At 71.8% G+C, this 115,343-nt stretch carries 98 protein-coding genes, 2 tRNA genes and 1 pseudogene (1 of these 101 running past the window's edge); 55 read left to right on the top strand and 46 right to left on the bottom strand.

The window, feature by feature from the left end:
- A partial coding sequence (locus tag A949_RS0114215; RefSeq protein ID WP_019356683.1) for a LysR family transcriptional regulator occupies positions 1-758 on the bottom strand: 758 nt, incomplete at its 3' end.
- A gap of 260 nt (positions 759-1,018) precedes the next feature.
- Between A949_RS0114215 and A949_RS33440 the strand changes: the two genes are divergently transcribed.
- From A949_RS33440 to A949_RS38095, 6 genes are all read left to right on the top strand, one after another.
- Positions 1,019-1,885: an EamA family transporter gene (locus A949_RS33440; RefSeq protein WP_106428816.1), complete on the top strand. Its 867-nt coding sequence runs from the start codon at positions 1,019-1,021 to the stop codon at positions 1,883-1,885.
- 8 nt (positions 1,886-1,893) lie between these two features.
- The gene (locus A949_RS0114225) at positions 1,894-2,277 is read left to right on the top strand and encodes a VOC family protein (RefSeq protein WP_019356685.1); all 384 of its coding nucleotides are present in this window, start codon (positions 1,894-1,896) and stop codon (positions 2,275-2,277) included.
- 505 nt (positions 2,278-2,782) lie between these two features.
- Positions 2,783-3,214 carry a type VII secretion target gene (locus A949_RS33445; RefSeq protein WP_106428813.1) on the top strand — a complete coding sequence of 144 codons (432 nt, stop codon included), beginning with the start codon at positions 2,783-2,785 and terminating at the stop codon, positions 3,212-3,214.
- Between the two features lie 26 nt (positions 3,215-3,240).
- Positions 3,241-5,616, top strand: coding sequence for a hypothetical protein (locus A949_RS0114235; protein ID WP_158687586.1), 2,376 nt, complete (start codon positions 3,241-3,243; stop codon positions 5,614-5,616).
- Positions 5,606-6,217: a hypothetical protein gene (locus A949_RS0114240; protein ID WP_019356688.1), complete on the top strand. Its 612-nt coding sequence runs from the start codon at positions 5,606-5,608 to the stop codon at positions 6,215-6,217. The genes A949_RS0114235 and A949_RS0114240 overlap by 11 nt, the downstream gene beginning before the upstream one ends.
- Positions 6,218-6,442: 225 nt before the next feature.
- Entirely contained in the window at positions 6,443-7,087 is a 645-nt protein-coding gene (locus tag A949_RS38095) for a hypothetical protein (RefSeq protein WP_158687587.1), read from the top strand.
- On the opposite strand, the gene cydD is transcribed toward A949_RS38095, so the two are convergent.
- The 4 genes from cydD to hisC all read right to left on the bottom strand — a co-directional run bounded on the left by cydD (position 7,050) and on the right by hisC (position 14,524).
- Entirely contained in the window at positions 7,050-10,610 is a 3,561-nt protein-coding gene (cydD, locus tag A949_RS0114245) for a thiol reductant ABC exporter subunit CydD (RefSeq protein WP_019356689.1), read from the bottom strand. The two genes, A949_RS38095 and cydD, sit on opposite strands and share 38 nt — an antisense overlap.
- 27 nt (positions 10,611-10,637) lie before the next feature.
- Positions 10,638-11,645 (bottom strand): cytochrome d ubiquinol oxidase subunit II, encoded by a 1,008-nt coding sequence (gene cydB, locus A949_RS0114250; protein WP_019356690.1) that lies wholly within the window; start codon positions 11,643-11,645, stop codon positions 10,638-10,640.
- Between the two features lie 19 nt (positions 11,646-11,664).
- Positions 11,665-13,206 (bottom strand): cytochrome ubiquinol oxidase subunit I, encoded by a 1,542-nt coding sequence (locus tag A949_RS0114255; RefSeq protein ID WP_026004638.1) that lies wholly within the window; start codon positions 13,204-13,206, stop codon positions 11,665-11,667.
- Positions 13,207-13,426: 220 nt separating this feature from the next.
- Complete coding sequence (gene hisC / locus A949_RS0114260; protein ID WP_019356692.1) at positions 13,427-14,524, bottom strand: histidinol-phosphate transaminase; 1,098 nt, start codon at positions 14,522-14,524, stop codon at positions 13,427-13,429.
- A gap of 452 nt (positions 14,525-14,976) precedes the next feature.
- Here hisC and A949_RS0114265 point away from each other — a divergent pair, with 452 nt between their 5' ends.
- The 3 genes from A949_RS0114265 (at position 14,977) to A949_RS0114275 (ending at position 19,177) form a co-directional block, all read left to right on the top strand.
- Entirely contained in the window at positions 14,977-16,152 is a 1,176-nt protein-coding gene (locus A949_RS0114265; RefSeq protein WP_019356693.1) for a LacI family DNA-binding transcriptional regulator, read from the top strand.
- 751 nt (positions 16,153-16,903) lie between these two features.
- Positions 16,904-17,941: a metallophosphoesterase gene (locus A949_RS0114270; protein WP_019356694.1), complete on the top strand. Its 1,038-nt coding sequence runs from the start codon at positions 16,904-16,906 to the stop codon at positions 17,939-17,941.
- A gap of 285 nt (positions 17,942-18,226) precedes the next feature.
- Positions 18,227-19,177: a hypothetical protein gene (locus A949_RS0114275; protein WP_019356695.1), complete on the top strand. Its 951-nt coding sequence runs from the start codon at positions 18,227-18,229 to the stop codon at positions 19,175-19,177.
- A 40-nt stretch (positions 19,178-19,217) separates the two neighbouring features.
- Here the strand turns inward: A949_RS0114275 and A949_RS0114280 are convergent, their stop codons facing one another.
- From A949_RS0114280 to A949_RS0114295, 4 genes are all read right to left on the bottom strand, one after another.
- Complete coding sequence (locus A949_RS0114280; protein ID WP_019356696.1) at positions 19,218-20,396, bottom strand: cystathionine gamma-lyase; 1,179 nt, start codon at positions 20,394-20,396, stop codon at positions 19,218-19,220.
- 91 nt (positions 20,397-20,487) lie between these two features.
- Positions 20,488-21,519, bottom strand: coding sequence for a fructosamine kinase family protein (locus A949_RS0114285; RefSeq protein ID WP_106428814.1), 1,032 nt, complete (start codon positions 21,517-21,519; stop codon positions 20,488-20,490).
- The gene (locus A949_RS0114290) at positions 21,516-22,010 is read right to left on the bottom strand and encodes a low molecular weight protein-tyrosine-phosphatase (protein ID WP_019356698.1); all 495 of its coding nucleotides are present in this window, start codon (positions 22,008-22,010) and stop codon (positions 21,516-21,518) included. Before A949_RS0114290 ends, A949_RS0114285 begins: the two co-directional genes overlap by 4 nt.
- 4 nt (positions 22,011-22,014) lie before the next feature.
- Positions 22,015-22,386, bottom strand: coding sequence for a phage holin family protein (locus tag A949_RS0114295; protein ID WP_019356699.1), 372 nt, complete (start codon positions 22,384-22,386; stop codon positions 22,015-22,017).
- A gap of 48 nt (positions 22,387-22,434) precedes the next feature.
- On the opposite strand from A949_RS0114295, the gene A949_RS0114300 reads away from it, so the two are divergent.
- Together A949_RS0114300 and A949_RS0114305 are read left to right on the top strand one after the other, a co-directional pair.
- Positions 22,435-22,752 carry a cupin domain-containing protein gene (locus tag A949_RS0114300; RefSeq protein WP_019356700.1) on the top strand — a complete coding sequence of 106 codons (318 nt, stop codon included), beginning with the start codon at positions 22,435-22,437 and terminating at the stop codon, positions 22,750-22,752.
- 185 nt (positions 22,753-22,937) lie between these two features.
- On the top strand, positions 22,938-23,156 hold the full coding sequence (locus A949_RS0114305) for a DUF5326 family protein (protein ID WP_019356701.1): 219 nt from the start codon (positions 22,938-22,940) through the stop codon (positions 23,154-23,156).
- A gap of 150 nt (positions 23,157-23,306) precedes the next feature.
- On the opposite strand, the gene A949_RS0114310 is transcribed toward A949_RS0114305, so the two are convergent.
- Positions 23,307-24,911: a YibE/F family protein gene (locus tag A949_RS0114310; protein ID WP_019356702.1), complete on the bottom strand. Its 1,605-nt coding sequence runs from the start codon at positions 24,909-24,911 to the stop codon at positions 23,307-23,309.
- Between the two features lie 199 nt (positions 24,912-25,110).
- Between A949_RS0114310 and thiC the strand changes: the two genes are divergently transcribed.
- Positions 25,111-26,925, top strand: coding sequence for a phosphomethylpyrimidine synthase ThiC (thiC, locus tag A949_RS0114315; RefSeq protein WP_019356703.1), 1,815 nt, complete (start codon positions 25,111-25,113; stop codon positions 26,923-26,925).
- A 236-nt stretch (positions 26,926-27,161) separates the two neighbouring features.
- On the top strand, positions 27,162-27,665 hold the full coding sequence (locus tag A949_RS0114320) for an NUDIX domain-containing protein (RefSeq protein WP_019356704.1): 504 nt from the start codon (positions 27,162-27,164) through the stop codon (positions 27,663-27,665).
- 48 nt (positions 27,666-27,713) lie between these two features.
- Here A949_RS0114320 and A949_RS39755 read toward each other — a convergent pair whose 3' ends face one another.
- The 3 genes from A949_RS39755 to A949_RS0114335 all read right to left on the bottom strand — a co-directional run bounded on the left by A949_RS39755 (position 27,714) and on the right by A949_RS0114335 (position 31,576).
- Positions 27,714-29,114, bottom strand: coding sequence for a pyridoxamine 5'-phosphate oxidase family protein (locus A949_RS39755; RefSeq protein ID WP_019356705.1), 1,401 nt, complete (start codon positions 29,112-29,114; stop codon positions 27,714-27,716).
- A 110-nt stretch (positions 29,115-29,224) separates the two neighbouring features.
- Positions 29,225-30,655 carry a globin domain-containing protein gene (locus A949_RS33455; RefSeq protein WP_019356706.1) on the bottom strand — a complete coding sequence of 477 codons (1,431 nt, stop codon included), beginning with the start codon at positions 30,653-30,655 and terminating at the stop codon, positions 29,225-29,227.
- A gap of 210 nt (positions 30,656-30,865) precedes the next feature.
- On the bottom strand, positions 30,866-31,576 hold the full coding sequence (locus A949_RS0114335; RefSeq protein ID WP_051019493.1) for an HAD family hydrolase: 711 nt from the start codon (positions 31,574-31,576) through the stop codon (positions 30,866-30,868).
- 190 nt (positions 31,577-31,766) lie between these two features.
- Between A949_RS0114335 and A949_RS33460 the strand changes: the two genes are divergently transcribed.
- On the top strand, positions 31,767-32,336 hold the full coding sequence (locus A949_RS33460) for a hypothetical protein (protein ID WP_019356708.1): 570 nt from the start codon (positions 31,767-31,769) through the stop codon (positions 32,334-32,336).
- Here the strand turns inward: A949_RS33460 and A949_RS0114345 are convergent.
- Positions 32,298-33,650 (bottom strand): MFS transporter, encoded by a 1,353-nt coding sequence (locus A949_RS0114345; protein ID WP_019356709.1) that lies wholly within the window; start codon positions 33,648-33,650, stop codon positions 32,298-32,300. The genes A949_RS33460 and A949_RS0114345 overlap by 39 nt on opposite strands.
- A 247-nt stretch (positions 33,651-33,897) precedes the next feature.
- On the opposite strand from A949_RS0114345, the gene A949_RS0114350 reads away from it, so the two are divergent.
- Complete coding sequence (locus A949_RS0114350) at positions 33,898-34,359, top strand: MarR family winged helix-turn-helix transcriptional regulator (protein WP_019356710.1); 462 nt, start codon at positions 33,898-33,900, stop codon at positions 34,357-34,359.
- Between the two features lie 44 nt (positions 34,360-34,403).
- Positions 34,404-34,904, top strand: coding sequence for a GNAT family N-acetyltransferase (locus A949_RS0114355; protein ID WP_019356711.1), 501 nt, complete (start codon positions 34,404-34,406; stop codon positions 34,902-34,904).
- 71 nt (positions 34,905-34,975) lie between these two features.
- Here the strand turns inward: A949_RS0114355 and A949_RS33465 are convergent, their stop codons facing one another.
- From A949_RS33465 to A949_RS0114375, 4 genes are all read right to left on the bottom strand, one after another.
- Complete coding sequence (locus A949_RS33465) at positions 34,976-35,554, bottom strand: YunG family protein (RefSeq protein WP_175488413.1); 579 nt, start codon at positions 35,552-35,554, stop codon at positions 34,976-34,978.
- Between the two features lie 87 nt (positions 35,555-35,641).
- A complete protein-coding gene (locus A949_RS0114365; protein WP_019356713.1) occupies positions 35,642-35,926 on the bottom strand; it encodes a muconolactone Delta-isomerase family protein in 285 nt (94 codons plus the stop codon).
- Between the two features lie 111 nt (positions 35,927-36,037).
- Positions 36,038-36,784, bottom strand: a complete 747-nt coding sequence (locus tag A949_RS0114370; RefSeq protein WP_019356714.1) for a dienelactone hydrolase family protein — start codon at positions 36,782-36,784, stop codon at positions 36,038-36,040.
- A gap of 104 nt (positions 36,785-36,888) precedes the next feature.
- A complete protein-coding gene (locus tag A949_RS0114375) occupies positions 36,889-37,650 on the bottom strand; it encodes a helix-turn-helix domain-containing protein (RefSeq protein WP_019356715.1) in 762 nt (253 codons plus the stop codon).
- A 346-nt stretch (positions 37,651-37,996) separates the two neighbouring features.
- Here A949_RS0114375 and A949_RS33470 point away from each other — a divergent pair, with 346 nt between their 5' ends.
- Positions 37,997-38,788, top strand: a complete 792-nt coding sequence (locus tag A949_RS33470; protein WP_019356716.1) for a DUF3159 domain-containing protein — start codon at positions 37,997-37,999, stop codon at positions 38,786-38,788.
- A gap of 153 nt (positions 38,789-38,941) precedes the next feature.
- Here the strand turns inward: A949_RS33470 and A949_RS33475 are convergent, their stop codons facing one another.
- Positions 38,942-40,183: an MFS transporter gene (locus A949_RS33475; RefSeq protein WP_019356717.1), complete on the bottom strand. Its 1,242-nt coding sequence runs from the start codon at positions 40,181-40,183 to the stop codon at positions 38,942-38,944.
- Positions 40,184-40,267: 84 nt separating this feature from the next.
- Between A949_RS33475 and A949_RS0114390 the strand changes: the two genes are divergently transcribed.
- Together A949_RS0114390 and A949_RS0114395 are read left to right on the top strand one after the other, a co-directional pair.
- A complete protein-coding gene (locus tag A949_RS0114390; protein WP_019356718.1) occupies positions 40,268-40,726 on the top strand; it encodes a winged helix-turn-helix transcriptional regulator in 459 nt (152 codons plus the stop codon).
- Positions 40,727-40,912: 186 nt separating this feature from the next.
- Positions 40,913-41,641 (top strand): dienelactone hydrolase family protein, encoded by a 729-nt coding sequence (locus A949_RS0114395; protein WP_019356719.1) that lies wholly within the window; start codon positions 40,913-40,915, stop codon positions 41,639-41,641.
- A 74-nt stretch (positions 41,642-41,715) separates the two neighbouring features.
- Here the strand turns inward: A949_RS0114395 and A949_RS0114400 are convergent, their stop codons facing one another.
- The 5 genes from A949_RS0114400 to dnaB all read right to left on the bottom strand — a co-directional run bounded on the left by A949_RS0114400 (position 41,716) and on the right by dnaB (position 47,724).
- Positions 41,716-42,150, bottom strand: coding sequence for a VOC family protein (locus A949_RS0114400; protein ID WP_019356720.1), 435 nt, complete (start codon positions 42,148-42,150; stop codon positions 41,716-41,718).
- Between the two features lie 234 nt (positions 42,151-42,384).
- Positions 42,385-43,653: an MFS transporter gene (locus A949_RS0114405; protein ID WP_019356721.1), complete on the bottom strand. Its 1,269-nt coding sequence runs from the start codon at positions 43,651-43,653 to the stop codon at positions 42,385-42,387.
- 305 nt (positions 43,654-43,958) lie between these two features.
- The gene (locus A949_RS0114410; RefSeq protein WP_026004640.1) at positions 43,959-44,429 is read right to left on the bottom strand and encodes a DIP1984 family protein; all 471 of its coding nucleotides are present in this window, start codon (positions 44,427-44,429) and stop codon (positions 43,959-43,961) included.
- 216 nt (positions 44,430-44,645) lie between these two features.
- A complete protein-coding gene (locus A949_RS0114415) occupies positions 44,646-44,960 on the bottom strand; it encodes a hypothetical protein (RefSeq protein ID WP_019356723.1) in 315 nt (104 codons plus the stop codon).
- A gap of 85 nt (positions 44,961-45,045) precedes the next feature.
- Complete coding sequence (dnaB, locus tag A949_RS0114420; RefSeq protein WP_019356724.1) at positions 45,046-47,724, bottom strand: replicative DNA helicase; 2,679 nt, start codon at positions 47,722-47,724, stop codon at positions 45,046-45,048.
- 471 nt (positions 47,725-48,195) lie between these two features.
- Between dnaB and A949_RS0114425 the strand changes: the two genes are divergently transcribed.
- A complete protein-coding gene (locus tag A949_RS0114425; RefSeq protein WP_019356725.1) occupies positions 48,196-49,539 on the top strand; it encodes an MATE family efflux transporter in 1,344 nt (447 codons plus the stop codon).
- A 180-nt stretch (positions 49,540-49,719) separates the two neighbouring features.
- Here A949_RS0114425 and rplI read toward each other — a convergent pair whose 3' ends face one another.
- The 4 genes from rplI to rpsF form a co-directional block, all read right to left on the bottom strand.
- Positions 49,720-50,166: a 50S ribosomal protein L9 gene (rplI, locus tag A949_RS0114430; RefSeq protein ID WP_019356726.1), complete on the bottom strand. Its 447-nt coding sequence runs from the start codon at positions 50,164-50,166 to the stop codon at positions 49,720-49,722.
- A gap of 18 nt (positions 50,167-50,184) precedes the next feature.
- Positions 50,185-50,421, bottom strand: a complete 237-nt coding sequence (rpsR, locus tag A949_RS0114435; protein WP_003978893.1) for a 30S ribosomal protein S18 — start codon at positions 50,419-50,421, stop codon at positions 50,185-50,187.
- A 23-nt stretch (positions 50,422-50,444) separates the two neighbouring features.
- On the bottom strand, positions 50,445-51,029 hold the full coding sequence (locus A949_RS0114440) for a single-stranded DNA-binding protein (protein WP_019356727.1): 585 nt from the start codon (positions 51,027-51,029) through the stop codon (positions 50,445-50,447).
- Between the two features lie 89 nt (positions 51,030-51,118).
- A complete protein-coding gene (gene rpsF, locus A949_RS0114445) occupies positions 51,119-51,409 on the bottom strand; it encodes a 30S ribosomal protein S6 (RefSeq protein ID WP_019356728.1) in 291 nt (96 codons plus the stop codon).
- A gap of 278 nt (positions 51,410-51,687) precedes the next feature.
- Here rpsF and A949_RS0114450 point away from each other — a divergent pair, with 278 nt between their 5' ends.
- The 3 genes from A949_RS0114450 to A949_RS0114460 all read left to right on the top strand — a co-directional run bounded on the left by A949_RS0114450 (position 51,688) and on the right by A949_RS0114460 (position 54,415).
- Complete coding sequence (locus A949_RS0114450; protein ID WP_019356729.1) at positions 51,688-51,990, top strand: hypothetical protein; 303 nt, start codon at positions 51,688-51,690, stop codon at positions 51,988-51,990.
- A gap of 180 nt (positions 51,991-52,170) precedes the next feature.
- Positions 52,171-53,301, top strand: coding sequence for a lipid II:glycine glycyltransferase FemX (locus A949_RS0114455; protein WP_019356730.1), 1,131 nt, complete (start codon positions 52,171-52,173; stop codon positions 53,299-53,301).
- Between the two features lie 82 nt (positions 53,302-53,383).
- Positions 53,384-54,415: an alanine racemase gene (locus A949_RS0114460; RefSeq protein ID WP_019356731.1), complete on the top strand. Its 1,032-nt coding sequence runs from the start codon at positions 53,384-53,386 to the stop codon at positions 54,413-54,415.
- Positions 54,416-54,554: 139 nt separating this feature from the next.
- Here A949_RS0114460 and A949_RS0114465 read toward each other — a convergent pair whose 3' ends face one another.
- Both A949_RS0114465 and A949_RS0114470 read right to left on the bottom strand, forming a co-directional pair.
- Positions 54,555-55,637 carry an inositol-3-phosphate synthase gene (locus A949_RS0114465; RefSeq protein ID WP_019356732.1) on the bottom strand — a complete coding sequence of 361 codons (1,083 nt, stop codon included), beginning with the start codon at positions 55,635-55,637 and terminating at the stop codon, positions 54,555-54,557.
- Positions 55,638-55,687: 50 nt separating this feature from the next.
- Positions 55,688-56,326 (bottom strand): PadR family transcriptional regulator, encoded by a 639-nt coding sequence (locus A949_RS0114470; RefSeq protein WP_019356733.1) that lies wholly within the window; start codon positions 56,324-56,326, stop codon positions 55,688-55,690.
- Positions 56,327-56,695: 369 nt separating this feature from the next.
- On the opposite strand from A949_RS0114470, the gene A949_RS0114475 reads away from it, so the two are divergent.
- The 3 genes from A949_RS0114475 to A949_RS0114485 all read left to right on the top strand — a co-directional run bounded on the left by A949_RS0114475 (position 56,696) and on the right by A949_RS0114485 (position 62,502).
- Positions 56,696-59,395 (top strand): transglycosylase domain-containing protein, encoded by a 2,700-nt coding sequence (locus tag A949_RS0114475; RefSeq protein WP_019356734.1) that lies wholly within the window; start codon positions 56,696-56,698, stop codon positions 59,393-59,395.
- Between the two features lie 117 nt (positions 59,396-59,512).
- Complete coding sequence (locus tag A949_RS0114480; protein ID WP_019356735.1) at positions 59,513-61,036, top strand: glycosyltransferase family 87 protein; 1,524 nt, start codon at positions 59,513-59,515, stop codon at positions 61,034-61,036.
- Positions 61,037-61,170: 134 nt separating this feature from the next.
- Complete coding sequence (locus A949_RS0114485) at positions 61,171-62,502, top strand: MFS transporter (protein WP_019356736.1); 1,332 nt, start codon at positions 61,171-61,173, stop codon at positions 62,500-62,502.
- Here the strand turns inward: A949_RS0114485 and A949_RS0114490 are convergent.
- Complete coding sequence (locus A949_RS0114490; RefSeq protein WP_430523533.1) at positions 62,471-63,967, bottom strand: CCA tRNA nucleotidyltransferase; 1,497 nt, start codon at positions 63,965-63,967, stop codon at positions 62,471-62,473. The two genes, A949_RS0114485 and A949_RS0114490, sit on opposite strands and share 32 nt — an antisense overlap.
- A 376-nt stretch (positions 63,968-64,343) precedes the next feature.
- On the opposite strand from A949_RS0114490, the gene A949_RS0114495 reads away from it, so the two are divergent.
- From A949_RS0114495 to trxA, 7 genes are all read left to right on the top strand, one after another.
- Positions 64,344-66,842 (top strand): DUF6049 family protein, encoded by a 2,499-nt coding sequence (locus tag A949_RS0114495; RefSeq protein ID WP_026004642.1) that lies wholly within the window; start codon positions 64,344-64,346, stop codon positions 66,840-66,842.
- Between the two features lie 38 nt (positions 66,843-66,880).
- The gene (gene murJ / locus A949_RS0114500) at positions 66,881-69,367 is read left to right on the top strand and encodes a murein biosynthesis integral membrane protein MurJ (protein WP_019356739.1); all 2,487 of its coding nucleotides are present in this window, start codon (positions 66,881-66,883) and stop codon (positions 69,365-69,367) included.
- 134 nt (positions 69,368-69,501) lie between these two features.
- Positions 69,502-71,721, top strand: coding sequence for a protein kinase family protein (locus A949_RS0114505; protein ID WP_019356740.1), 2,220 nt, complete (start codon positions 69,502-69,504; stop codon positions 71,719-71,721).
- 55 nt (positions 71,722-71,776) lie between these two features.
- Positions 71,777-72,583, top strand: a complete 807-nt coding sequence (sigM, locus tag A949_RS33480) for an RNA polymerase sigma factor SigM (protein WP_019356741.1) — start codon at positions 71,777-71,779, stop codon at positions 72,581-72,583.
- Positions 72,580-73,770, top strand: a complete 1,191-nt coding sequence (locus tag A949_RS0114515) for a hypothetical protein (RefSeq protein ID WP_019356742.1) — start codon at positions 72,580-72,582, stop codon at positions 73,768-73,770. Before sigM ends, A949_RS0114515 begins: the two co-directional genes overlap by 4 nt.
- A 105-nt stretch (positions 73,771-73,875) precedes the next feature.
- The gene (trxB, locus tag A949_RS0114520) at positions 73,876-74,862 is read left to right on the top strand and encodes a thioredoxin-disulfide reductase (protein ID WP_019356743.1); all 987 of its coding nucleotides are present in this window, start codon (positions 73,876-73,878) and stop codon (positions 74,860-74,862) included.
- 79 nt (positions 74,863-74,941) lie between these two features.
- Positions 74,942-75,271 carry a thioredoxin gene (gene trxA, locus A949_RS0114525; protein WP_019356744.1) on the top strand — a complete coding sequence of 110 codons (330 nt, stop codon included), beginning with the start codon at positions 74,942-74,944 and terminating at the stop codon, positions 75,269-75,271.
- 63 nt (positions 75,272-75,334) lie between these two features.
- On the opposite strand, the gene A949_RS0114530 is transcribed toward trxA, so the two are convergent.
- From A949_RS0114530 to rpmH, 9 genes and pseudogenes are all read right to left on the bottom strand, one after another.
- Positions 75,335-75,955, bottom strand: coding sequence for a GNAT family N-acetyltransferase (locus tag A949_RS0114530; RefSeq protein ID WP_019356745.1), 621 nt, complete (start codon positions 75,953-75,955; stop codon positions 75,335-75,337).
- A 210-nt stretch (positions 75,956-76,165) separates the two neighbouring features.
- A complete protein-coding gene (locus A949_RS0114535; protein ID WP_026004643.1) occupies positions 76,166-77,320 on the bottom strand; it encodes a ParB/RepB/Spo0J family partition protein in 1,155 nt (384 codons plus the stop codon).
- Positions 77,317-78,435: a ParA family protein gene (locus tag A949_RS0114540; RefSeq protein ID WP_078565436.1), complete on the bottom strand. Its 1,119-nt coding sequence runs from the start codon at positions 78,433-78,435 to the stop codon at positions 77,317-77,319. The genes A949_RS0114535 and A949_RS0114540 overlap by 4 nt, the downstream gene beginning before the upstream one ends.
- Positions 78,436-78,741: 306 nt before the next feature.
- A complete protein-coding gene (gene rsmG, locus A949_RS0114545; RefSeq protein WP_019356748.1) occupies positions 78,742-79,506 on the bottom strand; it encodes a 16S rRNA (guanine(527)-N(7))-methyltransferase RsmG in 765 nt (254 codons plus the stop codon).
- Positions 79,503-80,015, bottom strand: coding sequence for a Jag family protein (locus tag A949_RS0114550; protein ID WP_019356749.1), 513 nt, complete (start codon positions 80,013-80,015; stop codon positions 79,503-79,505). The genes rsmG and A949_RS0114550 overlap by 4 nt, the downstream gene beginning before the upstream one ends.
- A gap of 20 nt (positions 80,016-80,035) precedes the next feature.
- Positions 80,036-81,211 (bottom strand): membrane protein insertase YidC, encoded by a 1,176-nt coding sequence (yidC, locus tag A949_RS0114555; protein ID WP_019356750.1) that lies wholly within the window; start codon positions 81,209-81,211, stop codon positions 80,036-80,038.
- 3 nt (positions 81,212-81,214) lie between these two features.
- Positions 81,215-81,505 (bottom strand): membrane protein insertion efficiency factor YidD, encoded by a 291-nt coding sequence (gene yidD / locus A949_RS0114560; RefSeq protein WP_019356751.1) that lies wholly within the window; start codon positions 81,503-81,505, stop codon positions 81,215-81,217.
- A gap of 71 nt (positions 81,506-81,576) precedes the next feature.
- Positions 81,577-81,933: pseudogene (gene rnpA, locus A949_RS36520) on the bottom strand (ribonuclease P protein component); the annotation flags it as partial.
- Positions 81,934-81,957: 24 nt separating this feature from the next.
- Positions 81,958-82,095: a 50S ribosomal protein L34 gene (gene rpmH / locus A949_RS0114570; RefSeq protein WP_016906158.1), complete on the bottom strand. Its 138-nt coding sequence runs from the start codon at positions 82,093-82,095 to the stop codon at positions 81,958-81,960.
- Positions 82,096-82,549: 454 nt separating this feature from the next.
- Here rpmH and dnaA point away from each other — a divergent pair, with 454 nt between their 5' ends.
- The 13 genes from dnaA (at position 82,550) to A949_RS0114635 (ending at position 101,020) form a co-directional block, all read left to right on the top strand.
- A complete protein-coding gene (gene dnaA / locus A949_RS0114575) occupies positions 82,550-84,604 on the top strand; it encodes a chromosomal replication initiator protein DnaA (protein WP_037706415.1) in 2,055 nt (684 codons plus the stop codon).
- A gap of 1,156 nt (positions 84,605-85,760) precedes the next feature.
- Positions 85,761-86,891, top strand: a complete 1,131-nt coding sequence (gene dnaN / locus A949_RS0114580; protein ID WP_019356754.1) for a DNA polymerase III subunit beta — start codon at positions 85,761-85,763, stop codon at positions 86,889-86,891.
- A gap of 300 nt (positions 86,892-87,191) precedes the next feature.
- On the top strand, positions 87,192-88,130 hold the full coding sequence (gene gnd, locus A949_RS0114585; protein WP_019356755.1) for a phosphogluconate dehydrogenase (NAD(+)-dependent, decarboxylating): 939 nt from the start codon (positions 87,192-87,194) through the stop codon (positions 88,128-88,130).
- Between the two features lie 9 nt (positions 88,131-88,139).
- The gene (gene recF, locus A949_RS0114590) at positions 88,140-89,255 is read left to right on the top strand and encodes a DNA replication/repair protein RecF (protein WP_019356756.1); all 1,116 of its coding nucleotides are present in this window, start codon (positions 88,140-88,142) and stop codon (positions 89,253-89,255) included.
- Positions 89,252-89,845: a DciA family protein gene (locus A949_RS0114595; RefSeq protein ID WP_019356757.1), complete on the top strand. Its 594-nt coding sequence runs from the start codon at positions 89,252-89,254 to the stop codon at positions 89,843-89,845. The genes recF and A949_RS0114595 overlap by 4 nt, the downstream gene beginning before the upstream one ends.
- A 262-nt stretch (positions 89,846-90,107) precedes the next feature.
- A complete protein-coding gene (gyrB, locus tag A949_RS0114600) occupies positions 90,108-92,213 on the top strand; it encodes a DNA topoisomerase (ATP-hydrolyzing) subunit B (protein WP_019356758.1) in 2,106 nt (701 codons plus the stop codon).
- Between the two features lie 67 nt (positions 92,214-92,280).
- Positions 92,281-94,893 carry a DNA gyrase subunit A gene (gene gyrA / locus A949_RS0114605; protein ID WP_019356759.1) on the top strand — a complete coding sequence of 871 codons (2,613 nt, stop codon included), beginning with the start codon at positions 92,281-92,283 and terminating at the stop codon, positions 94,891-94,893.
- Between the two features lie 18 nt (positions 94,894-94,911).
- The gene (locus A949_RS0114610; RefSeq protein WP_019356760.1) at positions 94,912-95,499 is read left to right on the top strand and encodes a DUF3566 domain-containing protein; all 588 of its coding nucleotides are present in this window, start codon (positions 94,912-94,914) and stop codon (positions 95,497-95,499) included.
- Between the two features lie 81 nt (positions 95,500-95,580).
- Positions 95,581-95,654: transfer RNA gene (locus A949_RS0114615), tRNA-Ile, on the top strand.
- Positions 95,655-95,879: 225 nt separating this feature from the next.
- Positions 95,880-96,998 carry a YihY/virulence factor BrkB family protein gene (locus tag A949_RS0114620; protein WP_019356761.1) on the top strand — a complete coding sequence of 373 codons (1,119 nt, stop codon included), beginning with the start codon at positions 95,880-95,882 and terminating at the stop codon, positions 96,996-96,998.
- A gap of 102 nt (positions 96,999-97,100) precedes the next feature.
- Complete coding sequence (locus tag A949_RS39085) at positions 97,101-97,235, top strand: DLW-39 family protein (protein WP_019356762.1); 135 nt, start codon at positions 97,101-97,103, stop codon at positions 97,233-97,235.
- Positions 97,236-97,517: 282 nt separating this feature from the next.
- Positions 97,518-99,518, top strand: coding sequence for a vWA domain-containing protein (locus A949_RS0114630; RefSeq protein ID WP_051019494.1), 2,001 nt, complete (start codon positions 97,518-97,520; stop codon positions 99,516-99,518).
- 11 nt (positions 99,519-99,529) lie between these two features.
- A complete protein-coding gene (locus A949_RS0114635) occupies positions 99,530-101,020 on the top strand; it encodes a hypothetical protein (protein ID WP_158687588.1) in 1,491 nt (496 codons plus the stop codon).
- Between the two features lie 26 nt (positions 101,021-101,046).
- Here the strand turns inward: A949_RS0114635 and A949_RS0114640 are convergent, their stop codons facing one another.
- Both A949_RS0114640 and A949_RS0114645 read right to left on the bottom strand, forming a co-directional pair.
- Entirely contained in the window at positions 101,047-102,471 is a 1,425-nt protein-coding gene (locus A949_RS0114640) for a serine/threonine-protein kinase (protein WP_019356765.1), read from the bottom strand.
- Between the two features lie 71 nt (positions 102,472-102,542).
- Positions 102,543-103,094 (bottom strand): helix-turn-helix domain-containing protein, encoded by a 552-nt coding sequence (locus tag A949_RS0114645; protein ID WP_019356766.1) that lies wholly within the window; start codon positions 103,092-103,094, stop codon positions 102,543-102,545.
- A gap of 130 nt (positions 103,095-103,224) precedes the next feature.
- Here A949_RS0114645 and A949_RS0114650 point away from each other — a divergent pair.
- Positions 103,225-103,297 (top strand) — tRNA-Ala (locus tag A949_RS0114650).
- A 153-nt stretch (positions 103,298-103,450) separates the two neighbouring features.
- Here the strand turns inward: A949_RS0114650 and pdxR are convergent.
- Positions 103,451-105,106: a MocR-like pyridoxine biosynthesis transcription factor PdxR gene (gene pdxR, locus A949_RS33485; protein WP_019356767.1), complete on the bottom strand. Its 1,656-nt coding sequence runs from the start codon at positions 105,104-105,106 to the stop codon at positions 103,451-103,453.
- Between the two features lie 46 nt (positions 105,107-105,152).
- Here pdxR and A949_RS0114660 point away from each other — a divergent pair, with 46 nt between their 5' ends.
- Entirely contained in the window at positions 105,153-105,641 is a 489-nt protein-coding gene (locus tag A949_RS0114660; protein WP_019356768.1) for a carboxymuconolactone decarboxylase family protein, read from the top strand.
- Positions 105,638-107,086 (top strand): MFS transporter, encoded by a 1,449-nt coding sequence (locus A949_RS33490; protein WP_019356769.1) that lies wholly within the window; start codon positions 105,638-105,640, stop codon positions 107,084-107,086. Before A949_RS0114660 ends, A949_RS33490 begins: the two co-directional genes overlap by 4 nt.
- 173 nt (positions 107,087-107,259) lie before the next feature.
- On the opposite strand, the gene A949_RS0114670 is transcribed toward A949_RS33490, so the two are convergent.
- Entirely contained in the window at positions 107,260-109,446 is a 2,187-nt protein-coding gene (locus tag A949_RS0114670; protein WP_026004647.1) for an ATP-binding protein, read from the bottom strand.
- Positions 109,447-109,673: 227 nt separating this feature from the next.
- Here A949_RS0114670 and A949_RS35575 point away from each other — a divergent pair, with 227 nt between their 5' ends.
- Positions 109,674-110,231, top strand: coding sequence for an STAS domain-containing protein (locus tag A949_RS35575; RefSeq protein ID WP_019356771.1), 558 nt, complete (start codon positions 109,674-109,676; stop codon positions 110,229-110,231).
- A 290-nt stretch (positions 110,232-110,521) separates the two neighbouring features.
- Here A949_RS35575 and A949_RS0114680 read toward each other — a convergent pair whose 3' ends face one another.
- Complete coding sequence (locus A949_RS0114680) at positions 110,522-111,265, bottom strand: DUF5324 family protein (protein ID WP_019356772.1); 744 nt, start codon at positions 111,263-111,265, stop codon at positions 110,522-110,524.
- 203 nt (positions 111,266-111,468) lie between these two features.
- Between A949_RS0114680 and A949_RS0114685 the strand changes: the two genes are divergently transcribed.
- Together A949_RS0114685 and A949_RS0114690 are read left to right on the top strand one after the other, a co-directional pair.
- On the top strand, positions 111,469-111,996 hold the full coding sequence (locus tag A949_RS0114685; protein WP_019356773.1) for a peptidylprolyl isomerase: 528 nt from the start codon (positions 111,469-111,471) through the stop codon (positions 111,994-111,996).
- A 141-nt stretch (positions 111,997-112,137) separates the two neighbouring features.
- Positions 112,138-113,037 carry a rhomboid family protein gene (locus tag A949_RS0114690; protein WP_019356774.1) on the top strand — a complete coding sequence of 300 codons (900 nt, stop codon included), beginning with the start codon at positions 112,138-112,140 and terminating at the stop codon, positions 113,035-113,037.
- 482 nt (positions 113,038-113,519) lie between these two features.
- Here the strand turns inward: A949_RS0114690 and crgA are convergent, their stop codons facing one another.
- Positions 113,520-113,780, bottom strand: coding sequence for a cell division protein CrgA (crgA, locus tag A949_RS0114695; protein WP_019356775.1), 261 nt, complete (start codon positions 113,778-113,780; stop codon positions 113,520-113,522).
- Positions 113,781-113,882: 102 nt separating this feature from the next.
- Here crgA and A949_RS0114700 point away from each other — a divergent pair, with 102 nt between their 5' ends.
- The 3 genes from A949_RS0114700 to A949_RS0114710 all read left to right on the top strand — a co-directional run.
- Positions 113,883-114,620 carry a DUF881 domain-containing protein gene (locus A949_RS0114700; protein WP_026004648.1) on the top strand — a complete coding sequence of 246 codons (738 nt, stop codon included), beginning with the start codon at positions 113,883-113,885 and terminating at the stop codon, positions 114,618-114,620.
- A gap of 359 nt (positions 114,621-114,979) precedes the next feature.
- Positions 114,980-115,189 (top strand): hypothetical protein, encoded by a 210-nt coding sequence (locus A949_RS0114705; protein ID WP_019356777.1) that lies wholly within the window; start codon positions 114,980-114,982, stop codon positions 115,187-115,189.
- Positions 115,186-115,343, top strand: partial view of an aminodeoxychorismate/anthranilate synthase component II gene (locus tag A949_RS0114710; RefSeq protein WP_019356778.1) — the start only. Its footprint extends 538 nt past the window's final position; only the first 158 of its 696 coding nucleotides appear in the window; it begins with the start codon at positions 115,186-115,188; its stop codon lies off the right edge, out of view. Before A949_RS0114705 ends, A949_RS0114710 begins: the two co-directional genes overlap by 4 nt.

The raw sequence follows: 115,343 nt of genomic DNA on the forward strand, positions 1-115,343 counted from the left end.
CGGTAGGCGATGCCGACGCGGCGGTACTGGGTGCTGGTGGCCTCGGGGGTGATGCCGACGCAGCGCCCGGTGGCGATGGCGGCGAGCCAGTCGTCGATGTCGTGGGTGTACTCGATGGCCGGGCGCGACTCCGCGGGCCACAGTTCGAGGGTGGTGCTGCCGGTGCGCCGGTCCACGACGACGGTGCGCTGCCGCGCCTCGTCGAGGCGGATGCTGCGGCGCCTGGCCCAGGGGTCGTCGGAGGCCATGGCGAGGACGCGGCGCTCGTGCCCGAGGACCGCGTGCGCGTAGCGGTGCCGGTCGACGGCGGTGCGCACCAGGGCGAGGTCGCACGCCCCTTCGGCCAGTCCGCCCGTCGGACTGTTGTGGCGGATCAGCTGCAACTCGATGCCGGGGTGGCGCTCGGCCCAGCGGCGCTGGAACTCCGCTGTGTGCCGGCCCGCGGAGGACCAGGCGTGCCCGAGGCGGAGACGGGTGCGCCCGGCGGTGGCCGCGCGGACCAGGTTGTCGGCCTCGGCGAGCAGCTGGCGGGCGCGGACCAGGACCTCCACTCCGGCGGTCGTGGTGGAGACGGTGCGGCTCGTGCGGTGCAGCAGCCGGACGCCGAGGAGCTGTTCCAGGGAGCGCAGGGTGCGGCTGACCGAGGCCTGCGAGACACCCAGTTCGAGGGCGGCGTCGGTGAAGCTCCCGGTGTCGACGATGGTGACCAGGCAGCGCAGCTGGCGCAGCTCCAGTTCCGGCCCTGACGCGTTCTGCATACGTACAGCGTATCGATGGCCGCTGCGATGCATTTTGCGTATGCATGGCGGCGGACGACAGTGCGGTCATGGCACGGTCCTCCGCACCCCGCGCGCACCCGACACCCGGCACACCCACACCCGCACCCGCACCACTCACCGACGCCCCCGCACCCGCACCCGGCGTGCTCGATGCGACCGGCACACCCGACGCAGCCGGCACAGCCGACGTGCCCGGCGTCTCCCACCACGGCCGCGGCCGGCTGTCCGGACTGGCGCTGATGCTGTGCAGCAGCGTCTCCAACCAGTCCGGTGCGGCCCTCGCCTCGCTCGCCTTCCCGACCCTCGGCCCGGTCGGCGTGGTGGCGGTACGCCAGTGGGTGGCCGCCGTACTGCTGCTGGCCGCCGGCCGGCCGCGGCTGCGGTCCTTCACCGCCGCGCAGTGGCGGCCGGTGCTCGGCCTGGCCGTGGTGTTCGCCGCGATGAACCTGTCGCTGTACGCGGCGATCGACCGGATCGGGCTCGGCCTGGCGGTGACGCTGGAGTTCCTCGGCCCGCTGACCGTGGCGCTGGCCGGCTCGCGGCGGCGGCTGCATCTGGGCTGTGCCGGGGCCGCCGCGGCGGCCGTCGTCGTGCTGGTGCGGCCCGCGCCGAGCACCGACTACCTCGGCATCGCGCTCGCGCTACTGGCGGCGGTCTGCTGGGGCTGCTACATCCTGCTCAACCGCACGGTGGGGGAGCGGCTGCCCGGGGCGCAGGGCTCGGCCGCCGCGGCGCTGGTCTCCGGAGCGCTGTATCTGCCGCTCGGGATCGGTGTGCTGCTGCACCACCGGCCCACGCTCGCCGCCGTGTCCTGCGCCCTGGCCGCCGGGGTGCTGTCCTCCGCCGTCCCGTTCCTGTCCGACCTGATGGCCCTGCGCCGGGTCCCGGCACACTTCTTCGGGGTCTTCATGAGCGTCAACCCGGTCTCGGCGGCGCTGATCGGGCTGGTGGCGCTGGGCCAGCAGCTTCCGGCGCTCTCCTGGGCCGCCGTCCTGGTGATCGTGGCCGCCAACACGGTCGCGGTCAGCACCGAGGCGCATCCCCGCGGCGCGGGTCCGACGGTGGTGGAGAAACGCGGTGGACCGGCGGAGCGGCCCGGCCGATAGTGCTCCGTATGTCTTCCCTCGTGCGCCACCTCACCTTCGACTGCCACGACGCCTACCGCCAAGGCCTGTTCTGGGCCGCGGTGCTGGAGGGCACCCTGGCCGACGACGACCATCCGGGCGACCCCGAGGCGCTGGTGACGGCGCCCGGCGCGGCGCTGCTGTTCGTGACCGTCGAAGAAGCCAAGACGGTCAAGAACCGGGTCCATCTCGATCTCCAGCCGCAGGACCGCACCCGGGAGGAGGATGTCGAGCGGATCCTGGCGCTGGGCGCCACGCTGGTGGCCGACCACCGCACCGCGGACGGCAGGGGCTGGGCGACGCTCGCCGACCCCGAGGGCAACGAGTTCTGCGTGGAGCGCAGCGCGGCGGAGAGGGGCCCGGCCGCCGGCTAGCCCACTGTCCGACGCCCGACGATCAGCCGGTGGCTGGTGCCTCAACCGGTAGGCGATGCCTCGCCAGACGGGCGGCGCTCAGCCTGCGAGTGCCGGCGCGGAGCTCGCACCAACGCACGGTGCCGAGCGGCGCGCCCGCCTTCGTCCGCTTCGCCGGCAAGGCGGAGCGGGAACGCAGGGCCAGACGTGTCCACGGCATGCCGCACGGACCGGGCCATGGTCAGCCACTCCCCTACGCAGCTCCGCCTCGCGTCGGCAACGAGTACGAACTGCCACCGGCCCACACCATCCCGTGATCACCCCGTTTCGGCGCTCCCCCGACTCGACATGTCCAGCCCGGGATGCCGTGTGCGCTGCTGCCGGAGAGTGCGGTGCCCATTCCTCCCACTTGTGACCAATAGGCGCAGATCTCATGAAGACACACCCCTTGCACACAGCATCACCTTGCTAACTTAGCGTCACATGACATTCAGTTGACATGCTCGACACAACAGGGGGGTTGTCCATGAACTTCGCCGAGGAATGGTCCCGACTCAAGACAGACGCGCAAGAGCGCAAACCTCGGGACGACGCCGCCATGCAACTGGCCGGATACAACACAGAGGCCCACGGACGCGGCACCAAACTCCACATCACCTCGAAGCTCCTGCGAAAGCGAGCCGGTGACGCACAAGAAGTCGCCAAGAGCTTCGGCAAGGCCGACAACATGGCGATAAAAGAAACAGGTGAGGTGAAGTCCGGCTTGTCCGGCTTCAAGAGTGCCGGTGCTTTCGCAACGTTCGAGCAACGCTGGGAGGGCCAGGTGCGGCACGTGAAGTGGATGCTGCGGGACGGACTCGCCGATGCGCTCCGGAAAGCGGCCGTCACCTTCGACACCACGGACCACAAACGGAAGCAGGACATGGACAGGCTGGGAGCCAAAGCCCACCAGAACTGACGCTGCTACTTCCGGAGGGGGGAAACGTGGTTTCATACCACTCACTGCTGCACGCCGATCTCAAACCGCTGAAAGAAGCAGTGCAGAAATGGCACAAGGTTCCGGGCAACTACCGGGAGGTGCGGACCCAGTTCCATCGACAGGTGGCGAAGGGGCTGCAGAACTCCGACATGGAGGGCGAAACAGCCGACGCGGCGCTGAAATCGCTGGGAAGCGTCACGCGCCAGATCGATGAAGCCATCGGAGAGGCCGAGGACACCTGGGAGTTCCTGGACAGCGCTTACAAATCGCTCAACAAGTGGCGCAAGAAACTCAAGAGGCGCGTCGAAGAGGTGGGGGAGGACAAGAACCTCGACATCGACTCCAAGGGCACCGTCCACTACAAGCCCAAGAACCTCGATGACCTGGAACCGGAAGATATCGGGCCACAGGCCAAGCGGTACAAGGAAATCGTCAAGGCCCACAACGACTACATCGCGAGGGTATTGGAGCACGCGACTGCGGCCGACGAGACGCTGCACTGGGCGCTGTCCAACGACCACAACGGCCGGGCCAAGGGCTTCGACAGCGACGGCGTCACCAGCATGTCCGACGCCAATCAGCAGCGGAAACAGGCCCGCAAGGACGCTGACGCGCTGACCCACCTGGCCTCCGCATACGAGAACGGTGGAAACCGCCCGAGCGCCGAGGCCGTGCAGAAGATGGCCGACAAACTCGCCCAGCACGAAGGCGACCCCTACTTCGCCGAGCGCTTCGCGACCCGGCTCAAGGCGAAGGGCACACTGCGGCTCTGGGAGAGTGTGGCCGGGATCGACAAACCCGGAAAGGAACGTTTCGCAGCGACACGTGACTTCCAGAAGTCCCTCAGTACCACCTTGGCCACGGCATCACATGTGGACAGCCCCGCGATGCACCAGTGGAAGAAAGACGTCATCAGGCTCGGTCCCAAGCGTTTCGCCAACACCCACCATGTGATCGCCCCCGGCGAGTACTACGCGGAGGCCGGCAGTGCCCCCCGCAGCGTCCGCGGCTTCCAGCTCATGAGCAGCCTCATGCGTTCCGGAGAGTGGGACAAGGACTTCCTGCACGACTACGGAAAGGGCTTCGACGAGGGGAGCGGGGGCAGCAAGAAGCACGTACCGGGTCTGATCGACTTCGAACGCAGCCAGGGCGGCAGCCCGCAGGAACTGTGGCAGGGCAAACCACCGCACGAATACGACTCCTTCCTCAACTACGGCAGGGGCAGCGACGAAGGCATGGACCCCATGGCGGGTTACATGGAGGCACTGGGCCACAACCCGGAAGCGGCACAGGACCTCTTCCACAGTGGCAAGCGCAATTTCGACGGCACGCCCGAGCCGAACGCGGACCTCGACTATCTGCTCCGCAAGCGCGACTGGCCCGCCGGCGGCCCCGGTCTGGGAGACAACGACCGAAGCTACGGCTACGACGAACTCGGCCACGCCCTCGAAGCCGCCGCCCTGAACCGGCCCTGGGACTCCCCGGAAGACGGCCTGCACCGTACCGCCGACAGCGCCAACGTGATGAGCCAAGTGATCAAGGAGGTCGCCGACCATCCCGATCTGGTCTCCGACAAACCCGGCCTCACCAACAGCACGGCGAAGATGGGCGCCGGCTACATCGACGACCTGAACAGAGGCGTGGCCAACTTCGGAGACCGGGAAGACGGTCAGGACCTGCGCGACGCCGCCTTCGGCAACCGCGGCCCCGGGCACATGTCAACGGTGCCCAACATGGACGCCATGGCGTTCCTGCGGGAGGTGGGCAAGCAGCCGGGCGGCTACGAGATCCTCTCCGCCGCCCAGGACCAGTATGTGATCAGTGCGATGAAGGCACACCCGGACCCCGACAGAGAGCTGAACATCCTCCTGGAGACAGGCGCGAAAAGCCAGGGTGCCCTCGACCACGCGCGCGTCGATGCCATCCAGAGCGAGGCCGACGGAAAGAGTACGGACAAACGTGCCGATCTCATTGCGGCAGCCGCCTGGAAGAAATACGCCGTGAGCCAGGGAGTCGGAGCCGTCAAGGGCACCGTCGAACTGCCCCTCGGGGGAGATAACGTGCCCTCCTACGCCTCCTTCGGCGTCCCACTCCTCAGCGGCGCCGCGAGCGGTGCACTTGAAACGCATTTCAACAACCAAATAGACAAACAGGTCCTGGAACAGCGGAAGGAGGAAACCAAGAAATACAACGAAGAAGCCATACAGGACAAAGAAGATTTCCTCAGGATCAGCCACCGGAGAGTAGCGGATTGGTTGGTGATCTACCGGAAGGCTCACGGAATACCCGAGGATTCCGATTGGAACGATGACAGGATTTTCCGAATGGAAATGCATTACAACGGTGGCGACACACAGGGGGACCAAGCCGATGGCGACTGAGCCGACTCGCGCGGCTGCGCTCGGGGCGGCGCTGTTTCTCGTCCTGGGCACCGCAGCCTGCTCTGCGGACTCGGATAAATCCGAAAACCTTCTGAAAGAAACGCCCCTGGATCAGGCTTGTGGTGGAATCTTCACCCAGCAGATGAAAAAGGAAGCGAAGAACCCGCGAGTCCACGCCGTCAAGACCGAAAGTTACCAGGAATCCGCCGCAGACCTTGTGCGGCCGGACGAACACACCCTATTCGCGTCGAAGAAATTGTGCCGCATCACTCCGCTGGAGAAGGACAAACAAATCTCGAGCTTGGTGAGCATCTACGCCGAGTGGGAGGCCACAAAGCCACGGAATGGAAAGTCCACGGAATGGCGCTCATCAACCAACGGCGGGCAGTTTTCCGGCTCGCTCGTCATCCTCTGCCCCAAGCCGGGTGGTCGGGAATTCAAGGAGCACCCCTCGGCCGAGCTCTCTCTTTTCGACGAGCTCCACCTCAGCAACAACTCACGCGCCAAGCTGCTGATCGCAGCAGCGAAAAAATTCGTCCCCCACATGCAGTGCACCAACAAGATCACCTACCCCGACCCGGACGAGGTAGCCCCCCGATAGACAAGAGCCCGCCTTCGCGCTCGCGGGTCAGCATCGCCGCAAACGGGTCGTCCGGAGGGCCCGGACCGGCGCGAGGCGCTGTCGCTGGCTGCCAATCGAAGCGTGATTTCCTCACCGTCAGCCAGCAGCGGGTGATGAAATGGCTGGAAATCTATCAAAATACCCTCGGCATTGACAAGGGCAACCGCTGGAACGAAGAGAGAGCTGCCCGGATGGAATCGCGATATGGCGACGGCGACACCCAAGGCGATCAAGGCGATGGCGACTAAACCGACTCGTGCGGCTGCACTCGGGTGCGCTCTGCTTCTCACCCTCGGGACCGCAGCCTGCTCAGCGGATTCCGACACAGCCGACAACACACTTCCCGAAACACAACTGGGACAAGCCTGTGGCGGAATCTTCGACAAACAGATGCGCGAGGAAGCGAAGAAAACGCGAGTCCACGCCGGTAAAACTGACAGCTACCGAGAAGCCGCCACATATCTCCGGCAACCGGACGCACACAATACGTCCGCGTTGAAGGTGTTGTGCCGCCTCATCCCTCTGGAGAAGGACAAACAAATCTCAAGCCTGTTGAGCCTCTACGCCGAGTGGTATTTCGTAAGTCCACGGAATGGAAAATCCACGGAATGGCGCCCGTCAACAAACAACGGGGAGTATTCCGGCTCCCTCGTCGTTCTCTGCCTCAACCCGGGCGGTAAGAAATACGAGGACGATCACACACTCAAATTCCCTCTCTACGATGATCTCCACCTCAGCAACAACTCACGCGTCAAGCTGCTGATCGCAGCAGCGAAAAAATTCGTCCCCCACATGCAGTGCACGAACAAGATCACCTACCCCGACCCGGACGAGGTGGCCCCCCGATAGACACGAGCTCGACCTCGCGTTCGCGGGTCAGCATCGCCGCGAACGGGCCTCCCGCGTAGACCAGTTGCTCATAGGTGCCGCGTTCGACCACGCGGCCGTGGTCCAGCACGACGATCTCGTCCACCGCGGCCAGCCCCTGGAGGCGGTGGGTGATCAGGACAGTCGTGCGGCCCTCCGTGGCAGCCAGCAGGTCGGCGGTCAGCGCGTCGGCCGTGGGCAGGTCCAGGTGCTCGGCGGGCTCGTCCAGCACGAGGACGGGGAAGTCGGCGAGGAGGGCCCGGGCCAGCGCGAGGCGTTGCCGCTGGCCGCCGGAGAGCTGGGCACCGTACTCGCCGACCAGGGTGTCCAGGCCGCGTGGGAGGGTCGCCACCCAGTCGTCCAGACGGGCGGCGGCGAGTGCCGCGTGCAGTTGGGGTTCGGTCGCGGACGGCTTGGCCAGCCGCAGGTTCTCCCGCAGCGAGCTGTCGAACAGGTGGGCGTCCTGGGCGCAGAGGCCGATCTGCCGTCGGACGGTGTCGGTTGCCGCGTCGAGCGCGGCGACGGCCGGGTCCGGGCCGAAGGTGTAGGTGCCCGCCTGTGGGTCCACGAAGCGGAGCAGCGCGTTGGCGAGGGTCGTCTTGCCGGAGCCCGAAGCGCCGACGACGGCCACCCGGCGGCCCGGTGTCAGTTCCAGATCGAATCCGGCGAGGGCCGGCGGCGCCCCGGTCAGGGTGTCCGGATAGCGGACGGTCAGTTCGCGGACGCGGAGGGGGAACGGGTCGGCGGGCAGCGGTTCGGGGTGTTCGGGTTCCTGGACCGGCGCGGGCGCGTCCAGTACCTCGTACACCCGCTCCGCCGAGCGCCGCACCCGCTGCCGGAACTGCACAGCCTGGGGAAGCGGCGTCACCACCTCGAACACGGCGAGCGGGGTGAGGACGACCGTGGCCAGGAGGAGCCCGTCCAGCCCACCGGCCGTGGTGGCGCGCGCACCCGCCCATGCCGCTGCCGTCACGGTCAGACCGGCGGCCAGGGTGCTCAGCCCGGATGCCAGCGCGGTGCCGGACGCCGAGCGCGCCGCGATCCCGGTCAGTTCCGTGTCCGCCTCGGTCACCTCGCCGCGGCGGGCCGCGAGCGCACCGGTGACCGGCAGTTCACCGGACGCGGTACCGGTGAGCAGGTCCAGCGTGCGGACCGCCAACCGGGCCCGCGCGGGGGCCAGTCGGCGCTCCGTACGCCGGGAGAGGGCCGCTGTGAGCGCGGGTACCGCGATGCCCGCCACCGCCAGGCCCACCGCGAGGGCCGCCCCGGCGGCGGGCAGCAGCCAGGCGGCGAAGACGACCGCCGCCACGCTGACCGTTCCGGCGACGGTGGCCGGGAGCAGCCAGCGCAGGAAGTAGTCCTGGAGCGCGTCCACGTCCGAGACCAGGCGGGTGAGCAGGTCGCCGCGCGCCCGGTTCCGCAGGCCCGCCGGGGCCAGGCGCTCCAGTCGCCGGTAGACGGTGACGCGGAGCTCCGCGAGGACGCGCAGGGCGGCATCGTGCGAGACGAGGCGTTCCGCGTAACGGAAGACGGCTCGGCCGATGCCGAATGCCCGGGTCGCGGTGACCGCCACCATGAGATAGAGGATCGGCGGCTGCTGGGCGGCGCGTGAGATCAGCCAGCCCGAGGTCGCCATCAGCCCTGTCGCCGCGGCCGCCGCGAGGGCGCCCAGGGCGAGGGCGAGGGCGAACTTGCGGTGCAGGCCGTGGGCCGCTTCGCGGACGCGGGTGAGGGGGTTTCGGATGGGGGCGGCGCCGACCGCCGGTGAGAGGCGGGCGTCGGTGGGGGTCTGCGGGCTGCCTCGGCCCTCTCCCGCTCTCGGGCCGGGCGCGTGCCCGCTGCCGCCCCGGACCGCGGGCAGCTCCGAGACGGTCGCGGCGGCCCGCAGCGTCGCCGCGTCGCCGGGCAGCTCGAACACCCGGTCCGCCGCTGCCGACAACGCCGGCCTGTGGGTCACCAGGACCACGGTCTTGCCCTTGGTCAGCCGTCGTACGGCGGCCAGTACGGCGGCTTCGGTCGCCCCGTCCAGCGCGGCCGTCGGCTCGTCCAGCAGCACCAGCGGGCGGTCGGCGAGAAAGGCGCGGGCGAGGGCGACGCGGCGGCGCTGTCCTGCGGAGAGGCCCGTCCCCGACTCCCCCAGCTCCAGTGCCGGGTCGAGATCCGGCGCCCCGGCGTCGGCGAGCGCCCGGGCGACGGCTGCCGCACCGGCGTCGGGCCGTGCCAGACGGACGTTGTCCGCAACCGACCCGGCGAAGAGGTACGGGTGCTGGGGCACCCAGGCGATCTGCCGGTGCCAGGCGGCGAGGTTCAGCTCGGCGAGCGGCACGCCGCCCACCAGCACCCGGCCCTCGGTGGGAGGCGTGAAGCCCAGCAGCACCGACAGCAGGGTGGACTTGCCCCCTCCCGAGGGGCCGGTGAGGGCAACCGTCTCGCCGGGGTGCAGCACCAGGTCCGTCGGTGGCAGCGACCGCCCCGCGCGCCCCTCGTGCCGTACGGCGACCCCCTCCAGCGTCACGGCGGCACCGGAGACGTCCACGCGGGCCGTGCCGGAGGGCGGCATCGGCCGCTCCAGCACCTCGAAGACCGACTCCGCCGCCGCCAGTCCTTCGGCGGCTGCGTGGTAGTGGGTACCTACCTGGCGCAGCGGCAGGTAGGCCTCCGGGGCGAGGATCAGCACCATGAGCCCGGTGTGCAGGTCGAGGTCGCCGTGCACGAGGCGGGTGCCGATGCTGACGGCGACGAGCGCGACGGAGATCGTGGCCAGCAGTTCCAGTGCGAAGGAGGAGAGGAACGCCAGCCGCAGGGTGCGCAGGGTGGCGCGGCGGTAGTCGGCGGTGATGGTGCGGATGTTGTCGGCCTGGGCCTTGGCGCGGCCGAAGACCTTCAGGGTCGGCAGCCCGGCGACGACGTCGAGGAAGTGGCCGGAGAGCCGGGTGAGCAGCTTCCACTGGCGGTTCGTGCGCGACTGTGTGGCCCAGCCGATGAGCGCCATGAAGAGCGGGATGAGCGGCAGGGTGCCGACGATGAGCGCTGCCGAGATCCAGTCGGCGGTGCCGATGCGGGCCAGTACGGCGGCGGGCACCACGACGGCGAGGCCGAGTTGCGGCAGGTAGCGGGCGAAGTAGTCGTCGAGCGCGTCGACGCCGCGGGTGGCGAGCGTGGTCAGTTCGCCGGTGCGCTGCGTGGTGAGGTAGCCGGGCCCGAGCGCGGTGGCCCGCTCCAGCAGCCGCTGCCGCAGCTCGGACTTGACGGCGGCCCCGGACCGGTGCGCGGCCAGTTCGGTCAGCCAGGAGACCAGGCCCCGGGCCAGGGAGACGGCGGCGAGCAGGAGCAGCGCGCCCTGTTCGAGGTTTCCGTTCCGGTAGGCGCCGACGACCACGTCCGCGAGCAGCACGGCCTGGGCGACGACGAGCCCGGCGCCGGCCAGCCCGAGGGCGACCGAGGCGGCGAGGAACAGCCGGGTGGCGCGGGCGTACCGCAGCAGCCGCGGATCGACGGGCTTCATCGTCGCTTCTCCTTCCCGTGGTGCGGTTCAGTGTCCGCCGGAGGGGGCGAGGTGCTGGGTTCCGATGCGCTTGCGGAACACCCAGTAGGTCCAGCCCTGGTAGAGCAGGACGACGGGGGTGGCCAGGGCCGCGCACCAGGTCATGATCTTCAGGGTGTACGGGGTGGAGGAGGCGTTGCTGACGGTCAGGCTCCACTGCTCGTTCAGCGTCGAGGGCATGACGTTCGGGAACAGGGACAGGAAGAGCATCGCCACCGCGGCGACGATCGCCAGCCCGGAGCAGGTGAAGGCCCAGCCCTCGCGGCCGGCGAGGTTGGTGGCGAGTGCGGCGACCAGTGCGGCGGCGGCCACCAGCAGGGCGGCCAGCGAGGCGGTGTCGCCCCGGTGGGCCTGGGTCCACAGCAGGAAGCCGAGTGCGAGCACGGCGGCGGTGGCGCCCGCGCCGGTCGCGGTGCGGCGGGCGCGGGTGCGGATGTCGCCGGCGGTCTTGAGCGCGGTGAAGACGGCCCCGTGGAAGGTGAAGAGGGTGAGGGTGACCAGGCCGCCCAGCAGCGCGTAGGGGTTGAGCAGGTCGGCCAGGTCGCCGACGTACTCCATGTCCGCGTCGATCCGCACCCCGCGCACGATGTTGGCGAAGGCCACTCCCCACAGGAACGCGGTGATCAGGGAGGTCCAGAAGATGGCGTGCTCCCAGTTGCGCTGCCAGCGCTCCTCCTCCCGCTTGGCGCGGTACTCGAAGGCGACGCCGCGCACGATGAGGCAGAGCAGGATGATCAGCAGCGGCAGGTAGAAGCCGGAGAAGAGGGTGGCGTACCACTCGGGGAACGCGGCGAAGGTGGCGCCGCCCGCGGTGAGCAGCCACACCTCGTTGCCGTCCCAGACGGGCCCGATGGTGTTGATCAGTACCCGCCGCTCGGCCCGGTTCCGGGCGAGCAGCTTGGTGAGGATGCCGACTCCGAAGTCGAAGCCCTCCAGGAAGAAGTAGCCGATCCACAGGACGGCGATGAGGACGAACCAGACGTCGTGGAGTTCCATTGCGCAGCGCCCCTGTCTGTCAGTACGAGAAGGCCATGGGCCGGTCGTCGGAGTCGGAGTCGGCGTCGGCGCCGCCGCTGCCGCCGCCGATCCGGGTGGGCGGGTTGAGGTCGGCCTCGGTCAGCTCGGGCGGCCCGGCCTTGACGTACTTGACCAGCAGCCGGACCTCGATGACGGCCAGCAGCGCGTACAGCGCGGTGAAGGAGATCAGCGAGATGAGGACCTCGCCCTGGGAGACGCTGGGGGAGACGGCGGCGGAGGTGGGCAGCACGCCGTAGACGACCCAGGGCTGGCGGCCGGTCTCGGTGAAGATCCAGCCCCAGGCGTTGGCGATCAGCGGGAAGCCGAGGGTGAGGACGGACAGCCGCCAGTACCAGGTGCCCAACCGGGTGCCCAGTTCGCGGTCCTTGGTCAGGGCGAGCCGCGGCACCTCGTCCTCGCCGGTGCGCAGCCGCTCGGCCAGCCAGAACCGGCGCCGGGTGAGGTAGAGGCCGGCGGCGCCGAGGGCGAGCGAGGACATCCCGAAGCCGATCATCCAGCGGAAGGACCAGTAGGCGACGGGGATGTTGGGCCGGTAGTCGTCCAGCCCGGTGCTGTCCTTGAACTTCTCCCTGAGCTGCGCGTTGGTGTCGTTGATCCCGGGGACGGCCTCGTAGAAGTTGTCGTGTGCGAGGAAGGAGAGGACGCCGGGGATCTCGATGGCGACCTTGTTGTGCCCCTTCTCGACGTCGCCGTAGGAGAAGACGGAGAAGGGTGCCGGCGCCTGGGTCTCCCACAGCGCCTCGGCGGAGGCCATCTTCATCGGCTGCTGCTCGTACATGATCTTGCCGAGCCGGTCGCCGCTGACGGCGGTCAGCAGTCCGGCGGCCACCAGGGTGACCAGGCCGAGCCGCAGGGAGCTGCGCATCACGGCGATGTGCCGCTTGCGCAGCAGGTGGTAGGCGGCGATACCGACCATGAAGGCCGCGCCGGTGAGGAAGGCCGCGGTCATGGTGTGGAAGAACTGCGCGAGCGCGGTGTTCTGGAACAGGATGCCGAAGAAGTCGGTCATCTCCGCGCGGCCGTTCTGCTCGTTGATCCGGTAGCCGACCGGGTGCTGCATCCAGGAGTTCGCGGCCAGGATGAAGTACGCGGAGGCGATGGTGCCGAGGGCGACCAGCCAGATCGTCGCCAGGTGCAGTTTCTTCGGGAGCTTGTCGCGGCCGAAGATCCACAGTCCGATGAAGGTGGACTCCATGAAGAACGCGATCAGTGCCTCGAAGGCCAGCGGTGCGCCGAAGATGTCGCCGACGAAGCGGGAGTAGGCGGACCAGTTCATCCCGAACTGGAACTCCTGGACGATGCCGGTGACCACGCCCATGGCGATGTTGATCAGGAAGAGCTTGCCCCAGAAGCGGGTCGCCTTGAGGTACTTCTCCTTGTTCGTGCGCACCCACGCGGTCTGGAGCACCGCCGTGAAGGTGGCCAGCGAGATGGTGAGGGGCACGAAGAGGAAGTGGTAGACGGTCGTGATGCCGAACTGCCAGCGCGCCAGTGTCTCCGGCGCCAACGCAAGGTCCACGTTGCTCTCTCCTTCAGGCACGCGCCTGAGCGCATTCGTGAATGCGTTCACATTCACAAGGCCAGCGTACGACGGCCCCATTCCGGACATGTCACCGGGCCCCCCACTCGCCGTGAAGGCATGCCCAAAACGAGGCCGGGCGGGCCCCGCACCTCGGGAACCCGCCCGGCCACCGCCGCCGGCCACCGCTCCGCACGGCGGAGCGGTGCCCGGCGACCGGCTACACCTCTTTCCGGAAAGCCGCCGCGACCTGCAGGAAGATGGCGTTGGCCGCGGGCTCCCCGAGGGAGACCCGCACCCCCTCGCCGGGGAACGGGCGCACGGTGACCCCGGCCTCCTCGGCGCGCTCCGCGAACTCGGCGGTCCGCTCCCCCAGCCGCAGCCAGACGAAGTTCGCCTGCGACTCCGGCACCGTCCAGCCCTGCGCACGCAGCTCGGCCAGCACATGTGTGCGCTCTTTCACAAGCGCCTCCACCCGCTCCAGCAGCGCCTCCTCGCTGCGCAGCGAGGCGATCGCCGCCTCCTGTGCGAGCTGGCTCACCCCGAACGGCACCGCGGTCTTGCGCAGCGCGGCGGCCACCGGCTCGTGCGCCACCGCGAAGCCCACCCGCAGCCCGGCCAGGCCGTAGGCCTTGGAGAACGTCCGCAGCACGCACACGTTCGGCCGGTCGCGGTACAGCTCCAGTCCGTCGACCACCCGCTCGTCGCGGACGAACTCGCGGTACGCCTCGTCCAGCACCACCAGCACGTCGCCGGGCACCCGGTCCAGGAAGCGCTCCAGGTCGGCGCGGGGGATGGCGGCGCCCGTGGGATTGTTCGGGTTGCAGACGAAGATCAGGCGGGTGCGCTCCGTGATCGCGTCCGCCATCGCGTCCAGGTCGTGCGCCTCCCGCTCCGCGCCCCCGGTCAGCGGCACCCGGACCGAGGTCGCGCCGGAGATCTGGGTGATGATCGGGTACGCCTCGAAGGAGCGCCAGGCGTAGATCACCTCGTCGCCGGGGCCGGCCGTCGTCTGGAGGAGCTGCTGGGCCACACCGACCGAACCGGTTCCGGTGGCCAGGTGCGCGGCGGGCACCGCGAACCGCTCGGCCAGCTCCGCGTACAGCTCCGTGCAGGCCATGTCGGGGTAGCGGTTGACGGAGGCGGCCGCCGCGGAGACCGACTCCAGCACCCCGGGCAGCGGCGGGTAGGGGTTCTCGTTCGACGACAGCTTGTAGGAGACGGGACCACCGGCGGCGGCCGGGCGCCCCGGCTTGTAGCTGGGGATGCCCTCCAGCGCCTCCCGCAGCCGGGGGCCTCCCGGGCTCCGCTCGCTCATGTCACTCACCGCTGCTCCTCCTCCGTCGTCACCCTCGGCTCCGCCGGCGCGCTGCGCCAATACTCCTCACCTTAAGAGGATTCACCCGCACGGCGTAGCTCCCCAGGTGATCCCGTCCCCGACCGGTTCGCTCGCGGGAAGCTCCGGGACGGCTGGGGGCGCTCGAAGTTGTCGCACTCCCCCCTACACGCCTGCGTGCGCCGGAAAACGCGCGCGCTGGTGGCGAGCGCGGTAGCGCGCGTCACTCGTGAAGGTGAGTTGAGAGTGGCTCTCATCCCCGCCCACGCCCTGGAACAGCGCGCTTTCGGCGGCCGGGCACGCCCCGGAGCCGCCCGTTCCGAGCTGGGGTTTCCCCACTCGCCGGGGAAAGGGGCGGGCAACAGCGCCCCGCCTCGGCACCGCTCGGCGACCGCCCCACCGGCTGCCCTGTCCGGGCCTAACATCGGCTCGCCATGACAGCAGCAGAGAAGCATCAGGCGGGCCGGACACCGGCCGCAGCGCCCCTGCCCGGGGCCGGGAGGTGCCCTCCCCCACGCGGCGGGGCCCGGTCGAAGGGACGGGCGGGCATCAGAGATGTCGCCGCCGCAGCCGGTGTCTCCATCACGACTGTCTCCGACGCCCTCAACGGCAAGGGCCGCCTCCCGGACGCGACGCGCAGCCACGTCCGCGAGGTCGCAGAGCGGCTGGGCTACCGCCCGTCGGCCGCCGCACGCACGCTGCGCACGGGCAAGTCGGGGCTGATCGGCCTGACGGTGACGACATACGGCGAAGAACCGTTCACCTTCACGGAGTTCGCCTACTTCGCCGAGATGGCCCGGGCCGCCACCTCGGCCGCGCTGGCCCGCGGCTACGCACTGGTGATCCTGCCCGCACCGGCCCGGCGCGGGCCCGCGGAGGCGGGTGCCCCGGACGTCTGGTCCAACGTCGCGCTGGACGGGACCGTCGTCGTGGACCCCTCGGCGCAGGACCCGATCGTCAGCGAGCTGCTCCGCTCCGGACTGCCCGTCGTCTCCGACGGCCGCCCCAGCGACTCCCTCCCGGTGACCACCTGGGTGGACAACGACCACGAGGCGGCCGTCCGGGACATCCTCGACCACCTCGCCGAATCCGGCGCCCGCCGCATCGGGCTGCTGACCGGCACCAGCACCGACACCTACACCCGGCTGTCGACCACCGCGTACCTGGACTGGTGCGAGCGGGTCGGCCAGGAACCGGTCTACGAGCGCTACCCCGCGCACGACCCGTGCGCCGGAGCCGTCGCCGCCGACCGGCTGCTCGCCAGACCGGACCGCCCCGACGCGGTGTACGGACTCTTCGACCCGAACGGCACCGACCTGCTGGCCGCGGCCCGCCGCTACGGACTGCGGGTACCGGAGGACCTGCTGCTGGTGTGCTGCAGCGAGTCCCCCGCCTACGCCACCACGGCGCCCTCCGTCACCACCCTGTCCCTGAAGCCCCGGCGGATCGGCAACACCGTCGTCCAGCTGCTGATCGACGCCATCGAGGGCCTCGCTCCGGCCCGCCCCGTCCAACGGGTGATGCCGACCGAGCTGATCGTCCGCGCATCCTCCCGGCGCGGCAGCGCCCGCACGACGGTCAGCGCCCCCCGTACGCCCGCGGCCGACTGAGCACGCTCCGGCCGTTCGGACCCCGGCGCGGAAGCCGAACGGCCGGGGTACGGGGCCCGGTACGCCCCGGGACGCGGAGCGTTGTGCGGCCCGGCGGGGCCGCGCGGCGCGGCCGGGCGGGTCTCCGGGGGGATCCGGTGACGGATTTCGTAGGGTACGACAGCGGAGAATTCAGGAGGAATTCCCCCTCGGCCCGGCCACCTCGTCAAATGCGCGCCCCCAGGTGCGTCACAAGCCGCGACCAGCGTTCCTATGATTGGGTGCACCCGGCCGAAGCCGGGGGAGGACGACACCGGGACCGGCTCCCGGCCTGGGGCGAAACCCCGGCCGACAGACCAGCGGATGGGGCCCACGGAAGGGGGAGGTCCTGCGGTGCACGGCGGCGGCGCGATGGTGGAGGGGTCGATGACTCAGGGGGCCGGTCAGGGACCCGACGTATGGCACGGCGGGGAGACAACACACGGCGAGGGGACCGCCCAGACGCTGTCCGCGGTCCCCCGGTCCGAGGGGCCCGGGGGACCGCGCGATCCGCGGTCGGCCGGGGCGGCGGACGCAGCGCGCACGGATCCCCGCGCACCGATGGTCCCGGCTGCGCCGCGCGCGGCGGCAGGCGGCCGGGCGGCGGACGCCGGGGCGGCGGACATGCCGGCGGCGGGCCGACCGGAGGCGGGCATTCCGGCGCCGTCCGGCGCGGCCCGCGGGCTCCGCGCCGGACGGCGCCGCTCCCGGCGGACGGGTACCGGAGGAACCCGTGGCGGACGGACCCGCGCCGTCGGCTCCGGCGGTGGCCACGGCTGCCGGGACCGGTGCCGCGGCCACCGGGACGGCGGCGGGCGGCAGGGACGGGATGCCCGAGGAGTACACACCGACCGAACGGGATCTGCCCGTGCTGGGGACCGCCGCCGCGGCGGCCGGCGGCCCGGAGCCGACGATGGTGGACGTGCCCGTTCCGGCGGGCGCGGTCAACGACGGGGACGGCCCGCTCTACGTCGTCGGGGACGTGCACGGCTACCTCGACGAACTGCGCACCGCGCTCCGTCAGTTCGGCATCATCGACGCGGACGGCCACTGGATCGCGGGCAACGCCCGGCTGTGGTTCCTGGGCGACTTCACCGACCGCGGCCCGGACGGCATCGGCGTCATCGAGCTGGTCATGCAGCTCTCCGCGGAGGCCGCGGCCGTCGGCGGCTACTGCAAGGCGCTGATGGGCAACCACGAGCTGCTGCTGCTGGGCGCGAAGCGGTTCGGGGACACGCCGGTCAACTCCGGCGCCGGCACGGCCTCGTTCCAGGCGGCGTGGCTGCTCAACGGCGGCCAGCGCAGCGACATGGAGCGGCTCGCCGACCACCATCTGCAGTGGATGTCCCGGCTGGACGCCATCGCGCTGGCCGACAGCCATCTGCTGGTGCACTCCGACGCGAGCTGCTACCTCGACTACGGCGACACCATCGAGGCCGTCAACGACGCGATCACCGAGGCCCTCCAGCGCAACGACGCCGAGGAGACCTGGGAACTGTTCCGCAAGTTCACCAAGCGGTTCGCCTTCCGCGAGGAGACCGCCGGGCCGGCGGCCGTGCGGGAACTGCTGGACACCTTCGGCGGCACCCGGATCGTGCACGGACACAGCCCGATCCCGTATCTGCTGGGCGAGGTCGACAGCGAGGACGGCGAGAGCGGGCCGGACGTCACCGGACCGCATGTGTACGCCGACGGGCTGGCCGTCGCCATGGACGGCGGCGTCACCATGGCCGGCAAGCTGCTCATCGCCCAGCTCCCGCTGGTGCAGTGAACCGCACCCCGTCGGTCCGGGCTCCCCGCCGGGGGCGCGGAGGCCGGATCGACGGGGCGCGCGGAGCGCGGTTCCACACCCCCGCTGATTCACGCGCGGATATCCGGGCAGGTTTTTTCCAGAAGTGATCGGCTGGGGGGCGTCGCTGTAGCGGGTCAATTCTGGAAAGTGTCTGTCACGCGACGCGGGAACAGCTCTACCATCAGGGCTTGCCGTCCCGAGTTGTCCGCCTGCTGACCTGCCCCGCCCTCGACCGGCCGCCTGGGCCCTACGGAGCATCGGGGGATGCACATGAACAGCGCTCCGCACCTGCTGCGCGAGGACCGACCCGAGTTCGAGCGGGTCCTCGACGAGGCACTGCGAACCGCTCACCGACGCCCCGACCTCGCGGCGATCGGCCAACGGCTGAACGCCGAGCAGTTGCGCACGATGGCGCTCAGCGCCGCCACCGCGATAGCCGCCTGCGCCGAGGCGGAGTACCAGCAGTTCGTCCGGCTCCGCGAGGAGCTGCGCCGCCCGGAAAACGCCCCGTCCGTCGCGGGCGCCCCCGTCGCGGGCGGACCCGCGCAGGGCGGCTCCGACGGCGCCGCTGCCGAGGTGCGCGACCCCGGCCAGGGCGCCGGCAGCGTCGGGGAGCGGCTGGTGGGCGCGATGGGCGGCGAGAGCCTCGCCGAGGCGTCCGGCGCCGGGCTGATGGCGGTCGTCTCCGTCCTCGCCCCCGTGCTGGCGGCCACCGCAGCCGTCATCTTCCTGCTGCTCGGCTACGCGCTGCGGATGCTCTCCCCGGAGCCTGCCGTGGCCGGGCCGATCCGCAGCGCCGGCTGGGTGTTCGCGGCCTTCGCCGCGGCCGGGATCCTGGTGGCCATGGCCGGTCTGCTGCTCACGGCGCTGCGCAACGGCGCCAGTTCGATCCGGGCGGCCGGCGGCGGGACCGGCGCCGATCCGGGCGCCGGCCAGCTGACCGAGGAGGTGGCGCTGGCCCGCTCCGCCTGGCGGGAGGCGCTGCTGGAGCGGGGCATCGTGCCGTTCCTGCGGGAGGCGCTGGCCGATCCGGACGGTCCGCGGCAGGCTCCGGCCGCCTACGTGCCACAGCAGCCCGGCAGTCCGCTCGGCTACTCGCACCCCGGGTTCTCCAGCCGGCCCTCCTCGGAGTCGGACGAGAAGTACTCCCGGCCCCGCTTCAGCAGCCCGGACTACTCGAGCCCCGAGTACGGCGGCCCGGAGACCTCGGGCTGAGCCGGTCCGCCCGCGGCGGTCCGCGCCGGCGGACGGCCGCTCAGCCCGCCTGGTCCAGGGCCCGCCGGATGTCCGTCACCAGGTCGACGCTGTCCTCCACACCGACCGACAGCCGCACGAAGCCCTCCGGTACCGCGTCCCCGCCCCAGCGGCCCCGGCGCTCGGCCGTGGAACGGACCCCGCCGAAACTGGTGGCGTCGTTCACCAGGCGCAGCCGGCCCAGGAAGCGGTTGGCGAACGCCTGGTCGGACAGGGTGAAGGAGACGACGCAGCCATAGCGGCTCATCTGCCGGGCGGCCAACTGGTGCGAGGGGTCCTGCGGCAGCCCCGGGTGGCGCACGTCCCGCACCTCGGGCCGGACCGCCAGCGCCTCGGCCACGGCCAGCGCGTTGCCGGCCTGGCGCTGGGTGCGGACGTCGAGGGTCGCCAGCGACCGGTGCGCCAGCCACGCCTCCATCGGCCCCGGGATCGCGCCGACCGTCTTGCGCCAGCCGCGTACCGCCGCCGCGATGTCCGGGTTGCGGGTGGCCACATAGCCCAGCAGGACGTCGCCGTGCCCGGTGAGCGCCTTGGTGCCGCTGGCCACCGAGATGTCGGCGCCCAGCAGCAGGGGGCGCTGCCCGAGGGGGGTGGCGAGGGTGTTGTCCACTGCCACCAGCGCACCGCCCTCGTGCGCGGCCGCGGCCAGCTTGCGGATGTCGCACACGTCCAGCCCCGGGTTGGAGGGCGTCTCCAGCCACAGCAGATCGGCCCCCTCCAGTTCGGCGAGCTGCCCGTCGCCGCCGGTGGGAGCGGTGCGCACCTGGACACCGAAGTTCTCCAGCCGCTCGTGCAGCGCGGACAGCAGGTTGTAGCCGTCCGAGGGCAGCACCACCGTCCGGCCCGGGCGGAGCTGCGAGAGCAGCACCGCGGAGATCGCGCCCATGCCGGACGAGAAGACGACCACCTCGGCGTCCGGGTCGCCGGGCGCCTCCAGTTCGGCGAGCGCCTGCTCCAGCTGGGTCCAGGTGGGGTTGGCGTCCCGGCCGTAGGCGTACGGTGCGCCCTCCACCTCGCCGGGCAGGTGGTAGTGGGCGGCGAAGACCGGCCCCGGCAGGGGCGGCTCGTACGGCTCCTCGGCGGGCAGTCCGGCGCGGACCACCCGGGTGCCGTCGGCGTCGTTCGCCGGGCCGTAGTCGAGATGCGGGCCGGTGAAGGGCGGATCGTCCGAAGCGGTCATGGCTGCCTCTCTGTCGCGCGACACGGCGGGCCGCGGTCGGTTCCCGCCCGGAGCGGTCGGCGGCCGGCGGGCACCGCCCGCACCGGGCGGGTCAGCCGAGCGCCGCGCGGGCCGCCGCGCCGCTCTCAGCACCGTATCCGCCGCCGAAGAGCACGGCATGGACCAGGAGGTGCTGGAGTTGGTGCAGCGGGACCCGGGCCCGGCGGCCGGGCAGTGGACGGACCTCCTCGTACGCGGCGAGCAGCACCGGCAGTTCGGGGCAGCCGAACAGTTCGAGCATCGCCAGGTCCGTCTCCGGATGGCCGCCCTGGGCCGCCGGGTCGATCAGCACGGCCCGGCCGTCCGCCGTCCAGTGCACGTTGCCGGACCACAGGTCGCCGTGGATGACAGCGGGCGGCTGCGGAGGGCCCGCCACCGCTTCGTCGTCGAGCCGGTCGCACACCCGCTCGACGTCCCGCGCTTCCCGCGGGCCGATGCGGCCGCTGTCCACGGCGGCGCGCAGCAGCGGCAGCAGCCGGTGCTCGGCGTGGAAGCCGGGCCAGGCGGCCGGATCGGCGGTGGGCCGGGGCGGCGAGGTCAGCGGCAGCGGCCCGAGGTAGCAGGGCTGCCCGGGAGTGCCCCAGGACGGCGCCGCCGTCCCGTGCAGCGCCGCGAGTTCCCGGCCCAGCCGCTCGGCCGCCGCCCGTTCGGGCGCCCTCGGCTCGATCCACTGCAGGACGAGCACGTCCCGCTCGGCGGCGTACACCTCCGGCACCGGGACCGTCCCGGTGGCGCGCAGCCGGGCCAGTCCGGCGGCCTCGGCGGCGAAGAAGTCGGCGGGGGCGGCGTCCAGCGCCTTGGCGAAGACGGTGGTGGCGGAGCCGGCGGAGCCGGCGGCGGCGTCGGGGGTGGCCCGGGAAGCGGCGCCCGCGGGTTCCCGGGGCGCGCTCCCGTGCCCCCTGTCGCCCGGGGCCGGGCGCTCTGCTCGTGGGGCGAGCACCACCTGGTAGGCGTCGCAGATCGAGCCGCCGCCGACCGGGACGGCCCGGACGGCCCGGCGGCCCAGCAGCTCGGCCGTACGGGCCACCGGGCGCGGCGGTGGCGGGGCGGCGCTCCCGCCACCCGCGCCCGCCGCGGCCGTCAACCCGCCTCCCGGGCCCCGACGGCGGCGGCGACCTCCGACAGCAGTCCGGGGACGGCGGCCTCCACCATCGCCAGGCACCTGGCGAAGCCGCGCGCGCCTCCGTAGTAGGGGTCGGGCACGCTCAGCCCGTCCGGACCGCTGTCCGGGTCGTAGGAGCGCAGCAGCCGCACCGTGGCGGCCTCGGCCGGGTTGCGGGCCATCGCCCGCAGCTCCGCGGCGTGCCCCTCGTCGAGGGCGACGACGAGATCGTGCCGGTCGAACCAGTCCGGTTCGAACAGCCGTGCCGTGTGGCTGAGGGGATACCCGGCGGCCTCCAGCACGTCGCTCGTACGGGGATCGGCGGCGTCACCGAGGTGCCAGCTCCCGGTGCCCGCGCTGCCGGTCTCGACCAGACCCTCCAGTCCCGCCTCCCGCACCCGGGCGCGGAAGACGGCCTCGGCCATCGGGGAGCGGCAGATGTTGCCGGTGCAGACGAAGCAGACGCGGTACATCCCGTCAGTCCCGGTCCAGTGCCATGTTCAGCGCCCAGGAGACGACCGAGATGATCAGGCCGCCGAGGAACGCGGTGCCGAACCCGTCCACGTGGAAGCTCACGTCGAGCTTGTCCGCGACCCAGGAGGTCAGCATGAGCATCAGGGCGTTGATCACCAGCGTGAAGAGCCCGAGTGTGAGCACCAGCAGCGGCAGCGAGAGCAGCTTCACGAGCGGCTTGACCACGACGTTGACGACGCCGAAGATCAGGGCGACGACGAGCAGCGTCAGCGCCTTCTCACCTGAGGAACCACCGGTCAGCTCGATATCGCTGAGCAGCCAGGTCGCCACGGCCAGAGCCGCCGCGTTGGCCAGCGTCTTGATGAGGAAGTTCATACTCAGATCGTCGCAGAACAGCCGCCAGGCCAGGGAGAGGGGACAGCGGTGAAGGCATTCCGGCTGGAGGAGCTGGAGGCGGAGCGCGCCGTGAACGACGGTGCGTACCTCCGGTTCCTGCACGAGCGCAACATGTCGGCCGGCCTGTACGCGCTGGACGCGGGTGCCGTCGACCGGCAGCAGCCGCACGCCCAGGACGAGGTGTACTTCGTCGTCAGCGGCCGCGGCTCGATCACCGTCGGGGACGAGACGACGCAGGTGGCGCGGGGCAGCGTGGTCTATGTACCGGCCGGGGTGACGCACAAGTTCCACCACATCTCGGAGGACCTGCGGGTCCTGGTGGTCTTCTCGCCTCCCGAGAGCTGAGCGGCCCCCGCGAGCGGGCCGATCCGGTCCCACCGGGGCCGAGCCGGTTCTTCAGGGTCGACTCAGGGTCGGATTCAGGGGAGGACAGGGGCCCGCAGCGGCCCATCGGCCCACCGCCCGCTCTAGCATCGAGGGCAGAGGGTGCGAAGAGCCCTCGCCAACTCTCAGAGACGGAGCAGACAGTCATGGACGCGAAAGGCACCCTTGCCGGCCTGCCGTGGTGGGTCACGTGGATCGTCATACCAGTGATCGCGCTGGTCGTCTTCGGCGGCCTGATCGCCAGCCTGGTGGGCTTCCTGATCGGCCTGCTGTTCAAGGTGCTGATCTTCGTCGCCCTGGTCGGCGGTGTCGTCTACCTCGTCCGCCACTTCAAGGGCGGCGGCTCCTCGGGCAGCGGCTGGTGAACCCCGCCCGCACCGGGCGCACCCCGCGGTGGGCGATGGGGCCCGCGGCGTCCCGCGGTGGGCCCACGGCGACGGCCGTGCGGGAGCGGCGGAGCCGCCGGGTGCGGACCCTGACCCCCGTCCGGGGCCGGGTCCGCGGTCGGCCCCGGCTCACTTCGGCTTCCGCCGCCTCCCCCGGCCGCCGGTGACCCCGGCGCCGCGGGCCGGCGCGGGCCGGCCGCCGGACGCGGCGGCGCCGGACACCGGTTCGCCGGGCGCGCCGGACACCGGGACGCCGGACCCCGGTGCGGGTACGCGCGGCGGCGCGTCCCCGGCGGCACGGCCGGCCGCTTCCGCCGCCTCGGGCCGCCCGCGGTCCGCCGAGACGACGAGCGCGGCCAGCAGCGTCGTGACCGGCACCGACGCGACGAGTCCGATGGAGCCGACCAGCGTGCGGATGATCTCCTCGGCGACCACCTCGCTGGTGGCGACCGTCGTCACGTCGCTGCGCGCGATCGAGAACAGCAGCAGCAGCGGCAGCGCCGCCCCCGCGTAGGCCAGCACCAGGGTGTTGACGACGGACGCGATGTGGTCGCGGCCGATCCGCATGGCGGCCCGGTAGATCCGGCGCCGACTGGCCCCGGGATCGGCGTCCTTGAGTTCCCAGACGGCCGAGGTCTGGGTGACCGTCACGTCGTCGAGCACGCCGAGCGAACCGATCAGCACCCCCGCCAGCAGCAGCCCGCGGATCTCGATACCGGGGTAGAGCCCGTGCACCAGACCGGTCTGGTCGTCGGTGTTGCCGGTCAGCCCGGCCCAGCCGATGAACAACGAGCCCAGCACCCCGATCAGCAGCAGCGACACCAGGGTGCCCAGCACCGCGACCGAGGTGCGGGCCGACAGGCCGTGGCACAGGTACAGCGTGGCCAGCATGATGGCGCTCCCGCCGACCACCGCGACCACCAGCGGATTGGAACCCTGCAGTATCGCGGGCAGGATGAACAGCGTCAGCACGGCGAAGCTGATGACCAGCCCCACCAGCGCCAGCACTCCGCGCAGCCGCCCCACGAGCACCACCACGAACGCGAAGAGGCCGGCCAGCAGCACCATCGGCAGATCGCGGTCGGTGTCGACGACGCTGTACTGGAGATCGCGCGGCGCCTTCTCGGCGTAGGCGACGACGACGCCCTGCCCCACGGAGTAGCTGCGGGTGGCGTCGGGCGGGACGACCTCGGTGAAGGTGTGCCCCTTGTCCTTGCCCTCGGTGATCTCGACGGTGGCCTTCCGGCACGGCTCGTGCGCCCCGTCCTCACCGCCCTGCTCGCCGCCGCCCTGCCCGGCGGAACCGCCGCCCGAGGAGCCGGACGGCTGCCGGACGTTGGCCTTGCCGCAGTCCACCTCGGCCAGTTCCACGACCTTGGCGGTGAAGGTGGGCCGGTCGAAGCCGACCCCCGAATGGTCGTGCTGGTGCCCCGGGACGCCCCCTGGCCACAGCACCACCAGCCCGGCCAGCACGGCCGCCGCGAACGGCACCAGTACCGCCGCGATGACCTTCCGCAGATGGCGGGAGACCGGCTCGGCGGGCCCGTGCCCGTGGCCGTGCCCGTGGCTCTGCGCGCGCCCATGGCCGTGTCCGCGGCCCTGGCCGTGGGTGTGCCCGAGGCCCTGGTCGTGGCCGGGCCCGTGGCCAGGAGCGGGCGCATGGCCGGGCCCGGGGCCGGGCCCGGGGGCACGGCCGGGTTCGGGTGCGGGGACGGCGGGGTCGGTGTGGGTCACCGCCAGATCATCGCAAGAACGGCCGGGCGGGGTGTTCAGTCCGGGCCGTGTGCCGTTAGCGTAGAGGCGCCTTTGCACATCGCGGGAGCTCCGAGCACGGGGCTGAGAGGGCGCTGACCTCCGTGGAAGGGACCACGGAACCGGCTGCGCCGACCGCCGAACCTGTTACCGGGTAATGCCGGCGTAGGGAGTGGGTCTCATGACCACGCAGGATGCACACGCGCGCGCCGAGAACGCCGAACCGGCGGAGAACGCCGAAGCGGCCGGGAAGGCGCTCGGCTCGCACAAGGGATATCTGCAGGGATCGCGCCCGGACATCCGGGTCCCCGTCCGACGGGTGCACCTCACCAACGGCAGGGACGTGACGCTCTACGACACGTCCGGGCCGTACACCGACCCCGAGATCGACACCGATGTGCGCCGCGGCCTGGCGCCGCTGCGCGAGAACTGGATCATCCAGAGGGGGGACACCGAGGAGTACGCGGGCCGCGCACTGCGGCCCGAGGACGACGGCCGCAAGCACACCAGCCCACGCGGCGGAGTCGTCAGCGGCGGCGCCGACGATCTGGCGGGCCTCGACGCGGTCTTCCCGGGCCGCCCGCGCCAGCCGCGCCGCGGCCGGAACGGCGCGGCCGTCACCCAGCTCGGCTACGCGAAGCGGGGCGAGATCACCGCGGAGATGGAGTACGTCGCCCTCCGCGAGAACCGCAGCCCCGAGTTCGTCCGGGACGAGATCGCCGCGGGGCGGGCCGTGCTGCCCGCCAACGTGAACCACCCGGAGACCGAACCGATGATCATCGGGAAGAACTTCCTGGTGAAGGTGAACGCCAACATCGGCAACTCCGCCGTCACCTCCTCCATCGAGGAGGAGGTCGAGAAGATGACGTGGGCGACCCGGTGGGGCACCGACACCGTCATGGACCTCTCGACCGGCCGCAACATCCACACCACCCGCGAGTGGGTGCTGCGCAACTCCCCCGTCCCCATCGGCACGGTGCCGCTGTACCAGGCGCTGGAGAAGGTGGACGGCAAGGCCGAGGAGCTGTCCTGGGAGGTCTACAAGGACACCGTCGTCGAGCAGTGCGAGCAGGGCGTCGACTACATGACGGTGCACGCCGGGGTGCTGCTGCGCTATGTCCCGCTGACGGCGCGCCGCAAGACCGGCATCGTCTCCCGCGGCGGCTCGATCATGGCCGCGTGGTGTCTGGCGCACCACCGGGAGAGCTTCCTGTACGAGCACTTCAGCGAACTGTGCGAGATCCTGCGCTCCTACGACGTGACGTTCTCGCTGGGCGACGGGCTGCGGCCGGGGTCGATCGCGGATGCCAACGACACCGCGCAGATGGCCGAGTTGGACACACTGGGCGAGCTCAACCGGATCGCCAAGGCGCACGACGTGCAGACCATGATCGAGGGCCCCGGCCATGTGCCGATGCACAAGATCAAGGAGAACGTGGACCGCCAGCAGGAGGTCTGCGAGGAGGCCCCGTTCTACACGCTGGGTCCGCTGACGACGGACATCGCGCCCGCCTACGACCACATCACCAGCGGCATCGGCGCGGCGATGATCGGCTGGTGGGGCACCGCGATGCTCTGCTACGTCACTCCCAAGGAGCACCTGGGGCTGCCGGACCGGGACGACGTCAAGACGGGCGTGATCACCTACAAGATCGCCGCCCATGCCGCGGACGTGGCCAAGGGCCACCCGGGGGCGCAGGACTGGGACGACGCGCTCTCCGACGCCAGGTTCGAGTTCCGCTGGGAGGACCAGTTCAATCTGGCCCTCGACCCGGACACGGCCCGCTCGTTCCACGACGAGACGCTGCCGGCCGAACCGGCCAAGACCGCGCACTTCTGCTCCATGTGCGGCCCGAAGTTCTGCAGCATGAAGATCTCCCAGGAGATCCGCGAGCGGCACGGCGCGACGATGGAGGAGGTCGAGGCGGGGATGGCGGAGAAGTCCCGCGAGTTCGCCGAGGCGGGCAACCGGGTGTATCTGCCGATGGCCCCGTGAGGCCCGTGCACCGGTAGAGCGGGGGCGGGAGCCGCGAGGGCGGTTCGTGGCTCCCCCCTCCTGCCACGAACCGCCCGGCCCGATGCGCGCAGCGGCGCGGACGACAAGAGTAGTTGACTCAGGGTCAGTGTCCAATCACTTATGGATATGGACCTATTGGGCGATGTTCTGATCAGATACGCACAGTGAGGAAAGCGGAGGGTTTGGCGTGCCGTGATGCGGGCCAAATCTCCTGCATGTTCGTCGAACGCCCTGTGGTCAAGCGGACTGCCCGCGCCATCCTCCTCGCCACCGGGGAGGGTCCGGCGCCCGCCGTGGAACTGATCCTGATCAAACGCACCAAGCCCGGCCAGGAGCCGTACTGGATCACACCGGGAGGCGGCGTCGAGCCCGGCGTGGACCGCACCGTCGAGGACGCCCTGCACCGCGAGGTGGCCGAGGAACTGGGCGCGGCGATCACCGATGCGGTGCCCGCCTTCGTCGACACGGTGAGTGACCCCGCGGAGACACCGGGTGGAGTGAAGGTACAGCACTTCTTCGTGTGCCGGCTCGTCTCGCTCGATCCGCGCCTACGGCACGGACCGGAAGTGGAGGAGCCGCAAGGAGAGTACGAGATCGTACGGCTCCCCTTCACCCCGGAGGGCCTGGACTCCGTGGAGGTCGTCCCGCCGAGGCTGCGGGCCTATCTCACCGCGAACATCGAAGGGGTCCAGGCGCTGCTCGCACCCGATCTCCGCTGACCTGCCGGAGGCGCCGCCCGGACCCGCCGGTGGCGCCGCCCGCGTGCGCTAGCCGAACCAGCCCTGGAAGGTCGCCGGTTCCCGCGGCTTGCTCGGCTCCGCCTCCTGGCGGCCGCGCCGCTGGGCCTCCGCCAGCGCCCGCTCGGCCTCCAGTCGCCAGGCGGAGATGTCCCGGGCGTGCTCGGCGGACCCGGCGCTCCCCGAACGCGCCGAGATGGCGGCCGAGACCGCGGAGGACGCGGCCGGAGCCGCCGCGGCGGCGGGCTGTCGCCGCCGGGGCAGCGGCGGGAGGGCCGCCGCCCGCGCGGCCTCGTCCTCCGGCGCGGCGGCCGGTCCGGTACCGGGTGCCGGGGACGCCGGAGCGGTTGCTGCCTGCGGGGACGGCGACGCCGAGCCACCGGACGGCGGCATCGGCGGCACGGCGGGTACGGCCGGGGCGGGCGCCGGGAGTCCCGACGCGGGGATGGCGGCCGACGCGGGCGGGGTGGCCGACACGGCCTGGAGGGCCGACCCAGGCCGGGAGGCCGGCACGGACCGGGGAGCCGACGCGGGCGGGGTGGCCGGCACGGGCCGGGGAGCCGACGCAGGCGGGGAGGCCGACACGGGTGAGGCCGGAGAGGCCGGAGAGGCCGGAGAGGCCGGAGAGGCCGGAGAGGCCGGAGAGGCCGGAGAGGCCGGAGAGGCCGGCGGCGCCGTGGGAGCCGGCCCCGGCGCCGGGGATTCCGCGGAGGCGGTCGCCTCGCGCCGGGCGTCCCGGGCGTCCCGGGCGGCTCCGAAGAAGTCGCCGCCCTTGCGCTTGTAGTCGTCGGTGCCCCATTCGCGCGCCGCGCGACGCGGGGCCTTCTGGAGGTGGGGGATGTGCTTGGCGCAGTGTATGTACGCCTCCTCCACCTCGACCCGCACCCACAGCAGGGCCCGCCGGCCGGGTACCGGGTCCTGCGGCAGGTCCGGTACCGAGGGGCGCAGTTCCGCATCGTCCAGCACCTGGGCGCGGCCGTTGATGTGCAGGCCGATCCGGGCGCGGAGGAAGTCGACGAGGAGCAGGCCCACATGCGGGTTCTCCTCGATGTTGCCGAGGCTGGCGTGGACGCCGTTGCCGCGGTACTCGGGAAACACCAGGGTCCGCTCGTCCAGCACGCGCAGGAACCCGGGCGGCCCGGCGCGGAAGCTGTTGTCGCACTCGCCGCGGCTGTCGGACGTGGCGAGGAAGAACATCTCCTGCTGCTGGGTGAACTCCCGCATCCGCTCGTTGAGGTGGTCGAGCACCTGGTCCTGGTAGAACCGCTCGGCGCGCTGCTGCGAACCGATCCGCTGCTGCAGCGCGTGCTCCCCGTCGCTGCCGGGCAGCCGCGGCGGCGGGCCGGGGTGCTGGTCGGCCCCGGGGCCCGCACTCGCCGCGTGCCCCGCAGAACCGTCGCCGTATCCGTTCGCGTCACTCAACGCCGCCACTCGTCCCTTTCCTCGACCGGCCGACCGGACGGCTGCCCCGCAATCGGCCCCGGACCACCCGCCCCGGGTGACCGGCTCCGGCAGCAGCCGCGATCCGCACACCCCACCACCTACGCCCCCTGTACGACCAGTTCGTCGAGGGAATCGTGCCGTATTCGGTGCGTCGGGATCCCGAGCCCGCGCAACGTCTCGACCCCGGTCCTGATCATTCCGGGCGGCCCGGAGAGGTATCCGTCGTACGCGGGCCAGGGACCGTATCTGCGTACCGCGTCCGGGAGCTCACCCGCGAGCGCCTCGGCGGCCGAGGCCGCGCCCGCCGCGACGACGGGGCGCACCGACAGCCACCGGTGGCGGTCCTGGAGGCGCAGCATCGTCTCCAGGTCGTAGAGGTCGTGGTCGGTGCGGGCTCCGTAGAAGACCTCGACCGGGCGCACCCTTCCCCGGCTGACCACGTCCTCGACCAGCGCCTTGATGGGGGCGATACCGGTACCGCCGCCCAGGCAGAGCAGCCCGCTGTCGGCCTCGTGGTCGACGAGCATCGAGCCCGCGGGCGGGCCGAGCCGCAGCACGTCGCCGGGGCGGGCGCGCTGCACCAGTGCCGTGGAGACCCACCCGGCGGGCACGGACTTCACGTGGAAGGTCAGCAGGCCGTCGGGGCGGGGCGCGGACGCGAACGAGTAGTGCCGCCACACCCGGGGCCACCAGGGCGTCTCCAGGCTGGTGTACTGCCCGGCGCGGAACGGGTACGGCTGGTCGGGACGCACCGTGATCACGGCGATCTCGGAGGTGCGCAGTTCGTGCGAGACGATCTCCGCGTCCCACCAGGCGGGCGCCCGGCGCTCGTCCTCGGCCGCCGCGTCGATCATCGTCTGGGAGATCGCGGTGTAGGCGCGCACCCAGGCCGCCTCGGTGCGCGGGCCCCAGGTGTCGGGTGCGTAGCGCGCGATGGCGGCCATCAGGCACTCGCCGACGGCCGGGTAGTGGGCGGGCAGGGTGCCGTACTTGCGGTGGCCCCGGCCCAGGCCGGCGAGGTACTCGCCGAGCAGCTTGCCGTCGTCGAAGAGGCGCACGGCGGTCAGCAGCGCGCGGAAGAGCCGGTCGCGCTGGCCGTCCATGGCGGCCGGGAACATCTCGCGCAGGTGCGGGTACTGGACGAACAGCAGCGCGTAGAAGTAGGCGGTCGCCGAGTCGGCGGAACGTTCCAGCTCCGCCATGGACGCCCCGATCAACTCGGAGTCGCCGAGCTGGTCGCCCGCGGGCTCAGCGGGAGGGGCGGGAGCGGCGGGCGCCGCCCACCCGGCGGTGGCCGCCGGGGCCGCGGCGCCGGGTTCGGGAACCGCCTCCGGCTCGTGCGCGTGTTCGGGTTCCGGTTCGTGTTCCGGTTCCGGTGCGGCCGTTGCCGCCGCCTGCTGGGACGGTACCGCCTCAGGTCCGCCTGGCGCGGGGCGCTCCGCGGTCGCGGCATCGGACGCCGGGGTGAACCATCCCCGTCCGCCGCTGCCACCGGCGGACGCACCGTCGCTGCCCGACATGGTGGTCATGCTCGCCTCGCCTCGTACCTCTTCCGGACGTTCTGTGCACATCCGTGTTCCGAAAGTTCCGGTGCACCGCCCCCTGTGCACACCGTGCTCAGGACACTTTGCACTCCTTACCGCACGATGCGGGAGGGACCGACCATACCGTGAAGCCTTCACGCCACAACCCCCGTTCGCGGTTCCCGCGAATTCCGCCATTCGGAACCCGCGCAGGAATTACCGTGCCGCGGAGACGAGTCCGTGGGCCTCCCGGAGATCACTTCCGGTGTAGTGGTGGGAGGCGAGCGAGCGGACATGGTGGTCGGCGTTCACCGCCACGGAGACCGGCACGGCGGCGAACAGCTCCGCGTCGGAGAGGGAGTCCCCGTACGCCACGCAGTCCGCCAACCCGAGCCCGAATTGGGCGCAGAGCTCCTCCGCGATCTTCACCTTCGACGAGGGCGAAAGAATCCCGGCGGGATCGAGAGGATGCGCCGGATACTTCGTACTTCCGTTCGGAATTGCGCGCGGAACCTCCGGCCACCGCGAACCGTGGGTAACCTCGGCCCCCCAATCCTGTAGTCTCCGCACAAAGAAATCCGGCGAGAGGGAAATCACGGCGCAGCGCTCGCCCTCCGCCCTGAGCCCGGCCCACACCTCCGGGATGCCCGTCAGCCACGGTGCGCCCGAGAAGGCCGCGGACACGATCTCGTCGTCGAGCGCCGACCACAGCGCACACGCCCGGAGGGCGAACTGCGGCGGTGTCAGTTTCCGTTCCGCAAAAGCCCGTTCGAGATCCCGGATCTCGGCGTCGACCCCGAGCTGCCGGGATATCTCCACGGAGGCCGCCGAACCGTACAGCAGCGTTCCGTCGAGATCGAAGAGATGGAGCCGGGGGCGGCGTTCTCCCGGCGTCGGCCGCGGATTCGGATGCTCAGCCGGATGCATACCGGCGATCGTACGGGCGCGGACGGGCGCGGGCGGGCGGGGTCCCGGGCCGGGGCACGGGCACCGGGCGCGTACGGGCCGCCGCCGGGCGACGGGCAGGCCGCGCGACGCCGCGTACTCGGGGCCGAGTAGCCCCCGATACTCCCGCTGTCGGACGCCCCGGACGCCGGACGGCGGCACAGTCGACGGCATGCGGCAACTGTCCCGGCGTGCCCGCAGCGGCACTCTCGCGCTCCACGTCTGCTCCTCGGCCGGCTGGCTCGGCATGACGCTGTGCCTGCTCGCCCTCGGCCTCACCGCGGCCCTCACCGGGTCGGGGCCGGCGGCCGAGGCGTCCTACCGCTCGATGAAGGTCTTCGCCGACTGGCTGCTGGCGCCGCTCGCGCTGGTCACCCTGGCCAGCGGCGTGCTGCTGTCGGTGGGCACCCGCTGGGGGCTGGCACGGTACTGGTGGGTGTGGATCAAGTTCTGGCTCACGCTGGCCGCCACCCTGGCGAGCGTGCTCCTCTTCCGGACGCGGATCGACAGCACGGTCGCCGACGTGGCCGCGGGGCGCCCGGTCCTGCCGTACGAGCTGGTGATCCCGCCGCTCGTCTCGCTGAGCGCCTACACGTTCATGACCGTCATCTCGGTGCTGAAGCCCTGGGGGCGAACCGCGCGGGGCCGCCGCAGCACCCCGGTGAGCCGCCGCCGGTCACCGGCGTCCGGACGGCGGAGCCGGTCAGCGCCCTCGGCCTCCGGACGGCGGGCCGTCGGCTGACGGCCCGGTCCCGGCGTACGCGGGCGCCGGCTCGGCGGCGCCGTCCGGTGCGGCCGCCCCGGCAGCCGCCCGGATCCCGGTCCGGGGCGCCGCGGTGGCGCCCCGGGGGCCGCGCCGCTCCAGGAGTGCGGAGGTCACGGCCAGCGCCAGGGCGCCCAGGGCAAGTCCGGCGCCCGCGATGTTCGGCGACGTCGGGCCGAAACCGGCCCCGAGGACCAGCCCGCCGAGCCAGGTGGCGAGCGCGTTGCCGAGGTTGAAGGCGCCGATGTTCATGGCCGAGGCGAGGGTGGGCGCGTTCGCCGTCTGGTCGAGCACCCGCTTCTGCAACGGCGGGACGGTGGCGAAGCCGAACGCGCCGATCAGGGTCAGCGTGACGGCGGCCGCCGCCTTGTCGTGCGCCGTGACGGTGAACGCGGCCAGCGTCCCGGCCAGCGCGACCAGGGCGATGCACAGCATGGGCAGCAGGGCCCGGTCCGCGAACCGGCCACCGACCAGGTTCCCGGCGACCATGCCGACCCCGAAGAGGACCAGCAGCCAGGTCACGGAGGTGTCGGCGTACCCGGCGGCCTCCGTCATCATCGGCGCGATGTAGGTGATCGCGGCGAAGACCCCGCCGAAGCCGAGGACGGTCATCCCCATCGCCAGCAGCACCTGGACGTTGCGGAAGGCGGCCAGCTCGTCACGGATCCGGCCGGTACGGGGCCGTCCGGGGCCGGGCTCGGGGACGGGGCCGTCCGGGGCCGGGCTCGGGACCGGGGCCGGGGCCGGGATGTCCCGGGGTACCAGGGCGGCGACGCCCGCCAGCCCCAGCACTCCCAGCCCGGCGACGGCGACGAAGGTGAGCCGCCAGCCCGCCTGCTGCCCCAGCAGGGTGCCCAGCGGTACGCCGACCACGTTCGCGAGGGTCAGCCCGGTGAACATCAGGGAGATGGCCGCGGCCTTGCGGTGCGGGGCCACCAGTCCGGCCGCGACGATCGAGCCGATGCCGAAGAAGGCACCGTGCGCGAGCGAGGCGATGACCCGGCCCGCGAGCATCACGCCGAAGGCGGGCGCGAGCGCGGAGACCAGGTTGCCCAGCACGAACAGCCCCATCAGCAGCATCAGCATCCGCTTGCGGGAGATCCGGGTGCCCAGGACGGCGAGGACCGGGGCGCCCAGCAGGACCCCGACCGCGTAGCCGGAGGCCAGATACCCGGCGGTGGGGATGGAGACCCCGAACTCGGCGGCGACCTCGGGCAGCAGCCCCATGATCACGAACTCGGTGGTCCCGATGCCGAAGGCGCCGATGGCGAGCGCCAGCAGGGCGAGAGGCATGAGCGGGGAACCTTTCAATGCGCGAGACGATTACAAGCGTCGACATTAATTGCAGACGCTGGATATATGCAAACGCCGACTATTGCGGTGATGCTCTAGCCTGGGAGGCGCGCAGCTCCGCTCCGGCGGCGCGGCGCCGGTCCGCCCCCGTACTGCGGGGGTCCGGGCGGCCGACCGCAAGCCGGAAGCCGGGAGAGCGGACGGAACGGACAGCCCGACGACGGTCGGCCGGGAGAGGAGCCCCTTCATGTCACGCCACGCCGATCTGGGCCTCGCACAGGGCTGGTGCGCGCTCTCCGCGCTGCACGGCCGGATCGAGACCCACATCGAACGGGCGCTGCACGCCGCACACGGGCTCAGCGTGCGCGAGTTCTCCCTGCTGGACGTCCTGAGCGAACAGCACGACGGGGACGGCGGCCACTTCCGGATGAACCAGCTCGCCGACACCGTCGTCCTCAGCCAGAGCGCGACGACCCGCCTGGTCAGCCGGCTGGAAGAACGCGGGCTGCTCCGCCGCTACCTGTGCCCCGACGACCGGCGCGGCATCTACACCGACGTCACCGAAGAGGGCCACGCCCTGCTGGACGCGGCACGTCCCACCCACGACACCGCGCTCAAGGAGGCGCTGGCCGCGGCCGAGGCCCGGCCCGAACTCGCCCCCCTGGCCGCCGCCGTCCGCGCGCTCGCCCCCGCCCGGCCCGCGGAGTGACCGCCTGGGCCCCGCCCGCGGGCCCGAGGCGTACAGTGCGGAAGATGACCACGACTTCCGGCGGTTCGGGAACCCCCGCCGAGACGCCCGCGGCGGAGCTGACCATCCGGCGGGCGCGGGCCGGGGACATCCCCGCGATCGTCGCCATGCTCGCCGACGACACCCTCGGCGCCACCCGTGAGACCCCGTCCGATCTCGCCCCGTACCGCGCCGCGTTCGAGCGGGTCGACGCCGACCCGCACCAGCACCTCGTCGTCGCCGAGATCGACGGCAGAACCGTCGGCACCCTGCATCTGACGATCATCCCGGGACTGTCCCGCCGCGGTTCCACCCGCTCCCTCATCGAGGCCGTACGGGTGCACACCGATCAGCGCGGCAGCGGTCTGGGCACCCGGCTCATCGAGTGGGCAGTCGCCGAGTCCCGGCGTCAGGAGAGCGTGCTGGTCCAGCTCACCTCCGACGCCACCCGCGTCGAGGCGCACCGCTTCTACGAGCGCCTGGGCTTCCAGGCCTCGCACCTCGGCTTCAAGATGCCGCTCGTCTGACCGTCCGGACGGGACGCCGCAGCCCCCCACCGCGGCCGGGGCGGGCCGCAGCGGCTCGGGCCGCAACCGGCTCAGGCGGCGCCGCGCCGCTCTCGGCAGGAGGCCATCGAGCCTCTGGCCGCGGGCCCGGGCCCGGCCCAGGGACCCGCTCCGCAGGAGCCCGCACCCGGAGCCGCGCCTCCGCCCGCACCGACCGTGGGGACCGCCGTCGCGCTCCCCGCAGGGATACCGAGCCGCTGCCACACCCGCCCGCGCAGCAGCGCGTACTCCTCGCCCCTGCGCAGCGAGTGGCGCATCGGGCGCGGCACCGAGACGCCCTCCATGACGACCTGACCGGCGCGGAACCGGTCGCGGGTGAGGTCGATCTGGGAGCCGTCCGGCAGCCTGTTCCACCAGTGGAATCCCTGCCGGCCACCGTGCACCCCGTACACCTCCCCGCACATCAGCTCTCCGCCGAGCAGGTCCTGCACCACCAGCGCCGTCACGTCGCACTGCCCCCACGCAGGGTTCGCCGGACTCCAGCCCCCGCGCGCCAGATCGTCCGGGGCGCAGGTGTCAGCGCCCCAGGAAGCGCGCAGCGCTCCCTCGATCCGGCCCAACTCCGAAGCACCCGCGCCCATACCGGAAACCCCGACCGCATCCGCACTCATGTCCGCAAGCATGCCCCACCCCACTGACAACGACCCCTGCCGACCGCGTCGGACCGCGCACACCGCGGCCGCTTCCCGGGCCCGGGGTCAGCTCGGCCCGAAGCCGCCGTAGGGCCGGAGCGGCACGACGCGGAACTCCGACATCTCCTTCCGGGCCAGCGGAAGGGTGTCCACGGCCGCCTGCGCCTCCTGTGGCGAGCCGGCCTCCAGCAGGAAGCAGGCCCCCGGCCCGTCCCCGCGCAGCCAGATCTGCCGCAGTACCCCGTCCGCGTACAACTTCCGGACCGCCGCGGTCTCCTCGGGGAGCACGGCCGCGAACTCCTCCTCGGAATAGCGGTCGCTGTAGCGGCGGGTCATCACCAGGAACTGCATGCTCCGACCCTACTCCGGGCCGGTCCCCGCAGATCACCGGCCGAGCGTCCGGAGCCGCGTACGCGACGTGGTCCACGTGCTCCGGACGTCCGCCGGCCCGGCTGAGCCGGCTCAGCCGTCGCCCAGCGTGCGGGCGAGGAGGGGCAGCAGCCGGTCCCAGTGGCGCCGCAACCCCTCCGGGCTGAAGGCGTCGGTGTCGGACATCGTGTAGCCGTGCAGCGTGCCGGGATAGATCTCCGAGGTGTAGCGGACCCCGGCGGCGTCCAGGGCCTGGTTCAGCTCACCGAGGGCCTCCGGCGTCAGATCGGTCTCGGCGTGCCCGAGGTGGATCTCGGCGGTGATCCTGGAGAGCAGGCGGTGCAGACTGTCCGGCTCGTCGGCGCCCACCGGGCCGTGGAACCCGGCGACGGCCGCCACCCGGTCGGGGAAGGCCGAGGCCGTGCGCACCGCCAGGAGACCGCCGATGCAGTAGCCCGTCACCGCGACGGGTCCGGGGCGGACCTCCGGCTGCGCGGAGAGGAACTCCAGGTAGGACTCGGCGTCGCGCACGATCCGTTCGTCGGTGTGCGCCTCGATCAGGGGCATCAGCTTGCCGATGGCCGCGTCCCGGGCCTCGTCCCCGATGTGCTCGGGGAGTTCGACCACCGGTGCCGGACCGCTCCGGTAGAAGAAGTTGGGGACGAGCACGTAGTACCCGTGCCCGGCCAGTTCCTGCGCGAGTTCGCGCAGCACGGGCCGGTTGCCGAAGGCGTCCCCGTACATCAGCACCCCCGGGTGCTGTCCGGCACTGTCGGGAAGGGCGGCGAAAGCGTCGGCCCGGCCGTCCGCGGTGGGAATCGACAGCGTCTTGATGGGCATGGATCCTCCTGTCCGTTCGATCCCTCGAGCCTATGATCGTCACGGCCGGAACGGGGCCCTTCTCCGCCGCCGGGTCCAGGAGGGCTGCTCGCTCCCGGCCCGCTTCACCCGGGAGCCTCCCGCCGCTCCCCCCGGTCCGTCCCGCCGGCCTCCGCGAGCAGCCTGCTCACCCGGCGCATGACGTCCACCTGCGCGGGGTTGTAGAGGTCCACGAGGGCCCTGTCGATCGTCTCCCCGACGAACTCCTTGCCGCGCGCGGCATCGGCGGGCAGCGTGGTCAGCCCCGGATGCTCCCGGTACAGCGCCCGCAGCGAAGGCACCAGGCGCTCGGACAGGTCGGCGCGGGTCCGCTCGTCGGCGTCGCCGGGCAGCTTCTCGAACTCCTCGCCGATCGGACCGATGGTGGGGTTCTGCAGGAAGTCGGCGTAGGACTCCATGCCCTTGGGGCCGAGCAGGGTGCCCATGACGGTGACGAACGAGCGGTCCGCCTCGGGCATCGGGGTGTCGGCGGTCGCGGCGAACTCGGGCGGCAGATCGGTCGGCGCCGACCTGTCCAGAATGAGGGCGAGTTCCGCCCTGGCCCGCTGCAGCCGTTCGATGGTGGCCGCCAGTTCGGCGTCGAGGGTGCGCAACGCGTCCTCCGGATGGTCGTCGGTGGCGCCCATCTCGGCGATCCGGGACAGCGAGAACCCGAGATCCACCAGGCGCTTGATCCGCAGCAGCCGGACGAGATGGGCCACGCCGTACTGCTTGTAGCCGTTGGCGCGGCGCTCCGGTTCCTCGAGCAGGCCGACCTCGTGGTAGTGCCGCACCGCGCGCAGGCTGGTGCCCGCGAGTTCTGCTATCTCCCGCGTGCTCCACGCCACGATGCTCCCGCTCCGTTCCGCCGCTGGACGTCGGCGCGGCGGCGCCGACGGACCCAAGTCCAAACCATGCCGTCGCGGCATGGTCAAGTGCGCCCGCGCGACGAGACATCCCCGAAGCCCCCGACCGGTGGCCCGAGCGCCACCATCCCGGCGGGAAAGGCCGCCCGGCGGTGCACCCGCGGCGGGCACCGGCCCGGGAACCCGCCGGAGCACCGGCTGTTCGGAAGCCGCCCGCGGGAACGTGATCCACCCCACACCAGCCGCGGCTTGAGTATGCCGTAACGGCACGGTCTTTCCTGTTCCCCCCGTTCGCCAACCGCTCACGACGGAATCCAGGAGGGCACCGATGACCACGACCGATCAGCGCACGCTCACCACCTCCACCGGAGCCACCCCCGCAGCCACCCCGGCAGCCGCGCCGGGAGCCATGCCCGAAGCCGCGCCCGGTCTCGCCCCGGCAGGAGCCCCGGCAGGAGCCCCGGCCGATGAACGCGGGCCCGACCCGGCCCCGGAAGCCCCGGCCGCCGAGCCCGCTCCGGCCTCGTCGCAGCAGAAGCTGCTGGACCAACTCGGCGGCACCCGGGGGATGGTCTGCACAGCCATCCCGGTAGCGGCGTTCGTCGCGGCCAACGCGGCCGTCACGCTGCCGATCGCGATCGGCGTCGCCCTCACCCTGGCGGCTGCGATCACCGTGTGGCGCACGGTGCAGGGCGAGCGCTTCGCCACGGCGGTCGGCGGTCTCGTCGGCGTGGCCACCGCCGGCGGCGTCGCGGCCTGGACGGGCTCGGCGGGCGACTTCTTCCTGATCGGCATCTGGGCGAGCTTCGCCGGGGCACTGGTCCTGCTCGGCTCCCTGCTCGCACGCCGCCCGCTGACCGGCGTGCTGTGGAACGTGTCGCACGGCAACACACACCCGTGGCGCGGCGACCGGCCCAGCCTGCTCGCGCACGACATCGCCACCGGCACGCTCACCGTCCTGCTCGCGGCCAGGTTCGCCGTACAGCAGTGGCTCTACCTGACCGACGCCACCGGCTGGCTGGCCGTCGCCAAGATCGGCATGGGCACCCCGCTGCTGGCACCGGCGCTGCTGGTCGTCTTCTGGTCGTTCCGCCGCTCGACGAAGCGGCTGGTCCGCTGACCGGGCCCGCCGCACCCCGGCGGCCCGCACCCTGCGCCCCCGACCGCGGCTCCGGCCCAGGCCCAGGCCCTCGGCTCCGGCTCCGGCTCCGAGGGCCCATGCCCCTGCGGCGCGGCGACCCGTTCGTGGAACGCCTCTCGGGCTGTTCGCCGGTCATTCGGTCCGAGCGGCCTGTTGCCGTTCCTCCCGTGGGTGTCCGGTGACGGATCCAGCGGCGGGAGAGTGCTCGGCGGCACGTGGGAACCTCCTGTCGACGGCCCACACGGCCAGCGCACAGACCGCGAATCCGGCCCCGAGGAGGCTGGCGGCCGCCCAGCCCCGGGCGGTGAAGGCGGCGGTGGTCGTGGCCGCACCGAGGGCGGAGCCGAGCGAGTAGAAGACCATGTAGCTGCCGATGGCACTGCTCGTGCGGTCGGGGTAGGCGGCGGTGAGCTGGTGCTGGTTGCTCACGTGCACGGCCTGGACGGCGAAGTCGAGCAGCACGATTCCGAGGACGAGGAGCGGGAGTGACCGCGGCAACTGCGCGATCGCTGCCCAGGAGAGGGCGAGCAGGACGAGCGCCGAGCCGGTGACCGGGACCGCCCGTCCCGCGTCCGCCCAGCGTCCCGCGCGGGCGGCGGCGAGCGCACCGGCGAGTCCGACGAGGCCGAACAGTCCGATCCGGCTCTCGCCCAGGCGCCACGGTGCGCCCGCGAGCGGCAGGGACAGTCCGCTCCACAGCGCTCCGAACGAGGCGAACAGGAAGAACGCGACGAGTCCGCGCGTCAGCAGGAGGCGCTGCCCGAACAATCCGCCGAACGCGGCGATGACCCGCCGGTATCTCTCCGGCCCCGGGGACCGGTCGGAGCGCTCCTCCGGCGGCAGCGCACCGAGTACGAGGGCGGCGAGCCCGAGGGAGAGCGCCGCGAGTCCGGCGTAGACGCTGCGCCATCCCCAGATGTCGGCGAGTGTTCCGGTGACGACCCGCGCGCCCAGGATGCCGACCACGACGCCGGAGGTGACGACGCCGATGCTCCGCCCGCGCTCGGCGGGCCGCGCGACCGACGCGGCGTAGGCCACCGCGGTCTGCACCACGACCGCGAACAGCCCGGCAACGGCCAGCCCGGTGAACGCCGTCCATGCGGTGTGCGCCGAAGCGGTCAGGGCCATGCCCACGGCCCCGGCCGCCAGGTGTGCGGCGATGAGCCGCCGTCTGTCGATCACGTCGCCGAGCGGCACCAGCAGCACCAGCCCCGCCAGATAGCCGAACTGGCCGGTCGCGACGATCCATCCGGTGAGTCCGGCCGGCACACCGATTTCGCGTCCCATCGGGCCCAGGACCGGCTGGGCGGCATAGATGTCCGCCACCGCGGCACCGCAGACCGTCGCGAGCAGCAACCGGCGCCACACGTCCATCGCACTCCTCAAATCAGTAGCAGATTGCAACTGTTTTTACGTTAGGGCATGCTGGTTTCAATCCGCAACTGATTGGGAGGCGTCATGCCGCGCAGCACCGAGCGCGCCCCTGACCCGGACTGGACCGACGCCGAATGCCCCGTCGCCCGTACGCTGGACCTGGTCGGCGACAGATGGAGCCTGCTCGTCATCCGCGACGCCATGGACGGGGCACGCTCGTTCACCGAGTTCCAGCGACGCACCGGTATCGCGCGCAACATCCTCACCGACCGCCTCCGCAAGCTCACCGCTCACGGGTTCCTGACCCAGCGCACCGCTCCCTCGGGGCGCCGCCGGGAGTACGTGCTCACCGACGCCGGCCGCGACCTCTTCCCGGTCATCCTCACGCTGCGGCAGTGGGGAGAACGCCACGCCTTCGCACCCGGCGAGGCCCACTCCACCCTCGTCGACGAGCACGGCACGCCGGTCCCGCACCTCGCACCGGCCGGCGCCGACGGCACGCCCCTGGGAGCCGGCACCACCCAGGTGCGGAAGGTCCGGTAGCAGCCCGCCCCTCAGCGGGCTGCGGCCCGGCACCGCGGCGGACGAGAGCGGGCGCCGGTCCCGCGCCCCGGCCCGCGGCCTTCCGCACGCCCGGCCACACGTGCCGCCCGCGCGTGCCGCCCGCGCGCTTCCGCCGACAGTGAAGACCGGCCCGGTCGGCTCCGGCGGTCAGTACCGTCCGTACTCATGACGACGATCAGCACCCGCGAGGTCGAGTACCCGGCCGACGGCCTCACGATGATCGGGCACCTCGCCCTCCCGGCCGGTACCGGCCGCCGCCCCGGCGTCCTGGTCGGTCCCGAGGGACCGGGGCTGAACGACTTCCAGCGCCGCCGGGCCGACGCCCTCGCCGAACTCGGTTACGTGGCCCTGGTCTTCGACCTGCACGGCGGCGGACGCTGGTTCACCGACCCCGAGGAGATGCTGGCCCGTACGACACCGCTCCTCGCCGACCCCGACCGGCTGCGGGACATCGGCCATGCGGCGCTCGACGTGCTGCGCGCCGAGCCGCGGACCGACCCCGGCCGGATCGCCGCCGTCGGCTACGGCACCGGAGGCGCGATCGCGCTGGAACTCGGGCGCGACGGTGTCGACCTGCGGGCGATCGGAACGGTCAACGCGCTGACCACGGGCCGACCGGGCGAAGCCGCACACATCCGCTGCCCCGTGTGGGCCGGGGTCGGCTCCGAGGACCCGATCATGCCCGCCGAGCAGCGGGACGCCTTCGCGGCCGAGATGCAGGCAGCAGGCGTCGACTGGCGCCTGATGGTCTACGGCGGCGCCCTGCACGCGTTCCACCACCCGTCCGTCGACCAGACCACCGTCCCCGGCGTCGCACACCACCCCCGGCACGCACGGCGAGCCTGGCGCGACATCGTCGACCTGCTCGCCGAGTGCGTACCGGTGACGGAATGAGCCGGCCGCTCGGGGCCGTACGCGCTCCGGGCGGCCGCGGCCCCGAGGGCGGATGCGTGCCCCCCGGACAGCCCTCAGTCGAGGCAGAACTCGTTGCCCTCGACGTCCTGCATCACGAGGCAGGACTCGTTCTCCTCGTCGGCGAGCAGCAGACGCACACGCTGCGCGCCGAGTGCGACCAGCCTCGCGCACTCGGCCTCCAGCGCGGCGACACGCTCCTCGCCGACCAGCCCGGTACCGGCCCGCACATCGAGGTGCAGGCGGTTCTTGGCGACCTTTCCCTCGGGAACCCGCTGGAAGAACAGCCGCGGGCCCGTGCCCGAGGGATCACTGCAGGCGAACGCGGCGTCCCGGCGCTCCGGCGGCAGCGAACGGTTGTACTCGTCCCACGTGCCGAACCCCTCCGGCGGCGGCGGTACGACGTACCCCAGCACCTCGCACCAGAAGCGGGCGACGCGCTCGGGCGACGCGCAGTCGAAGGTGACCTGGAACTCCTTGATCGACGCCATCGGCCCACCCTAGCGGCACACACTGCTCCTCGGCCCGGGGAGACTCCCGGGATACCCCCGCCGGAATCTCGCCCAGTGCTCCGCCACATCACCACTGAACCCCGCAGTCATGAGAGCACTCTGTCGGCCGCCGGTCCTGCTGCACAGCCTCCCGCACGGCCGATCGCTGCGGGCGGAACGCCACCGGCCGCGTAGCGGTCGGCCGCCCCGCGCGCCGCTGCGCCGCCGCTCTCCTCAGCGGAGGGGGACACCACTGTCCGCCCTCCGACGAGGCTGCCCGGCGGACCGCGGCGCCGGGGGCAGGAGCCGGCCGGCGAGCAGGACGGCGCAGGCCGCCGTGGTCAGCAGCCCGCCGACGAGGAAGGCGGCGCGCACGTCGGCCGACGACAGGACCAGTCCGCCCAGTGCGGCGCCCGCGGCGATACCGGCGTTGTAGAGGCCCGAGTTGGCCGCGAGTGCGAGATCCGTGCGGCCCGGTGCGCAGTGCAGCATCGCGTGCTGCGTGGCCATGAACACCGGGCCGAGTGCGCCGCCCGTCAGCGCCAGGAACGCCACTGCGGCCACCGGGTCACTGCCGACCGCGTACAGCCCGAGCATGCCCACCGCCTGGATGCCCACGGCCGTGGTCAGCGCAGCCCGCGGAAAGCGGTCCAGCAGCAGCCCGGTGATGCTCACCCCGGCCAGACACGCCGCGCCGAATGCCAGGAAGAGGATGCTGACCGCGCCCGGCGGGTAGCCGCTCACCTCGCGCAGGAACGCCGCGAGGTAGGTGTATCCGGCGAACGCTCCGGTGGCGGACAGCGTGCCGGCCAGCAGCACGGTCCCGAACCGGCGGGCGTCGGGGCCGGTCCCGTACGCGGCGGGCTCCCGGTCCGGGCGCGCGGTCGGCAGCAGCGCGGCGACGGGCAGCAGGGCGACACAGCCCAGTGCCGCCAGCACGGTGACGGGCGCCGGCCAGCCGTGCCGCCACCCCAGCCAGGTCCCGGCGGGCACACCGAACGCCAGGGCGAGCGACCCCGCGACGGAGATCGCGCCGACCACCCGCCCGCGGGCGGCCGGTGCGAACAGGCCCACCGCGACCGGGCCCGCCACGGCCCAGAACAGCGCCTGGGCGAGCGCGGTCAGCAGCCGCGCCAGCAGCAGCACCCCGTAGGAGGCGGCCAGCGCGGCGACGGTGCTGGACACGACCAGCGCGGCCAGCAGCCCGGTGAGCACATGGCGCCGGGGTACGGCCCGCGTGGCGTGGGCGAGCGGCACCGAGGCCACGGCCACCGTGAGGCCGTAGCCGGTGACCAGGAGGCCGACCGTCGGCACCGGCACCCGGAGGCGGTCGGAGAGGAGCTCCAGGAGCCCGATCGGCAGGCTCTCCGCGGTGTTGAAGCTGAAGGCGGCCAACATCAGCGCCGCCAGGACCGCCACCCGGTGCCACGGCGGCGCCGCTACCGGGGCAGTGCCCGCCTCCGCTGCGGTCTCCCGTCCCGCCTGCCGCACGGCCTCGCCCATGGCCGTACCTCACCGGGCCGCCCGCCCCGCCGCAACCGGATTCCGCGGCCGTGCGGGCCCGTTCTCCATGGTGCTGCGATATGGAAGCCCCGAACCCGCCCTCGCCGCCCGGATCTGCACATGGTGATGTGCTGTGCGCTGTGCACTGTTACCTGTATGCGGTGCTGAGCTGCGCTGTCCCTGGGGAGTCGAACCCCTGCGTTGCCCTTCACGCGCCAGGAGTGAGCTGGAAGACCGCCAGCCCTCGGTGTGTGCACGCCTCCGAAGCAGCTACCTACTCCATATCGCCCAGCCCGCTGGACTGCTCAGTCCAACAGGTCGACCTCCCAGTTCGTACGCTGGATCCGCACATCGACCTCGCGGATCTCTCGGGCGAGCGCATCTGCCTGTCCGCGCAGTTCCGCGACCGGAAGCGCGGAAAGCATCATCAGCTCGGACCGAAGCTGCCGACCGTATCCCCGCTCGCCCTTACCCGCTGCCGCGTCCGCCGCCGCAGTGACCACAGAGTGACGCAACCGCAGGACATCCCGGCGCGCGAGGGCATCGGTGAGCGTCCCATCCGGTTCCAACTCCACGGCGGCATTGGTCCGATTGATCCGCCGGATCAACGTTTCCAGAGCATCCAGCACCGCACCGGCCTCAGCCAAGAGCTGGGCCGCGTCCTCGGCGGGAGTCTCCCCTTCCTGGTGTCGCGCGCTGCTGACGACGCGCGCTCGCAGCTGTTCCACACGCCGCGTCGCCTCCGCACGTTCTGCCAGTGCCTCAGCAAGCTTCATTGTCCCCACCTCCCCCTCCATGTGCTCGCACGAGTATACGAATGCGGATCAGCTCATGCGCACCTGGATTCTGCTCGGGACGGCCATCGAGGACCCCGGATCCGTTCGCCGGTGCTGACGGTCAGCACTTGCCGGCACCTCCGCTGCGGCGGCATCCCGGGACGGTGCGTGAGCCGCTGCACGAGCGTCGCGAACAGGCAGTGTGGGACCGAGCGGTCAGCCGAGCCGGGATGCGATCCGGCGACGGGCAGCCCCCCAGACTTCCTCGAACTCCTCGAAGGTGAGTTGCTCGGGATCGTGGCCTTCCCATTCCGGGACGGGCACCTCGGCGGTGATCCCGAACCTGCTGTCGTACTCCTCGATGCGGCCCGCTTCATGGGCCTGCTGCCATTCGGCGAGGGAGGCGGCTGCGATCGGGGCCGGTTCAGGCCCTTGGAGTTCGACCTGCCGGATCACCCAGCCTTCGGCATCGACCTCGAAGTAGAACCAGATGTCTTCCTCGCCCCAGTAGCAGCGCATCCATGCGGTCACCACGCCATCATGCCGGGCCGGATACGTCCGCTGTGCGATCGGACATGAGCCTGTGCCGCGGAATCTGAGGCCCTACAGCAAGACGTCAGGTCTGGGCCATGTCGACGAAGCGGGAGTAGTGGCCCTGGAAGGCGACCGTGATGGTGGCGGTGGGGCCGTTGCGGTGCTTGGCGACGATCAGGTCGGCCTCGCCCGCGCGCGGGGACTCCTTCTCGTAGGCGTCCTCGCGGTGCAGCAGGATCACCATGTCCGCGTCCTGCTCGATGGAGCCGGACTCACGCAGGTCGGAGACCATCGGCTTCTTGTCGGTGCGCTGTTCGGGTCCGCGGTTGAGCTGGGAGAGGGCGATGACCGGGACTTCCAGCTCCTTGGCGAGCAGCTTGAGGTTACGGGACATCTCCGAGACCTCCTGCTGGCGGCTCTCGGGGCGGCGGGAGCCGCCCGTCTGCATCAGCTGGAGGTAGTCGATGACGATCAGTTGGAGGTCGTTGCGCTGCTTGAGGCGGCGGCACTTGGCGCGGATCTCCATCATCGACAGGTTGGGCGAGTCGTCGATGTACAGGGGCGCGTCGGTGACCTGGGGCATCTGACGGGCCAGCCGCGTCCAGTCCTCGTCCGTCATCGAACCCGAGCGCATGTGGTGCAGTGCGACCCGGGCCTCGGCGGACAGCAGGCGCATCGCGATCTCGTTGCGGCCCATCTCCAGGGAGAAGATCACGCTGGGCATGGTGTGCTTGATGGAGCAGGCGCGGGCGAAGTCCAGCGCGAGCGTGGAGTTGTGGGTGGGAACCATCGCCCGGCCGGCCAGATAGAGGCTGTCGGGGTTGTCCACCTGTACACAGCGCACCGGGACGCTGGGGACCGGTCGCACCTCGGTGATGAACCGGGCCTCCGCACGAGGAGCGTGTGCGGGCCTCCGCTCCTTGTGGAGCAGCCGCTTCCGCTCCAGCCGGAAGACCTCGTCGGGGGTGGTGAAGGTGACCTCGTGGAGCACCGGGTCCGCCGGGGGTTCCTCGCTGGGGCCGTGGTCCCGGCTGAGGCCGTGCTCCTCGTCCCCGTCCCGCAGCCGGCGGGTGGTCCAGGAGCAGCGGTAGCCGAGGCCGAGCAGCAGTTCGCGGAAGTCCTCGGCGAACTGCCGACGGGTGACGGCGAAGCTGACGGCGCCCGCCTCGCCGACCGTGCCGTGGGTGTCCAGCAGTCCGGCCAGGAGTGCCCGGCGCTGGGGCTCGGAGGCCCGCAGGTAGCTCCGCGGGATGCGCTTGCTCTCCGTCATCCCCATCGTGCGCAGAACCGTCCGGACGCTCCCGGACGGCACCGGAGCGCCGGGCAGGTGGAGTGCGTGGCTCGCCGAGTGGCCCACGGGGGAGGTGGCGTATCCGTCGGCTCCGATGTGCAGCAGCACCTCGGGTTCGTCGGTGGTGACCCGGAGCGTGTCGGCTGTCCCGTCGCCGTCGGAGGCCACGTCACCGTCGGGGGAGCCGCCGAGCCAGGCGCCCAGCGTGTACGGCGCGAGCGGCAGTCGGCGCTCGGGCAGGTCCAGCGGGGCCGAGTTCCGCACCGAGTGAGCGGGGCGGCGGCCGGATGCGGAGTGCAGGGTCTCGGCGAGCTGCCGGGTGGTGCGCACCGCGGGGAGGTCCTGCGGGGGCCGGTCGTCGCCGCTGCGGGCTGCTTCCCGCGCGGCCCGGCGGGAGGCGGGGGTGTCCGTGAGCCACTGGTGCTCGGCGTCGGCGACGAGCGCGGTGCCGTCGTCGAACCGGACCTCGTAGCAGGGGCGGTCCGTCATGACCTCGGTGGCGGCGGTGACGCGGGTGGCGCGGCCGTGCGCGTCCAGCAGCCGCTCCCCGACCTTCACCTCGCCCATCGTCGTCCACCCGGAGGGGGTGGGGAGGGGGGTGTCCAGCGCGAGGGCCTTGCCCATGGCAGGGCGGGCGGCGATGACGATCATCTGGCCGGGATGCAGGCCGTTGGTGAGCGAGTCGAGATCGGTGAAGCCGGTGGGGACGCCGGTCATCTGGCCGCTGCGGGAGCCGATGGCCTCGATCTCGTCGAGGGCGCCTTCCATGATGTCGCCGAGCGGGAGGTAGTCCTCGGAGGTGCGCTGCTCGGTGACGGCGTAGATCTCGGCCTGGGCGCCGTTGACGATGTCGTCCACGTCGCCGTCCGCCGCATAGCCCATCTGGGTGATGCGGGTGCCTGCCTCGACCAGGCGGCGCAGGATGGCGCGCTCGTGGACGATCTCCGCGTAGTACTCGGCGTTCGCCGCGGTGGGGACGGCCTGGACCAGCGCCTGGACGTAGCCGGGGCCGCCGACGCGGGCGATCTCCCCGCGCCGGGTGAGTTCGGCGGTGACGGTGATGGGGTCGGCGGGCTCGCCCTTGGCGTAGAGGTCGAGGATCGCCTGGTAGACCGTCTCGTGCGCGGGGCGGTAGAAGTCGACGCCCTTGAGGACCTCGACCACGTCGGCGATGGCGTCCTTGGACAGCAGCATGCCGCCGAGGACCGACTTCTCCGCCTCCAGGTCCTGCGGGGGCACCCGCTCGAACCCGCCTGCCGGCCCCTCGGCTCCGCGTTCGTGCTGCTCGGGCAGGCCGGAGCGCTCCGCGCCGGGGCCGGAGCGGAAGCCGCCGCCCGGTCCGCCGTTGCTCCCGCCGCCGCTGCCGTTGCGCCGGCGGCCCTGCGGCGGCTGCGCCGTCAGGGCGAAGCCCTCCTCGGTGGCGAGGTCCGCGGCCCAGGGGTCCTCCACATGCTCGGGCTGCTGGGTCACCCCGCTCCGCCTCCTCCCACAGGTCCCGTCGTAGGGCACAGTCTTACGGCACAGCACTGACAAACGCTGGCAATCGGGCCGCCCGACCCGGGTCACGGCGCGTCGCTGCGACGGTGAAGACAGGGGGAAACGCTGAAACGGGCTGCACGGGCGCTGGTACACCGTAGGCGGCCCGCACGGTTCAGCCAATCACCTTATCCACAGGGTGGTGTGGACAGTCGGGGCCAACCTGTGGAGAAGCCGCCGAAAGCTGTGCACGAGTCGGGGGACAGTGCTGTGGATTACTTCCGAACCTCACCACAACAGCTACCCTGACCTGCACTTTCACCGTCCACGCCCTGTGCGGCGAAAAAACTTTCCGTCGGCACCCCCGGGAGGATCACCGAGGGTGTTCGCGCCTGTCGCGTACACCGTAAAGTAAGTGCCACAAGCCCGTTGTGCTCATTACCTGTGGATGTTTGGATCGAACCTATGCGCCCCGCTTCCCCGACCACGCGCGCCACCGTGCGACGCCACGACCGCGAGATCGTCGCGCTCGCCCTCCCCGCCTTCGGCGCACTCGTCGCGGAGCCCCTCTTCGTCATGGCCGACAGCGCCATCGTCGGCCACCTCGGCACCCCCCAGCTCGCCGGGCTCGGCGTCGCCGCGGCACTGCTGCAGACCGGCGTGAACATCTTCGTCTTCCTGGCCTACGCCACCACCGCCGCCGTCGCCCGCCGACTGGGCGCCGACGATCTGCCCGCCGCACTCCGCCAGGGCCTCGACGGCATCTGGCTCGCGCTCCTGCTGGGCGGACTCGTGGTGGCAGTGGTGCTGCCGACGGCCCCCTGGCTCATCGACGCGTTCGGCGCCTCCCCGACCGCGGCACCGCCCGGCACCACCTATCTGCGCATCAGCGCGCTCGGCATCCCGGCCATGCTCGTCGTCCTCGCCGCGACCGGCGTGCTGCGCGGCCTCCAGGACACCAGGACCCCGCTGTACGTGGCCGTCGGCGGGTTCAGCGCCAACGCGGCGCTCAACGCGCTGCTCGTCTACGGCGCCGGGCTCGGCATCGCCGGTTCCGCCTGGGGCACGGTGCTCGCGCAGTGGGGGATGGCCGCCGTCTATCTGACCGTGGTGGTACGCGCCGCCCTGCGGCACCGCGCCTCGCTGCGTCCCGACCTCGCCGGGATCCGGGCCAGCGGGCGGGCCGGGGCCCCGCTGCTGATCCGGACGCTCTCGCTGCGTGCCGTTCTGCTGATCGCCACGGTGGTGGCGGCGCGCATGGGCGACGCGGACATCGCGGCCCACCAGATCACCCTCACCCTCTGGTCGCTGCTCGCCTTCGCGCTGGACGCCATCGCCATCGCCGGCCAGGCCATCATCGGGCGCTGTCTCGGCGCCTCCGACGTCGAGGGGGCCACGGCGGCCTGCCGGCGGATGGTGCTGTGGGGCGTGGTCTCCGGGGTGGTGCTGGGGGCGCTGGTCGCGCTGGTGCGGCCGCTGTTCATGCCGCTCTTCACGACGGACCAGGCCGTGATCGACCAGCTCACGCCGGTACTGCTGGTGGTGGCCGTCACCCAGCCGATCGCGGGCGTGGTCTTCGTGCTCGACGGAGTGCTCATGGGCGCCGGGGACGGTCCCTATCTGGCGGGCGCCATGCTGGTCACCCTGGCGGTCTTCGCGCCGGTCGCGCTGGCGGTACCGGCGCTCGGCGGCGGGCTCACCTCGCTGTGGTGGACGGTCGCCGGGCTGATGATGGCCACCCGGCTGGTCACCCTGGCCCTGCGGGCCCGCTCGGGGCGCTGGGCCGTCACCGGCGCGGTACGCGCCTGACGGAGGTCCGGCGCGTGCCCGGGCGGAGCGCACCGGCCGGGCGCCGCGCGCCCCCGTACCGGGCAGCCAGGACGGCCCCGATACGACACGCAGCAGGGCGCACCCCCGAAAGGGGGTGCGCCCTGCTGCGTGTCTCAGCCGGCTCGGGCCGACCGCAGCCGACCGCGGCCGCGCGCGGCGTCAGGCCGCTGCGACCTCGACGCCGACCGTGGCGGTCACGTCGGCGTGCAGCCGCACCGCGACCTGGTGGGCGCCCAGCGACTTGATGGGCGAGCCCACCTCGATGCGGCGCTTGTCCACGTCGGGGCCACCGGACGCCTTGATGGCGTCGGCGATGTCCGCCTGGGTGACGGAGCCGAACAGCCGGCCCTGCTCCCCGGCGCGCACCGTGAGGCCGACGCGCAGGCCCTCGAGCTGGGCCTTGATCTCGTCGGCCTGCTCGATCGTCGCGATCTCGCGGATCTTGCGGGCGCGGCGGATCTGCTCGACGTCCTTCTCGCCGCCCTTGGTCCAGCGGATCGCGAAACCGCGCGGGACCAGGTAGTTGCGGGCGTAGCCGTCCTTCACCTCGACGACGTCGCCTGCGGCACCGAGGCCGGAGACCTCGTTGGTCAGGATGATCTTCATGGTGTGGTCACCCTTCCCTTATCGCGCGGTCGAGGTGTAGGGCAGCAGCGCCATCTCACGGCTGTTCTTCACGGCCGTGGCGACGTCGCGCTGGTGCTGGGTGCAGTTGCCGGTGACCCGGCGGGCACGGATCTTGCCGCGGTCGGAGATGAACTTCCGCAGCAGGTTCGTGTCCTTGTAGTCGACGTAGGAGATCTTCTCCTTGCAGAACACGCAAACCTTCTTCTTCGGCTTGCGAGCAGGCGGCTTCGCCATGTCTCTACTCCTATGAGTTTCGCTCAGAAGGGTGGCTCGTCCGAGTAGCCGCCACCGTTGCCGCCGCCGGGGGCACCGCCCCAGTTGCCGCCGCCGCCCTGGCCGCCGCCGGCCGGGCCGGTGGCCCACGGGTCGTTCGCGGGAGCGCCGCCCTGGCCGCCCTGGCCACCGGGGCCGCCGCCCCAGTTGCCGCCGCCGCCCTGGCCGCCGCCACCGCCGAAGCCGCCGCCCTGGCCGCCGCGGCCGGTGGTCTTGGTGACCTTGGCCGTGGCGTTGCGGAGGCTGGCGCCGACCTCGTCGACGTCCAGCTCGTAGACCGTGCGCTTGATCCCCTCACGGTCCTCGTACGAGCGCTGCTTGAGGCGGCCCTGCACGATGACGCGGGTGCCCTTGGTGAGGGACTCGGCGACGTTCTCCGCCGCCTGCCGCCAGACCGAGCAGGTCAGGAACAGGCTCTCGCCGTCCTTCCACTCGTTGGTCTGCCGGTCGAAGGTGCGGGGGGTGGACGCGACACGGAACTTCGCGACCGCCGCACCGGAGGGGGTGAAGCGCAGCTCGGGGTCGTCGACGAGATTGCCGACGACCGTGATGACGGTCTCGCCTGCCATGGGTGAACCTCTCGGCGTGCTGCTGGCTGCTGTGGTGCCTGGTGGTGCTCGGTGGAGCTGTGGTGCTCGGTGCTACTCGGGAGTCGGCCTCAGTGGGTCGACGGGCGCAGGACCTTGGTCCGCAGGACGGACTCGTTCAGGTTCATCTGCCGGTCGAGCTCCTTGACCACAGCGGGCTCGGCCTGCATGTCGATGACCGAGTAGATGCCCTCGGGCTTCTTGTTGATCTCGTAGGAGAGACGACGACGGCCCCAGGTGTCGACCTTCTCGACCTTGCCGTTGCCCTCGCGGACGACGGAAAGGAAGCTCTCGATCAGGGGGGAGACAGCGCGCTCCTCCAGATCGGGGTCGAGGATGACCATCACCTCGTAGTGACGCATGTGGAACCCACCTCCTCTGGACTCAGCGGCCACGGTCGTTCCGTGGCAGGAGGGTCGTGATGCGTATCCGCACCCGCGGGAGTCGATTCCGCCTCGCGGGGTGCAGACGGGCCAGCCTACCCGGCCACGGCCTTCCGGTTGAAATCCAGGGGTAACCCGGAGCAATCTGGACACCTCAGATGTGAGCGGCGTTACAGTCCGCGCCGCGCTTCCCCCGGGAGCCGCGTCCCCGCCCGGAGCCGCGTCACACTGTCCACAGCTGCGTCGGGAGGTGCCACATGGCACAGGCAGTGCGCTGGAACCATCCTTTCTCCTATCTGAACTCCGACGGCAAGCGGCATCCCGTGGAGAACTCCTTCGCGAGCGTGACGCTGCTGCTGGGCCTGGTGGCCGTGATCACCGCATGGTGGCCGGGGCTGCACATGATCGGCTCGTGGGCGGGGCTGATCGGGATCCTGACCGGGGCCTGGGGCCAGTTCATCTCCGCGACGACAGGTGAGCGGTTCGTGACGATCATCGGGCTCGGCGCCGCGGCGGTCGGGTTCTACCTGGGCGTGGCGCACGGCGGACTGGTGCCGTAGCCGGTTCCACCGGCGCCGTGGGCGGGCGCACCGCGCGGGAGCCCGGAGGGCGGCCCGCGCGGGAGCCGGCGGGGCGGCGGGAAACCGCCTCTCCGGCCCGGCCCTGGGCCGAACAGGGCGTTGCGGGGCACAGTAGGCTTCCCGGCGAGCATCGTCAGTTCGCCGGAGGAGCGTCCCGCCATGAGCCTGACCCTGAGGACCGTCAGCCGAGAGCAGCATCTGGCGTATATCCAGAGCCTGCCGTCGGCCAGCCACTGTCAGGTGCCCGCCTGGGCGGACGTCAAGAACGAGTGGCGCTCGGAGAGCCTGGGCTGGTTCGACGAGCGTACGGGCGAGATGGTGGGGGCCGGTCTGGTGCTCTACCGGCAGCTTCCGAAGGTCAAGCGCTACCTCGCGTATCTGCCCGAGGGTCCGGTGATCAACTGGTACGCGCCCAACCTGGACGAGTGGCTGCGCCCGATGCTCGACCACCTCAAGCAGCACGGCGCCTTCTCCGTGAAGATGGGCCCGCCCGTGGTGATCCGGCGCTGGGACGCGGCGGCCATCAAGAAGGGCATCCAGGACCAGGACGTCAAGCGGCTGCGGGACATCGAGGCCACGCACATCGAGCCGCGTGCCTTCGAGGTGGCGGACAAGCTGCGCAGGATGGGCTGGCAGCAGGGTGAGGACGGCGGCGCGGGCTTCGGCGACGTGCAGCCGCGCTACGTCTTCCAGGTCCCGCTGGAGGGGCGCTCGCTGGAGGACGTGCACAAGAGTTTCAACCAGCTCTGGCGCCGCAACATCAAGAAGGCCGACAAGGCCGGGGTGCAGGTGGTCCAGGGCGACATGGCCAACCCGTACGACCTGGACGAGTGGCAGCGGCTGTACGAGATCACCGCCGAGCGCGACCGGTTCCGGCCCCGGCCCAAGGCGTACTTCCAGCGGATGTGGAACGTGCTGAACGCCGAGGACCCGCAGCGGATGCGGCTGTACTTCGCCGAGCACGAGGGCGAGCGCATCTCGGCCGCCACCATGCTGGTCGTGGGCGGTCACGTCTGGTATTCCTACGGCGCCTCCGCCAACCACAAGCGCGAGGTGCGGCCCTCCAACGCGATGCAGTGGCGCATGCTCCAGGACGCCTACGCGCTGGGTGCGAGCGTGTACGACCTGCGCGGCATCAGCGACTCGCTGGACGAGAACGACCACCTGTTCGGCCTGATCCAGTTCAAGGTCGGTACCGGTGGGCAGGCGGCCGAGTACCTCGGCGAGTGGGACTTCCCGCTCAACAAGCTGCTGCACAAGGCACTCGACATGTACATGTCGCGCCGCTGACGCGCTCCCCGCGCCCGTCCCCGCTGTCCGCCCGCCCGCACGACCTCACAGACGACCCCACCAGAAAGGTTCCGTACCGGCCATGGCGCTCTCCCTCTACGTCGACAACGATCGCTGGCGGGCGCACCAGCAGACCGTGATCCAGCAGTTCCCGGGCATCGTGCCGGTCTGCAAGGGCAACGGCTACGGCTTCGGCCACGAGCGCCTGGCCGACGAGGCCACCGCGTTCGGCGCCGACATCCTGGCCGTCGGCACCACCTACGAGGCGGCCCGTACGAAGGACCTGTTCGGCGGCGATCTGCTGGTGCTCACCCCGTTCCGCAAGGACGAGGAACCGGTGCCGCTGCCCGACCGCGCCATCCGCTCGGTCTCCTCGGTGGAGGGCGTGGGCCTCATGCGCGGGGCCCGGGTCGTCATCGAGGTGATGAGCAGCATGAAGCGGCACGGCGTCACCGAGCAGGACCTGCCGCGGCTGCACGCCGCCATCGACGAGGTCCGTCTGGAGGGCTTCGCCATCCATCTGCCGCTGGACCGGGCCGACGGCTCGGACGCGGTGGAGGAGGTCATCGGCTGGATGGACCGGCTGCGCGCCGCGCGGCTGCCGCTGGACACCATGTTCGTCAGCCACCTGCTGCCGGAGGAGTTCGCCGTCCTCCAGCAGCAGTTCCCGCAGACCCGCTTCCGCGCCCGGATCGGCACCCGGCTGTGGCTGGGCGACCACGCCGCCACCGAGTACCGGGGCGCGATCCTGGACGTCAGCCGGGTGGCCAAGGGAGAGCGGTTCGGCTACCGGCAGGCCAAGGCGTCCGGCGACGGCTGGCTCGTCGTCGTCGCGGGCGGCACCTCGCACGGGGTGGGCCTGGAGTCCCCCAAGGCGCTGCACGGCATCACACCGCGCGCCAAGGGCGTCGCCCGCGCGGGGCTGGCGACGGTCAACCGGAACCTCTCCCCGTTCGTCTGGGCCGGCAAGCAGCGCTGGTTCGCCGAGCCGCCGCACATGCAGGTCTCCATCCTCTTCGTCCCCGCCGACGCGCCGGAGCCGCATGTGGGCGAGGAGCTCGTCGCGATCCTCCGCCACACCACCACCGCGGTGGACCGGACGGTGGACCGCTGACGGCAGCCCGCTGAACGGCGGCCCGGACCCTTCCACCCCGGCCGCAGGGAGCGATTTCAGCAGTTGCGGCGCACGCGCGGAGGGGCCCGGGGACGTTTCCCCGGGCCCCTCCGCGCAGTGTGCCGTCAGCGGCCGGCGGTCAGCGCTCCGCCTTGCCGTCGATGAAGTCCTGCACGTTCTGCCGGGCCACGTCGTCGAAGTACTGCACGGGCGGCGACTTCATGAAGTACGAGGACGCCGAGAGGATCGGGCCGCCGATACCGCGGTCCTTGGCGATCTTCGCGGCGCGCAGCGCATCGATGATCACACCGGCGGAGTTGGGCGAGTCCCACACCTCGAGCTTGTACTCCAGGTTCAGCGGCACGTCGCCGAAGGCACGGCCCTCCAGCCGGACGTAGGCCCACTTGCGGTCGTCCAGCCAGGCGACGAAGTCCGAGGGGCCGATGTGCACGTTGTCGGCGCCCAGGTCGCGGTCGGGGATCTGGGAGGTGACGGCCTGCGTCTTGGAGATCTTCTTGGACTCCAGCCGCTCCCGCTCCAGCATGTTCTTGAAGTCCATGTTGCCGCCGACGTTCAGCTGCATCGTGCGGTCCAGGACGACCCCGCGGTCCTCGAACAGCTTCGCCATCACCCGGTGCGTGATGGTGGCGCCGACCTGCGACTTGATGTCGTCACCGACGATCGGCACGCCCGCGGCGGTGAACTTGTCCGCCCACTCCTTGGTGCCGGCGATGAAGACGGGGAGCGCGTTGACGAAGGCCACCCCGGCGTCCAGGGCGCACTGCGCGTAGAACTCCACGGCCGACTGCGAGCCGACGGGCAGGTAGCAGACCAGCACGTCCGCCTGCGCGTCCTTCAGCGCCCGGACGACGTCGACGGGGGCGGCGTCGGACTCCTCGATGGTCTCGCGGTAGTACTTGCCCAGACCGTCGTGGGTGTGGCCGCGCTGCACGGAGACGCCGGTGGGCGGCACGTCGCAGATCTTGATGGTGTTGTTCTCGCTGGCGCCGATGGCGTCGGCCAGGTCGAGGCCCACCTTCTTGCCGTCGACGTCCAAGGCGGCGACGAACTCGATGTCGCGCACGTGGTAGTCGCCGAACTGGACGTGCATCAGACCCGGCACCTTGCCGTCCGGGTCGGCGTCCTTGTAGTACTCGACGCCCTGGACCAGCGATGCGGCGCAGTTGCCCACGCCGGCGATGGCTACGCGAACCGAACCCATTCCGGTTGCTCCCTGTGTGTTCTCGCTGAGGCTCGCAACGGAGCGCGGCCTCATCTGTCGGTGTTGTCGGACGGACCCGGTGCTGGACGGTCCGGACGGGTCTCCCGTGCCGGGCGCCCCGCACGCTCGCTCTCGATGAGTTCGCTGAGCCAGCGGACTTCGCGCTCCACGGATTCCATGCCGTGGCGCTGCAGTTCGAGCGTGTAGTCGTCGAGGCGCTCGCGGGTACGGGCGAGGGAGGCGCGCATTTTGGCGAGCCTCTCCTCCAGTCGGCTGCGGCGTCCCTCCAGCACGCGCATGCGGACGTCGCGCGAGGTCTGGCCGAAGAACGCGAAGCGGACGCCGAAGTGCTCGTCCTCCCAGGTGTCGGGACCCGTCTGGGAGAGCAGCTCCTCGAAGTGCTCCTTGCCGTCGGCCGTCAGCCGGTACACGATCTTCGCCCGGCGCCCGGCCAGCGGGGCCGTCTGGGCCCGCGCGGACTGCTGCTCCTCCGGCTGCTCGCTCGGCTCCTCCACCAGCCAGCCGCGCTGCACCAGCGCTTTGAGGCAGGGGTAGAGCGAGCCGTAGCTGAAGGCGCGGAAGACGCCGAGCGAGGTGTTGAGCCGCTTGCGCAGCTCGTACCCGTGCATCGGGGACTCGCGCAGCAGACCGAGTACGGCGAACTCGAGTACGCCGGAGCGCCTGCTCACCGTCCGCCCACCTCCGTCCACAACCGCTTATCCCGTGCTTATCTCGCTCTGATGTATCGACTCGATACATCTCGACGATAGAACGCGGCGCCGGAAGCGACAAGAGGGGGGTCGGTGAAGGCCCTCACATCGCCGATTCACCGGAGTACCTTTGCGTCCTTTGTGGCGAATACCGGCTAAGGATGGTTTTGGAGCTGCGTAGTCTGTCCGCGTGCAGACCACCGGGAACCGTGCGACGCGAGTGCGCGTCCTCGTCTCCGGTGAAGTGCGTCCGGGTCCGGTTCTCCCGTCCCGGCGCACCCGGGGGGACCAGAAGCAAACTGCCACCTTCAGGCGCACGGGCCGCCTGCCCGAGGAGTAGCTGTTCCAATGAGCGGAAACCGTCGAAAGCCGCCGCAGGGGCGCGGCCGTCGCGCGGCGCAGCCGCCACCGTCCTCCGGCCGCCGGTCGGCCTCCCGCGGTGGCGAGCAGCAGCCGCCCTCCGGTCCGGGGCCCGAGGCACAGGGCCACCGGTCGGCACCCGGCGGCTCCGGCCACGGCGGCCGCGCGGAGGCCAGGAGGGCCGCCCAGGGCGGCGGACGGCGGCGGGCCGCGTCGGCGGCCGCGAACGCCCAGGGCGGGCGGCGCGGAGCCGGTCGCGGCCGCGAGACGCCGGAGCGCAAGCGCTTCATCGACTACCCGCGGGCCGGGAAGCACGGCGTGCGGCGCTGGCTGCCGTCCTGGAAACTGGTGTCCGCCACCGGCTTCGGCTTCGTCGGGCTGCTGATCGTCGCCTTCGCGATCGGCCTGTGGATGGTGGAGGTCCCCGACCAGGCCAAGGCGGACGCGCGCTCGCAGACGAACGTCTACTACTGGGAGAACGGCGACCGGCTCGCGGTGGCGGGCGCCGAAGGCGAGAAGAACCGGCAGAACGTCTCACTGAGCCAGATGCCCAAGTCGCTCCAGCACGCGGTCGTCGCCTCGGAGAACGCCTCGTTCTGGGACGACTCCGGCGTCGACCCGATGGGTATCGCACGCGCAGGCTTCAACATGGCGACCGGCGGTGAGACCCAGGGCGGTTCGACGATCACCCAGCAGTTCGTCAAGAACAACTACCTCACCCAGGACCAGACCATCAAGCGCAAGGTCACGGAGCTGTTCATCTCCATCAAGGCCGGCGCCACGATGAAGAAATCGGAGATCCTGGAGGGATACCTCAACACCGCCTACTTCGGCCGCGGCGCCTTCGGCGTCCAGGCGGCCTCGCAGGCGTACTTCGGCAAGGACGTCGAAAAGATCGATGCCTCCGAGGGCGCGTATCTGACGACGCTGCTGAACGGCTCCGCGCTCTACGACCCCTACGAGGGCGACCGGAAGGCCAACGAGGCACGTTCGCTCAAGAAGTGGACGTCCGTCCTCAACCGCGAGGTCGAGGTCCACAAGATGTCCCGCGCCAAGGCGGACGAGTACATCGACAAGGGTCTGCCGGACATCAAGCCGCCGAAGAAGGCGATGGACAAGCGGGGGCAGAAGGGCTACCTGATCGACCTGGCCAACCGCTATCTGGTCAACAACGACGTCCTCACCCGGGAGCAGCTCAACCGCGGCGGCTACCAGATCACCACGACCTTCGACAAGCAGAAGACGTTCGCCCTCCGGGACTCGGTCAACAAGATCTACAAGGAGAACATCGACCCGAAGAAGCGCCCGGATCTGGACACCCACGTCCAGTTCGGCGGCGCCTCGGTCTCTCCCAGCGACGGCAGAATCGTGGCCCTGTACGGCGGCAAGGACTACGTCAAGCACTTCACCAACAACGCGGACGAGACCGGTGTGCCCGTCGGCTCCACCTTCAAGCCGTTCGTGCTGAGTGCCGCCATGCGCGACGGGGTGCGCGACCGCAGCGGAGACGAGCAGCAGTCCGCCGACCAGCGCACTCTCGCCAACCCGGACAAGAGCTTCTACAGCGGCAAGAACAAGATGCTCGTCCGCAACTACAACGGCGAGATCTGGAAGAACAAGGAAGGGGAGTCCTGGCGGCAGACCAACGACGGCAACCAGGACTACGGCGAAAAGTCGGAGGACTACCGGATCAATCTGCGCGAGGCCATGGTGCACTCGGTGAACACCCCCTACGTGCAGCTCGGCATGGACGTGGGCATCCCGACGGTGCGCAAGAACGCCGAGGACGCCGGACTGCTGCCCTCCAGCCTCAACAAGTCGAACAGCCCCTCCTTCTCGCTGGGCATCTCCACCCCCAGCGCGATCCGGATGGCCGGCGCCTACGGCACGTTCGCCGCAGAGGGCAAGCAGCGCGACCTGTACTCGGTGACCAAGGTCGTCGGCCAGGACGGCAAGCGCCTGACCCTGCCCGAACACAAGGTCAAGCAGTCCTTCAGCCCGCAGGTGGCCAACAACGTCACCGACGTGCTGACGGACGTCGTCGAGCGGGGCACCGGCACCGTCGCCAAGGGCATCGGCCGCCCGGCGGCCGGCAAGACGGGTACGACGGACGGCAACAAGTCGGCCTGGTTCGCCGGGTACACCCCGCAGCTGTCGACCGCGGTCGGCATGTGGCGGATGAACGACGACGCCTCCGCCAAGAACCGCAAGTTCCTGGAGATGTTCGGCACCGGTGGCCAGGAGAAGATCCACGGCGCCTCGTTCCCGGCGCAGATCTGGACCTCCTACATGAAGGCCGCCCTCAAGGGCACCAGCGTCAAGCAGTTCCCCAAGGCACAGCCCATCGGGGACAAGGTCTACGGGCCCGGCGAGAGCCCCGAGCCGACGCCGACCGAGACCACGGCGCCGCCGAGCCCGTCGGAGACGCCGAGCGAGACGCCGTCCGAGGAGCCCTCGGAGTCCGAGTCGAACGACCCCTCACCGTCCGAGACGAGCTGCCCGCCGCTCGACCCGCGGTGCCAGGAGAACGGCGGCAACGACAACGGCGGAAACGGCAACGGCGGGAACGGCAACGGCGGGAACGGCGGAACCTCCGGCCCCGGCGGCGACGGGGGTGGTACCGGCGATCCCGGCGGCACCGACAGCGGCCAGATCTTCGGCGGCCCGGTCGGCTCCCGGAAGGAGTGAGCGCCCGCCCAGGGCGCTGACGCACCGCTCCGCGGACGGCCCCCGGCCCGACTCCTGGAACCACGGGAGTCCGAGCCGGGGGCCGTTCCGGTATCCGGGGTGCGGCAGGATGACCCCATGACGAGCGCCCCCACCGCACGGAACCCCGCTCCGCGATCCGGCCGACCCTCCGCCGCGCCGCCCGTCGTACGCCCCACGGACCACGACGAGGTGGCGACCGCCGCGAGCGAAGTGGCCGGCGGTCCCGCCGGGCGGCGCGCCCTGAGCGGGACCGGCTGGTGGACACCGATCCGCACCGTGGTGGCCCTCGCCCTGGCCATGTACACGCTCGGCATGCTGCAGAAGGTCCCGTGCCTGGACGGGGGCTGGTTCTCCGGGCAGACCGCGCAGTACGTGCACGCCTGCTACTCCGACATCCCGCACCTCTACCACGGCCGGGGCTTCGCGGACGGCTTCCTGCCCTACCTCGACCGCATCCCGGACCGGGTCTCCGGCGGCATGGACTATCTGGAGTACCCCGTGCTCACCGGGGTCTTCATGTACATCGCGGCCAAGCTCACGGTGGGCGGGGACTCGCTCCAGCAGGACGAGCAGATCTACTGGGTGGTCAACGCCGGGATGCTGCTGGTCTGCGCCGCGGTGCTGATCGTCTGCGTGGTCCGCACCCACCGCAACCGCCCCTGGGACGGCATGCTCGTCGCACTCGCCCCCGCGCTGGCGCTGACCGCGACCATCAACTGGGATCTGCTGGCGGTGTCGATGACAGCCGCCGGAATGCTGCTGTGGTCCCGCTCGCACCCCTTGGCGGCAGGCGTGCTGATCGGCCTGGCGACGGCAGCGAAGCTCTACCCCGCGCTGCTGCTCGGTCCGCTGCTGCTGCTGTGCTGGCGGGCCGGACGCTGGGGCGCCTTCGGTCGGGCGGCGGGTGGCGCGGCCGCCTCGTGGGCGGTGGTGAACGTGCCGGTGATGCTGCTCTCCTGGGAAGGCTGGTCGAAGTTCTACCGCTTCAGCCAGGAGCGTCCGGTGGACTTCGGCTCGCTGTGGCTGATCCTCCAGCAGCGGACCGGGCGCACGCTCGACGACGCCAACCTCTACGCCACCCTCCTGATGGCCCTGGGATGCGCGGGTATCGCCGCCCTCGCACTGTGCGCGCCCCGCCGCCCCCGGTTCGCCCAACTCGCCTTCCTGGTAGTCGCGTTGTTCGTGCTCACCAACAAGGTCTACTCACCGCAGTACGTGCTGTGGCTGATCCCCCTGGCCGCCCTCGCCCGCCCCAAGTGGCGGGACTTCCTCATCTGGCAGAGCTGCGAGGCGCTCTACTTCCTGGGGATCTGGATGTACCTCGCCTACAACGGCTCCGACAAGCACCAGGGCCTGCCCGAGGACGGCTACCAACTCGTCATCGCCGCACATCTGCTCGGCACCGCCTATCTGTGCACGATGGTGGTCCGCGACGCACTGCGCCCCGAGCACGACCCGGTCCGCCGGGACGACGGATCCGACGACCCGGGCGGCGGGGTCCTGGACCGGGCACCCGATGCGTTCTCCCTGACCTCGCTCACCCGCTCACCGGTGCTCCAGCGCTCCGGGGTACCCATGGCCCGGGCAGCGGTGCACTGGGGCACGACGCTGCGGGAGTGAGCAGGCCGGTCCTTGGGGCCCGGTACGGGCCGCGGCAGGGACGGAGCGGAGTCAGGCGGGGCGGGCAGCGGGGTCGGTGGCGTCGTTTCACGTGAAACCGACGTGGTCGGTCCGGACTGTGTGAGGCTGTCCCCATGTCCGTCGCCCGCGATCTCCGCACCCTGCTCCGTTTTCCGGACTTCCGGAAGCTGCTGACGGTACGGCTGCTCTCCCAGTCGGCCGACGGCATCTACCAGATCGCGCTGGCGGCCTATGTCGTCTTCTCCCCCGAGAAAGAGACCTCCCCTGCCGCCATCGCCTCCGCACTGGCGGTGCTGCTGCTGCCGTACTCCTTGCTCGGACCGTTCGCCGGAGTGCTGCTGGATCGCTGGCAGCGCAGACAGGTGCTCTTCTTCGGCAACCTGCTGCGCACCGCATTGGCGGCCGTCACAGCGGCGCTGGTGTTCGGTGCCGTTCCCGAGTGGCTTGTCTTTCTGTCCGCGCTCACCGTCACGGCCGTCAATCGGTTCGTGCTCGCCGGGCTGTCCGCCGCCCTGCCGCGCGTGGTGGACGGCGAGCGCCTGGTGGTGGCCAACTCCCTCTCGCCGACCGCGGGGACGCTCGCCGCGACGTTGGGCGGCGGCGTCGCCTTCGTGGTGCGCTTCCTCGCCCCCGGCGCCGGACGGGACGCGGATGCCCTGGTCCTGCTGACGGCCGCCGCGGTCTATCTGCTGGCCGGCCTCGCCTCGCTGCGGATGGGCAGAGAACTGCTCGGTCCCGATCCCGCCGAGGTGCAGCCCCGCATCCTCGCTGCCGTCGCCAGCACCGCACGGGGACTGCTCGCGGGACTGGTCCACCTCGGCGGGCGCCCCGCCGCCGTGTACGCGCTGACAGCCTCGGCGGTGATGCGCTTCTGCTACGGCGCGCTGACGGTCACGGTGCTGATGCTGGCCCGGTACGCATGGAACGGAAGCGGCGACACCGACGGTGGGCTCCCGCTGCTGGGAGTCGCGCTCGGTCTCTCCGGGCTGGGGTTCTTCATCGCCGCCGTCATCACACCCTCGGCGGTGCCCCGGTTCGGCATCTTCGGCTGGATGGCGCTGTGCGCGGGTGCCGGGGCCGTGCTGGAGCCGGCCCTGGGGCTGTCCTTCCGTCCCGTGCCGATACTGCTGGCCGCGTTCGTGCTGGGGCTGGTGACCCAGGCCGGGAAGATCGCCACGGACACCGCTGTCCAGACCTCCGTGGACGACAGCTTCCGCGGCCGGGTCTTCTCCCTCTACGACATGCTCTACAACGTGTCCTACGTCGGCGCGGCCGGAGTCGCCGCGGCAATGCTCCCGCCGGACGGCCGGTCCGCGGTCATCGTCGTCGGAGTGGCCGTGCTGTACGCGCTCCTCGCCGCCGCGCTCTTCCGCGTTTCACGTGAAACAACGCTGCGCGGCGGGACGGACCGGGTCAGCCCTCCTGCTGGCCCCACCACTTCCTGAGCTCCGCGACAGCGGCGTCGTACCCCAGCGGCCCGTGCTCCAGCCGCAGCTCCAGCAGATGCTTGTACGCCCGCCCCACCACAGGCCCCGGGGGCACGTCCAGCTCCCGCATGATCTCGTTGCCGTCGAGATCGGGCCGGATGGCATCCAGCTCCTCCTGCTCCTGGAGCCGGGCGATGCGCTCCTCCAGGCCGTCGTAGGCGCGGGAGAGCGCCTGCGCCTTCCGCTTGTTGCGGGTGGTGCAGTCGGAGCGGGTCAGCTTGTGCAGCCGGCTCAGCAGCGGCCCGGCGTCCCGCACATAGCGACGCACCGCGGAGTCCGTCCACTCGCCCGTGCCGTACCCGTGGAAGCGCAGATGGAGCTCGACCAGCCGCGAGACCTCCTTGATCATCTCGCTCGGGTACTTGAGCGCGGCCATCCGCTTCTTCGTCATCTTGGCGCCCACCACCTCGTGGTGGTGGAAGGAGACCCGTCCGTCCTTCTCGAACCGCCGCGTCCTCGGCTTGCCGATGTCATGCAGCAGCGCCGCCAGCCGCAGCGTCAGATCGGGGCCGTCCTCCTCCAGGTCGATCGCCTGGGCCAGCACCGTCAGCGAGTGCTCGTAGACGTCCTTGTGCCGGTGGTGCTCATCGCGCTCCAATCGCAGCGCGGGGAGCTCCGGCAGCACCCGGTCGGCCAGCCCGGTCTCCACCAGCAGCCGCAGCCCCTTGCACGGCTGCGGGGAAAGCAGCAGCTTGTTCAGCTCGTCCCGGACCCGCTCCGCCGAGACGATCCCGATCCGGTCGGCCATCTCCTTCATGGCGGCCACGACCTCCGGAGCGATCTCGAAATCGAGCTGCGCGGCGAACCGGGCGGCACGCATCATCCGCAGCGGATCGTCCGAGAAGGACGCCTCAGGAGTGCCCGGTGTGCGCAGTCGGCGGGTGGCCAGATCCTCCAGCCCGCCATACGGGTCGACGAACTGTTTCTCCGGCAGCGCGACCGCCATCGCGTTCACCGTGAAGTCACGCCGGACCAGGTCCTCCTCGATGGTCTCGCCATAGGAGACCTCGGGCTTGCGGGAGGTGCGGTCGTAGACCTCCGACCGATACGTCGTCACTTCCAGGACAAAGTCGGATTTCTTGATCCCAACGGTGCCGAAGGCGATGCCCACGTCCCACACCGCGTCCGCCCACGGCCGCACGAGGGCGAGCACGTCCTCGGGCCGGGCGTCCGTGGTGAAGTCGAGATCGTTACCAAGCCGCCCCAGCAGTGCGTCCCGTACCGAGCCGCCGACCAGAGCGAGCCGGAACCCCGCCTCCTGGAAGCGGCGCGCTAGCTCGTCCGCCACCGGCGAGACCCGCAGCAGTTCACTCACGGCGCGCCGCTGCACCGCACTGAGCTGCTCGGCCGCCGGACGGTCCGCTGCGGACATCGCGGGCACGACGGTGGGCTGATCCTGGCTGTCACTCTTGGCGTTCGGCACAACAGCACAGGTTACGTTGCCGCCCCGCGCGCAGGCGCCCCCGTTCCCGGCAACCACCCGGGACCCGCGGCACCGGCCTGGGTGATCATGTGGTGGACGGCGCGGCACTTCCACCCTGCGGGCATCGTTACCATCAGGGATCCGGAACGGGACGCCGGCGCCCCGGAACGGGACGTCGGCGATCCCGCCGTACCCTCCGCGGCCGGTGCATCGACACCGGGCACCGGCACACCGAGCGCCGAGCACCAGACAGCAGGCACCAGGCACCAGGCACCAGGCACCAGGCACCAGGCACCAGGCACCAGAACGACACAGCACATTCGACACACACGTCGACGCAGCAATCGAGACGACAGACGACGGGATGGACGAGCGCGTGGCCGAGGCGGCTGAGAGTCAGGCTCCCCCTGGCCCGGAGGGGACGAACCGCTGGAGGCGCCGGGCTGCGGCGCTCCTCATGGTCGCACTCCCCGTGCTGGCCGGAGTACTCCCCGCAACAGCGCCGACGGCCGCCGCCGCGCCCGCCGCGTCCTCCGGGAACGCGGCGGCGACAGCGCCCTCGGCCCGCAGCGGCACCGGCTCCCGCAGCGCGCAGATCTCCCTCGACGAGGTCACGCCGACCATCCCCGAGAAGGGCGACACGCTCACACTGAGCGGCACCGTCACCAACACCAGCAAGACGACGCTGACCGACCTGCGGCTCGTCCCCCGGATCGGCCCCACGCTCACCTCGCGCAGCGCCATCCAGCAGGCAGCACGGCGCAAGGGCTACCTCTCGGGGGCCGACGGCATCGAGGTCCCCGGCGACCACGGCGCGCGGCTCAGCGGCCTCGCCTCCGGCGTCACCCGGCCCTTCACCCTCAAGGTGCCCGTCGACGACCTCCACCTGAGCAGCAGTGGTGTCCACCAGCTCGGCGTCTCCCTCACCGGGCAGACCCGCAACCGGCCCTACGCCCAGATCCTCGGCATCGGCCGCACCTTCCTGCCCTGGCAGGAGAAGGCGCCCGAGAACCGGACCCGGCTCACCTACCTCTGGCCGCTGATCTCCACCCCGCACGTCACGGCACGCACCCAGTCCGACGAGCAGCAGACGCCGGTCTTCGAGGACGACTCGCTCGCCGAGGAACTGGCACCCGGCGGCCGCCTCCAGCAGATGCTGGAGCTGGGCAAGGACCTCGACGTCACCTGGGTCGTCGACCCCGACCTGCTGGCGAGCGTCGACATGATGGCCGGGCGCTACCGGGTGCAGAAGCCCGGCGGCAAGCCGGACGAGACCGTCGCGGGAAAGAACCAGGCGTACGCCAAGCGCTGGCTGGCCGAGCTCCAGCAGGCGGTCGAGGGCAAGGAGGTCGTCGCCCTCCCGTTCGCCGACCCGGACCTGGCCTCGCTCGCCCACCGCGGCACCAGGGTCCGCGGTGCCCTCAGCTCCCTGGGGCAGGCCACCACGCTGGCCAGGAGGACCGTGCAGGTGGTGCTCCACGTGAAACCGAGCACGGACTTCGCCTGGCCCTACCAGGGCGCCGTCGACTCCTCCATCGTGGACGTCGCCACCTCGGCGGGCGCGCACAACGTGATCGCCCGCAGCGACAGCGTCCGCGAGAAGGGGCTCTCCTACAGCCCCACCGCGGCGCGCCCGATCGGCAGCGGCAACACGGCGCTGGTCGCCGACGCGCTGCTGTCCACCGCGTTCGAGGGCGACATGTCGCGGGCGGGGAACTCCTCGCTCGCCGTCCAGCGGTTCGCCGCGCAGTCCCTCGCACTGGCCCGGCAGGTGCCCTCCCGCAGCCGCAGCGTCGTCGTCGCCCCGCAGCGCAGGCCCAGCGTCTCCCAGGCGCAGGCGATGGCGGACGGCATCAGGGCGCTCGGGCGCAGCAGCTGGACGGAGACCGGCAGCCTGGCGGACGCCGCCGAGGCCAAGCCCGACCCGGACGCCCGGCGCCGGATGCCCGGCCCGTCCTCCTATCCGTCCTCGCTGCGGAAGAGCGAGCTGCCCACCGCCGCCTTCGAGCAGGTGCGGAAGACCAAGGACGGGCTGGAGGACTTCAAGCGGATCCTCAGCCAGGCCGATCGCGTCATGCCGCCGTTCACCACGGCGATAGACCGCGAGGTCTCCAATGCCTGGCGCGGCGAGGCCCGCGCCGGACAGCGCTACCGCGACTCCGTGGAGAAGTACCTGCTGGAGCTGCGCGGCGCGGTCAAGCTCATCAAGAAGTCGGACATCACCCTCTCCGGGCGCGAGGCCACCATCCCGGTGACCGTCCAGAACAACCTCGCGCAGGGGGTCGACGGGCTCGTCCTGGAACTGCGCTCCAGCCGGGTGGGGCTGGACGTGGGCGACGCCAAGCGGGTCAAGGTCGACGGGGAGCACACCCAGTCCCTCAAGTTCGACACCAGCGCCAAGAACAACGGCCGCGCCTACGTCTACGCACAGCTCTACACGGAGGACGGTGAGCGCTACGGCAAGGTGATGAAGTTCCAGGTCAATGTGACCTCCATCACCTCGACCGTGCTGCTGGTGATCGCGGGCGGCGTACTGCTGATCGTGCTCGCGGGCATCCGGATGTACACCCAGCGCAAGCGCTCCGGCCCGGCCCCCGACCCGGACGCCCCGCTGGAGCAGCCGGACGGCGACGACGAGGATGACGCGGCCGGCGCGGACGACGCCGAGGACGGCGACGCGGGCGACGGCAATGGTCCTGGCGACGGCGGGGGAGCCGCCCCCGAGGGCTCTCCCGAGGACGGTGCCGAGGACCACGCCGAAGGGACGGCCGCCGCCGAGCGTGACGGCAGTGACGGCAGTGACGGCAGTGACGGAGACGACACCGAACGGGAAAGCGACAACCCCCCGGCGACGGGTGAGAAAGTGGACCGTTGACTCATCCGGGCGAGCAGGGGCAGGGGTAGGTAGCGACGATGAACGCGCCGTATGGCGGTGACCGGGGCCGGAACCCCGGTGACGGCTCTGGCCGGCCGGAAGACGCGTACGCACAGGACTCGTACGGGCCCGACCCGCACGACGAGCGCGACCCCTCGGCCCACGATCCGCACACGTGGCCCTCCCCCGGACCGCAGCCCGAAGATCCGCACTCGGCCCAGGACCAGCCGCGCGCTCCCCGGAGCCGGCCGTACGAGGGACAGCAGCCGTACCCGAGCCGGCCGTATCCGGGCCAGGCCCAGCAGGGACCGGGACATCGGGGTCAGGCCCAGCAGGGACCGGGACATCGGGGTCAGGCCCAGCAGGGACCGGGACACCCGGGCCAGGCCCGGCAGAGCTGGCCGCCGCAGAGCCAGGCGTACCAGGGCCCGGGACCGGACCAGCACCCGCTCCAGGCCCCCGGCACGGCCCACCGGCCACCGGCCCCGGCCACACCTCCGTCCTCGCCCACGCCCCCGCCGTCGCCCGCACGGCAGAGTGACGCGTTCGCGCACCTCTACCGCGACCAGGGACAGGCACCGCCGCAGCAGACCGCACCCCCCGCGGGGCCGCCCCAGGCGTACGGCCCGCCCGCCGACCGGAGACAGCCGCCCGGCCCAGCGCCGTGGCAGAACCGCTCGCCGGAGCACGACGCGGGCCGGGACCAGGCGCAGTCCGCCGGGTTCCACCCGGAACCCACGCAGCCACCGCAGCCCTACCCGCCCGAGCCGGGGGCCCCCGGTGCCGCCGAGGAGCCGTCCGCGCAGACGGTCGATCTCGGCACCGTCGTGCCCAAGGGAGCCCCGCCCGGCGAAGAGGGCTCGGCCCAGGCCGCGCCGCCCGCCTCCGGCGGCGGGGGAGGGCTCCTCAAGTCCAGCGCGATCATGGCCGCGGGCACGATGGTCTCCCGGCTCACCGGGTTCGTTCGCTCCGCGATGATCGTGGCCGCACTCGGCGCCTCGGCCCTCGGTGACAGCTATCAGCTCGCCATCACGCTGCCGACCATGATCTATGTGCTGACCGTCGGCGGAGGCCTCAACTCCGTCTTCGTGCCGCAGCTCGTCCGCGCCATGAAGGAGGACGGCGACGGCGGCCAGGCGTATGCGAACCGGCTGCTGACGCTGGTCGCGGTGATCCTGGGGGCACTGGCCGTGGCCTCGGTGTTCGCGGCGCCCGTCCTGGTGCGGCTGATGTCGGTGAAGCTGGCCGACAACCCCGCGGCCAACGAGGTCACCGTGACCTTCGTGCGCTACTGCCTGCCCTCGATCTTCTTCATGGGCATCCATGTGGTGATGGGGCAGATCCTCAACGCGCGGGGCCGCTTCGGCGCGATGATGTGGACGCCGGTCCTGAACAACATCGTCATCATCGCCACCATCAGCATGTTCCTGTGGGTGTACGGCACCGCCGACACCTCCGATCTGACGGTCAGCACCATTCCGCCCGAGGGGGCCCGGCTGCTCGGGATCGGCACCCTGCTGGGCCTGGTCGTACAGGCGCTGGCGATGATCCCCTACCTCCGGGCGGCGGGCTTCCGTATCCGCCCCCGCTTCGACTGGCGCGGTCACGGCCTGGGCAAGGCCGCCAAACTGGCCAAGTGGACGATCCTGTTCGTGCTCGCCAACCAGGCAGGCGTCCTGGTCGTCTCGCAGCTCTCCACCTGGGCGGGCACCACGGCGGCCCAGAGCGGCCACTCCGGCACCGGCTACATCGCCTACTCCAACGCGCAGCTGATCTGGAACATGCCGCAGGCGATCATCACCGTCTCCGTGATGGCCGCGCTGCTGCCCCGCCTCTCCCGTTCGGCCGCCGACGGCGACAGCGGAGCGGTACGGGACGACATCTCGCAGGGCCTGCGCAACTCCGCCGTCGCCATCGTCCCGATCGCCTTCGGCTTCGTGGCGCTCGGCATCCCGATGTGCACGATGATCTACGGCTCGGCCGGCGTGGACGCGGCCCGTTCCATGGGATACATGCTGATGGCCTTCGGCCTCGGTCTGATCCCCTTCTCCGTGCAGTACGTCGTCCTGCGTGCCTTCTACGCCTACGAGGACACCCGCACCCCGTTCTTCAACACGGTGATAGTGGCCGCCGTCAACGCCGTCGCCTCCGCACTGTGCTTCCTGCTGCTGCCCTCGCGCTGGGCGGTCGTGGGCATGGCCGCCTCCTACGGGCTCGCCTACATCCTCGGTGTCGGCGTCGCCTGGCGCCGGCTCAGCCACCGGCTGGGCGGCGACCTCGACGGACGGCACGTGGTCCGTACGTACACCCGGCTCGCCGGGGCCAGCATCCCGGCCACGCTCGCCGCCGGGGCCGCGGCCTGGGGCGTCACCCACGCACTGGGCAGCGGCACGCTCGGTTCGATCGCCGCTCTGCTGGGCGGAGGGATCGTTTTGGGCGCGGTTTTCGTCCTAGCGGCGAAGCGCATGCGCATCGAGGAGATGACGGCGATGCTCGGGATGGTGCGCGCCAGACTCGGCCGATGAAAAGCGGCTGGGAAACCGGCGTATACAACCATCATTCGCCCCCGCGTGTCGTGCATAGCGGCGAGGTGTAGGCACAATGTTTTTTGGCCGTTTCCTGGAAAACGGCCACCACGGATGGGGAGGCAGGAACGACGGTGGCGGAACGGAGCACAGCCGCTGTCGGCGTGGCCGAGACCAGTGGTGCGCATGACGCACCACTGACCGCCCAGCAGGACGGGGCCACGGGCGACGGTGCGACGGACGCGACGAACGGATACAGCCGCAACACCGGGACCTCGGACCACGACGAGTCCCCGGCCCACTCCACCGACACCGCACCGCTGACGGGTACGCACGGTGCCACTCGCCCCGCCACCTCCCCCGAAGGGAGCAGTGGGAACCGGCCGAACTCCGTCGGGGAGGAACCGGCCCGCAACGGCAACCGCGCCGACGAGGCCGGGACCGACGGTGGCGACACCTCCGCGGCCGCTCCTGAACGCGGCACCGAAGCCGAGTCCGACGCCCAGGCCGCGGCAGGCACCGGTCCCGACGCCGACGCCGACGCCGAGAGCGACGCCGGGACGGCCGGTCCCGATGACGACACCGGCACGGACGGCGCCGCAACGGACGCCGAGAGCGCCGAGAGCGCCGAGAGCGCCGAGAAGAAGGACGCGGGACAGCACGCAGGGCAGCAGCAGCCCCGGAAGAAGACCAAGGACCGCGAGAAACCCAGAGCCAGCCGGCAGCAGCCCGAGGCTGCTGCCGAAGAGCAGCCCGGATCGGCCTCCGAACCGTCCGACGGGTCCGCGAAGCCCGCGCCCGCCGAGATGCGCGTCCCCGAGCTGCACAGCGGCCACAAGCTGGCCCGGCGGTACCGGCTGGAGGAGTGCGTCACCCGGCTCGACGGGTTCAGCAGCTGGCGCGCGGTCGACGAGAAACTCCGCCGTGCCGTCGGCGTGCACATTCTGCCCGTCGGCCACGCCCGGGCCCGCCAAGTCCTCGCCGCGGCCCGCTCGGCGGCGCTGCTCGGCGACCCCCGGTTCGTGCAGGTCCTCGACGCGGTCGAGGAGGGCGAACTGGTCTACGTCGTCCACGAGTGGCTGCCCGATGCGGTCCCGCTCAGCGAGCTGCTCGCCGCCGGGCCCCTGGAGCCCCACGAGGCGTATCAACTCGTCAACCAGCTCGCCCAGGCCCTGGCCGCGGCGCACCGCGAGGGCCTCGCCCATCTGCGGCTGACGCCCTCCTGCGTACTCCGGACCGGCATGGGCCAGTACCGCATCCGCGGGCTCGCGGTGACCGCCGCGCTGCGCGGTGTCACGAGTGAGCACCCGCAGCGCGACGACACCGAGGCGATCGGCGCCCTGCTGTACGCGGCGCTCACCCAGCGCTGGCCGTACGAGGAGGGTGCGCACGGACTGCCGGGCACCGGCTCGCTGGACATCGGGGCGCTCGTGGCCCCCGAGCAGCTCCGGGCCGGCGTCCACCGCGGTCTGTCCACACTGGCCATGCGCGCCCTGGTGAACGACGGCGCGACGGCCTCCCGCCAGGAGCAGCCCTGCACCACCCCGGACGAGCTGTGCAAGGCCGTCGCCTCGCTGCCCCGCATCCGCCCGCCGGAGCAGGCGTTCACCACCCCGCCGCCGTACCAGCGCACTGCCTACCAGCAGGGCGGCTTCGCGGCGCCCGGCGTTCCCGGCGGCGCTGCTCCCGGCAGCCCGGCCGCGGTGGCGGGTGCCGAGCCCCCGGCACCGCCCACGCTGCCCGGCCGCACCGGCAAGGCCCTCAAGTGGGGAGTCTCCGCGCTCCTGATCGCCGCCCTCGGTCTGGGGAGCTGGCAGATCGCCGACGCCCTGCTCAAGGGCGAACCGGTAAAGGAGAAGCCCACCAAGCCGGTGGAGGGCGAGGACAAGCCGGTGCGGACCGGCAAGCCCATCAAGATCCAAGAGGTGCAGGACTTCGATCCGGAGAGCTCGGACGGGCGCGAGAAGCCCGAACGGGCCGGCGACGCGGTGGACGGCGACCCCGGCACCTACTGGCTCACGGACAAGTACCTGGGCCACCCCACCTTCGGCAATCTGAAGTCCGGCGCCGGCCTCATCCTCGACCTGGGGACCACCCGGCAGGTCAGCCAGCTGAAGGTGGACTTCATCGGGAAGACCTCGGCGAGCTTCCTGGCCGCACCGAAGAGCATCACCAACACACCGTCCTCACTGGGCAGTTTCAGCAAGGTCACCAACGGCTCCGGGGAACACCTCACCCTGAAGGCCAAGAAGCCCATCAAGACCCGCTATGTGCTGCTGTGGCTCACCAAACTCCCGGCCACCGACGGAGGCGACTACCGTGGTCGCGTCACGGAGGTTCAGGTCCTCAGCTGAGGCCGCGGGCGCCGCTTCCGGCACACGGACCCGGCAGGGTGAGGGGAGGGGCCGCATGGCGAGCGAGGAGGCTCCCGGCGGAACGGCCGAGCCGGACGACAAGGAGCTGCTCGCCCGCCATGTCGCGGGAGACTCCGAGGCGTTCGGCGAACTCGTCCGACGACACCGGGACCGCCTGTGGGCCGTGGCGCTGCGCACCCTCGGCGACCGCGAAGAGGCCGCCGACGCCGTGCAGGACGCGCTCATCTCCGCCTATCGCGCCGCACACAACTTCCGGGGTCAGTCCGCCGTCACCACCTGGCTGCACCGCATCACGGTGAACGCCTGCCTGGACCGGGTCCGGAAGGCGGCCTCCCGCCGGGCCACGCTCACCGACGACACCGAACGGATGGACCAGCTCCTGGAGCCCCAGGAGTCCGCCGCCGCGCCCGTGGAACGCCAGGAGACACATCGCCAGCTCGTCTCCGCGCTCTCCGAGCTCCCGGTGGACCAGCGAGCGGCGCTGGTACTGGTGGACATGCAGGGATACCCCGTCGCCGAGGCCGCAGAGGTGCTCGATGTGGCGGTGGGCACCGTCAAGAGCCGCTGCGCCCGCGGCCGGGCCCGGCTGCTCCCCCTCGTCTCGCATCTGCGCCGGGGCGGCAGCGACGGAGGCGGCAACGGGGACAGCGACGGCGCTTCCGAGGTCGCGACCGGTACCGGAGGGAACCCTCCGCCGGGAGCATCCGTCCCAGCACCGAGAGCGGCGCCGCGCAAGGCACCGCGGAAAGCGGCCCAGCAGCCGCCACCGCGGACGGCTCCGCACACCACCCAGCAGGACACCACAGGCTCCGGGGCCGGGAAAGGAGGGGGACAGGCATGACATCCACTCCTTCTCCGCACGACGAGCACCCGGAGATCGACGAGATCTCCGCGCTCGGCGAGGGAATCGTGCCCGTGGCGCGCCGGGCGGAACTCCGCGCGCATCTGATCACCTGCGCGCTCTGCGCGGAGGTGTCCGCCTCGCTGGAGGAGATCCGGGAGGGGCTCGGCACCCTGCCGGGCTCCGAGCGGATGCCCGAGGATGTGGCAAGCCGGATCGACCGGGCGCTGGCAGCGGAAGCGACTCCGATGGCCGGCGCACCGGGAGAGGCGCGATCCGTCACGGACACGGATGCCGCCGACGTCGGCCGGGACGAGACGGACAGCGGTGACGACAGCGGTGACGGCGCGGCGGCGCATGAGCGTTCCGTTTCACGTGAAACAGCTGTGGGGTCTCTCGGGCTCGCTTCGGGAGCGGACGGGAGCCCGGTTTCACGTGAAACCCAGCAACGCCGTCGCTCCGGGAACGCGGCGGGCGGTCGGCCTCCGGGACATGCCGCAGCGTCCACCGGCCCCGGAGGAGCAGACCGCGGGGCCACCACCCCCGGACCGGGCAGAGGGAACGGTGTCCGAGGCGCTCGGCATCGGCGGCGCACGATCGTGCTGGTCGCGGCGGCATCCATGGCCGTCCTCACCCTGGGCGGCATCACCCTCCGCGCACTCTCCGACTCGGCTCCCACCGAGGTGACCTCGAATACGGCGAAGTCGACCACGGACAAACGGGCACCGCAGGCGCCATCCAGTCCGACGGTCTCCGCCGACACCGACGCCGGGGGCAGCAGCGACGATCAGCAGCTGCGCAAGCGCGTCCAAGGGCTGCTGTCCGACGAGAGCTCGCCCCCGCCGTCCCGCGAGGTGCCGGACAGCCCCACCCCGCCCAGCGACACTCCCACGGTCGATATCGAGCAGAGTCCCAGCAGCGACGGGAACACTCTCCGCGACGACGTCCTCGGCGACGGGCCGACCGTGCCGTCCTGCATCCGCGACAGTCTCCACCGCACGGAGAGCCCGCTGGCCGTCGACTCGGAGGCCACCTTCCAGAATCACTCCGGGTACCTCGTCGTCCTGCCCCACCAGGGCGGCGATCCGAAACTGGTCGATGCCTACGTCGTCGACCCTTCCTGTGTGACCGCCGACCCGTCCCGCCCTGGCAAGGTCCTGTTCAAGGGCACCTACCCGCGCGGGTGACCCGCGGACGAGGGCAGGGGAATGTCTGCCCCGTAGGATCCGTTGGACGGGGTGCAAGCCTCGGCAGAAGTACCCGGAAGCAGTCGGCAGACAAGGAAGACTCCCGTGAGCGACGTCCGCAACGTCATCATCATCGGCTCGGGCCCGGCCGGATACACGGCAGCGCTCTACACCGCCCGCGCGTCGCTGAAGCCGTTGGTGTTCGAAGGCTCCGTCACCGCAGGCGGAGCGCTGATGAACACCACCGATGTCGAGAACTTCCCCGGGTTCCAGGAAGGCATCATGGGCCCGGAACTCATGGACAACATGCGCGCCCAGGCCGAGCGCTTCGGGGCCGAACTGGTGCCGGACGACATCTCCGCGGTCGACCTCTCCGGCCCGGTGAAGAGCGTCACGGACTCCAACGGCACCGTGCACCGCGGCCGGACCGTGATCGTGGCCACCGGCTCGCAGCACCGCACACTGGGCCTGCCCCTGGAGGAAGAGCTTTCCGGTCGCGGCGTCTCCTACTGCGCCACCTGCGACGGCTTCTTCTTCCGCGAGCAGCACATCGCCGTAGTGGGCGGCGGTGACACCGCCCTGGAGGAGGCCACGTTCCTTTCCCGCTTCGCGGCCTCGGTCACCGTGGTGCACCGCCGGGACACGCTGCGCGCCTCCAAGGCCATGCAGGAGCGGGCCTTCGCCGACCCGAAGATCTCCTTCGCCTGGGACAGCGAGGTCGCCGAGATCCACAGCAAGGACGGCAAGCTGTCCGGCCTCACACTGCGCGACACACAGAACGGTGAGACCCGCGAGCTGGACGCGACCGGACTGTTCGTCGCCATCGGCCACGACCCGCGGGTGGACCTGTTCAAGGACACCCTCACCCTGGACGAGGACGGCTACCTCAAGGTGGACGCGCCCTCGACCCGCACCAACCTCCCCGGGGTCTTCGCAGCCGGCGACGTGGTGGACCACACCTACCGGCAGGCGATCACCGCAGCGGGCACCGGCTGCTCCGCGGCGCTGGACGCCGAGCGCTACCTGGCGGCGCTCACGGACGTGGACGCCGAGGAAACCCCCGAGCCGGAGAAGACCGCGGCAACCGTCTGACCCACAGCCCGCGGGGACCGCTACCGGTTCCCGCCCAGCTCCCCCACCCCGCAGTCAACAGAGAATGAGGAGAAGCACCATGGCCGGTGCCACCGTGACCGCGACCGACGCCGACTTCGAGGACGTCGTCCTGAAGAGCGACAAGCCTGTGCTGGTCGACTTCTGGGCGGCGTGGTGCGGACCGTGCCGTCAGATCGCCCCTTCGCTGGAGGCCATCGCCGCCGAGAACGCCGACAAGCTGACGGTCGTCAAGCTCAACATCGATGAGAACCCGGGCGTCGCCGCCAAGTACGGCATCATGTCGATCCCGACCATGAACGTCTACCAGGGCGGCGAGGTCGTGAAGACCATCGTCGGCGCCAAGCCGAAGGGCGCCATCGAGAAGGACCTCGCCGATTTCATCAGCTGAGGATCCCTACCTCACTGAGGGCGCCGTTTCACGTGAAACGGCGCCCTCAGTCGTCTCGACGTCTCAGAGCGGCCGCAGGGCCGGCTCCTTGCTGTGCACCTTCCCCAGCAACTGGTCCAGCGCCCGCTCCATGTCGTGCCGCCAGGAGACCGTGGAGCGCAACTCCAGCCGCAGTCGGGGATAGCGGGGATGCGGGCGGACGGTCTTGAAGCCGACCGAGAGCAGATGCTCCGCCGGGAACATGCAGGCCGGTTCCGTCCACCGGGCGTCGCCGAACGCCTCTATCGCCTTGAACCCCCGCCGCAGCAGATCCTTCGCCACCGTCTGCACGATCACCCGGCCGATGCCCTGCCCCCGGAACTCCGGCAGCAGATAGGCGGTCATCAACTGCACCGCGTCCGGGGCGACGGGACTGGTGGGGAAGGCGAAGGAGCGCGGCACATACGCGGGCGGCGCATAGAGCACATAGCCCACCGTGACCTCGTCCACATAGACGACCCGACCGCAGGAACCCCATTCCAGCAGGACCGAGGAGATCCAGGCTTCCTTCTCCATGTCGGGGCGTCCCGACCTCTGTGCCTCCTCGCCGCTGACCGGATCCAACTCCCAGAAGACGCAGCCTCGGCAGCGGTTGGGCAGATCCGGGAGGTTGTCCAGCGTGAGGGGAACGAGCTGTCGTCCCATGGCACACATCGTATCCGGAGGGCAGCCGCACGACCGCCGGATTCCGCCCCGTCCCCACCGCACCGCCGAGCCAGCACCACAGCGGCGCTACGGCGATGCTCCTACGGCGCCGGGGTCGGCGCCCCGACGACGGCACGACAGCAGCACGACAGCAGTGGAAAGGCCCGGGCGACAGCGCCCGGGCCTTTCCACTGCGAGGTAGGCGCTTGCCTACGAAGAGACCGCTTCCTCGTCGCTGTCGTCCTCGGCGAGCTTCTGCTCCAGCACCCGACCTTCACCGGGAGCGAGCTGGCCCAGAATCCGCTCCAGGTCGTCCATGGAGGCGAACTCGACGACGATCTTTCCCTTCTTCTGGCCCAGGTCGACCTTCACCCGGGTCTCGAAGCGGTCCGAGAGCCGCCCCGCCAGATGGTCCAGCGCAGGGGAGACCCGGGCGCCGGCCCGGGGCCCCTTGGGCTTGGCGCTCTTGGGCTTGCCGCCCATCAGCGTGACGATCTCCTCCACCGCCCGCACCGAGAGCCCCTCGGCCACGATCCGGTGAGCGAGCTTGTCCTGCTCCTCTCCGTCCTCCACGGACAGCAGCGCCCGTGCATGCCCGGCGGACAGCACCCCGGCTGCCACCCGTCGCTGCACCCCGGGAGAGAGCCGCAGCAGCCGCAGAGTGTTGGACACCTGCGGCCGGGAACGGCCGATCCGGTCGGCCAGTTCGTCATGGGTGCAGTTGAAGTCCCGCAGCAGCTGGTCGTAGGCGGCTGCCTCTTCCAGCGGATTCAGCTGTGCTCGGTGCAGGTTCTCCAGCAGCGCGTCGAGAAGGAGCTTCTCGTCCTCGGTGGCGCGGACGATCGCCGGAATCCGCTCCAGCCCCGCCTCGCGGCAGGCCCGCCAGCGGCGCTCACCCATGATGAGCTCGAAGCTGCCGGGTGTGAGCTCCCGGACGACGACCGGCTGGAGGAGACCGACTTCCTTGATGGAGGTGACGAGTTCGGACAGTGCGTCCTCGTCGAAGACCTCACGAGGCTGGCGCGGGTTCGGAGTGATGGCGTCGAGCGGCACCTCCGCGAAGAACGCGCTTCCCGCGTCCTCGGAGGCGCCCTGCGCGGGAACGGCGGAGGCAGTTTCACGTGAAACGGCGTCGTCCGCAGCCTCCTCCTGGTCCCGCTGCGAGAGTTCCGCGACCTTGGCCGCCGCCACGCCCCGCACCCCCTGCTCCGGGGCCAGCACAGGCACGGCGGTGGGGGAGGTGGACCCTCCACTCGTGTTCGGCCTCTGCTGCTCACTCTCTGCATCAGCAGCGTCCGGCCCGGTCGGAGCCGCCGGGATCAGTGCACCGAGCCCCCGCCCCAGACCCCTACGTCGCTCGCTCACTGAGTCCCCTCCGCCATGCTGCCGTGCTGCTGCGCCTGTAGTTGCTGTGCTTGAAGCTGCTGAGCCTGCTGTGCCTGCTGTGCCTGCTCAACATGCGGATCCCGCAGCGCGATTTCCCGCGCCGCCTCCAGGTAGGAGAGCGACCCACTGGAACCCGGATCGTATGTCAGAACCGTCTGCCCGTAGCTGGGGGCCTCCGAAATACGCACCGACCGCGGGATATTGGTCCGCAGGACCTCCTTCCCGAAGTGCCCACGCACCTCCTCCGCCACCTGCGACGCCAGCCGGGTACGGCCGTCGTACATGGTGAGGATGATGGTCGACACGTGCAGTTTCGGGTTCAGATGGCCCTTCACCAGCTCGACGTTCCGCAGCAGTTGGCCGAGGCCCTCCAGCGCGTAGTACTCGCACTGAATGGGGATCAGCACCTCGGCACCGGCCACGAGCGCGTTCACCGTCAGCAACCCGAGGGAGGGCGGGCAGTCGATGAGGATGTAGTCCAACGGCTGCTCGTACGCCTCGATGGCACGCTGAAGGCGACTCTCCCGCGCCACCAGCGACACGAGTTCGATCTCCGCACCGGCGAGATCGATGGTCGCTGGCGCGCAGAAGAGTCCCTCCACGTCCGGCACCGGCTGGACGACTTCCGAGAGCGGTTTGCTCTCCACCAGAACGTCGTAGATCGACGGCACCTCGGCGTGGTGGTCGACCCCCAGCGCCGTCGAGGCGTTGCCCTGCGGGTCGAGGTCGACCACGAGGACGCGGCCCCCGTGCAAGGCCAGCGAGGCCGCGAGGTTCACGGTCGTGGTGGTCTTGCCGACGCCGCCCTTCTGGTTGGCGACGACCATGATCCGCGTCTGGGCGGGCCGGGGCAGGCCCTCCCCGGCACGGTTCATCGCCTCGACCGCCTGCTGTGCCGCGCGGCCGATCGGGGTGTCGTCCATGGGCGGTGGCGTCTCACGTGCCGCATCACCGCGGGGTGCGACCGCGCTGGTATCCCCTGGCTCTGAACGGGGACCGGGGACCGGGTCGGCCATCGGTCCCGCGATGTTGGCGTCGGACCGCAACGGTTCACTCTCCTCAACATCAGGCTCGCTATGAGCAGAGCCTCCCATGCTTTCGGTCCGGTGAACCAGCGAGCCCCACTCAGTTGTGGATGAATCCACTTCCGAGCGGGGCTCAGGGGCGGTCTGGCTGCGCCCGCCGGCGGCGGCGCGGCCTCGGTTGATGATTCCGTGCAACAGAGAGCGGCGTTTCACGTGAAACACGATGCACAGGCACCGCACCGTGTCCGCCGCGACACTCCGTTCCGCGGGGTCTTAAGCGTTTTTATGGAGTAACCGAATCAGCGTTTCAGCGCCCGACCGGACGACCAGCCGGCCCGACCAACACATCGGCGGGGCCGGACTGCCTCGTCCGGATCAGCGTCGCCGCCGGCCGCCCCGGGCAGAGCGGCCGTTCGCCCGGGCCGCCTTCTCGGCCTTGACCCGCCGTGCGGCGAAGCGCACCCCGCCGGGGCTCTCCCCGACTCTGGCGCGTACCACCGTCGAGGGCGGATCGATCAGCTCCTGGCCGATGTGCTCCACGGTCGTCTCCACGACCCCCAGCTTGTGCAACGCGTCCCGGGCTGTCCGCACCTCGTCCTCGGCGGTGTCGCCCTTGAGCGCCACCATCTCGCCGTACGGCCGCAGCAGCGGAACGCCCCAACCGGCCAGCCGGTCCAGCGGCGCCACCGCGCGGGCCGTCACCACGTGCACCGGCGTCAGCGTGCCCAGCATCTCCTCGGCCCGCCCGCGCAGCACCGTCACATGATCGAGCCCGAGCAGCTCGACGACTTCCTGGAGGAACGTCGTGCGGCGCAGCAGCGGCTCCAGCAGCGTGATCTCCAGATCCGGCCGCACCAACGCCAGCGGAATGCCGGGCAGCCCGGCACCCGAGCCGACATCGCACACCGTGACACCCTCGGGCACCACCTCGGAGAGCACCACACAGTTCAGCAGGTGCCGCTCCCACAGCCGCGGCACCTCGCGCGGGCCGAGCAGCCCGCGCCGCACTCCGGCATCCGCCAGCAGTTCCGCGTACCGTTCCACCGTACGGAGGCTGTCGCCGAACGCCCTGCGCGCCGCCTCGGGAGCGGGTGGCAGGCCCGGCTGCTCCTCCGGGGACTCCCCCGACTGCTGTGTCACGGGAGTACGACCACGCAGCGCTGCGGCTCCTCGCCCTCGGACTCGCTGCGCAGTCCGGCCGCCTTCACCGCGTCGTGCACGACCTTGCGCTCGAACGGCGTCATCGGGCGGAGCTTCACGGCCTCACCGCTGCTCTGGGCCTCCTGCGCCGCCTTCGCGCCCAGCTCCGCGAGCTCCTCGCGCTTCTGGGCCCGGAATCCGGCGATGTCCAGCATCAGCCGGCTGCGGTCGCCGGTCTCGCGGTGCACGGCGAGCCGGGTCAGCTCCTGGAGGGCCTCCAGGACCTCACCGTCCCGGCCCACCAGCTTCTGCAGGTCGCGGCCCGATCCCTCGCTGACCACCGACACCGCGGCGCGGTCGGCCTCGACGTCCATGTCGATGTCGCCGTCCAGGTCGGCGATGTCGAGCAGCCCCTCGAGGTAGTCGGCCGCGATCTCACCCTCCTGTTCCAGCCGGGTCAGGGTGTCGCTGTCGGCCTCGGTGCCTTCTGGCGCAGTCGTATCCGTCACGGCGGGGACTCCTTCGATGCTCACTTCTTGGAGGGGTGCTTGGGGCGCTGCGGGCCCTTGCGCTGGCCGGACTTCTTCTGGCCCGACTTCTGCTGCTGGCCTGCCGCCTTCGACCCGCCGCCCTGCTTCTGGCCGCCCTGCTTCTGGCCGGACTTCTGCTGGCCGGACTGGCCGGACTGCTTCTCGTTCGTCTTCGGTCCGGTCTTCTGCATGGACGTGGCGGCCGAGGTGGACTCGTCCTTGTCCGTGCTCGTGGCGACCGCGCCGCCGCCCTGACGCTGCGACTTGCTCTGCCGCTTCGGCTGCTGCCGCCGGACCCGGGCGGCCTCGGCGGCCTCGCGCGCCTCGACCTCCTTGGGGTCCTCCTTGAGCTTGCCCTGGGCGCGCAGCTTCTCCTGGCGCTCGTTGAAGGCGCGGGAGCCGGGGGTCGGGTTGCGCTTGATCACGAACATCTGCTGGCCCATCGTCCACACGTTGGTGGTCAGCCAGTAGATGAGGACACCGACGGGGAAGTTGATACCGAAGACGGCGAACATGATGGGGAAGACGTACATCAGCATCTTCTGCTGCTGCATGAACGGCGTCTTCACCGTCAGGTCGACGTTCTTGGTCATCAGCTGGCGCTGCGTGTAGAACTGCGACGCCGACATCAGAACGATCATGATGACCGTGACCACGCGGACGTCGGCCAACGAGGCGCCCAGCTCCTGCACCTTCTGGGCGCTGTCCATGAACTTGGCCGCGATCGGCGCGCCGAAGATCTGGGCGTTCCGGGCGCTGTCGACCTGATCGGCGTTGAGGACGCCCACCGGCTTGTTGTCGGCGATGTGCTGGAGGACCCGGAAGAGGGCGATGAAGAACGGCGACTGCGCGAGGATCGGCAGGCAGCTGGAGAGCGGGTTGGTGCCCGTCTCCTTGTAGAGCTTCATCATCTCTTCGCTCTGGCGCTGCTTGTCACTCTTGTAGCGCTCCTGGATCGCCTTCATCTTCGGCTGGAGCGCCTGCATGTTCCGCGTCGACTTGATCTGCTTGACGAAGAGCGGGATCAGGCAGATCCGGATCAGCACCACCAGGAAGAAGATGGACAGACCCCAGGCCCAGCCGCCGTCCGGGTCGAAGACCAGGCTGAACAGCGAATGGAACTGGACGATGATCCAGGAGACGGCTTTGTAGAGAGGACTCAGGATCGTGTCCACGAATCAGGCTCCTTGGGCGTTGGACTGGGTCCGGTGCTGCTGCCAGCGGGAGCGGATCCGCTGGTGCCATACCGGGTGCTTCCGGGCGGGGACATGGTCGACGCCACCGGGCGACCACGGATTGCAGCGCAGGATGCGCCAAGCCGTCAGGCCCGTTCCCTTCACGGCGCCATGACGGGCGATGGCCGTGTACCCGTAGTGGGAGCACGACGGGTAGTACCGGCACACCGGGCCGAGCATCGGACTGATGGTCCACTGGTACAGCTTGATCAACCACAGCAGCGGGTACTTCACTGAGCTCTCCCTCCCGGTTCGCGTCCGGGATTCCGGGGGCTGTCCCCCGTGGCGGCAGAGCGGTGAGGGGGCCCGTTGAGCAGCTTCCGCAGCGCGGCATCCAGATCGCGGGCCAGTTCCACGTGGTCCGCGTCCGCCGCACCGGGTTGCGCCCGTACGACAACCAGGCTACCGGGGGGCAGCAGGGACAGCCGGTCTCGCAGCAGATGCCGCAGCCGTCGCTTCACACGGTTACGGATCACCGCGTTGCCGACAGCCTTGCTCACGACGAAACCCGCACGCGGCGGGGGAACCTCTCCCCCCGGCGCGTGCGGGTCCGTTCGACTGCGTAGATGGACGACGAGAAGCGGGCGACCGGCCCTGCGTCCTCGGCGTACCGCAGCCGCGAAGTCCTCGCGCCGCCTCAGCCGGTTCTCGGTAGGCAGCACGTCATGGACCTGTGGTCGGGCTGCTCAGGCCGACAGGCGGGCGCGACCCTTGCTGCGGCGGTTCGCGACGATCGCGCGGCCGGCGCGGGTCCGCATGCGCAGCCGGAAGCCGTGGGTCTTCGCGCGGCGACGGTTGTTCGGCTGGAAGGTGCGCTTGCTCACTCGGGGGCTCCAGAGATGCTTGGTGTCCCACGCTCGCCGCAGGACTGGGTTCGGAAAGTCGACCGGCTGTCACCGTGCGCCCACGAGTAGCTCGCAACGCCCGAGTGTGCACCGCTTCATGATCGACCGGGAATCCCGTTTGATCTTGCCCATCGGAGGCAGGCGGCAGCAGCCGTCGACACTCGACCTGGTTACGGTACGCGTGCCCGCACCACCCGGTCAAACCGGGCCCGGCCACCCGCCCGGCGGCCACCCGGTGACGACTCGACTACTGCACTCGTGCACAGCCTGTGGACAACGACTTGAACGGGGCAGGTCCGCGTGACTACCGTGGCCGAACTTCCTTTCCTTCCCGACCGTCCCGAGAAACATGCATTCGTGGGACCGGGTCGGTCACCGGACGACCGTCACCCACCGAGTGACCCGTCACCCAGCGAGTGAGAGAGCGTGCCCCGTGGCTGACCTACCTGCCGATCTTGCCGCAGTGTGGCCACGGGTGCTGGAGCAGCTCCTGCGCGAGGGGCAGGGTGTCGAGGCGAAGGACCAGCGCTGGCTGCAGGACTGCCAGCCGCTCGTCCTGGTCTCCGGTACGGCTCTGCTCGGCGTACCGAACGAGTATGCGAAAGGGGTGCTGGAGGGCCGGCTCGCCCCGCTGATCACCGAGGCGCTCGGCCGCGAATGCCAGCAGCCCATCCGGCTGGCGATCACGGTGACAGGCCCGGCACCCGAGGCCGCCCCGCCCGCTCCCGCCATCCCCGCACCCACGCCGCCCCCGGAACAGCAGACCCCGCCCCCGCAGGCACAGCAGCCGCAGGCGCCCCAGCAGGTACCCCAGCAGCAGGGCCAGAGCCAGGGACCGGCGCAGCCGCAGGGGCAGGGGCAGGCCCATGCGCAGCAGGAGCGGTACGGCCAGGAGCGCTACCCCGACGAGCGCTACGAGCAGTACGACCAGTACGACGGCCGGGATGTCCCCGGTGCCCGCTCCGCGTACCCCTCGGACTACGCCCGCAGCGCCCTCCCCTCCAGCGGCCCCGGATCGCCCACCGCCCCGCCCGCGTCCTGGCAGCAGCCGCGCGAGCCGTACCCGCCCCAGCGGCACCGCTCCTACGACCCGCAGCAGGGCTACGAGCGGCAGCAGTCCTACGACCAGCAGCCGTACGAGCAGCAGGGCACCGGCTACGACTCCTCCCAGGGCTACGAGCGCGGCGGCGGCCAGGGCTATGAGCGCGGCGGTCAGGGCTACGACGGCGGTCCCGGCTACCAGGGCGGCCCGGCCGGGCAACGGAACCAGGGCTACGACCAGCAGTCGTTCGAGGGGTACGAGCCGCAGCACCAGCAGCGCCCCCGTCCCCAGGTGCCGCCCCAGGGCCGGCCCCCCGCGCCGCACTACGACAGTCCCGCACAGCTGCCGGCGCCCAGCGGAGCACCGGGGCCGCTGGCCGCGCAGCCCGCGCCCGCCACCGGACCCGGCGAGCCGACGGCGCGGCTGAACCCGAAGTACCTCTTCGACACCTTCGTGATCGGCGCCTCGAACCGGTTCGCGCACGCGGCGGCCGTCGCCGTGGCGGAGGCACCGGCCAAGGCGTACAACCCGCTGTTCATCTACGGCGAGTCCGGACTCGGCAAGACGCACCTGCTGCACGCGATCGGCCACTACGCGCGCAGCCTCTACCCCGGCACGCGGGTGCGCTATGTCAGCTCGGAGGAGTTCACCAACGAGTTCATCAACTCCATCCGGGACGGCAAGGCGGACGCCTTCCGCAAGCGCTACCGCGACATGGACATCCTGCTCGTCGACGACGTCCAGTTCCTGGCGGACAAGGAGTCGACGCAGGAGGAGTTCTTCCACACCTTCAACACCCTGCACAACGCCAACAAGCAGATCGTGCTCTCCAGCGACCGGCCGCCCAAGGCGCTGGAGACGCTCGAGGACCGGCTGCGCAACCGCTTCGAGTGGGGCCTGATCACCGACGTCCAGCCCCCCGAGCTGGAGACACGGATCGCGATCCTCCGCAAGAAGGCGGTACAGGAGCAGCTGAACGCGCCACCCGAGGTGCTGGAGTTCATCGCGTCGCGCATCTCGCGCAACATCCGGGAGCTGGAAGGCGCCCTGATCCGGGTGACGGCCTTCGCCAGCCTCAACCGGCAGCCGGTCGACCTCGGGCTGACCGAGATCGTGCTGAAGGACCTGATCCCCGGCGGCGAGGACGCGACACCGGAGATCACCGCACCCGCCATCATGGCCGCGACGGCGGACTACTTCGGGCTGACGGTGGACGACCTGTGCGGCTCTTCGCGCAGCCGGGTGCTGGTCACGGCGCGGCAGATCGCGATGTATCTGTGCCGGGAGCTGACCGACCTGTCGCTGCCGAAGATCGGCGGACAGTTCGGCGGCCGCGACCACACCACGGTGATGCATGCGGATCGCAAGATCCGCGCGCTGATGGCCGAGCGGCGCTCCATCTACAACCAGGTCACGGAGCTGACCAACCGCATCAAGAACGGCTGACGGCGGACTGCCGGTTGCCGGCGCCGCGGGGAGGCGGTAGCGGGCGGCCGCTGCCCCCTCTCCGCGGCGCCGACGGCGGCGTTCCCGGCCCCCGCACCGCTCCGGCACCCGCACCGCTCCGGCACCCGGCCTCCGAGACATGCCCGCGCCTCGGGAGCCGGCGGCAGGCCACGAGAGCCCCCAGCCCCCAGCCCTCGGCCCCGGCCGGCGCCTGCTCCCGCGCCCCGAGGCAGGACGAGGCACGGCGCGCACCCCTCCAGCGACGATGTCCCGGGGTCTCCCACACACGGCGCGAGGCCTCCCATGGACGTCCCGTGCCCCCCTCCGCACTCCGCTCCGCAGCCGGCCCGCAGCCGGCCCGCAGCCGGCCCGCAGCCGGCCCACAGCCGGCCCACAGCTGGGGACAACTCTCCGAAGGCTGCTCGCTGTTCGAATCGTGGCGTGCGAGGGGCTGGAATCCACAGCAGGGAGCGGTTTGCCGCTTCCACACCCTGGGGACTCTCCTCGTTGTCCCAAGGCCGTCCACAACCGCCCCGTCGTGAAGCCGGTTTGCCGAGGTCACTCGGTTGTGGACTTGTGGGCGCACGCTGTCCACATGGTGTGGAGGGGGCCGCGGCCCGGCGACGAGGCCAGCAAGTTGTCCACCGGCCGCCCACAGGATGCGGGATCTTATCCCCAGTGATCGGCCTCTTCTCCACAGAACTGTCCACTGTTCGGCAACTCAACGCGCCCGCTCACCGGTCCGAGTGAAAGCCGTCACATCCAGGGCGTGGTTTGGGCTGTGGGAAAGCCGGGGAAAGCTGTGGGCGGAGCTGTGGGGAAACCGCCCCTCCCTGTGGGCGGGGTGTGCAGAACTTTTCGTCGTCCACAGCGAGCCCCGCTTCCTCCACCGGTCCGCCCACAGGCGCGGTGGACAAAATTTCCCGGCTGAGCTGCGGAAACGTGCTTTTCCACCGTTTCCACAAGCCCTACTACTACGACCACACAGAGAGAGCCCGGGATTCGCTTCGAAGTGGGGGCTGTGCACAACTCGGCGCCGCGCGCTCCGGACCGCACCGCACCGACTTGACCCGCACCCGCGCCCGCTGTCAGTCGGGTACGTCAGACTGGTTCCCGGCAAAGCACGAGCAGAGGCAGCAGCAGGAGGCGGCTGAACGTGAAGATCCGGGTTGAACGCGATGTGCTCGCGGAGGCGGTGGCCTGGACGGCCAAGAGCCTCCCCGCCCGCCCGCCGGTGCCCGTGCTCGCGGGCCTGCTGTTGAAGGCGGACGACGGCACCCTGAGCCTCTCCGGCTTCGACTACGAGGTCTCGGCGCGGGTCTCGGTCGAGGCGGAGGTCGAGGAGGACGGCACGGTGCTGGTCTCCGGCCGGCTGCTGGCCGACATCTGCCGCGCCCTGCCCAACCGCCCCGTGGAGATCTCCACAGACGGGGTACGGGCGACCGTGGTCTGCGGCTCGTCGCGGTTCACCCTGCACACACTCCCTGTGGAGGAGTACCCGGCACTGCCCGAGATGCCGTCCGCGACCGGCACCGTCCCCGGCGAGGTCTTCGCGGCGGCGGCCCAGCAGGTCGCCATCGCGGCCGGACGGGACGACACCCTGCCGGTGCTCACCGGTGTGCGCATCGAGATCGAGGGCGACACCGTCACCCTGGCCTCCACCGACCGGTACCGCTTCGCGGTGCGCGAGTTCCTGTGGAAGCCCGAGACGCCGGACGCCTCGGCGGTCGCCCTGGTGCCCGCCAAGACGCTGCTGGACACGGCGAAGTCGCTGAACGGGGGCGACAGCGTCACGCTGGCGCTCTCCGGCTCCGGCTCCGGTGAGGGTCTGATCGGTTTCGAGGGCGCCGGGCGGCGGACGACGACCCGGCTGCTGGAGGGCGATCTGCCCAAGTACCGCACGCTCTTCCCCACGGAGTTCAACTCCGTCGCGGTGATCGAGACGGCACCGTTCGTGGAGGCCGTCAAGCGCGTGGCGCTCGTCGCCGAGCGGAACACCCCGGTGCGGCTGAGCTTCGAGCAGGGCGTGCTCACTCTGGAGGCCGGTTCCAGCGACGATGCACAGGCTGTGGAGAGGGTCGACGCCGACCTGGACGGCGACGACATCTCGATCGCCTTCAACCCGGGCTTCCTGCTGGAGGGGCTGAGCGCCATCGACTCGCCGGTGGCCCAGCTGTCGTTCACGACCTCGACCAAGCCCGCCCTGCTGAGCGGCCGGCCGGCCAAGGACGCCGAGGCGGACGAGGCGTACAAGTACCTGATCATGCCGGTCCGCCTCTCCGGCTGAGCGGACACCGCCCGAGGCCGCGCCCCGCGGCGGCCGGCGCGCACCGCACCGACGGCCGCACCGACGGCCGGGCCGGCGTCGGGGAGCCGCACGAGGGGCGCCGGTGACCGACCGTCGGCCCGGCGGTGCCGTGCGGCGGACGCGACCAGGCAGTGTGCGGCCCGGGCCCGGCCTCCGGCGGGCGCACACGGCGGGCGGGCGGTGCGCCCCGGGGCGTCGTACCGCCGCGCCGAACAGGGGTGCGGCAAGGCGTAGGGTCGAATGCGTACGAAACTGCGGAAACTCAGCTAAGGGGCAGTGATGGAGCTCGGTCTGGTCGGTCTCGGGAAGATGGGCGGGAACATGCGCGAGCGCATCCGCCGCGGGGGCCACACGGTCATCGGGTACGACCGGAATCCGGACATCTCCGATGTGGACAGCATCGAGGAGCTGGTGGGCTCGCTCAGCGCACCCCGCGTCGTGTGGGTGATGGTGCCGGCGGGCGCGGCGACCCAGTCGACCGTCGACCAGCTCGCCGAGCTGCTCTCGCCCGGTGACCTGGTGGTGGACGGCGGCAACTCGCGCTGGACCGACGACGAGAAGCACGCCGAGGAGCTCCGGGCCCGGCGGATCGGGTTCGTGGACTGCGGCGTCTCCGGCGGCGTGTGGGGCCTGGAGAACGGCTACGCGCTGATGTACGGCGGCTCCGACGAGGACGTGGCGAAGGTGCAGCCGGTCTTCGACGCGCTCAAGCCCGCGGGCGAGTTCGGCTCGGTGCACGCGGGGAAGGTCGGTGCGGGCCACTTCGCGAAGATGGTCCACAACGGCATCGAGTACGCGATGATGCAGTCCTTCGCGGAGGGCTGGGAGCTGCTGGAGGCCGCGGACTCGGTCACCGACGTGCGCGAGGTCTTCCGCTCCTGGCAGGAGGGCACCGTCATCCGCTCCTGGCTGCTGGACCTGGCCGTCAAGGCGCTGGACAGCGACGAGCACCTGGACGCGCTGCGTGGCTACGCGGCGGACTCCGGCGAGGGCCGCTGGACGGTGGAGGCCGCGATCGACAAGGCGGTGCCGCTGCCGGCGATCACCGCGTCGCTGTTCGCGCGGTTCTCCTCCCGGCAGGAGGACTCCCCGCAGATGAAGATGATCGCCGCGCTGCGCAACCAGTTCGGCGGGCACGCGGTCACGGCCGCGGACAAGGCCGGTGAGAAGGGCGCGGACGCACCGGGTGCCGACGTCACGCCGCCCGCGGGAGGCTGACGCCGGCCGATGCACGTCACGCATCTCTCGCTCGCCGACTTCCGCTCGTACACCCGGGCCGAGGTGCCGCTGGCCCCGGGTGTGACGGCGTTCCTCGGGCCGAACGGCCAGGGCAAGACGAATCTGGTGGAGGCCGTCGGCTATCTCGCCACGCTGGGCAGCCACCGGGTCTCGGCGGACGCGCCGCTGGTGCGGCAGGGTGCCGAGCGCGCCGTGGTCCGTGCCGTGGTGCGGCAGGACGAACGCGAGCAGCGGATCGAACTGGAGCTGAATCCGGGCCGCGCCAACCGGGCGCGGATCAACCGCTCGTCGCAGGTGCGGCCCCGGGATGTGCTGGGCATCCTGCGCACGGTGCTGTTCGCGCCGGAGGACCTGACGCTGGTCAAGGGCGACCCGGGCGAGCGCCGCCGCTTCGTGGACGAGCTGGTGACGGCCCGTGCGCCGCGGATGGCGGGGGTGCGGTCGGACTACGAGCGGGTGCTCAAGCAGCGCAACAGCCTGCTGAAGTCGGCAGCGATGGCCCGGCGGCACGGCGGACGCGGGGTGGACCTGTCCACGCTGGACGTGTGGGACCAGCATCTGGCGCGGGTCGGCGCGGAGTTGCTGGCGCAGCGGCTGGATCTGCTGGCGGTGCTGGGGCCGCTGGCCGACAAGGCGTACGAGCGGCTGGCGCCGGGCGGCGGCCCGGTGGCGCTGGCGTACCGGGGGCCGGTGACGGGCGCGTCCCGGGAGGAGCTGTACGCGGGGCTGGTGGCGGCGCTGGGCGAGGCGCGCAAGCAGGAGATCGAGCGCGGGGTGACGCTGGTGGGCCCGCACCGTGACGATGTGCTGCTGCGGCTGGGCGAGTTGCCGGCGAAGGGGTACGCCAGTCACGGGGAGTCCTGGTCGTATGCGCTGGCGCTGCGGCTGGCCGCCTACGAGCTGCTCAAGAGCGAGGGGCATGAGCCGGTGCTGGTGCTGGACGACGTCTTCGCCGAGCTGGACAGCAGGCGCCGGGCCCGGCTGGCGGAGCTGGTGGCTCCGGCCGAGCAGGTGCTGGTGACCGCGGCCGTGCCGGAGGATGTGCCGGGCGTGCTGGCGGGCGCCCGGTTCGCGGTGGCCGACGGGGAGGTGGCGCCGCTGTGAGCGAGCAGCCGGAGGCGGTGGGCCGGCCCCCCGAGCAGGGCGGTATGGGCGGTACGGGTGAACGGAGCGAGCCGGCCGGTGCGCCGCCCGCGCCGAGCGGGGTGGATCTGGCGCGGGTCGCGCTGCGTGCGGCCAAGGAGCAGGCGCGGGCGCGGGGTGCCGAGGCGCAGCAGCGCCGGCAGGCCCGCCGGGGCGGCGGGCTGCGTTCGGGTGCGCGGCGCGACGGGCGGGATCCGCTGCCGCTGGGTGCCGCCGTCAGCAGGCTGATCGCGGAGCGCGGCTGGGAGACCCCGGCGGCGGTCGGCGGGGTGATGGGGCGCTGGCCGCAGCTGGTGGGCCAGGAGGTGGCGCAGCACTGCGAGCCGCAGCGGTACGACGAGGAGGAGCGCACGCTGCTGGTGCGCTGTGACTCGACGGCCTGGGCGACGCAGCTGCGGCTGCTGGCGCCGCGGCTGGTGGCGCGGCTGAACGAGGACCTCGGCCAGGGCACCGTGCGGATGATCAAGGTGCGGGGTCCGGAGGCCCCGCGCAAGGGGTACGGACCGCTGCGGGCGCCCGGCAGCAGGGGTCCGGGCGACACGTACGGGTGAGCTCGTGAGCGGCCCGGTCGCGGTGTGTGTACGGAGTGGAACAGCCGGATACGGATCGAAGCGCTCAGTGCCACTGTGAGGCTCCTGGCCCCCCGGTCCAGATATGGGGAGTCGATGGACGCCAGTTCAGGGCGCCACATGTGGACTCAGGCACCGGCAAACCCCCATTCACGTTGCGGCCACCGGTACACTGGGGGACTACCGCACCGTTGCGGAACATGTCGAACGACGCAGCCGCTCCGCCTTGCCTTGGAGACGGCCTGTGCTGTGCCAGAAAGGGCGCTTCGTGGCCGATTCCGGCGATCTCAACGAGAACGACAACCCGACTCCGCCGCAGTCCGCGGAGGAACCCCCGAACCACGGCGAGGGCGCCGGTCCGGACCCCGCGGGCGGCGGCGCTGCCGCGGCGTCGTCCGGCGCCGGGGTGCCGTCGTACGACGCGAGCGCGATCACCGTCCTGGAGGGGCTGGACGCGGTCCGCAAGCGCCCCGGTATGTACATCGGTTCGACCGGTGAGCGTGGCCTTCATCACCTGGTGTACGAGGTGGTCGACAACTCGGTCGACGAGGCGCTCGCCGGGCACGCGGACACCATCGACGTGGCGCTGCTCGCCGACGGCGGGGTGCGCGTGACCGACAACGGGCGCGGCATCCCGGTGGGCATCATCCCCTCGGAGGGGAAGCCGGCCGTCGAGGTCGTGCTGACGGTGCTGCACGCGGGCGGCAAGTTCGGCGGCGGCGGCTACGCGGTCTCCGGCGGTCTGCACGGCGTGGGCGTCTCCGTGGTGAACGCGCTGTCCAGCAAGGTCGCCGTGGAGGTCAGTACCGACGGCTACCGCTGGACGCAGGACTACAAGCTGGGCGCCCCGACGGCTCCGCTGTCGCAGAACGAGGCCACGGACGAGACCGGCACCGTGGTCACCTTCTGGGCCGACGGGGACATCTTCGAGACGACGGACTACTCCTTCGAGACGCTCTCGCGGCGGTTCCAGGAGATGGCGTTCCTCAACAAGGGGCTGACCATCTCGCTGACGGACGAGCGCGAGGGCCACGTCGACGAGGAGGGCCGGCCCAACACGGTCCGGTACCACTACGAGGGCGGTATCGCGGACTTCGTCCGCTACCTGAACTCGCGCAAGGGCGAACTGGTCCACGACACGGTGATCTACTTCGAGGCCGAGGACGCGGAGCGGATGCTCTCGGTCGAGATCGCGATGCAGTGGAACAGCCAGTACAGCGAGGGGGTGTACTCCTTCGCGAACACGATCCACACCCACGAGGGCGGCACCCACGAGGAGGGCTTCCGGGCCGCGCTGACCGGGCTGATCAACCGCTATGCGCGGGACCGCAGGCTGCTGCGCGAGAAGGACGACAACCTCACCGGCGAGGACATCCGCGAGGGCCTGACCGCGATCATCTCGGTCAAGCTGGGTGAGCCGCAGTTCGAGGGCCAGACGAAGACGAAGCTGGGCAACACCGAGGCCAAGACCTTCGTCCAGAAGATCGTCCACGAGTATCTGACCGACTGGCTGGACCGGAACCCCAACGAGGCCGCGGACATCATCCGCAAGGGCATCCAGGCGGCCACGGCGCGGGTCGCCGCGCGCAAGGCGCGGGACCTGACCCGGCGCAAGGGGCTGCTGGAGACGGCGTCGCTGCCGGGCAAGCTCTCGGACTGCCAGTCCAACGACCCGGTGAAGTGCGAGATCTTCATCGTGGAGGGCGACTCGGCGGGCGGTTCGGCCAAGTCGGGCCGGGACCCGGAGTACCAGGCCATCCTGCCGATCCGCGGCAAGATCCTGAACGTGGAGAAGGCGCGGATCGACAAGGTCCTGCAGAACGCCGAGGTGCAGGCGCTGATCTCGGCGTTCGGCACGGGTGTGCACGAGGACTTCGCCATCGAGAAGCTCCGCTACCACAAGATCATTCTGATGGCGGACGCCGACGTCGACGGCCAGCACATCAACACGCTGCTGCTGACCCTGCTCTTCCGCTTCATGCGGCCGCTGGTGGAGGCCGGGCACGTCTTCCTGTCCCAGCCGCCGCTCTACAAGATCAAGTGGAGTCGGGACGAGTACCAGTACGCGTACTCCGACCCGGAGCGCGACAGCCTCATCCAGCTCGGCCGCGAGCAGGGCAAGCGCATCAAGGACGACTCGGTGCAGCGCTTCAAGGGTCTGGGCGAGATGAACGCGGACGAGCTGCGCACCACCACCATGGACATCGAGCACCGCGTCCTGCGCCAGGTGACGCTGGACGACGCGGCCGCGGCCGACGACCTGTTCTCCATCCTGATGGGGGAGGACGTCGAAGCCCGCCGCTCGTTCATCCAGCGCAACGCCAAGGACGTCCGCTTCCTCGACATCTGACGTCGGCCCCTGGCCGCCGCGCCGGGACCCGAAGCGCCGCACACAGACAAGGACTTGATCTTTCACCATGGCCGACGAGACCCCCACCACACCCGAGCCGACGCCCGAGAACGCCCCCGCGCCCGACAGCGCGCTGGTGGACACCGAGGCGGGTGCCCGCGTCGAGCCCGTCAGCCTCGAGACGGAGATGCAGCGCTCCTACCTCGACTACGCGATGAGCGTGATCGTGAGCCGCGCGCTGCCCGACATCCGGGACGGCCTCAAGCCGGTGCACCGGCGGGTGCTGTACGCGATGTACGACGGCGGGTACCGCCCCGAGAAGGGCTACTACAAGTGCGCCCGCGTCGTCGGCGACGTCATGGGCACCTACCACCCGCACGGTGACACCTCGATCTACGACGCGCTGGTGCGGCTGGCGCAGCCCTGGTCGATGCGGATGCCGCTGGTCGACTCCAACGGCAACTTCGGCTCGCCGGGCAACGACCCGGCCGCCGCCATGCGGTACACCGAGTGCAAGATGGCGCCGCTGGCCATGGAGATGCTCCGGGACATCGACGAGGAGACCGTCGACTTCCAGGACAACTACGACGGCCGCAACCAGGAGCCGACGGTCCTGCCGGCCCGCTTCCCCAACCTGCTGATCAACGGCTCCGCCGGGATCGCCGTCGGGATGGCCACCAACATTCCGCCGCACAACCTGCGGGAGGTGGCCGCGGGCGCCCAGTGGTTCCTCGACCATCCCGAGGCCTCCAACGAGGAGCTGCTCGAAGCCCTCATCGAGCGGATCAAGGGCCCGGACTTCCCCAGCGGCGCCCTGGTGGTGGGCCGCAAGGGGATCGAGGAGGCGTACCGCACCGGGCGCGGCTCGATCACCATGCGGGCCGTGGTGGAGGTCGAGGAGATCCACGGCCGTCAGTGCCTGGTCGTCACGGAGCTGCCCTACCAGGTCAACCCGGACAACCTCGCGCTGAAGATCGCCGACCTGGTCAAGGACGGCCGGATCGGCGGGATCGCCGACGTCCGGGACGAGACCTCGTCGCGGACCGGGCAGCGTCTGGTCATCGTCCTGAAGCGGGACGCGGTCGCCAAGGTCGTCCTCAACAACCTCTACAAGCACACCGATCTGCAGACCAACTTCGGCGCGAACATGCTCGCGCTGGTCGAGGGCGTGCCGCGCACCCTGTCGCTGGACGCCTTCATCCGGCACTGGGTCGCGCACCAGATCGACGTCATCGTGCGCCGTACCCGCTACCGGCTGCGCAAGGCCGAGGAGCGCGCCCACATCCTGCGCGGTCTGCTCAAGGCGCTGGACGCGATCGACGAGGTCATCGCCCTGATCCGGCGCAGCCAGACCGTCGACGAGGCCCGCGGGGGCCTGATGGGGCTGCTGGCCATCGACGAGATCCAGGCCAACGCGATCCTGGAGATGCAGCTCCGCCGGCTGGCCGCGCTGGAGCGGCAGAAGATCACCGCCGAGCACGACGAACTCCAGCTCAAGATCGACGAGTACAACGCGATCCTCGCCTCGCCCGAGCGGCAGCGGCAGATCATCGGTCAGGAGATGGGCCAGATCGTCGACAAGTACGGCGACGACCGGCGCACCAAGCTGATCCCCTTCGAGGGCGACATGTCCATCGAGGACCTGATCGCCGAGGAGGACATCGTCGTCACGATCACCCGTGGCGGCTACGTCAAGCGCACCAAGACCGACGACTACCGGGCGCAGAAACGCGGCGGGAAGGGGGTGCGCGGGACGAAGCTGAAGGAGGACGACATCGTCGACCACTTCTTCGTCTCGACCACCCACCACTGGGTGCTGTTCTTCACCAACAAGGGCCGCGTCTACCGGGCCAAGGCGTACGAGCTGCCGGACGCCGGCCGCGAGGCGCGCGGCCAGCACGTGGCCAATCTGCTGGCCTTCCAGCCCGACGAGCAGATCGCCGAGATCCTCGCCATCCGGGACTACGACGCCACCCCCTACCTGGTGCTGGCCACCAAGTCGGGGCTGGTCAAGAAGACCCCGCTGAAGGATTACGACTCGCCCCGCTCGGGCGGCGTCATCGCGATCAACCTCCGTGAGATGGCGGACGGCCGCGACGACGAACTGATCGGCGCCGAACTGGTCTCGTCCGACGACGATCTGCTGCTGGTGAGCAGGAAGGCGCAGTCGATCCGCTTCACCGCGACCGACGAGGCGCTGCGTCCGATGGGCCGGGCCACTTCCGGTGTCAAGGGGATGAGTTTCCGCGAGGACGACGAACTCCTCTCGATGAATGTCGTGCGGGCGGGTACGTTCGTCTTCACGGCGACCGACGGCGGGTACGCGAAGCGGACGGACGTGGACGACTACCGGGTCCAGGGCCGCGGCGGGCTCGGCATCAAGGCCGCCAAGATCGTGGAGGACCGGGGATCGCTGGTCGGCGCGCTGGTGGTCGAGGAGACGGACGAGATCCTCGCCATCACGCTCGGCGGCGGGGTGATCCGCACGCGGGTCAACGAGGTGAGGGAGACCGGCCGTGACACCATGGGCGTTCAACTGATCAACCTGGGCAAGAAGGACGCGGTGGTCGGCGTCGCACGCAACGCCGAGGCCGGTCGCGAGGCCGAGGAAGTGGAGGCCGCGGCGGGTACCCCCGACGAGGGGGAGCAGCAGGACGCGCCCGACCCGGATGACGACTAGGACAACTAGGAGCAGGGCGTGAGTGGTGCTCAGCCGCAGCCGAAGGCGCAGCCGCAGGCAAAGCCCCCGTCCCCGGCCCAGCCGCAGACCGAGCAGCAGCCGCACCGGCCGCCGCAGGCGTATCCGTCTCCGGACGCGGGCCGGGCCGGCCCGTCGGACCGGCCGGAGCACTCCGGCCGGTCCGGGGGCTCCGACACCGTGCGCAAGCCCCGTACCGGGGCGCGCACGGTGCCGCGGACGCGCAAGGCCCGGCTGCGGGTGGCCAAGGCCGACCCGTGGTCGGTGATGAAGGTCAGCTTCCTGCTGGCGGTGGCGCTGGGGGTCTGCACCATCGTGGCGATCGCGGTGCTGTGGATGGTGATGGACGCGATGGGCGTCTTCTCCAGCATCGGCGGCACGGTCAGCGAGGCCACCAGCGCCGAGGGCAGCAGCGGCTTCGACCTGGAGACGTTCCTCTCGCTGCCCCGCGTCCTGCTCTTCACCTCCCTGATCGCCGTGATCAACGTCGTGCTGGCCACCGCGCTGGCCACGCTGGCGGCGTTCGTCTACAACCTCTCGGCCGGCTTCGTCGGCGGTGTCGAGCTCACCCTGGCGGAGGACGAGTAGGCCCCGCCGCGGTCCCGCTCCGGCTGCCCGGGAACCGATTTGGGACCACGGCTGAAGTGCGCTAACCTTTCTGTGCAGCGCGCGGCTATAGCTCAGACGGTTAGAGCGCTTCCCTGATAAGGAAGAGGCCCCAGGTTCAAGTCCTGGTAGCCGCACAGCGACGGAAGGCCCGGCCCCTCGGAAGAGGCGCCGGGCCTTCCGCTTTTCGGCTCCGCGCCGGCGCCGTACTGCGCTGTTCGCCGGCTCCGGCCGGGATCGCGCGGAGGGCGCGTGAGCGGGACCGCACGCCGCGGACGTTTGGTGCCGCTCCTGTTCTGGTACCGGTAGCCCCGTCCTGCTGTCGGCGCCGCCGGGCGCCTCCTGGCGAGCGGAGCGCTGCGATGACCGGATCCGACCCGGAGCCCGAACCGGGACCCGAGCCCGAACCGGAGCCGGAGACCGAATCCGAACCGGAGCCGGAGCCGGAGACCGAACCGGGAACCGGCACCGAGCCCGGGCCGGAGTCCGGCCGGGAGGCGGCCTCCGCGGGGGCTGAGGCCGCCGCGGGGCGGCTGCCCACCGGGCCGCCGCATCCGCGCAGCGGGACGCTCGGTCAGACGCTCAAGCGGACAGCGGCCGAGTTCAAGGAGGACGGCCTCGCCGACGTGGCCGCGGCGCTCACCTACTACGCCGTGCTGTCGGTCTTCCCCGCACTGATCGCGCTGGTCTCGCTGGTCAGTCTGGTGATGAGCCGCGAGAAGATCGTCGAGACGCTGAACGACCTGGTCGACACGGTCGGTCCGGCGTCCGCCGCCGAGACGTTCAAGAAGCCGATCGAGTCCATGGCGTCCGGCTCCGGCGCCCCGTCGGTGCTGCTGGTCGTCGGGGTCCTGGGCGCGCTGTGGACGGCGTCGGGGTACGTCGGCGCCTTCGTCCGGGCCTCGAACGTCATCTACGAGGTGCCGGAGGGCCGCCCCTTCCGCACGCTGCGCCCGGTGCAGCTGCTGGTGACGGCGGCCGCGGTGCTGCTCCTGGCGGTGGTGCTGGTCGGGTTGGTGGTCAGCGGCCCGGTGGCGGAGTCGGCCGGGCGGGCACTGGGCGTCGGGCATGCGGCGGTGACCGCCTGGGAGTGGGCCAAATGGCCGGTGCTGGTGCCGGCCGTCGTGGCGATCGTCGCCGGGCTGTACTACGCCGCGCCCAACGTGCGGCTGCCCGGGCCCTCCTCGGTGCTGCCGGGGGCCGTGCTGGCGCTCGGGGTCTGGCTGGTGGCCTCGGCGGGCTTCGCGTTCTACGCGGCGAACTTCGGGTCGTACAACGAGACCTACGGGGCGCTCGGCGGGGTCGTGGTCTTCCTGGTGTGGCTGTGGCTGACCAATCTCGCTGTCGTGCTCGGTGCCGAGTTCAACGCCGAGCGGGAGCGCGGCCGGCAACTGGCGGCCGGGGTGCCGGGGGCCGAGCGGCGGATCCAGCTGGCGGAGCGCTCCGCCGCCGCGCGGAAGAAGCGCGCGCGGACCGTCTGAGGCCGTGTCCGGCGGGCGGGCCGACCCGGCTGTCGGAAGTGGTGGTTGGGTATCATCGGCCGCCTAAGAGGTCCCAATGTCTAAGAAGGACGAGGTAGCGCGGTGAAGAAGCTTTTCCTGGTCGCACTGGCCGCCATCGGCGGTCTCCTCGTGTACCGCCAGATCCAGGCGGATCGCGCCGAGCAGGATCTGTGGACGGAGGCGACCGACTCCGTGCCTGCAGGTTCCGGCGTGTAGCCCCAGCGAACAGCAACGAGAGGCCCTGGCCGCCCACTGCGGCCGGGGCCTCCGTCATCTGCCGACCGCTCCGCAGGGTCGGCTCCCCGGCCGGTGGACCCGGAAACGAGCAGCTGCAACAGGGCTCTTGGAGGGGAAGGCGCCGGGGTTCGCGGTGGCCGCCAGGACGCGTGCGCTGTTGCCGTACCGTGACAGCTCTCCTCTTGTTGCTTGCTCTTGCAAAGCAATACCGTGCTTGCGCAAAGCTACCGGGGTCCGGACGGGCCGAGGGGGGAGACGAGCATGCGCACTGTGCGGAGACGCCGGACCGGACGGCTGCCGAGAGGGGTGTCGGGTGGGGTGCTGCTCACCCTGCTCGCCCTGCTCGCCGGGCCGGCGGTGGCGCCCGCCACCGCGGCACCGGCCGCTCCGGCCGCTCCGGCCGCTCCGGCCGTCCGGGGCGCCGCGGCGGGCGGCACCCGTGCGCTGGAGATCGTGCTGGACTCCTCGGGCTCCATGGCCCGGGAGACCGGCTCCGGCGGGACCCGGATGGAGTCGGCCCGGGACGCGGTGGGCACCCTCGTCGACAGCCTCCCCGACGGCTACCCCACCGGGCTGCGCGTCTACGGTGCCGACCGGGCCGCGAGCTGCACCGACACCCGGCTCGTCGAACCGGTCGGCGCACTGGACCGGGCGGGGATCAAGAAGGCCGTCTCCGGGGTGCGGCCCAAGGGCGAGACCCCGATCGGCCCGGCGCTCCGGAAGGCCGCCGCCGACCTGCCCGACCCGCCGCGGAACACGCCGGCCCGCCGCACGATCGTGCTGGTCTCCGACGGCGAGGACACCTGCGGCGACCCGGAGCCGTGCGAGGTCGCCGAAAAGCTCGCCCGGGACGGCCTGGACCTGCGGATCGACGCCATCGGCTTCCAGGTGCGCGGCGAGGCACGCGAGCAGCTGGAGTGCATCGCGGAGGCCGGGCACGGGAAGTACTACGACGCGCCGGAGGCCGAGGACCTGGCCCGCGAACTGGAGCGCGCCGGGCGGCAGTCGGCGGCCGGCTACCGGTTCGAGGGCAGGCGGGTCAGCGGGACGCGCTCCTCGGCCGACGCCCCTCGGCTGCGTGCCCCCGGCCAGTACCTGGACACCATCGGGCCCGGGGAGACCCGCTGGTACAGCACCGAACTCGGCGCCGGCTCCGCCGCGCGGGCCGTGGACCTGGCCGCCACCGGAGTAGCCGCGCCCGGCGCCCGCGTCGGCACCGCGGACGGTCTGGAGCTGACGATGCGCAGCCCCGACGGCAGCCGGTGCGGCGGCGACCGCTCCTGGTTCGCGCAGGACGAGGGCGGCGTCCCCCTCACCGCGGCGGTCAGCCGGATTCCCGACGGGGACGGCGCCCGCTCCTGCGACCGGCCCGGACGCTTCACCTTCGAGCTGACCCGCGCCACCGCCGACGGCTCCGACCGGGCGCGCTGGCCCGTGGAGTTGCGCCTCGGCACCGAGCGGGCGCTGCCCGGCGGGGCGGCGCCGGCCCGCGCCGAGACCGGCTACGGGCCGGGAGGCGAGGACGCGGCGCTGCCGACGGGCGCGCCCCGCGACATCGAGGGCGGCACCGGGTTCAACGACGCGAGGAAGCTGCGCGCCGGCGTGTGGCGGGACACCCTGGTCCCGGCCCAGACCCGCTGGTACCGGGTTCCGGTCGGCTGGAACCAGCAGCTGCGCTACGACGTGGAGTTCGCCAACGAGCCCGCGCGCCCGCGGAGCGGCGGGGTCCCCTCCTCGTCCGTGTGGACGGAGCTGTACGCGCCGGGACGGCTCCCGGTCGCGGGCGGTGCGGAGTTCACCACCCGCCGCCCCTACCGGGGCGAGCCGGTGCGGGTGTCGCACGGTACCGTGCCGGTCTCGTGGCGGAACCGCACGGAGCCCGGCGCCGCCGTACGTCCGGTGCGGCGCGACGGCGACTACTACGTCGCGGTCACGCTGGGCGCCGGGGCCGACCGCATCGCCGCGCACGCCGCGGTCCGGGTGGTCCTGCGCGTCGATGTCAAGGGCCGCCGGAAGCAGGGCCCCGAGCACGACGCCCCGTACGCCGGTGCCGGTGCAGCGGCGGACGGGCGCAGCGGCGGCGCGTCCGCCGGGGGCGGGCCGTCGGGCAGTGTGCGGCACGCGGGGGAAGGACCGCAGCCGGCGGTCGCGGCCGCGGGTGGCGCCGCGGCCGTGCTGCTGGCGGCGGGCGGGGCGGGGTACGCGCTGCGGCGCCGTGCCAGGGTTCGGAGCGCGACGGCGACGAGGGGTGGAACGTGGTGACGGGGGACAACATGCGCAACGGGTGTGACAGGAGTGACGGGCGCGGCGGATCCGCCCACGGCCCCGGCCCCGGCCCCGGCCACGAACCCGGGCACGGGCGCCGACGTGCGGCCCGCGCCGCCGCGTTGACCGCCCTGCTGTGCCTGACCGCCGGAGTCCTGGGCGGCCAGGGCGCACCGCGGGCGTGGGCGGCGGGTACCCCGCGCGGCTGGGAGCCGGCCGCCGACGCACAGCGGATCACCGGCGCCGCGAGCAGCGCGGACGCGCCCGAGGTGGCGTCCGGCCTGTTCACCGACCGGATCCGGCCGGGTCAGGAGAAGTACTACGCGCTCGACCTGGACGCGAAGGCGGACGTCCATGTGACCGCGACCGGGATTCCGGAACCGGGCTCCAGGGTCACCTTCCAGGACGGCCTGAAGGTGACGCTGCAGAACACCGACGGGGACTCCTGCTCCGAGGGCTCCGCCACCGGGAGCGGCGACACCGCCTTCCCGCTGGCCGCCACCGCCTCCCGGCTGATGGGCGACCCCGCGGACGAGGACTGCCGCACCGCGGGGCCCTATCTGGTCCATGTCGTCCGCGAGGAGGGCGACAACTCCGACCCGAGCTCCTGGCCGCTGGAGCTGTCGGTCATGACGGAGCCCGGTCTCAAGGGCGGCATCCCGGCACCCCGGCCCGGCGCCGAGGAGGAGACCGACGCCCACAACACCCGCCCCGCACCGCCTTCGGGCCCGGCGGAGACCCGCACCGGCGGCACCGGCTTCGCCGACGCCCGCGCGCTCGGGGACGGGGTGTGGAAGGACCGCGTCCGCGCCGGGGAGACCCGCTGGTTCCGGGTGCCCGTGGACTGGGGGCAGCGGCTGTACGCGCGTACGGAGCTGCCCAACTCCGCGCGGCGGTCCGGGACCGGGAGCCGGTATGTGCCGCACGGCTTCCGGATGAATGTCTACAACCCGGCGCGCACCCCGCTCTACGACGAGGACTTCCAGGGCTACGACGGCGACGGAGCCGAGTTCGACCGCTACAGCAACCCGGTGCGCTACGAGAACCGCTTCCTCGACGCCGCCTCCGGGACCCGCTTCGCCGGCTGGTACTACGTGGCCGTCACCGTCGGCCCGGACATGGCCACGCAGTTCCCGGACGGCACCCCGGTCACCCTGCGGATCGACGTCAGAGGCCGGGCGCAGCAGGGTCCGGAGTACGACGGGGACGCCGCCGCTGCCGGATTCGGGGTCTCCGGCCGGGACCGGGAGATGGCCGAGAAGGGGCTGACCGAGGCCCAGGCCGAACACAGCGCGACCCTGCGCACGGTGGGCTGGGCCGGTGTCGGTGCGGGCGCGGCGCTCCTCCTCGTCCTCGCCCTCTGGCTGCTGCTGGCCCGCCGCCGGGCCCGCACGGCCGGGTATCCGGCGCCCGCCCCCTACGCTGCGGTCCCGCCGGACGGTCCGCTCCCGCACCACTCGCCCCACGGCCCTCCGCACGGAGGCCCGCCGCGGGGCTAGAGCCCGCCCGGCGGGAGCGCTGCGGGCTACGCCGCGGCCGAGAGCGCCCAGACGCCCGTGGCCAGGCACAGGAGCGCGACGAGCAGCATCGGCACCGCCACCTTGAGCGGCGGGCCCGGCCTCCGCGCGGGGGCCGGCCCGTGCGCGGGTGGCGCCGCCGGGCGCACCGCGCCCGGCGGTCCCGCCGGGTACCCGTACGCCGGGGAGGCACAGGTGCCCTGGTCCGCCGCGGCGGAGTACGGACCGGGCCGCGGGGGCGCCGCCGGTGGTGTGGCCGGCTGCTGCGGCACCGGCTGCGCGGCGGTGGCCGCTGCGGCGGGGACCGCAGCGGGCGGCTGCAACGGGAAGCTTCCGGTGTCGGACGGTCGCGGGGCAGGTGCCGCCCCCGGCGCCGGGGCGGCCGCAGGCGCCGCCCCGGCGGCGGTCTCCTCGGCGGCCGTCCCGGCGGTGCCGCTCCCGGCCACCGTCCCGCTGCCGGTCCCGCCGCCGGTCCCGGTGGCAGCGCCGGCGGCGCCCGCATCGGTCCCGGTGGCAGCGCCGGCGGCCGTGTCCGGGCCCGGTGGGGCCGGGCGCAGCGGGCCGTCCGGGCCGAACCCTCCCGGCAGCTGGCCGATGTGGTCGAAGACCTCCACGGCCTCCTGCTCCACCGTCGCGTCCCGGTCCAGCAGTTCGGCGGCCGCGGCCAGGGCCTTGCGGGCGCCCGTCGCGGTGCGGAAGCGCACGGCCGGATCGGGCTGCAGCAACTGGCCCAGCACCTGCCACAGCGGCTCGGCCACTCCCTCGGGCGCCGCGGGCAACCCGTGCTCGTACTCCCCGAACAGCGCCTGTGCGTCGGGCTTCCGGCCGGTGAGCAGATGGAGGCCCACCAGCCCGACCGCGTACAGGTCCGAGGCGAAGTCCGCCTCCGCCTCCAGCATCTGCTCGGGTGCGAAGTAGCCCGGCGTACCGACGACGTAGTTGGTCTCGGTCAGCCGGGGCTCGCCCTTGCGCATGGAGATGCCGAAGTCGGACAGCCGCAGGTGCGGACGGCCCGTGCCGGTGCAGTCCAGCAGGATGTTCGCCGGTTTGATGTCCCGGTGCACCACGTCCTCGGCGTGCACGGCGGCCAGACCGGAGAGCAGCTGATCGAGCAGGGTGCACCCGAACGTGGGAGGCAGGGCGCCGTAGTCGCCGACGAGATGGGCCAGCGAACCGCCCCTGACCAGTTCCATCGTGAACAGCACCTGCTCGTCGTCGGCCGCCCAGCTCGCCGGGGCCAGCACGTGCGGGTGGTCGATGCGCAGGGACTGTTCGCGGACGAAGCGCAGCAGGGTGTGGGCGTCGGACTGCTGCAGCACCTTGGCGGCCACATACCGCCTGCGCCGGTGGTCCCAGGCGCGCCAGACCGTCCCGGCACCGCCGCGTCCGATCGGATCGACCAGCTCGTACCTGCCGGCGAAGATCTCACCCATGGTGCTCGCGCCCGCCCCTTGCTTCCGCGCTTCCGCCGTACCGCAGTGAACCGCGGTGCGGCTCGTGGTGATCAGCTCTGGTGCGACTCGTAGTGCTTGACCGCGTCGGAGGTGCGGCCCGCGCCGTAGACCCGGAGGAACTCTGCCAGTTCCGGGTGGGAGGGGGCGAGTGTGTTGGACGCCTCGATGATGTCGGCGGCGTCCGAGACCGACCGCAGCAGGGCCTGGATCTCCCGTACGACCCGCTTGACCGGGGTCTGGGAGGCGCCGGAGGAGGCGGTCTGGGCGGTGTTGTTGAGCACACTGCCGCCCGCGGTCCGGCGGATCTCGTCCATCCGGTTGGTCGCGTCGGCCGCGCTGATGTCGCCGCGGGCCACCTCGGCGGCCAGCTCCTGGAGGGCCTGGACGCGCTGGACGACGGCCGGGTTCCCGATCTTTGCCCGCTGCCCGCTCATGAGCTGCGAAAGCATAGGTGCGGACAGTCCGAGCACCGTCGCGAGGCGGGCCTGGTTGAGCCCCAGGTCCTCGATCAGACGGCGGAAGAGGGTTCCCAACGGCTCGCCGTACCACTGACTCTGGAGCTCGCGCGCCTTCGCCGTCGGGTCCTGTGCTGCTGCGTCCATGGCGTCTCCCCTGGGCTGCCCTGTGGTGCTTCGCTCGCGCGAACTTGCCGTGCATCCTACGGACGGCGGCGGGGGCGGGGCGATACCCGGTCGGAATTCGTCTCCCGGAGCCGGTACCCTGGTGCGCGACGGGGCCATAGCTCAGTTGGTAGAGCGCTGTCTTTGCATGGCAGATGTCAGGGGTTCGACTCCCCTTGGCTCCACCCGGAAGTGCCCTCTGTCCTGCGAAAACGCGGGGCGGAGGGCATTTTTCGTGCCCCGGCCGACCGCGGTCCCGCCGGGCCCCGGCGCCGCCGTCCGCGCCCGGCCTCGGGCCTCCGGCGCGGGCGGCGGTGTGCGACGGCAGCCGTGCTCGGTCACCTGTGCGCATCCGGCTGGGCGTCTGCGTCTGCGTCTGTCTCGGAGGCGTCCGAGGTGTCGGAGGCTGCGTCCGGGGTGTCGGCGTCGGCGAGGGTGCCGGCTGCAGCGGCCTGCGGGCCGGATGGCTCGGGCGGCGGCGGCAGTGCGCGCACGAGCGCGTCCAGAGCCGGGGTCCAGGCGTGGTCGGAGGGGGTGGCGTAGCCGACGACCAGGCCGTCCGGTGCGGGCATGGTCGCCGCCGGGTGGCGGAAGGCGGCCAGCCCGTCCAGCGCGACGCCCTGCCAGGTGGCCGCCTTGACCGCCGAGCGCTCGGTGCCCGGGGGCAGCCGCAGCACGGCGTGCAGCCCCGCCGAGATGCCGGTGGCGTGCACATGCGGGGCGTGCCGCTCCAGTGCGGTGCGGAGCTGGTCGCGGCGGCGCCGGTAGCGCCGGCGCATGCGGCGGACATGGCGGTCGTAGCCCCCGGAGGTGATCAGGTCGGCCAGGATCAGTTGGTCCAGCACACCTGTCCAGCCCTCCCGTTCGCCCTTGACGGCGAGCACGTCGTCGACGAGATGGTCGGGCAGCACCATCCAGCCCAGCCGCACCGCGGGGGACAGGCTCTTGCTGGCCGAGCCGAGATAGAGCACCCGGTCGGGGTCGAGCCCCTGTACGGCGCCCACCGGCTTGCGGTCGTAGCGGAACTCCCCGTCGTAGTCGTCCTCCAGCAGGAGCCCGCCGACGCCGCGGGCCCAGTCGACGATCGCCGTGCGCCGCTCCGGCTCCAGCGGCCCCCCGGTGGGGAACTGGTGTGCCGGGGTGAGCAGCGCGGTCCGCACTTCCGGGAGAGCCGTCAACTCCTCGACGCGGGCGCCGCTTTCGTCGAGCGACAGGGGCGTCGTGGCCACCGGCGCGGCGGCCAGCAGTGCCCGGTGGAAGGGCAGGCCGTAGGACTCCACGGCGATCGGGCCCGGCAGCACCGCGCCGCCGAGCAGCCGCAGCGCGTGGGAGAACCCGGAGCAGATGACGATGCGTTCGGGGCTCGTGCGCACTCCCCGCGCGCGGGCCAGGTAGTCGGTCAGGGCGCGGCGCAACTCGATGCGGCCCCGCGGGTCGCCCGGCCCGAACGCCTCGTTGGGCGCGGCGCTCACCGCCCGCCGCGCCGAGGCCAGCCAGGGGCCGCGCGGGAAGGAGGCGTCCTCCGGCCGGCCCTGCCGGAGGTTGTGCGTGGGAGGGGCGGGTTCCGCCGGTCCCGGCGGCTGCCGTCCGGGGCGGCGGGGCGCGAGCGGCTCAGCGCGGCCGGCCACCCGGGTACCGGAACCCTGCCGGGCGGTGAGCCAGCCTTCGGCGACCAGTTCGCCGTACGCCTCGGCCACGGTGTTGCGCGCGATGCCGAGGTCGGCGGCGAGGGAGCGGTAGGGCGGCAGGCGGGTCCCGGGGGCGAGCCGGCCGGACCGCACCGCCTCCCGCAGGGCGTCCATGAGCACGGTGCGGCGCCCACCCGCGGCCGCCAGTTCCACGTGCAGGTCCTGCCCGAGCACCTCCGCCGCCCCGGACGCCGCCGGTTCCGCGCCCGGGTCCGGTTCCGCGCCCGGGTCCGGTTTCGTATCCGGTCCCGGTTTCGCGTCCGGGTCCGGCTCCGCATCCGAGGAATTGACCCGTGTTTCTCCCATGGAATTGCACCCTACAGCCGGTCATTCGGACTTCTAGGTTCGAGGCATGACGACGAACGAGAACACCGCTCCCACCACCCCGCGACTGAACTTCGCCAAGAGCGCCCCGAAGGCGTTCAAGGCCCTGATCGGTCTCGACGCCGCCGCACGTGAGCACCTCGACCCGGCGCTGGTCGAACTGGTCCAGATCCGTGCCTCGCAGCTCAACGGCTGCGCGTACTGCCTCCACATGCACACGTCGGACGCCCGCGGGGCGGGCGAGAGCGAGGAGCGGCTGCACATGGTCGCCGTGTGGCGGGAGGCCGCGCACTTCTTCACCGCGCGGGAGCAGGCGGCCCTGGCCCTCGCCGAGGCGGTCACCCGGGTCTCCGACGCCGGGGTGCCGGACGCGGCCTACGACGGGGCGGCCCGCCACTTCGACGAGTCGGAGCTGGCCGCGCTGCTGGCCCTCACCTTCGCCATCAACACCTGGAACCGGGTCGCGCTCGCCACCGCCAAGGTCGCCGGCACGGACGAGCGGGCGGCGCGCCGATGAACCCCGCCGCGGCGCGGGCGGGCCGGCCGGGCCGCATCCTGGCTCTGCTGGCCCTCGCCCAGCTCATCGTCGCCCTGGACTACAACATCGTGTACATGGCGCTGCCGCGGATCGGCACCGGCCTGGGGTTCACGCCGGGCGGCCTGCAATGGGTGGTGAGCGCCTACGCCGTCGCCTTCGGCGGGTTCCTGCTGCTCGGCGGCCGGGCCTGCGACCTGTTCGGCCCCCGGCGGATGTTCGTCCTCGGCCTCCTGCTCTACGGTGCTGCGTCCCTGGCCGGCGGGCTGGCCGGCGGCCCGGGTCTGCTGCTCGCGGCGCGCGCGGGGCAGGGGATCGGGGGCGCGTTCCTCTTCCCCGCGACCCTCACCCTGGTCGGCACGCTCTTCGCCGAGGGCAGGGAACGCAACCGGGCGTTCTCGGTCTGGGGAGCGGCGGGCGGCAGCGGCCTGATCCTGGGCGCCCTGCTGGGCGGACTGCTCACCGAGGTCCTCGGCTGGCGGGCGGTGTTCTACGTCAACGTCCCGCTCGCCGCTGCGGCGCTGGTCGCCGCGTACCGGCTCATCGCCCCGGACCCGGCGGGTGCCGCTCGGGGCGGCCGGCTGGACATGCCCGGCGCCCTCACCTCGACCCTGGGCGTCACCGCGGTGGTGCTCGCCCTGGTGCAGGGCCCGGAGTCGGGCTGGTCCGCGCCGTCGGTGCAGGCCACCGCGGCCCTCGGCGCCGTCCTGCTCGCCGGGTTCCTCCTCCGGCAGTGGCGCGGCCGGGCCCCGCTGATGCCGCTGCACCTGCTGCGCGACCGCGACCTGAGCACCGGGGTGGCCGTCACCTTCCTCTTCATGGGGACGATCGGCAGCCTGGTCTACTTCCTGACCGTCTACTTCCAGGAGGTGCACGGATACGGCCCGCTGAGGACGGCGCTGGCCTATCTCGTGCCGATGCTGGCCGTCGCGGCCGGTTCGCTGCTGGCCGGGCGGATCGCCACCCGGTTCGGGATGCGGGCCGCGATGGTGGGAGGGCTCGCGGTGGCCGCCGCGGGGGCGGCGGCGGTCGGGCTGACGATGGCGGAGGACGCCTCGTACGCGGCGACGGTGCCCGGGCTGGTGGTGCTGGGCCTCGGGCAGGGTGCGAGCTACACCCTGATGTTCGGTGCCGCTGCCGCCGGGGTGGACGGGCGGAACGTGGGCGTCGCGTCCGGGATGGCGTCCACCACCCAGCAGGTGGGCGCCGCCGTCGGGCTGGCCCTGCTGGTCGCGGTGGCCGCGGGCTCGGGGGCGTCCCGGGCCGACGGCCTGCGCCATGCCGTCCTGCTGGCCGCGCTGGGTGCGGGCAGCACCGCCCTGATCGCCCTGCGCTTCCGCCGCCCCCGCGCGGCCGGGACGGGGTCCGCGGGCGCCGCCGGGTCCGCCCGCGTGGAGCGGCCCCAGGCGGAACCGGCGGGCGGGTGAGCCGGGCGGGTGAGCCGCGCCTCCCGGGCCTCCTCGCCGCGCACAGTCCTGCCGGTCGTACGGAGTCCCTCGGGCCGCGCGACGGCCACCCCGGGCGCCGGGGGTGGCCGTCGCGCCGTCCTGCCCCGCACCGGTCCTGCCCCCCCGGTCCTGCGCCGTCCCGCTGCCGTCCCTCAGCGGCGGCTCTCCGGGGCCGGGCGGGTCGCCCGGGCCAGCACCTCGTCGCGGTCGGCGTGCAGGGCCTCGCGGAAGAGCGCCTCGTACTCCGCGTCGCCGAGCCGGGCCCGGGCCGCGGCCTGCCCCTCGTCCCGCAGCGGGGCCACCTCGGGGGTGCCGCGCTGCGGGTGGCCCACGATCTCCCAGTGCTGTGCGGCGGCGCCGTAGGCGAGCGCGGCCCGCTCCGGCTCGCCCTCCCGTGCGTGGGCGGCGGCCAGCAGCTCCAGTCCGAGGGCGATGCCGAAGCGGTCCCCGATGCGGCGCTTCGCGTCGAGCATGTCCCGCGCGTGGGCGCCCGCCGGGCCCGGCCGGTCCTCGAAGAGCGCGATCAGCGCCAACTGGTAGTCGGTGTACGAGCGGGTCCAGTACTCCCCGAGCCGTACACACTCCCGGCGCAGGGCCTCGGCCTCGCGGCGGGCCTCCTTGAGCCGGCCGGCGCCGGTGAGCGCGAACAGCCGGGCCAGCCGGCACAGGGTGCTGCCGAAGGCGGGCTCCGGCGCCCGGCCGGTGTCGCGCAGTGCCGCGTCGGCCGTCGCCAGGGCCGCCAGCGGGCGTCCGGCCAGCAGCGCGGCGAGTGCCTCCAGATAGGCGGCCCCGCGCAGTCCTTCCTCGTTCCGGGCGAGGGCGGCCTCCTGCCGGGTCAGCTCGGCGAGGGAGCGGCCCGCCTCGTGGTCCCCGTGGAGCACGCGGGCCAGGCCCAGCGACCACAGGCCGCGCGTCCGGGCCTCGCTCGACCCCTCGGTGCAGGCCAGCGCCAGCTCCAGATAGTGGTGGGTCTCGTAGAGGTGGCCGCAGCACACCCAGAAGAAGGCCACGTTCCCGGCCAGCTCCAGGGCCGCGGCCGGGTCGGTGCCCAGCAGGAACCGCAGCGCCTCGCGCATGTCGTGGTACAGCTCCTCGATCCGCTCGTACCACGCCTGCTGGCGCGCCCCGGGCCACTCGGTGCGGGCCTGTCGCGACAGCTCCACGAGCGCGGCGGCGTGCCGGGTGGCCAGCTGCTCGGTCTCGCCCAGTTCCCGCAGCCACATCCGGCCGTACTCGCGGATGCTGTCCAGCAGCCGGTAGCGGCCCCCCTCGACGGTGACGACCGACTTGTTCACCAGACCGGCCAGGCAGGAGCGCAGCTCCCCGGGGGTCAAGGGGCCGCCGCTGCACACCTGTTCGGCGAGCCCGCCGTCGAACCCGGCGGGGAAGACCGTCAGCCGGGCCCACAGCAGGCGCTCGGTGGGGCGGCACAGTTCGTGGCTCCAGCCGACGGCCGTCCGCACGGCGCTGTGCCGTGCGGGCCGCCGGAGTTCCTCGCCCGGTCCGGACGGCCCGGGTACGGACAGTCCGGACCGGGTGCCGCTCGACGGAACGCCGCCGGGCGGGCTGCCGCCGTCCGGCCCCGGACCGGCGCCGGACGGCCCGGGTTCCGCTCCACCCGGGCCGGAGGCCGCTCCCGGACCGGATCGGCCGGGGTCGTCGAGCAGATCCAGCCCGGAGCGGATCCGGTCCGAGGTCTCGGCCAGCGTGTGGTGGCGCAACTGCGCCGCCGCCAGCTCCAGGGCGAGCGGCACGCCGTCCAGCCGGGCGCACAGCCCCGCGGCCAGCCGCTGTTCGGAGACCTCGCGCAGCGGTCTGCCGACCGCCTCGGCGCGCTGTCGGAAGAGGGCGACGGCCTCGGTACCGGGTGCCAGCGGCGGTACGGGCAGCACGGCCTCGCGGATGGCACCCAGCGGCTCCCTGCTGGTGGTCAGCACGGTCAGATGCGGGCAGGCGGTCAGCAGTTCGCCGACCAGATGGCGGCAGGACGGGACGAGGTGCTCGCACGAGTCGAGGACGAGCAGCACGGCGCGGTCCGCGACCCAGCCGCACAGGGCGTCCAGCGGCATCCGGGGCGTGTGGTCGGAGAGGCCGAGTGCGTCGGCCACGGTGGCGGCGAGGAGTTCGTCGCTCCGCAGCGGCCACAGGTCGGCCCAGTAGATGCTCCCGGCTCCGGGAGGTGCGGTGCCCAGCGCGTGCAGGGCGAGCCGGGACTTCCCCACTCCGGCGCCGCCGACGAGGGTCACCAGTCGCTGCTCCCTGAGCGCTTCGGCCAGCCGCGCCAGTTCGGCGGCCCTGCCGACGAAGGACGTGGTCTCCTCGGGGATGTTCTGCTGCACGGGACCAGTCTTCCTGCCGACCGGCCGGTAGTCCGCCACTTCGGACATTCTCCCGGATGCGGAGGACTCGTGAGAGTGAAGCGTCAACTCGCAAGCAGAATTGGGTTTTTACACTCGTTCGAGTGACGATGCAGGGGTGGCGCAGCGCCACCCCCAGGGGCCCTGCCTATGCTTACGGGCCGATTTCCTGGACTCCTACGGTCACAAGGTCATACGTGAGGGCACCGATGGCAGCGCACCCGGACGCGAGCGGCAGCAGGCTGTCCTCCACCGCACCAGAGCAGCCCTGGGCCACCGCCGAACAGCCCTGCGGGTACGGGGCCGACAGCCCGGGCGAGGGCGAGGAGACTCCGGCGGGCACGGTGCTGACCCGCGCCGAGCACGGCCGCAGCGTGGTGGAACTGCACGGGGAGATCGACCTGGCCGTGGTGCTGGCCACCACGCCCCGGCTCTACGCCCTCACCGCCGCCCCCGCCCCGCAGCTCGTCGCCGATCTGCGGCCGGTCACCTTCATCGACTGCAGCGGACTGGCCCTTCTCGTGGACATCCGCGCCCGGGCACTGGCGAGCGGCGGCGCCTTCACCCTGGTGTGCGCCGACCCGCGGGTGCTGCGGCTGCTGCGGATCACCGGACTGGAGGACATCCTGGTGCCCGTGCCGGCACCGCAGGCCCTGCCGGAGCAGCCGGACCGGGACACGGCGAACGCAGCGGACACGGACGGCGGCGGGACGGACGGCGCGGCCGGTCCGGGCGGAGCGGACGCGGCCGGCGGCCGGGAGAGCTGACTCCCCCCGCACCTCACCCGATCGGAGTACCCGCGTGCCCCGCGGTGAGGGCCCGGCCGCAAGGCGCCCGCGCCGGCCGGGCGCCCGCGCCACAGACGCTCCGCGCGCCGACGAGCCGTCGCGGCGAGGTCCGTCGCGGCGAGACGGGTCGGCCCGGTCGGCCCGGACCGGGTCGCGGACTCCGCGTCGGCGGGGTGCCGCACCCTGCCGGCAGCCCGCGCCCTCGACGACGGTGCGCACAGCCGAGGGCGGCGCCACCGACGGTCGCGGCGCCGGCCCTCGGAGGCGGGCTACTGCTTGTCGCGGCCCTCGGACTCCGCGTCGTCCTGCTTGGCCCGGACCTCCGGGTCCAGCTCGCTCCCGTCACTCCCGCTGCTCTCGGCGGGAGAGCCGTTCACGCTGGAGAGCGAGCCGCGGTCGCCGACCTCGGTCGCGGCCGGCGGCTCCACCAGCCAGTCCGGGTTCGCCTGCCGGTCCCACCAGCGCCAGGCGGCGTAGGCGCCGCCCGCCAGCAGCCCGATCAGACCGGCGCGCCGCACGAACCGGCCGGCGCGCGAGCGCCTGTGGCGGCGACGGGTGAGCTTCTCGATCTCCTCGGCCGTCACCTGGCCGCGCAGCGCGGCCACCGCGGCGGCCCCGCGCTGCGCCGCTTCCTCACGGGCCGGACCGGCGGCCGCGCGGGCCTCCGTCATCGCCGTCTCCAGGCGCGGACCCGCATAGGCGGCCGCCCGGCGGGCCGCCTCCCTGGTGTGCTCGGCCGCGCGGCCCGCGGTCCTGTCGACCTCGGGAGGGAGGGCGTCCAGAGCCTGTGCGACCCGGGGGCCGACGTAGTGTTCGTATCCTTCGCGGGCGGAGTGGCGAGCCTGCTCGGCGGCCTTGGAGACCTTCGGCCCGAGCCGCGCACCCGCCTCATGGGCATAGCGCGCCGCGGTGTCCTTGGCTTGGCCCGCGTGGGGCTTCACCACTTCCGCGGCGTGGCGCACGCTCTCCTTGGCCGTGCCGGTCGCAGCGCGCACGCTCTTCTTGGCGGTCACGGTTCCTCCTCCTCGGTGGCTCATGACTCACGTGGCAGTCTCTCCGACAACGGAGGACAGGAAGTCGTTTTCCACCTGTTTCGAAGATCATGCCTGCCGGTGCTCCGCCCCGCTCTCCCGGTCGGGCATCCGGGTCAGCCACCGTTCCCCGGCGTCCGTGGGAGGATCGAGGCGAGACAATGCAGGCAGATGGAAGGTAGACCGTGGCCGAGCAACTCCACGCCACCCTGAAGACCAACCACGGCGACATCCGCGTTCAGCTCTTCCCGAACCATGCGCCCAAGACGGTCAAGAACTTCGTCGAGCTCGCCGAGGGCTCCCGCGAATGGACGCACCCGGAGACGGGTGAGAAGACCACAGCGAAGCTGTACGACGGCACCGTCTTCCACCGTGTGATCAGCGGTTTCATGATCCAGGGCGGGGACCCGCTGGGCAACGGCACCGGCGGTCCCGGATACGAGTTCGGCGACGAGATCCACCCCGACCTCGCCTTCACCAAGCCGTACCTGCTGGCCATGGCCAACGCGGGCCCGGGCACCAACGGCTCGCAGTTCTTCGTCACCGTCGGTGCGACGACCTGGCTGACGGGCAAGCACACCATCTTCGGCGAGGTCGCGGACCAGGCCGGACGGGAGGTCGTGGACAAGATCAGCGGTACGCAGACCAACCCCCGCACCGACCGTCCGCTCAAGGACGTCGTGCTGGAGTCCGTCGTCATCGAGCGGCAGTAGCTCGCGGCAGGCGGCAGCGGCCGGCAGTCGGCACCGACGGCTCCGTCGGGGGCCGGCGGCGCGAGCGGCTGCGGGAACCACACGCCCCACCCGTCCGTATGTCAGGGCGGGTGGGGCTGGTGCGTACGGGACACTGGAGGGGTGAGCGTGGAGCAGGAAGGACAACCCGGGGGCGGGGCCGCACAGCCGGCGCCCAAGTACTGCTACCGGCATCCCGACCGGGAGACGGGCATCTCGTGCACGCGGTGCGAGCGGCCCATCTGCCCGGAATGCATGGTGGCCGCCTCCGTCGGATTCCAGTGCCCCGAGTGCGTACGGTCGGGCTCCGGGACCGGACACCGGGCGGGCGCCGATCGGCCCAGGACAGTGGCGGGTGGGCGCGTCACGGGCGATCCGCGGCTGGTCACCAAGGTGCTGCTGGGCATCAACGTGGCCGTCTTCATCGCCGTGCTCGCGGGCGGCGACCGGCTGCTGGACGAGCTGCTGCTGTTCGGGCGGGCGGTCACCGAGCCGTACGGCCCGGTGGAGGGTGTCGCGGAGGGGCAGTGGTATCGGCTGCTGACCTCGATGTTCCTGCACCAGGAGATCTGGCACATCGCGATGAACATGCTCGGCCTGTGGTTCCTGGGCCCGCCGCTGGAGGCGGCGCTGGGCCGGTTGCGCTTCGCGGGGCTGTATCTGCTCTCCGGGCTGGGCGGCGGCGCGCTCACCTTCCTGCTGGCCGTGCCGCAGCAGGCGTCGCTGGGTGCCTCCGGCGCGATCTTCGGCCTGTTCGGCGCGATGGCCGTGCTGATGCGGCGGATGCGCTACGACATGCGGCCGATCCTGATCCTGCTGGCCATCAACCTGGTCTTCACCTTCACGTGGAAGAACATCGCCTGGGAGGCGCACGTCGGCGGCCTGGTCACGGGTGTGCTGCTGGCCTACGCGATGGTGCACGCGCCGCGCGCACGGCGGACCCTGGTGCAGGTCGGCGCCTTCGTACTGCTGCTGGCGGTGGTCGTGGTGCTGCTGGTGGTACGGACACTCCAGCTGACCTGACCTGACCTGACCTGACCTGACCTGACCTGACCTGACCCTGAAACGGGTCGGGCGGGGCGGGCGCTCTCTCCGTGCGGGTGCCGTGGGCGCCGCTCCCGACTGTGAGATAGGTCACTCCCGTGCGGTCATCCGTGGACCGTCCGGCCCGGAAAGCGCGGACGGCGGAGGCGGCGGGGTCGTCGGCGAGGTCCGAGACAGCCCGCCGGCCGGCCCCGGACTCCGGTGGACAACCGGGGGCCGGGACCTTCGTACGGTGCTCGAAAGCGGGCTCGACCCCAGGTTGTCCACAACGGGTGCGGAATCTTGTGCACGGTGTGGTCCACCCGAGGGCGTCTTCGCTCAGGTGTGCGCATCCCTTGCTATTGCAGGGCCGACCTGGGCTCTTCCTGCCGCCCGCGCAGTCACATCGGCGTCAACACCCAGAAAGTTATCCACAGATCTTGTGAGTTATCCAAGGCTGTGGATCAGCTTGTGGATAACTCTTATTTCCACTGGGTGGAGACGACGAAGCCGGTCGCGATGAAGCCGAAGCCGACCACGATGTTCCAGTTGCCCAGCGACTCGACCGGAAGCGAGTTGTTGGTGACGTAGAACACCACGATCCAGGCGAGGCCGATGCCGAACAGCGCCAGCATCAGCGGCGCCACCCAGCGGCGTCCGCCACCACGCAGGTCGATGCTGGTGGCCTTCTTCTCCGGCGGGGGCGTGAAGTCCGCTTTCTTTCGGATACGTGACTTCGGCACGAGAGACTCTCCTGTCGATGCTCTGCTGACCGCCGTACGGCCCATAGGGACGGTGGTCCGTTAGCGTAGTGCTTTCCCAGGGCGGAGGGAGACAAGGGTACGGTGACCAGATCGTTGATCCGGCCTGCACGGCTGGCTGCCATAGGTGTCTTCGCCCTCGCGGGCCTCATCTTCTGGCTCAGCTTCAACACAGCGCAAGGGACGAACATCCGCAGCGACAGTTCGATGCTGCGGCTCTCCGACCTCATCCAGGAGCGCAGCAGGCAAAATGCGGAGCTGGACCGCCAGGCGGCCGGGCTCCGCCGCCAGGTCGACAAGCTGGCCCGCCGCGACGACGGCAGCACCCGCGACCAGGACCGCAGGCTCGACGACCTGGAGCAGCGCGCGGGGCTCAAGAAGCTGTCCGGCCAGGGGCTGACCGTCACCCTGGACGACGCCCCCAGCAATGCCACGGCCAAAGTGCCCGGCCTCCCCGACCCCGAGCCCAACGACCTGGTCATCCACCAGCAGGACCTGCAGGCGGTCGTCAACGCCCTGTGGCAGGGCGGCGCCAAGGGCATCAAGGTGATGGACCAGCGGCTCATCTCCACCAGCGCCGTACGCTGCGTCGGCAACACCCTCATTCTCCAGGGCCGCGTCTACTCCCCGCCCTACGAGGTCAGCGCCGTCGGGGACCGGGAGAAGCTGCGCACCGCGCTCGACGAGGCTCCCGCGATCCGCAACTACCTCGAGTACGTGGACGCCTACGGACTCGGCTGGAAAGTCGACGAGCACAAGGCGATGACTCTTCCCGGCTACTCCGGCACGGTGGATCTCCAGCAGGCCGAGCCCGTGCGGTGAGCGTGCCCGCACCGGGCCCGTCCGGGGCGAGCCCGCCCCCGCGGAACGGGTCCACACGGAACAGGTCCACGCGGAAGGTCCACGCCGAACAGGTCCGCGGCACAGCCGTCCGCGGCGACGACGATCCCCCGCCCCCTTCGACCGCCCCGGCCGCCGTCTCACCCTCACCACCTGCGATCCGGAGCGGGGCAGCAGCCACCGGCTGATCGCCCGGCCGCGGCTGGACGCCACCGGCCGGCCGGCGCGGGGAAGCCGGCCGTGCTCGCGCGCTGAGGCCGTACCCTGACGCCGTACTCTTGGGTGGGCCGAACGGCATGCGTGCCCGACGGGCGCGGGAGGAGAGAGGACGGCATCGCGGGATGTACGGCTGGATCTGGCGGCATCTGCCGGGCAACGTGTATGTACGCGCACTGATTTCGGCGGTGTTGGTGACCGGGGCCGTCTTTCTGCTGTTCCAGTACGTCTTCCCGTGGGCGGAGCCGCTGCTGCCCTTCAACGACGTGACCGTGGACGGTGCGGCCGGCCGGGCCGCCGGGATCGCGGGCGCGGTCGCGGGAGGCACGCCGTGAGCGCCCGGATCCTGGTCGTGGACAACTACGACAGCTTCGTCTTCAACCTCGTCCAGTACCTCTACCAGCTCGGCGCCACCTGCGAGGTGGTCCGCAACGACGAGGTCGAGCCGGAGCACGCCGAGGCGGGCTTCGACGGCGTACTCCTCTCCCC

This window comes from Streptomyces sp. AA1529, assembly GCF_000280905.1.
Lineage (GTDB): Bacteria > Actinomycetota > Actinomycetes > Streptomycetales > Streptomycetaceae > Streptomyces.

Bases quoted from the DNA above. Each gene is read 5' to 3' on its own strand.
- A949_RS33440 (WP_106428816.1), top strand. From the start codon at position 1,019: ATGCTGTGCAGCAGCGTCTCCAACCAGTCCGGTGCGGCCCTCGCCTCG.
- A949_RS0114225 (WP_019356685.1), top strand. From the start codon at position 1,894: ATGTCTTCCCTCGTGCGCCACCTCACCTTCGACTGCCACGACGCCTAC.
- A949_RS33445 (WP_106428813.1), top strand. From the start codon at position 2,783: ATGAACTTCGCCGAGGAATGGTCCCGACTCAAGACAGACGCGCAAGAG.
- A949_RS0114240 (WP_019356688.1), top strand. From the start codon at position 5,606: ATGGCGACTGAGCCGACTCGCGCGGCTGCGCTCGGGGCGGCGCTGTTT.
- A949_RS38095 (WP_158687587.1), top strand. From the start codon at position 6,443: ATGGCGACGGCGACACCCAAGGCGATCAAGGCGATGGCGACTAAACCG.
- cydD (WP_019356689.1), bottom strand. From the start codon at position 10,610: ATGAAGCCCGTCGATCCGCGGCTGCTGCGGTACGCCCGCGCCACCCGG.
- cydB (WP_019356690.1), bottom strand. From the start codon at position 11,645: ATGGAACTCCACGACGTCTGGTTCGTCCTCATCGCCGTCCTGTGGATC.
- hisC (WP_019356692.1), bottom strand. From the start codon at position 14,524: ATGAGCGAGCGGAGCCCGGGAGGCCCCCGGCTGCGGGAGGCGCTGGAG.
- A949_RS0114265 (WP_019356693.1), top strand. From the start codon at position 14,977: ATGACAGCAGCAGAGAAGCATCAGGCGGGCCGGACACCGGCCGCAGCG.
- A949_RS0114275 (WP_019356695.1), top strand. From the start codon at position 18,227: ATGCACATGAACAGCGCTCCGCACCTGCTGCGCGAGGACCGACCCGAG.
- A949_RS0114280 (WP_019356696.1), bottom strand. From the start codon at position 20,396: ATGACCGCTTCGGACGATCCGCCCTTCACCGGCCCGCATCTCGACTAC.
- A949_RS0114290 (WP_019356698.1), bottom strand. From the start codon at position 22,010: ATGTACCGCGTCTGCTTCGTCTGCACCGGCAACATCTGCCGCTCCCCG.
- A949_RS0114295 (WP_019356699.1), bottom strand. From the start codon at position 22,386: ATGAACTTCCTCATCAAGACGCTGGCCAACGCGGCGGCTCTGGCCGTG.
- A949_RS0114305 (WP_019356701.1), top strand. From the start codon at position 22,938: ATGGACGCGAAAGGCACCCTTGCCGGCCTGCCGTGGTGGGTCACGTGG.
- thiC (WP_019356703.1), top strand. From the start codon at position 25,111: ATGACCACGCAGGATGCACACGCGCGCGCCGAGAACGCCGAACCGGCG.
- A949_RS0114320 (WP_019356704.1), top strand. From the start codon at position 27,162: ATGTTCGTCGAACGCCCTGTGGTCAAGCGGACTGCCCGCGCCATCCTC.
- A949_RS33455 (WP_019356706.1), bottom strand. From the start codon at position 30,655: ATGACCACCATGTCGGGCAGCGACGGTGCGTCCGCCGGTGGCAGCGGC.
- A949_RS0114335 (WP_051019493.1), bottom strand. From the start codon at position 31,576: ATGCATCCGGCTGAGCATCCGAATCCGCGGCCGACGCCGGGAGAACGC.
- A949_RS33460 (WP_019356708.1), top strand. From the start codon at position 31,767: ATGCGGCAACTGTCCCGGCGTGCCCGCAGCGGCACTCTCGCGCTCCAC.
- A949_RS0114345 (WP_019356709.1), bottom strand. From the start codon at position 33,650: ATGCCTCTCGCCCTGCTGGCGCTCGCCATCGGCGCCTTCGGCATCGGG.
- A949_RS0114350 (WP_019356710.1), top strand. From the start codon at position 33,898: ATGTCACGCCACGCCGATCTGGGCCTCGCACAGGGCTGGTGCGCGCTC.
- A949_RS0114355 (WP_019356711.1), top strand. From the start codon at position 34,404: ATGACCACGACTTCCGGCGGTTCGGGAACCCCCGCCGAGACGCCCGCG.
- A949_RS33465 (WP_175488413.1), bottom strand. From the start codon at position 35,554: ATGAGTGCGGATGCGGTCGGGGTTTCCGGTATGGGCGCGGGTGCTTCG.
- A949_RS0114365 (WP_019356713.1), bottom strand. From the start codon at position 35,926: ATGCAGTTCCTGGTGATGACCCGCCGCTACAGCGACCGCTATTCCGAG.
- A949_RS0114370 (WP_019356714.1), bottom strand. From the start codon at position 36,784: ATGCCCATCAAGACGCTGTCGATTCCCACCGCGGACGGCCGGGCCGAC.
- A949_RS33470 (WP_019356716.1), top strand. From the start codon at position 37,997: ATGACCACGACCGATCAGCGCACGCTCACCACCTCCACCGGAGCCACC.
- A949_RS33475 (WP_019356717.1), bottom strand. From the start codon at position 40,183: ATGGACGTGTGGCGCCGGTTGCTGCTCGCGACGGTCTGCGGTGCCGCG.
- A949_RS0114390 (WP_019356718.1), top strand. From the start codon at position 40,268: ATGCCGCGCAGCACCGAGCGCGCCCCTGACCCGGACTGGACCGACGCC.
- A949_RS0114395 (WP_019356719.1), top strand. From the start codon at position 40,913: ATGACGACGATCAGCACCCGCGAGGTCGAGTACCCGGCCGACGGCCTC.
- A949_RS0114400 (WP_019356720.1), bottom strand. From the start codon at position 42,150: ATGGCGTCGATCAAGGAGTTCCAGGTCACCTTCGACTGCGCGTCGCCC.
- A949_RS0114405 (WP_019356721.1), bottom strand. From the start codon at position 43,653: ATGGGCGAGGCCGTGCGGCAGGCGGGACGGGAGACCGCAGCGGAGGCG.
- A949_RS0114410 (WP_026004640.1), bottom strand. From the start codon at position 44,429: ATGAAGCTTGCTGAGGCACTGGCAGAACGTGCGGAGGCGACGCGGCGT.
- A949_RS0114425 (WP_019356725.1), top strand. From the start codon at position 48,196: ATGCGCCCCGCTTCCCCGACCACGCGCGCCACCGTGCGACGCCACGAC.
- rplI (WP_019356726.1), bottom strand. From the start codon at position 50,166: ATGAAGATCATCCTGACCAACGAGGTCTCCGGCCTCGGTGCCGCAGGC.
- rpsR (WP_003978893.1), bottom strand. From the start codon at position 50,421: ATGGCGAAGCCGCCTGCTCGCAAGCCGAAGAAGAAGGTTTGCGTGTTC.
- A949_RS0114440 (WP_019356727.1), bottom strand. From the start codon at position 51,029: ATGGCAGGCGAGACCGTCATCACGGTCGTCGGCAATCTCGTCGACGAC.
- rpsF (WP_019356728.1), bottom strand. From the start codon at position 51,409: ATGCGTCACTACGAGGTGATGGTCATCCTCGACCCCGATCTGGAGGAG.
- A949_RS0114450 (WP_019356729.1), top strand. From the start codon at position 51,688: ATGGCACAGGCAGTGCGCTGGAACCATCCTTTCTCCTATCTGAACTCC.
- A949_RS0114455 (WP_019356730.1), top strand. From the start codon at position 52,171: ATGAGCCTGACCCTGAGGACCGTCAGCCGAGAGCAGCATCTGGCGTAT.
- A949_RS0114460 (WP_019356731.1), top strand. From the start codon at position 53,384: ATGGCGCTCTCCCTCTACGTCGACAACGATCGCTGGCGGGCGCACCAG.
- A949_RS0114465 (WP_019356732.1), bottom strand. From the start codon at position 55,637: ATGGGTTCGGTTCGCGTAGCCATCGCCGGCGTGGGCAACTGCGCCGCA.
- A949_RS0114475 (WP_019356734.1), top strand. From the start codon at position 56,696: ATGAGCGGAAACCGTCGAAAGCCGCCGCAGGGGCGCGGCCGTCGCGCG.
- A949_RS0114480 (WP_019356735.1), top strand. From the start codon at position 59,513: ATGACGAGCGCCCCCACCGCACGGAACCCCGCTCCGCGATCCGGCCGA.
- A949_RS0114485 (WP_019356736.1), top strand. From the start codon at position 61,171: ATGTCCGTCGCCCGCGATCTCCGCACCCTGCTCCGTTTTCCGGACTTC.
- murJ (WP_019356739.1), top strand. From the start codon at position 66,881: ATGAACGCGCCGTATGGCGGTGACCGGGGCCGGAACCCCGGTGACGGC.
- sigM (WP_019356741.1), top strand. From the start codon at position 71,777: ATGGCGAGCGAGGAGGCTCCCGGCGGAACGGCCGAGCCGGACGACAAG.
- A949_RS0114515 (WP_019356742.1), top strand. From the start codon at position 72,580: ATGACATCCACTCCTTCTCCGCACGACGAGCACCCGGAGATCGACGAG.
- trxA (WP_019356744.1), top strand. From the start codon at position 74,942: ATGGCCGGTGCCACCGTGACCGCGACCGACGCCGACTTCGAGGACGTC.
- A949_RS0114530 (WP_019356745.1), bottom strand. From the start codon at position 75,955: ATGGGACGACAGCTCGTTCCCCTCACGCTGGACAACCTCCCGGATCTG.
- A949_RS0114540 (WP_078565436.1), bottom strand. From the start codon at position 78,435: ATGGGAGGCTCTGCTCATAGCGAGCCTGATGTTGAGGAGAGTGAACCG.
- gnd (WP_019356755.1), top strand. From the start codon at position 87,192: ATGGAGCTCGGTCTGGTCGGTCTCGGGAAGATGGGCGGGAACATGCGC.
- recF (WP_019356756.1), top strand. From the start codon at position 88,140: ATGCACGTCACGCATCTCTCGCTCGCCGACTTCCGCTCGTACACCCGG.
- gyrA (WP_019356759.1), top strand. From the start codon at position 92,281: ATGGCCGACGAGACCCCCACCACACCCGAGCCGACGCCCGAGAACGCC.
- A949_RS0114620 (WP_019356761.1), top strand. From the start codon at position 95,880: ATGACCGGATCCGACCCGGAGCCCGAACCGGGACCCGAGCCCGAACCG.
- A949_RS0114630 (WP_051019494.1), top strand. From the start codon at position 97,518: ATGCGCACTGTGCGGAGACGCCGGACCGGACGGCTGCCGAGAGGGGTG.
- A949_RS0114635 (WP_158687588.1), top strand. From the start codon at position 99,530: ATGCGCAACGGGTGTGACAGGAGTGACGGGCGCGGCGGATCCGCCCAC.
- A949_RS0114640 (WP_019356765.1), bottom strand. From the start codon at position 102,471: ATGGGTGAGATCTTCGCCGGCAGGTACGAGCTGGTCGATCCGATCGGA.
- A949_RS0114645 (WP_019356766.1), bottom strand. From the start codon at position 103,094: ATGGACGCAGCAGCACAGGACCCGACGGCGAAGGCGCGCGAGCTCCAG.
- pdxR (WP_019356767.1), bottom strand. From the start codon at position 105,106: ATGGGAGAAACACGGGTCAATTCCTCGGATGCGGAGCCGGACCCGGAC.
- A949_RS0114660 (WP_019356768.1), top strand. From the start codon at position 105,153: ATGACGACGAACGAGAACACCGCTCCCACCACCCCGCGACTGAACTTC.
- A949_RS33490 (WP_019356769.1), top strand. From the start codon at position 105,638: ATGAACCCCGCCGCGGCGCGGGCGGGCCGGCCGGGCCGCATCCTGGCT.
- A949_RS35575 (WP_019356771.1), top strand. From the start codon at position 109,674: ATGGCAGCGCACCCGGACGCGAGCGGCAGCAGGCTGTCCTCCACCGCA.
- A949_RS0114705 (WP_019356777.1), top strand. From the start codon at position 114,980: ATGTACGGCTGGATCTGGCGGCATCTGCCGGGCAACGTGTATGTACGC.